The sequence below is a fragment of the Brevibacterium casei CIP 102111 genome (genome assembly GCF_900169275.1).
Taxonomy (GTDB): domain Bacteria; phylum Actinomycetota; class Actinomycetes; order Actinomycetales; family Brevibacteriaceae; genus Brevibacterium; species Brevibacterium casei.
In genome coordinates this window covers 455,498-555,783 of the sequence record NZ_FXZC01000004.1, presented here as the reverse complement: position 1 = coordinate 555,783, position 100,286 = coordinate 455,498, and the positions used below count along the sequence as shown (strand labels likewise).

Annotated in this window: 82 protein-coding genes, 1 rRNA gene and 3 pseudogenes (1 of these 86 cut by a window edge); 32 read left to right on the top strand and 54 right to left on the bottom strand. The window is 68.0% G+C overall.

What is annotated here, in order from left to right; genetic code table 11:
- A 16S ribosomal RNA gene (locus BC102111_RS12260) occupies nt 1-120 on the bottom strand; the annotation flags it as partial.
- A 559-nt stretch (nt 121-679) separates the two neighbouring features.
- Here BC102111_RS12260 and BC102111_RS12255 point away from each other — a divergent pair.
- Entirely contained in the window at nt 680-1,681 is a 1,002-nt protein-coding gene (locus BC102111_RS12255) for an epimerase (RefSeq protein ID WP_009380228.1), read from the top strand.
- Nucleotides 1,682-1,770: 89 nt separating this feature from the next.
- Here the strand turns inward: BC102111_RS12255 and BC102111_RS12250 are convergent, their stop codons facing one another.
- Nucleotides 1,771-2,283, bottom strand: a complete 513-nt coding sequence (locus BC102111_RS12250) for a MarR family winged helix-turn-helix transcriptional regulator (protein WP_009380229.1) — start codon at nt 2,281-2,283, stop codon at nt 1,771-1,773.
- Nucleotides 2,284-2,473: 190 nt separating this feature from the next.
- On the opposite strand from BC102111_RS12250, the gene BC102111_RS12245 reads away from it, so the two are divergent.
- Nucleotides 2,474-3,112 (top strand): hypothetical protein, encoded by a 639-nt coding sequence (locus BC102111_RS12245; protein WP_009380230.1) that lies wholly within the window; start codon nt 2,474-2,476, stop codon nt 3,110-3,112.
- Here BC102111_RS12245 and BC102111_RS12240 read toward each other — a convergent pair.
- The gene (locus BC102111_RS12240) at nt 3,052-3,630 is read right to left on the bottom strand and encodes a DUF2867 domain-containing protein (protein WP_009380232.1); all 579 of its coding nucleotides are present in this window, start codon (nt 3,628-3,630) and stop codon (nt 3,052-3,054) included. The two genes, BC102111_RS12245 and BC102111_RS12240, sit on opposite strands and share 61 nt — an antisense overlap.
- Nucleotides 3,631-3,717: 87 nt before the next feature.
- On the opposite strand from BC102111_RS12240, the gene BC102111_RS12235 reads away from it, so the two are divergent.
- Entirely contained in the window at nt 3,718-4,281 is a 564-nt protein-coding gene (locus BC102111_RS12235) for a TetR/AcrR family transcriptional regulator (protein ID WP_009380234.1), read from the top strand.
- 68 nt (nt 4,282-4,349) lie between these two features.
- Here BC102111_RS12235 and trhO read toward each other — a convergent pair whose 3' ends face one another.
- Nucleotides 4,350-5,261, bottom strand: a complete 912-nt coding sequence (gene trhO / locus BC102111_RS12230; RefSeq protein WP_009380236.1) for an oxygen-dependent tRNA uridine(34) hydroxylase TrhO — start codon at nt 5,259-5,261, stop codon at nt 4,350-4,352.
- Nucleotides 5,262-5,442: 181 nt separating this feature from the next.
- Here trhO and purL point away from each other — a divergent pair, with 181 nt between their 5' ends.
- A complete protein-coding gene (purL, locus tag BC102111_RS12225) occupies nt 5,443-7,809 on the top strand; it encodes a phosphoribosylformylglycinamidine synthase subunit PurL (protein WP_009380238.1) in 2,367 nt (788 codons plus the stop codon).
- A 132-nt stretch (nt 7,810-7,941) separates the two neighbouring features.
- Here the strand turns inward: purL and BC102111_RS12220 are convergent, their stop codons facing one another.
- The gene (locus BC102111_RS12220; protein WP_009380240.1) at nt 7,942-8,316 is read right to left on the bottom strand and encodes a hypothetical protein; all 375 of its coding nucleotides are present in this window, start codon (nt 8,314-8,316) and stop codon (nt 7,942-7,944) included.
- A gap of 308 nt (nt 8,317-8,624) precedes the next feature.
- Here BC102111_RS12220 and BC102111_RS12215 point away from each other — a divergent pair, with 308 nt between their 5' ends.
- Nucleotides 8,625-8,954, top strand: coding sequence for an immunity protein CdiI family protein (locus BC102111_RS12215; RefSeq protein ID WP_009380242.1), 330 nt, complete (start codon nt 8,625-8,627; stop codon nt 8,952-8,954).
- A gap of 32 nt (nt 8,955-8,986) precedes the next feature.
- Here BC102111_RS12215 and BC102111_RS12210 read toward each other — a convergent pair whose 3' ends face one another.
- Complete coding sequence (locus BC102111_RS12210; RefSeq protein ID WP_146001427.1) at nt 8,987-10,270, bottom strand: hypothetical protein; 1,284 nt, start codon at nt 10,268-10,270, stop codon at nt 8,987-8,989.
- Between the two features lie 203 nt (nt 10,271-10,473).
- Here BC102111_RS12210 and BC102111_RS12205 point away from each other — a divergent pair, with 203 nt between their 5' ends.
- Nucleotides 10,474-11,703: a cobalamin-independent methionine synthase II family protein gene (locus tag BC102111_RS12205; protein ID WP_009380246.1), complete on the top strand. Its 1,230-nt coding sequence runs from the start codon at nt 10,474-10,476 to the stop codon at nt 11,701-11,703.
- Nucleotides 11,704-11,731: 28 nt separating this feature from the next.
- Here the strand turns inward: BC102111_RS12205 and BC102111_RS12200 are convergent, their stop codons facing one another.
- Nucleotides 11,732-13,138, bottom strand: a complete 1,407-nt coding sequence (locus tag BC102111_RS12200; RefSeq protein WP_009380247.1) for a TIGR01777 family oxidoreductase — start codon at nt 13,136-13,138, stop codon at nt 11,732-11,734.
- Nucleotides 13,139-13,291: 153 nt separating this feature from the next.
- On the opposite strand from BC102111_RS12200, the gene BC102111_RS12195 reads away from it, so the two are divergent.
- Both BC102111_RS12195 and BC102111_RS18220 read left to right on the top strand, forming a co-directional pair.
- The gene (locus tag BC102111_RS12195; protein WP_101624493.1) at nt 13,292-13,699 is read left to right on the top strand and encodes a hypothetical protein; all 408 of its coding nucleotides are present in this window, start codon (nt 13,292-13,294) and stop codon (nt 13,697-13,699) included.
- Nucleotides 13,696-13,905 (top strand): annotated as a pseudogene (locus BC102111_RS18220) (hypothetical protein); the annotation flags it as partial. The gene BC102111_RS12195 and the pseudogene BC102111_RS18220, both read left to right, overlap by 4 nt.
- Here the strand turns inward: BC102111_RS18220 and betC are convergent.
- Nucleotides 13,894-15,753, bottom strand: coding sequence for a choline-sulfatase (gene betC, locus BC102111_RS12190; RefSeq protein WP_063248953.1), 1,860 nt, complete (start codon nt 15,751-15,753; stop codon nt 13,894-13,896). The pseudogene BC102111_RS18220 and the gene betC sit on opposite strands and share 12 nt — an antisense overlap.
- A gap of 156 nt (nt 15,754-15,909) precedes the next feature.
- On the opposite strand from betC, the gene BC102111_RS12185 reads away from it, so the two are divergent.
- Nucleotides 15,910-16,896 carry an SUMF1/EgtB/PvdO family nonheme iron enzyme gene (locus BC102111_RS12185; protein ID WP_009380255.1) on the top strand — a complete coding sequence of 329 codons (987 nt, stop codon included), beginning with the start codon at nt 15,910-15,912 and terminating at the stop codon, nt 16,894-16,896.
- Here the strand turns inward: BC102111_RS12185 and BC102111_RS12180 are convergent.
- From BC102111_RS12180 to BC102111_RS12160, 5 genes are all read right to left on the bottom strand, one after another.
- On the bottom strand, nt 16,855-19,047 hold the full coding sequence (locus BC102111_RS12180) for a BCCT family transporter (RefSeq protein WP_101624472.1): 2,193 nt from the start codon (nt 19,045-19,047) through the stop codon (nt 16,855-16,857). The genes BC102111_RS12185 and BC102111_RS12180 overlap by 42 nt on opposite strands.
- Nucleotides 19,048-19,443: 396 nt before the next feature.
- The gene (locus BC102111_RS12175; RefSeq protein ID WP_101624471.1) at nt 19,444-20,235 is read right to left on the bottom strand and encodes an ABC transporter ATP-binding protein; all 792 of its coding nucleotides are present in this window, start codon (nt 20,233-20,235) and stop codon (nt 19,444-19,446) included.
- A gap of 3 nt (nt 20,236-20,238) precedes the next feature.
- Nucleotides 20,239-21,237, bottom strand: a complete 999-nt coding sequence (locus BC102111_RS12170; protein WP_040342308.1) for an ABC transporter permease — start codon at nt 21,235-21,237, stop codon at nt 20,239-20,241.
- 80 nt (nt 21,238-21,317) lie between these two features.
- The gene (locus tag BC102111_RS12165) at nt 21,318-22,301 is read right to left on the bottom strand and encodes an ABC transporter substrate-binding protein (RefSeq protein ID WP_101624470.1); all 984 of its coding nucleotides are present in this window, start codon (nt 22,299-22,301) and stop codon (nt 21,318-21,320) included.
- 261 nt (nt 22,302-22,562) lie between these two features.
- Nucleotides 22,563-24,998: a S9 family peptidase gene (locus BC102111_RS12160; protein ID WP_232252556.1), complete on the bottom strand. Its 2,436-nt coding sequence runs from the start codon at nt 24,996-24,998 to the stop codon at nt 22,563-22,565.
- Between the two features lie 574 nt (nt 24,999-25,572).
- Between BC102111_RS12160 and BC102111_RS12155 the strand changes: the two genes are divergently transcribed.
- From BC102111_RS12155 to BC102111_RS12145, 3 genes are read left to right on the top strand one after another with little or no spacing between them, the layout of a single operon-like run.
- Nucleotides 25,573-26,709 carry a Bug family tripartite tricarboxylate transporter substrate binding protein gene (locus BC102111_RS12155; RefSeq protein ID WP_009380267.1) on the top strand — a complete coding sequence of 379 codons (1,137 nt, stop codon included), beginning with the start codon at nt 25,573-25,575 and terminating at the stop codon, nt 26,707-26,709.
- Nucleotides 26,706-27,383: a tripartite tricarboxylate transporter TctB family protein gene (locus BC102111_RS12150; RefSeq protein WP_009380269.1), complete on the top strand. Its 678-nt coding sequence runs from the start codon at nt 26,706-26,708 to the stop codon at nt 27,381-27,383. The genes BC102111_RS12155 and BC102111_RS12150 overlap by 4 nt, the downstream gene beginning before the upstream one ends.
- Nucleotide 27,384: 1 nt before the next feature.
- Nucleotides 27,385-28,923, top strand: coding sequence for a tripartite tricarboxylate transporter permease (locus BC102111_RS12145; RefSeq protein WP_095375045.1), 1,539 nt, complete (start codon nt 27,385-27,387; stop codon nt 28,921-28,923).
- Nucleotides 28,924-29,007: 84 nt separating this feature from the next.
- Here the strand turns inward: BC102111_RS12145 and BC102111_RS12140 are convergent, their stop codons facing one another.
- The gene (locus BC102111_RS12140) at nt 29,008-30,561 is read right to left on the bottom strand and encodes an MFS transporter (protein WP_176472390.1); all 1,554 of its coding nucleotides are present in this window, start codon (nt 30,559-30,561) and stop codon (nt 29,008-29,010) included.
- Between the two features lie 100 nt (nt 30,562-30,661).
- Here BC102111_RS12140 and BC102111_RS12135 point away from each other — a divergent pair, with 100 nt between their 5' ends.
- Nucleotides 30,662-31,183 carry a TetR/AcrR family transcriptional regulator gene (locus BC102111_RS12135; RefSeq protein ID WP_009380274.1) on the top strand — a complete coding sequence of 174 codons (522 nt, stop codon included), beginning with the start codon at nt 30,662-30,664 and terminating at the stop codon, nt 31,181-31,183.
- A gap of 477 nt (nt 31,184-31,660) precedes the next feature.
- A complete protein-coding gene (locus tag BC102111_RS18040; RefSeq protein ID WP_223289972.1) occupies nt 31,661-32,590 on the top strand; it encodes a putative endonuclease domain-containing protein in 930 nt (309 codons plus the stop codon).
- A 158-nt stretch (nt 32,591-32,748) separates the two neighbouring features.
- Here BC102111_RS18040 and BC102111_RS12125 read toward each other — a convergent pair whose 3' ends face one another.
- A complete protein-coding gene (locus BC102111_RS12125) occupies nt 32,749-34,569 on the bottom strand; it encodes a flavin-containing monooxygenase (protein WP_101624468.1) in 1,821 nt (606 codons plus the stop codon).
- 183 nt (nt 34,570-34,752) lie between these two features.
- Between BC102111_RS12125 and BC102111_RS12120 the strand changes: the two genes are divergently transcribed.
- On the top strand, nt 34,753-35,940 hold the full coding sequence (locus tag BC102111_RS12120; protein WP_101624467.1) for a helix-turn-helix domain-containing protein: 1,188 nt from the start codon (nt 34,753-34,755) through the stop codon (nt 35,938-35,940).
- Here BC102111_RS12120 and BC102111_RS12115 read toward each other — a convergent pair.
- The 14 genes from BC102111_RS12115 to BC102111_RS12050 form a co-directional block, all read right to left on the bottom strand.
- A complete protein-coding gene (locus tag BC102111_RS12115) occupies nt 35,916-36,464 on the bottom strand; it encodes a VOC family protein (protein ID WP_197907831.1) in 549 nt (182 codons plus the stop codon). The two genes, BC102111_RS12120 and BC102111_RS12115, sit on opposite strands and share 25 nt — an antisense overlap.
- A gap of 79 nt (nt 36,465-36,543) precedes the next feature.
- On the bottom strand, nt 36,544-37,419 hold the full coding sequence (locus BC102111_RS12110; RefSeq protein ID WP_101624466.1) for an AraC family transcriptional regulator: 876 nt from the start codon (nt 37,417-37,419) through the stop codon (nt 36,544-36,546).
- An 83-nt stretch (nt 37,420-37,502) separates the two neighbouring features.
- The gene (locus BC102111_RS12105; protein ID WP_101624465.1) at nt 37,503-39,089 is read right to left on the bottom strand and encodes an ATP-binding cassette domain-containing protein; all 1,587 of its coding nucleotides are present in this window, start codon (nt 39,087-39,089) and stop codon (nt 37,503-37,505) included.
- Entirely contained in the window at nt 39,086-41,035 is a 1,950-nt protein-coding gene (locus tag BC102111_RS12100; RefSeq protein WP_101624464.1) for an ATP-binding cassette domain-containing protein, read from the bottom strand. The genes BC102111_RS12105 and BC102111_RS12100 overlap by 4 nt, the downstream gene beginning before the upstream one ends.
- The gene (locus BC102111_RS17570) at nt 41,025-41,387 is read right to left on the bottom strand and encodes a hypothetical protein (protein ID WP_146001426.1); all 363 of its coding nucleotides are present in this window, start codon (nt 41,385-41,387) and stop codon (nt 41,025-41,027) included. Before BC102111_RS17570 ends, BC102111_RS12100 begins: the two co-directional genes overlap by 11 nt.
- Nucleotides 41,384-42,457 carry a cytochrome d ubiquinol oxidase subunit II gene (locus tag BC102111_RS12090; protein ID WP_101624462.1) on the bottom strand — a complete coding sequence of 358 codons (1,074 nt, stop codon included), beginning with the start codon at nt 42,455-42,457 and terminating at the stop codon, nt 41,384-41,386. Before BC102111_RS12090 ends, BC102111_RS17570 begins: the two co-directional genes overlap by 4 nt.
- Entirely contained in the window at nt 42,454-43,953 is a 1,500-nt protein-coding gene (locus BC102111_RS12085; protein WP_101624461.1) for a cytochrome ubiquinol oxidase subunit I, read from the bottom strand. The genes BC102111_RS12090 and BC102111_RS12085 overlap by 4 nt, the downstream gene beginning before the upstream one ends.
- Nucleotides 43,954-43,990: 37 nt before the next feature.
- A complete protein-coding gene (locus BC102111_RS12080; protein WP_101624460.1) occupies nt 43,991-44,734 on the bottom strand; it encodes an SDR family oxidoreductase in 744 nt (247 codons plus the stop codon).
- Entirely contained in the window at nt 44,731-46,644 is a 1,914-nt protein-coding gene (gene nhaA / locus BC102111_RS12075; protein WP_101624459.1) for a Na+/H+ antiporter NhaA, read from the bottom strand. Before nhaA ends, BC102111_RS12080 begins: the two co-directional genes overlap by 4 nt.
- A gap of 1 nt (nt 46,645) precedes the next feature.
- Entirely contained in the window at nt 46,646-47,413 is a 768-nt protein-coding gene (locus BC102111_RS12070; protein ID WP_101624458.1) for an SDR family oxidoreductase, read from the bottom strand.
- 105 nt (nt 47,414-47,518) lie between these two features.
- Nucleotides 47,519-48,163, bottom strand: coding sequence for a hydrolase (locus BC102111_RS12065; protein WP_009380295.1), 645 nt, complete (start codon nt 48,161-48,163; stop codon nt 47,519-47,521).
- A gap of 506 nt (nt 48,164-48,669) precedes the next feature.
- The gene (locus BC102111_RS12060; protein WP_101624457.1) at nt 48,670-50,079 is read right to left on the bottom strand and encodes a sugar porter family MFS transporter; all 1,410 of its coding nucleotides are present in this window, start codon (nt 50,077-50,079) and stop codon (nt 48,670-48,672) included.
- Between the two features lie 232 nt (nt 50,080-50,311).
- On the bottom strand, nt 50,312-51,319 hold the full coding sequence (locus tag BC102111_RS12055; protein ID WP_101624456.1) for a LacI family DNA-binding transcriptional regulator: 1,008 nt from the start codon (nt 51,317-51,319) through the stop codon (nt 50,312-50,314).
- A gap of 32 nt (nt 51,320-51,351) precedes the next feature.
- Nucleotides 51,352-52,254, bottom strand: coding sequence for an aldose 1-epimerase family protein (locus BC102111_RS12050; RefSeq protein ID WP_257957716.1), 903 nt, complete (start codon nt 52,252-52,254; stop codon nt 51,352-51,354).
- Between the two features lie 323 nt (nt 52,255-52,577).
- Here BC102111_RS12050 and BC102111_RS12045 point away from each other — a divergent pair, with 323 nt between their 5' ends.
- From BC102111_RS12045 to araA, 3 genes and pseudogenes are all read left to right on the top strand, one after another.
- Complete coding sequence (locus tag BC102111_RS12045; RefSeq protein ID WP_101624455.1) at nt 52,578-54,203, top strand: xylulokinase; 1,626 nt, start codon at nt 52,578-52,580, stop codon at nt 54,201-54,203.
- A 46-nt stretch (nt 54,204-54,249) separates the two neighbouring features.
- Entirely contained in the window at nt 54,250-54,966 is a 717-nt protein-coding gene (locus tag BC102111_RS12040; protein WP_101624489.1) for an L-ribulose-5-phosphate 4-epimerase, read from the top strand.
- A 51-nt stretch (nt 54,967-55,017) separates the two neighbouring features.
- Nucleotides 55,018-56,526: pseudogene (araA, locus tag BC102111_RS12035) on the top strand (L-arabinose isomerase).
- Between the two features lie 149 nt (nt 56,527-56,675).
- Here araA and BC102111_RS12030 read toward each other — a convergent pair.
- Both BC102111_RS12030 and BC102111_RS12025 read right to left on the bottom strand, forming a co-directional pair.
- Nucleotides 56,676-57,518, bottom strand: coding sequence for an urea carboxylase-associated family protein (locus BC102111_RS12030; RefSeq protein ID WP_101624454.1), 843 nt, complete (start codon nt 57,516-57,518; stop codon nt 56,676-56,678).
- 58 nt (nt 57,519-57,576) lie between these two features.
- A complete protein-coding gene (locus tag BC102111_RS12025; RefSeq protein ID WP_101624453.1) occupies nt 57,577-58,245 on the bottom strand; it encodes a GntR family transcriptional regulator in 669 nt (222 codons plus the stop codon).
- Nucleotides 58,246-58,414: 169 nt separating this feature from the next.
- On the opposite strand from BC102111_RS12025, the gene BC102111_RS12020 reads away from it, so the two are divergent.
- The gene (locus BC102111_RS12020; RefSeq protein WP_232252554.1) at nt 58,415-59,686 is read left to right on the top strand and encodes an Nramp family divalent metal transporter; all 1,272 of its coding nucleotides are present in this window, start codon (nt 58,415-58,417) and stop codon (nt 59,684-59,686) included.
- Between the two features lie 350 nt (nt 59,687-60,036).
- Here the strand turns inward: BC102111_RS12020 and BC102111_RS12015 are convergent, their stop codons facing one another.
- Nucleotides 60,037-61,323 (bottom strand): adenylosuccinate synthase, encoded by a 1,287-nt coding sequence (locus tag BC102111_RS12015; protein ID WP_009380296.1) that lies wholly within the window; start codon nt 61,321-61,323, stop codon nt 60,037-60,039.
- 192 nt (nt 61,324-61,515) lie between these two features.
- Here BC102111_RS12015 and idi point away from each other — a divergent pair, with 192 nt between their 5' ends.
- The 5 genes from idi to BC102111_RS11990 are packed head-to-tail and all read left to right on the top strand — an operon-like array spanning nt 61,516 to nt 65,660.
- On the top strand, nt 61,516-62,070 hold the full coding sequence (gene idi / locus BC102111_RS12010; RefSeq protein ID WP_101624451.1) for an isopentenyl-diphosphate Delta-isomerase: 555 nt from the start codon (nt 61,516-61,518) through the stop codon (nt 62,068-62,070).
- Nucleotides 62,067-63,272, top strand: a complete 1,206-nt coding sequence (locus BC102111_RS12005) for a cytochrome P450 (protein WP_101624450.1) — start codon at nt 62,067-62,069, stop codon at nt 63,270-63,272. Before idi ends, BC102111_RS12005 begins: the two co-directional genes overlap by 4 nt.
- Nucleotides 63,272-63,625, top strand: a complete 354-nt coding sequence (locus BC102111_RS12000; RefSeq protein WP_101624449.1) for a lycopene cyclase domain-containing protein — start codon at nt 63,272-63,274, stop codon at nt 63,623-63,625. The genes BC102111_RS12005 and BC102111_RS12000 overlap by 1 nt, the downstream gene beginning before the upstream one ends.
- Nucleotides 63,622-63,984 carry a lycopene cyclase domain-containing protein gene (locus BC102111_RS11995; protein WP_146001425.1) on the top strand — a complete coding sequence of 121 codons (363 nt, stop codon included), beginning with the start codon at nt 63,622-63,624 and terminating at the stop codon, nt 63,982-63,984. Before BC102111_RS12000 ends, BC102111_RS11995 begins: the two co-directional genes overlap by 4 nt.
- A complete protein-coding gene (locus BC102111_RS11990; RefSeq protein WP_101624448.1) occupies nt 63,981-65,660 on the top strand; it encodes an FAD-dependent oxidoreductase in 1,680 nt (559 codons plus the stop codon). Before BC102111_RS11995 ends, BC102111_RS11990 begins: the two co-directional genes overlap by 4 nt.
- Nucleotides 65,661-65,915: 255 nt before the next feature.
- On the opposite strand, the gene crtI is transcribed toward BC102111_RS11990, so the two are convergent.
- From crtI to BC102111_RS11970, 4 genes are all read right to left on the bottom strand, one after another.
- Complete coding sequence (crtI, locus tag BC102111_RS11985) at nt 65,916-67,514, bottom strand: phytoene desaturase family protein (RefSeq protein ID WP_101624447.1); 1,599 nt, start codon at nt 67,512-67,514, stop codon at nt 65,916-65,918.
- Complete coding sequence (locus tag BC102111_RS11980) at nt 67,514-68,425, bottom strand: phytoene/squalene synthase family protein (RefSeq protein ID WP_101624446.1); 912 nt, start codon at nt 68,423-68,425, stop codon at nt 67,514-67,516. Before BC102111_RS11980 ends, crtI begins: the two co-directional genes overlap by 1 nt.
- On the bottom strand, nt 68,422-69,945 hold the full coding sequence (locus BC102111_RS11975; protein ID WP_101624445.1) for an SDR family oxidoreductase: 1,524 nt from the start codon (nt 69,943-69,945) through the stop codon (nt 68,422-68,424). Before BC102111_RS11975 ends, BC102111_RS11980 begins: the two co-directional genes overlap by 4 nt.
- Nucleotides 69,946-70,038: 93 nt before the next feature.
- Complete coding sequence (locus BC102111_RS11970) at nt 70,039-70,755, bottom strand: TetR/AcrR family transcriptional regulator (protein WP_101624444.1); 717 nt, start codon at nt 70,753-70,755, stop codon at nt 70,039-70,041.
- Nucleotides 70,756-70,880: 125 nt separating this feature from the next.
- On the opposite strand from BC102111_RS11970, the gene BC102111_RS11965 reads away from it, so the two are divergent.
- The 6 genes from BC102111_RS11965 (at nt 70,881) to BC102111_RS11940 (ending at nt 77,459) form a co-directional block, all read left to right on the top strand.
- Nucleotides 70,881-71,636, top strand: a complete 756-nt coding sequence (locus tag BC102111_RS11965; protein ID WP_101624443.1) for an SDR family oxidoreductase — start codon at nt 70,881-70,883, stop codon at nt 71,634-71,636.
- Between the two features lie 69 nt (nt 71,637-71,705).
- Nucleotides 71,706-72,035, top strand: coding sequence for a nuclear transport factor 2 family protein (locus BC102111_RS11960; protein ID WP_063248929.1), 330 nt, complete (start codon nt 71,706-71,708; stop codon nt 72,033-72,035).
- Between the two features lie 192 nt (nt 72,036-72,227).
- Complete coding sequence (locus tag BC102111_RS11955) at nt 72,228-72,848, top strand: fluoride efflux transporter FluC (protein WP_101624442.1); 621 nt, start codon at nt 72,228-72,230, stop codon at nt 72,846-72,848.
- Nucleotides 72,845-73,222 carry a fluoride efflux transporter FluC gene (locus BC102111_RS11950; protein ID WP_101624441.1) on the top strand — a complete coding sequence of 126 codons (378 nt, stop codon included), beginning with the start codon at nt 72,845-72,847 and terminating at the stop codon, nt 73,220-73,222. The genes BC102111_RS11955 and BC102111_RS11950 overlap by 4 nt, the downstream gene beginning before the upstream one ends.
- 286 nt (nt 73,223-73,508) lie before the next feature.
- Nucleotides 73,509-74,990, top strand: coding sequence for a catalase (locus tag BC102111_RS11945; RefSeq protein ID WP_101624440.1), 1,482 nt, complete (start codon nt 73,509-73,511; stop codon nt 74,988-74,990).
- A gap of 216 nt (nt 74,991-75,206) precedes the next feature.
- Nucleotides 75,207-77,459: an MMPL family transporter gene (locus BC102111_RS11940; protein WP_101624439.1), complete on the top strand. Its 2,253-nt coding sequence runs from the start codon at nt 75,207-75,209 to the stop codon at nt 77,457-77,459.
- A 138-nt stretch (nt 77,460-77,597) separates the two neighbouring features.
- Here the strand turns inward: BC102111_RS11940 and BC102111_RS11935 are convergent, their stop codons facing one another.
- The 10 genes from BC102111_RS11935 to BC102111_RS11890 all read right to left on the bottom strand — a co-directional run bounded on the left by BC102111_RS11935 (nt 77,598) and on the right by BC102111_RS11890 (nt 88,439).
- Nucleotides 77,598-78,194 carry a MarR family winged helix-turn-helix transcriptional regulator gene (locus BC102111_RS11935; RefSeq protein ID WP_101624438.1) on the bottom strand — a complete coding sequence of 199 codons (597 nt, stop codon included), beginning with the start codon at nt 78,192-78,194 and terminating at the stop codon, nt 77,598-77,600.
- 269 nt (nt 78,195-78,463) lie between these two features.
- Nucleotides 78,464-79,150 (bottom strand): RES family NAD+ phosphorylase, encoded by a 687-nt coding sequence (locus tag BC102111_RS11930; protein ID WP_162909091.1) that lies wholly within the window; start codon nt 79,148-79,150, stop codon nt 78,464-78,466.
- A gap of 11 nt (nt 79,151-79,161) precedes the next feature.
- Entirely contained in the window at nt 79,162-79,764 is a 603-nt protein-coding gene (locus BC102111_RS11925) for a hypothetical protein (protein WP_144589155.1), read from the bottom strand.
- A 191-nt stretch (nt 79,765-79,955) separates the two neighbouring features.
- On the bottom strand, nt 79,956-80,711 hold the full coding sequence (locus BC102111_RS11920) for a class I SAM-dependent methyltransferase (protein WP_063250006.1): 756 nt from the start codon (nt 80,709-80,711) through the stop codon (nt 79,956-79,958).
- A complete protein-coding gene (locus tag BC102111_RS11915) occupies nt 80,708-81,166 on the bottom strand; it encodes a DUF3151 domain-containing protein (RefSeq protein ID WP_063250005.1) in 459 nt (152 codons plus the stop codon). Before BC102111_RS11915 ends, BC102111_RS11920 begins: the two co-directional genes overlap by 4 nt.
- Nucleotides 81,167-81,235: 69 nt before the next feature.
- Nucleotides 81,236-82,072, bottom strand: a complete 837-nt coding sequence (locus BC102111_RS11910; RefSeq protein WP_101624437.1) for a hypothetical protein — start codon at nt 82,070-82,072, stop codon at nt 81,236-81,238.
- Nucleotides 82,069-83,148 carry a glycosyltransferase family 2 protein gene (locus tag BC102111_RS11905; RefSeq protein ID WP_101624436.1) on the bottom strand — a complete coding sequence of 360 codons (1,080 nt, stop codon included), beginning with the start codon at nt 83,146-83,148 and terminating at the stop codon, nt 82,069-82,071. Before BC102111_RS11905 ends, BC102111_RS11910 begins: the two co-directional genes overlap by 4 nt.
- A 126-nt stretch (nt 83,149-83,274) precedes the next feature.
- Nucleotides 83,275-84,216, bottom strand: a complete 942-nt coding sequence (locus BC102111_RS11900; RefSeq protein WP_009380349.1) for a class C sortase — start codon at nt 84,214-84,216, stop codon at nt 83,275-83,277.
- A gap of 120 nt (nt 84,217-84,336) precedes the next feature.
- Nucleotides 84,337-85,728, bottom strand: coding sequence for a SpaH/EbpB family LPXTG-anchored major pilin (locus BC102111_RS11895; RefSeq protein WP_101624435.1), 1,392 nt, complete (start codon nt 85,726-85,728; stop codon nt 84,337-84,339).
- Between the two features lie 110 nt (nt 85,729-85,838).
- Nucleotides 85,839-88,439: a SpaA isopeptide-forming pilin-related protein gene (locus tag BC102111_RS11890; RefSeq protein ID WP_232252553.1), complete on the bottom strand. Its 2,601-nt coding sequence runs from the start codon at nt 88,437-88,439 to the stop codon at nt 85,839-85,841.
- A gap of 775 nt (nt 88,440-89,214) precedes the next feature.
- Here BC102111_RS11890 and BC102111_RS11885 point away from each other — a divergent pair.
- A pseudogene (locus BC102111_RS11885) lies at nt 89,215-90,418 on the top strand (IS110 family RNA-guided transposase).
- 194 nt (nt 90,419-90,612) lie between these two features.
- Here BC102111_RS11885 and BC102111_RS11880 read toward each other — a convergent pair.
- The 8 genes from BC102111_RS11880 to BC102111_RS11845 all read right to left on the bottom strand — a co-directional run bounded on the left by BC102111_RS11880 (nt 90,613) and on the right by BC102111_RS11845 (nt 99,330).
- Entirely contained in the window at nt 90,613-91,797 is a 1,185-nt protein-coding gene (locus BC102111_RS11880; RefSeq protein WP_101624433.1) for an NAD(P)-dependent malic enzyme, read from the bottom strand.
- A 369-nt stretch (nt 91,798-92,166) separates the two neighbouring features.
- On the bottom strand, nt 92,167-93,192 hold the full coding sequence (locus tag BC102111_RS11875; protein WP_101624432.1) for a CNNM domain-containing protein: 1,026 nt from the start codon (nt 93,190-93,192) through the stop codon (nt 92,167-92,169).
- The gene (locus BC102111_RS11870) at nt 93,189-94,637 is read right to left on the bottom strand and encodes a hemolysin family protein (RefSeq protein ID WP_063249998.1); all 1,449 of its coding nucleotides are present in this window, start codon (nt 94,635-94,637) and stop codon (nt 93,189-93,191) included. Before BC102111_RS11870 ends, BC102111_RS11875 begins: the two co-directional genes overlap by 4 nt.
- 202 nt (nt 94,638-94,839) lie before the next feature.
- Nucleotides 94,840-95,601 carry a glycosyltransferase family 2 protein gene (locus BC102111_RS11865; RefSeq protein WP_063249997.1) on the bottom strand — a complete coding sequence of 254 codons (762 nt, stop codon included), beginning with the start codon at nt 95,599-95,601 and terminating at the stop codon, nt 94,840-94,842.
- Nucleotides 95,601-96,989 (bottom strand): bifunctional PIG-L family deacetylase/class I SAM-dependent methyltransferase, encoded by a 1,389-nt coding sequence (locus BC102111_RS11860; protein ID WP_101624431.1) that lies wholly within the window; start codon nt 96,987-96,989, stop codon nt 95,601-95,603. The genes BC102111_RS11865 and BC102111_RS11860 overlap by 1 nt, the downstream gene beginning before the upstream one ends.
- Nucleotides 96,986-98,038 carry an acyl-CoA dehydrogenase family protein gene (locus tag BC102111_RS11855; protein ID WP_101624430.1) on the bottom strand — a complete coding sequence of 351 codons (1,053 nt, stop codon included), beginning with the start codon at nt 98,036-98,038 and terminating at the stop codon, nt 96,986-96,988. Before BC102111_RS11855 ends, BC102111_RS11860 begins: the two co-directional genes overlap by 4 nt.
- A gap of 161 nt (nt 98,039-98,199) precedes the next feature.
- Nucleotides 98,200-98,868 carry a TetR/AcrR family transcriptional regulator gene (locus BC102111_RS11850; protein WP_063249994.1) on the bottom strand — a complete coding sequence of 223 codons (669 nt, stop codon included), beginning with the start codon at nt 98,866-98,868 and terminating at the stop codon, nt 98,200-98,202.
- Between the two features lie 189 nt (nt 98,869-99,057).
- Entirely contained in the window at nt 99,058-99,330 is a 273-nt protein-coding gene (locus BC102111_RS11845; RefSeq protein WP_009380367.1) for a GlsB/YeaQ/YmgE family stress response membrane protein, read from the bottom strand.
- A gap of 369 nt (nt 99,331-99,699) precedes the next feature.
- Here BC102111_RS11845 and BC102111_RS11840 point away from each other — a divergent pair, with 369 nt between their 5' ends.
- A protein-coding gene (locus BC102111_RS11840) for an alpha,alpha-trehalose-phosphate synthase (UDP-forming) (RefSeq protein WP_101624429.1) crosses the window boundary here: on the top strand, nt 99,700-100,286 show its start. It continues 820 nt past the right edge of the window; 587 of the gene's 1,407 nt are visible here — the first part of the coding sequence; it begins with the start codon at nt 99,700-99,702; its stop codon lies beyond the right edge, outside the window.

Sequence of the window (100,286 nt, the reverse complement as noted above, 5' to 3'; positions counted from 1 at the left end):
TGTTACTCACCCGTTCGCCACTCATCCACCCGGTGCAAGCACCAGGCTTCAGCGTTCGACTTGCATGTGTTAAGCACGCAGCCAGCGTTCGTCCTGAGCCAGGATCAAACTCTCCATAAAAAATTTATTTCTAGTGATCCCGGCAAGACAGTCACCCATCCACGGGGGTGGACGGTGACCCCACCATGAACCGAAAAAGTCCATGGGTTTTTGGTTGTCTTACCAGAAAAAATTTCTGGCATCACATTGTTCAAACAAACACGCTATTGGATTCTCAAACCACAAACACACACCCACACCACACACGAATATTCGCGTGCTCGCTGGGGGCATCCACAGGATTGCGTCCGCCCGATCCACACACCCGGACTGTCCTGGCCAAACTTGTGTTTGCGCTGGTGACACCCGGTGGAAACACCGCGTTGTTGTGGTGTTCCCGGTGAGGCGAACGAGATATAACTCTAGACCACCAGAACACCCCCACGCAACCCCGAAACCACACCAGGCAGGGTGACAACCACCACATGACCCACGCCACCCGAATCGGGCCGCGCCAGCCGCCTCGAATCGAGCACTGCAACCCAGGACCAGGACCATCAGCGAGCCGCGCGCTGAGACGCAGCGTTTCGCCAGAAGCCGGCACCCGAGAGTCCGATGCTCGCCACGCTACGGTGACCTCATGAGCGAGCCTGCCGCATCTCCCGTCCACTCCCCCACCGCCGTCATCGCCGGCGCCTCAGGATTCATCGGCCGCTCACTCATCGGCCCGCTCGAGGAGTGGGGCTACCGGGTGCGCACGATCGGTCGCGGTAGCTCTGCCGATACCGGATGGGATGACCCGGACGGCATCAGAGTCACAGTCGACGGCGCCGATCTCCTCATCAACCTCGCCGGCCGAAGCGTCGGATGCCGCTACACCGACCGTAATCGGCAAGAGATCTGGGATTCCCGCATCCTCACGACCCGGGCACTCCACGACGCGGTGAGCTCCGCCTCGGCGCCGCCGCGGCTGTGGATCAACGCGAGCACGGCGACGATCTACCGTCACGCGATCGACCGCCCGCAGACCGAATCGACCGGAGACATCGGGGAGGGATTCTCCGTCGACGTCGCCACCGGCTGGGAAGCGGAGTTCTTCCGCGGCAAACTGCCGCGCACTCGCCGCGTGGCCGCCCGGATGGCGATCGTCCTCGGTGATGGTGCGGCCCTGAGCATGCTCGCGACGGCCGCTCGCTTCGGCGCAGGCGGTCGCCAGCTCGAGGGACGGTGGTTCGGTCATCGGCGTTACCGTGGAATAGGACCGCACGCCTCCGGACCGACCGTGTGGCGGGGGCACGAGCCGACTCACGGCCGTCAGCGCTTCAGCTGGATCCACATCGACGACCTCGTCGCCGCGATACGCTTCATCGACACGCATCCGGAGATCTCGGGGCCGGTCAATCTCTCCAGCCCGGGAGTCTCGGACAACGCCGCACTCATGGCCGCCCTGCGCAGCGCGGTGCGGATGCCGATCGGGATCCCCGCGCCGAGGTGGCTCCTCGAGACCGGCATGGCGGTCCTCCGGCAGGAGTCGGAGCTCGTCCTCAAGAGCCGGTGGGTCCTGCCGGAGAGGCTCGAAGCCGCCGGCTTCGACTTCCGCTGGACCGACGTCAGCGCGGCGGTGAGGAGTCTCCTGCGCTGACGAAGAGGTGAGACGGTGGCGGAGTGAGGCGACACCCGAAGCGCGACGGTTGGTGTCCGGCATCGAGCGCCTGGGTCGTCCGCCCGCAGTCAGGCCTGCTCGTCTGCGCTCTCTGTCGCATTCGGCTCCGCTGACCGAGCACCCCATTCGGATGAGTCACTGCCGAGGATCTCGCCAAGCGTCACACGCACCTGCGCAACCGCCTCGGCGCCGATGCGCTCATCAAGCCACGCGTCGAAGCGGGTGATCACCGCCTCGGCGATCTCGACTCCCTCCCAACCGGATGCGGTCAGCCGCACGAGCCGTGCCCTGCCGTCGCTCGGGTCGGGCACGACCTCGACGTAGCCGAGCCTCTCGAGGTGACGGACCTGCTCCCCCATCGCCTGCTTCGTCATCTTCGTCCGCTTCGCGAGCTCCGACGCCCTCGTCCCCTCGGGATCGATGACGAGGAACAGCGGCGCGTGCGCGGACCGGATCCCCGCCAGTCCCGCATGAGCGAGGGCATCGTCGAGGCCGCCGAGGAGGTGCTGCGCCGTCGACGAGAGCAGGGAACCGAGCGGCAGCGGTCGCTCCCGCAGAGGATTGGTAAAGTCCTTGACCATTTCTCCCCAGCCTCCTATCCTGAAATCAGTCAACCACCTTACCATTCGGGCGGCGGCCGTGAGGGCGCGGGGAGTGCGTCAGGACGGGCATCGGAGCCACAGCAGGCGTCACAGGCCGAGACGTGGGGCGGGCAGCAATCACCATGACCACCGCCGCGGACCACGGCGGTTCAGGAGCACAGGAGTGAACATGGAGTACATGGACAGGTACCGCCTGGCAGGCGGTCTCATCTGGACGGCACTCGGCGTCATCGTCGCCGGCATCGGCGTGCTGCAGGGCGTGACGGTCGGTCCAATCGTCACGGCCCTCACCGCACTCACCGTCATCGCGGGCGTGGCAGCTCTGACCCGCAGTCGGTGGGCACGGTGGCTGACCGGCCGTCTCCTCGGCGCGGTCGTCGGGATCGAACTGCTGCTCTCGGTCGCCGATCGCTTCGGACTCCTCGGAGCGCCCGGCGCTCCCGGAGTCTCATGGGGATCGTGGCCGGAGTTCCTCGCCTATGTCGGGGTGCTGCTGCCGTGGGCGCCGAGTCCGCTCGCCGCCGTCGCCGGGGTGATCGCGACGGTCGCCGAGGCGGCACTCGGCACCCTGCTCATCGTCGGTCCGCTGTGGCGCTGGGTCGGCAAACTCGCGGCCGGCCTGCTCCTCTGCTTCCTCATCGCGATGCTGCCGACCGTCGGCTTCGCCGAGGTCGTCCGCTACGGTGTCGTCCTCCAGATCGGCGCCGTCCTCATCGTCTCGGCGCGCGGGTCCTGGCCGAGGCGGGATCACCGCGCCGAGGCGGACGCCTCCCAGCGCCGCCCGATCGACCGGAGCAGGGCCGGGTAGACGAAGAGCAGCCTCAAGGGCTTGATCGCCGTCATGTAGAACGCGCCGAGTCGGCCGTTGGGGCGGACGAGCACGGTCATCCGGCAGACATAGCGGCCGGCGTCGCCGGGCAGCCAGCCCAGGTGCATCGCCGTGTGGACGGTGCGGTTCGCCAGCTCGGCCGCGAACTCGTCCTCGGTCTCAAAGACCAGCGTGAAGGGGTCCACTCGGACGTCCGCGTCGGGTCGGAGGTCGTCGGGCAGCCGCTGCCGCAGAGACGGCACGCGTTCGTCGAGTCCGCCACCGACGTCGTCCCACCCGAGCAGCGCGCCGATCTTCCACCGGGCTGCCCAGAGGACGCGGACGACGGCCGGCGCCTCATCGGGGAACGCGCTGCCGAAGATTGCGTCGACGACCCGGGGCAGCTCGTCGCGGTCTCCGCGGATCGGCAGCTCCCAGACGTCTTCGACCGTGAAGTCGGGAGCGATCTCGTGCATGCGCCAGTGCCTGGAGGTGTAGGCGCTCCGGGGCAGTCTCATGGTCACCTCGATATATACGTCAGCGTATAGAAGCACGCTACCACGGTCTATGCGCTACCGTATAGATCTGAAGTGAGAGAGGTGACCATGGCCCATCCACGAACTCCCCGGCGCGCCTGGATCGACGAGGGCCTGCGGGCACTCGCCGTCGGCGGTCCGGAGGCGGTGAGAGTCGAGGCTCTCGCGCAGTCCCTCGGCGTCACCAAGGGCGGCTTCTACGGCTATTTCGCCGATCGGTCGGCGCTGCTGACGGAGATGCTCGACGTGTGGGAGCACGAGGTGACCGACCGCATCGTCGACCGGACCGAGCAGAGCGCCGGAGACGACCCTCGCGAGCGGCTGCGGCGTCTCGTCGACGTCGTCGACGAGGCAGACGACCGACCTGCCACCGGTGTCGACGTCGAGCTCGCGATCCGCCACTGGGGTCTCCGGGATCCGGATGTGGCACGCCGATTGCGCCGAGTCGATGAGAAGCACCTCGGTTACCTCCGGGAGCTCGTCGGCGAGATCTGCGCCGATCCAGTCGAGGTCGAGGCCCGGTGCGTGATCGCGATGTCGACCCGCCTCGGCGATCACCTCATGCCCGCGATCGCGGAGAGCCGCTCTGCCTACGCGGCCCGCGAGCACATCCTCGACCGACTCCTCGCCTGACGTCCGACGCCGGCTCCTCACGTGACGGCGACGATCGGGCGTTGTCGACCCTCGGTCGACGACGGGATTCAGCCGGCGGCCGCCTCGGCGAGGGCGGGATCCTCGGCACAGTCCGTGCACTCGGGCTGGAGCCCGGCAGCCGTGCACTCCGCGCACCGGAGGTACTGCTTCCGACATTCGAGGTTCGCGCAGTTGACGAATTCGGGAGTCCGCGTCCCGCACTCGACGCAGTGGCCGATCGACTCGGCACCCTCACCGAATTCGACGTGCATGCGCTTGTCGAAGACGTAGAGCGAACCGTCCCAGTAGCCGGTGTTGCCGAAGGTCTCGCCGTAGCGGACGATGCCGCCCTCGAGCTGATAGACCTCATCGAAGCCGCGGTTCTTCATGAGCACGGACAGCACCTCGCAGCGGATGCCGCCGGTGCAGTACGTGACCACGGGCTTGTCCTTGAGGTCGTCGTATTTGCCGGATTCGATCTCGGCGATGAAGTCGCGGGTGGTCTCGGTGTCGGGGACGATCGCATCGCGGAACTTCCCGATCTGCGCCTCCATCGCGTTGCGCCCGTCGAAGAAGACGACCTCATCGCCGCGTTCGTCGAGGAGCTTGTGCAGCGCTCCCGGCCCCAGGTGGACTCCCCCGCCCTGCACGCCGTCGGTCGTCACCGTGATCTCGTCCGTGGTGCCGAAGGTGACGAGTTCGGGGCGGACCTTCACACTCAGACGCGGGAAGTCATCGCCCTGTCCGTTCGACCATTTGATGTCGGCCTTCCGGAACGGTTCGTAGGACTTCGTCGCCCGCACGTAGGCCTTGACCTCGTCGATGTCACCGCCGAGAGTCGCGTTGATCCCATCCTTCGACACGATGACCCGCCCTTTGAGCCCGAGGCTCTGCGCGAGCGTGTGCTGCCACAGCCTGACCGCTTCAGGGTCGGGCAGTGGGGTGAAGACGTAGAAGAGCACGATCTTGGGAGTTGCCATGGCTCCCAGTCTAATTTGCGGACAGTTCGTCCGGCGAGGCGGAGCCCGATCGCCCTCGCCGAGGCGGTTGCCCCGTCCTCGCCGAGGCGGGCTGTCCCAGGGGCGAGGGCGCGCGGCGTTGCCCTGCCCGGATAAGATGGACGGCGAGCTCCGTGTCGTAGGAAAGGGCCACCCAGAGGACATGTCAGAAAACCTCATCTCCGCGAATTCCGAGTCTGCTCGCGCGGACGAGTCCCAGGAGGTCCCGGCGACCTCGAAGAAGGTCAGGGAGACGGTCGAGTTCGCCACCGCGAACCCCGACGTCGACCAGCCGTTCGCCGAACTCGGCCTCAAAGCCGACGAATACGCACGGATCAAGGAGATCCTCGGACGTCGCCCCACCTCGGCGGAGTTGGCGATGTACTCGGTCATGTGGTCCGAGCACTGCTCCTACAAGTCCTCCAAGGTCCACCTGTCGAAGTTCGGCGACTACGTCACCGACGAGATGAAGGAGCACCTCCTCGTCGGCATCGGCGAGAACGCCGGCGTCGTCGACATCGGCGACGGCTGGGCCGTGACCTTCAAGGTCGAGTCCCACAACCACCCGAGCTACGTCGAACCGCACCAGGGTGCTGCGACCGGCGTCGGCGGCATCGTCCGCGACATCATCTCGATGGGCGCCCGCCCCGTGGCTGTGATGGACCAGCTGCGCTTCGGCGCCATCGACCACCCCGACACCTCCCGCGTCGTCCACGGCGTCGTCTCCGGCATCAGCCAGTACGGCAACTCCCTCGGCCTGCCCAACATCGGTGGCGAGACGGTCTTCGACTCCGTCTATCAGGGCAACCCGCTCGTCAATGCGTTGGCCGTGGGCGTCATGCGCCATGAGGACATCCGGCTGGCGAACGCCTCGGGCAAGGGCAACAAGGTCGTCCTCTTCGGTGCCCGCACCGGCGGCGACGGCATCGGCGGGGCCTCGATCCTCGCCTCGGAGTCCTTCGACGACACGAAGCCCTCGAAGCGCCCGGCCGTCCAGGTCGGCGACCCCTTCGCGGAGAAGGTCCTCATCGAATGCTGTCTCGAGCTCTTCCGCGCCGGCGTCGTCGAGGGCATCCAGGACCTCGGTGCCGCGGGCATCAGCTGCGCGACCTCGGAACTCGCCTCGAACGGCGACGGCGGCATGCACATCGCCCTCGACGATGTCCTGCTGCGCGATGACACGCTCACGCCCGAGGAGATCCTCATGTCCGAGTCGCAGGAGCGGATGATGGCCGTCGTCCGCCCCGACCGCCTCGACGAGTTCATGGCCATCGTCGACAAGTGGGACGTCGAGACCTCCGTCCTCGGCGAGGTCACCGACACCGGCCGCCTCATCATCGAATGGCACGGCGACGTCATCGTCGACGTGCCCCCGCGGTCGGTCGCCCACGACGGTCCCGTCTACCAGCGTCCGATGACCGAACCGTCTTGGACCGCCGAGGTGGCCGCGAACTCCGTCGAGTCCGCAGGCCTTCCGCGACCGGAGACCGATGAGGAGCTCAAGGCGACGATGGTCGCGCTCGCGGGCTCGCCCAACCTCGCGTCGAAAGAGTGGATCACCACCCAGTACGACCGCTACGTCCAGGGCAACACCGCCCAGGCCTTCCCCGACGATGCCGGTGTCATCCGCGTCGATGAGGAGTCCGGTCTGGGCGTGGCGATCGCCACCGACGCCAACGGCCGCTACGGCTACCTCGACCCGGCCCGCGGCGCGCAGCTCGCCCTGGCCGAGGCGTACCGCAACGTCGCCACCGCCGGTGCCATCCCGCGGGCGGTCACCGACTGCCTCAACTTCGGTTCCCCCGAGGACCCGGAGATCATGTGGCAGTTCGCCGCCGCCGTCGAAGGCCTCGCCGAGGCGTGCCAGGACCTCGGCATCCCCGTCACCGGCGGCAATGTGTCCCTGTACAACCAGACCGGGGGCGTGGCCATCCACCCGACCCCGGTCGTCGGCGTGCTCGGCATCTTCGACGACGTCGCCCGCCGCACCCCGAGCGGCTGGAAGGAGCCGGGGCAGACGATCTACCTGCTCGGCACCACCGAGGCCGAGCTCGACGGGTCGGCGTGGGCCGACGTCACGGCCGGCCACCTCGGCGGGGTTCCTCCGAAGTACCGGCCGGAGACCGAGCGCGAACTCGCGGAGATCCTCATCAACTCCTCGCGCGACGGGATGGTCGATGCCGCCCACGATCTCTCCGAGGGCGGCCTCTCGCAGGCCCTCGTCGAGTCGTGCCTGCGCTACGGCACGGGGGCGCGGATCTGGCTCGACGAGCTGTGCGAGCGCGACGGCATCGACGTCTTCACCGCCCTGTTCTCCGAGTCGACGGCGCGGGCGATCGTCGCCGTCCCGCGCTCGGAGGAGGTCCGGTTCAAGGACATGTGCACCGCCAGGAACTTCCCATTCATCCGCATCGGCATGACCGACACCGGGGACGGTTCGCCTCAGCTCGAGGTCGTCGACCACTTCTCCGTCGGTCTCGACGAACTGCGCAACGCCCACGCGGAGACCCTGCCGAAGCACTTCGGCTGAGCCGTCCGGCCGGACCGTACAGCGCAGAGCCCCGCCTCTCGACATCTCACTGTCGGGATGCGGGGCTCTTGCGTTGGCGGGGCTCTGTCGTCAGCGTTGGCGGGGATGTGCCTTCGGCGGGGATGGTTCTCGTCAGCTGAGGGGTCGGGCGTCTGTCGCCGCGTTCGGCGCCACCGGCCTGCGCCTGGCCAGGAGCAGGATGCCGAGGCTGTAGTACGCCGCACCCAGGCAACCGAAGACCACCGGCCACAGTGGGGCGATGTCGAGCAGGGAGGCGATCGCGACGACCACCGTGGCCAACAGCAGTCCGACGACGACCCAGCGGTGCCACGGCTGTCTCGGAGGGGCATCGTCGCTTCCGCGAACGATGAGGGCGATCGGCAGGGCTGCCATCGCGGCCGCGAGGATGAGCGCCGGCAGGCTCACCCAGAAGACTCCGATGCCGATGACCGCGGCGCCGAGCACGCCGCAGATCAGTCCGACGATGCGGTCTCGTTTCGGGTTCACACGATCAGCTCCTTCGGGGTGTCTCGTCGCTCGCCGTGGTGCTCACTACGCTAACGGTGCAGCACGTCGCAGACAAGGCAACGTCGCTGGTGGGAGCGCACAGCCGTCGAATACACCGATGTCGTTCGCGCCGAGGTCGGCAGTCGAGGTACCGGTGTGGTTGACGAGTCCATCCCGTCTGTGTTCACCTCGAAGGACCGGACGAGGACGGTGACTGCGGTCCGACCGATGAGACTCTGAGCACCCCGAACACCCCGAGCGCTCCGATGACCCTGAGCACCCCGATCTCGCAGAAACGAGAAGGCATCATGGCACGCGACGACAACCCGCAATCAACAAAGCCGAGCGGGCACCCCAGGCGGACGATCAGGTTCTTCCCTGACTACTGTCGAACTGTCCTCTGGGAGAACGGATCGGCCAACTACGCGCTCTACCCCGAGGACCTCGGACTGTCGGAGGCGTTGAGCGCAGACATCGTTGCTTGGAACTCGTACTGGAACAGTCATTTCGACCCGTTCGACGGCTGGAAGTCCGAGGAGAGCCGCCGACGAAGCCAAGCTGAAGGCGACGCACTCGTCGAGCGCCTGCGGGACGAGATCGGCAGATTTGCCGACGTCGTTGACGACAGGTGGGCCTAAGACCTCGCCGCCGCGGTGGGGGTCGCCCCGTGTCAGTGCCGGGGGCGGTGCGGAGACTGCTGGTCTGAGGAGTTCGGCTGCTGACCTGCCGGGCCCGGTTGCTGGTCAGACGGTCTCGGCTTCCACCGTTGCGAGTCCCCTGCCTGGTCAGGTCGACGGTCCGCCTGTTGCCTCGAGTCATCGGGCGCCCGGTACGGATCAGGCCCAGCGTTCGGCTGGGGCCGACTCGCCGGTCCACTGAAACCGCCGCCAGACGACTGCTGACCGTACGGCGTCTGACCGCCGTCTGAGACGTGGCCATAGGGCTGCTGGCCGCCAGAGGACGCCTGACCGTACGGGTGGTGACTGTTCGAGTCCTGCCCGCGTCCTTGACCCAGAGGACCCTGGCCCGGCGCCCCGCCCGGATACGGAGCCAGCGCTGTGCTCGACGCGCTGCGGCGCGGCCGTCCTTCACCGAGCGTCGGCTGCGCGACGATGGGAGCCGCTCCGCCGCGGAGTCCCCCGAGGACGTGCAGGAGTCCCAGCGCCCCCAAGAAGAGGAGCAGCGCGATGATCGGAACGAGGACGCCGCCCACCCAGTACGGCAGCCCGGGCCGGTCGATCGTGGTGCTCGTCGCCGCCTGGAGCACCGCGTTGATCACCGGAATGATCACACCGCAACCGGCCGCAACGAGGAGCACCCACCAGCGCCGATTGCGCGCGATCGACCATCCGACAAGGCGGAGGGTGAGCGTGAAGGCGGAGAACACGGCGAAGACAACCGTGCTCACCCAGAACCCCGCATTGAACTGGTAGGAGATCTCAGCGACGAACGCCCCGAGGGCGGGCGGGACGGTCAGCGTGAGGATGATCGCGAAGACGTAGAGTCCACCGCCGATGAGCCGCCGCGCCCACGAAGTGTTCCGGACGAGCGCGAACGCCGCCGCACCGAGGAGCAGAGCGAGGATTCCCGTGAATACCGTGACGAGTGAGTGGAGGCGGCGCACCTCTTCGAAGTCGCCGCTCATGAGGATCGGTGCCAGCAGGACCGCCGGCAGGAAGCCGACGACCATCCCTGTCCAGAGGAGGAACCGCGCGAGCCACCCCGGCGTGTTCGGGGCGATCACCGCAGCAGACCGAGATCCCAGAGGACCCGACTGCCCCATCGCCGACGGGTACGGCGGCTGTCCGCCTGCCTGCCCCCACCCGGCGTCAGGACCGTCCTGGCGCAGATGGGCGGGCACACCCGCGTTCCGCGGCGGCACGTTCCCGGGGCCGGTCCACTGATTCGGCCGGTTCCACTGGTCGGCCCTGCCATGCGGGTAATGGTCGCTCATGCCCTCACTCTATGCGCTCGACCGGGGCGCGGAGGCGACTCCCTCGCCCCCTGCGACCGCAGATGACGACTCACACCCCTGAGCGGACACGCATGTGATTGCCTGAAAGGGCCCGCCGATGCGCTCCGCGCCGGCCGCCGCCCGGCGACCACCGCGGCGACCACCTCGGCGAACGACATCCGAACGAGAGAAGGAGTCCCTCCATGGCCACGATCCGCACCTCGCACGCCGGTTCCCTGCCCCGCACCCCCGAACTGCTCGAGGCGAACAGGGCCAAGCAGGCCCAGAACACCGCCCGCCTCGCCGGGGAGACCGTGACCGACGACGACACCGAACGCTACGACGAGCTGCTCACCGCGAGCGTCGTCGACCTCGTGGGGCGCCAGCGCGACCTGGGGATCTCGCTCCCCAACGACGGCGAGTACGGTCATGCGATGGCTGCCGACTTCGACTACGGCGCGTGGTGGCACTACTCGTTCGCCCGCACCGACGGCCTCGAACTCGACGACGTCGACAAGTGGGAGGCCCCGGCGAAGCGCTCCGAGCCCGGAGCGATCCGGCTGACGAGCTTCGGCGACCGCCGCGACCGCAACCTCTTCGCCGGTGTCTACGGAGATGAGAGTGCGGGCACCGACACCGGCACCCAGCCCCAGTTCCCCAAGGCCACAGGACCGATCAGCTACATCGGCCAGGCCCAGGTCGCCGCCGACATCGCGAACCTCAAAGCCGGTCTGTCGGCTGCCGGATACGACACTCGCGACGGCTACATCAATGCGCTCTCACCCGGCTCGGCGTCCCGCATCGCCAACGAGCACTACGCCACCGAGGAGGAGTTCATCTGGGCGTGGGCCGATGTCCTCCGGGAGGAGTACCTCGCCATCACCGAGGCGGGGCTGACCGTCCAGATCGACGACCCCTCGCTCGCGGAGAACTTCGACCAGATCAATCCCGAGCCGAGCTTCGACGACTATCGGGCCTTCACGCAGATCCGCATCGACGCCCTCAACCACGCCCTGCGCGGCATCGACCCCGCCCAGGTCCGGGTCCACACGTGCTGGGGCTCCTGGCACGGCCCGCATGTCACCGACCTGCCGTTCGCCGAGATCGTCGACCAGGTGCTCACGATCAACGCCGCCGGCATCACCTTCGAAGCCGCGAACGTCCGCCACGAGCACGAGTGGCGGATCTGGGAGGACACGACACTGCCCGAGGGCAAGTACCTCATCCCCGGCATCGTCTCGCATGCGACGAACGTCGTCGAGCATCCCGAGCTCGTCGCCGAACGCATCAGCCGCTTCGCGAAACTCGTCGGCCCCGACAACGTCGTCGCCTCGACCGACTGCGGCCTCGGCGGGCGCGTCCACCCGGAGATCGCCGTCGCGAAGCTCCAGGCGCTCACCGAAGGCGCGGCACTCGCCTCGGCGCGACTCTGACACCGATCGCCCGCACCGAGCCGGTCGCTCAGGCGCCCTTGCCGAGCTCCTCGACGAGGCAGTCGTCGAGCGTCGGATGGGCGAACTGGTACCCGGTCTCCTCGAGCTTGGTCGGCAGGACCTTCTGATCGGCCAGGGCGAGCTCCCTGGCACCGTCCCGACCGAGGACGAGTTCGGTGACGAACCCGGGCGTCGGGATCCGGGCGGGGCGGTGGAGGTGGGAGGCGAGCGCCTCGGCGAACTCCTTCTGTGTGATGAGCTCGGGGGCGACCGCATTGACCGGGCCGCGCACATAGTCGGTGAGCACGGCGTGGACGTACGAGCGGGCAAGATCGTCGAGGGAGACCCAGGCCAGACCCTGCTCTCCGCTGCCGAGCCGCCCGCCGGCTCCGGCGAGGTAGAGCGGGGCCTGCGCTCTGAGGAACCCGCCGAGCGTCGTCAGCGCGATGCCCGAGCGGATCGAGACCCACCGGATGCCGGCGTCCTCGACCCGGGAGGCGGCGGCCTCCCAGTCACGGCAGAGCTCGGCGAGGAACCCCTCCCCGAACGCTCCCGATTCGTCGACGGGCACCTCGGCATGGGCACCGTAGGCGCCGACCGCCGAGGCGCAGACGAAGACCTCGGGGCGCTTCGCCTCGGGCAGGGAGCACATCGTCTCGGCGAGCAGCGTCGTCGAGTCGATCCGCGAGGACCGGATCTCCTCCTTCGCCTTCTTCGTGAACCGGGTTGCGATCGACTTCCCGCCGAGGTGGACGACCGCATCCGCCCACGCGAGGTTCTGCGGATTGAGGATCCCGACCTCGGGATCCCAGTGCACCTCGTAGGGGAACTTCGGCGTCCCGCGCACGAGGAGGCGCACATAGTGCCCGGCGGTGGAGAAGAGAGCCGCGACCTGCCGCCCGACGAGTCCGCTGCCGCCGGCGATGAGGATGTGCTTGCCTTTGCCCTTGCCGATCCGCAGCAGCGGTGCGCTCATCCGTTCGAGGAACGCGAAGTCCATGAGCAGGCGCCGCTGACGGGCTTCGAACGTCGCCTCGATGTAGTGGGTGATGGAGCGGTCGATCGTCTCGAAGCCCTGCGGGGTCATCGAGAACTCGATCGTGTCGGTGATCTGTGAGCCCCCAGCCTCCGAGGTGAACTCATGAGTGTGCTTCCACTGGCTGAGCGGGCCCTTCATCAGCTCGTCGACGAAGGAGAACCGCGACGGCCCTTCGGAGTGGACGGCGGTGAAGGGGCGGCGGACAAGTCCGTAGCTGCCGGGCAGGCTCGCCTTGACCTCGGCGACCGAGCCGGGCGCGAGCGGAGGATAGCTCTCCTGGACGACCTCCTGGGCCCAATGCGGTGAGACGCGGGTGAGTGCTCCGGGCTGAGCGTGCCAGTCGAAGACGGTCTCTGCGGCGAGCGGGACTTCCGAGGTCCACTCGAACTTGGTCATGACATCCCTCCTGTCCTCCGATCTTCCCACCCCAACCTCAAAGTGTGATCCACAACTCGCCCAATGCCCGGTGAATTGGCAGACAACCGACCTTGACCGATCACCGTCGGCACCCATTGCGCAGATGTATGCATGACGCATATGATTCCCGGCATGGCAACGCCCCAGCACTCCGACCTCGAGACCGCGGTGAATGCGTGGCATGAGGCAGTGAACTCAGGAGACCTCGACCGGTGCGCCGAGGCGGTCGGCGATCCCGTCGTCGTCCTCGGTCCCAAGGGGGCGGGACCGATCAGTCCCGCGGACTTCGCCGGCTGGGTCGCACGCTCGGGCATCCGTCTGCGCCCCCGCTCCTGGCACCCGATCAGCGAACGCCTCATCGTCGTCGAGCAGGACGCGACCTGGCCGCAGACTCCGACGCCGACGCGCGTGGCCACGGTCTTCCGCGCCTCCGCCGGTGTCGTCACCGCCGCCCTGCGGCTCCCGGATCTCCGGTCCGCACTCGAGCTCGCCTTCATCTGCAGGGAGATGGCGGCCACCGAGGAGCCGCCCACACCATGAGCGCCCCCGCCGCCCACCCGCTCTTCGCCTTCGTCCGCCGGTTCTCCCGCATGCCCATCACCGGCGAAGACGCCGTGGCCGAGAATGGTCGGCTCGTCCTCGTCGCCGAGGCGGTCGATGCCCTCGCACGGCAGGACATCGAGCCCACGGTCAACGCTGTCGCCGCTGAGATCGGGATCGACCAGTCCGGAGCGTCACGGCTCATCACGGCCGCCGCGGACGCCGGACTCGTCGCCACCGCCGCCTCGGCCCATGACGCGAGACGGCGGACCGTGCACCTCACGCCGACCGGGCAGCGGCTGCTCGTCGATGCCCGTCAGTGGCAGGGCGAGGTCGCCGACCGGCTCACCGCCGGCTGGTCCCGCAAGCGCCGGGAGGAGTTCTTCGCGGCGCTGAGCGAAGTCGTCGCCACGGCCGACGCCCTCGACCTCTGAATCGCGCGCAGCCGCCGGTCGCCGTGTGAACGCCGGGCCGCGCACATCCGGTCCCCGCCCAGCCGTCTGCTCGCGCAGGTCGGGGATCTTCCCGAACCGGAACGCCGCCCAGAAGTCCCCGCGGACGTACCCGTTGTCGACCGTCGGTTCGAAGTCCCAGTGGCGGACGTGCCCGACCCGGAGGGCATCGGCGACGAGATGACGGCTGCGCTGGGAGGCGAGCACATGGTCTTCGATGACCTCAAGGTCGCAGCGGGCCGCGATCGCCGTCCGCAGCTGCGCGACGGCCTCGGCGTACTCCGGTGAATCCGCGCGATTGTGGAGCTCGTCCGGATCGTCCGCGAGGTCGAAGAGCAGGTCGGGATCGCCGGGGCAGACGGTGAGCTTGAGGGTCCCGCGCACGATCGTCACCTGCGGTCGGTACGTCCCCTCGGCGAAGTACTCGATGAGGATGTCCCTGTCCCCCGGCCCCTGCTCCCCTGCCGCCTCCCGGCGAGCCGATTCGAGGAGGGAGAGCCCCGAGAGCCCCCGGTCGGCGTGGTGGGCGGCCCCGCCGGTGCCGGTGTGCGCGATCTCGACGAGGGTGGGGGCGAGGTCGAGCAGGGAGACGGGGTCGGCGTACCGGCCGGGGAGGACCACCTCGGCGGGGCCGGAGACGATGAGCGGGACCCGGGAGGACTGCTCGTACGGGGACATCTTGTACCAGAGCCCCTTCTCCCCGAGCATGTCGCCGTGATCGCTCGTGACGATGACGACGGTGTTCGCGTCGAGTCCGAGATCGCGCAGACGCGCCGTGATCGCCCCGACGTGGTCGTCGATGTAGGACACCGCGGCATAGTAGGCCCGCCGGGCACGGCGGACATCCTCGAGCAAAGGCGCCCGTTCGTCGAGCCCGGACATCGTCCGCAGCCGGTGGCTGTGGGGATCGACGGCCGGGTCGGGAACCTCCGGGTGGGCAGGGTCGGGGATGGCCGCCTCGGCGAAGCGGTCCCAGTGCTCCCTGGGCGGTTCGTACGGGTCGTGGGGGTGGATGAACGAGGTGACCATGAGGAACGGCTGGTCCTCGCCGGCCGCCTGGTTCGCCCGCTTCCGGTCGCCCAGATGGCGCAGGGTCCGGAAGATCACCTCGTCGTCGAAGTCCTGCTGGACGTTCGCCGTCGCCGCTCCCGCGGTGAAGACGGGATCGGCCTCGTGGTACCACTGGAGCCTGTCGTGGAGCGGTCGCGTCCAGTCGGGGACCATGTCGAGGTCGGCCGGGTAGACGTCGGTCGTCAGCCGCTCCTCGAAGCCGTGGTGCTGGTCGGGGCCGATGAAGTGCATCCGCCCGATGAGGGCGGTGTGGTAGCCGAGCTTGCGCAGCCGGTGGGCGAACGTCGGCACCGAAGCGGCGAAGTCATCGCCGTTGTCGAGGCAGTCGATCTCCGAGGGCATGCGCCCGGTCATCATCGACGCCCGCGAGGGGGCGCACAGCGGAGTCGTGCAGTAGGCACGGTCGAAGACGGCACCGGATTCTGCGAGCTCGTCGATGTGCGGGGTCAGTGCCGCCTCGTTGCCGTAGGCGCCGAGAGCTTCGGCCGCCATCTGGTCGGCCTGGATGACGACGATGTTCGGGGGTTGCATATGCTGGTCACGTCCTTGCGAATGAGGGCGCGACCATCGTCGGGCGCGCCGTGAGCTACGTCGGTGAGGTGGGGAATGGAGTCATGCTGCGGTCCTTCGCGGACATCGCCGACCGAGTCCGACGGGCAGGCGTCGCCCCCACCCGAGGTGGGTGTTGTGGAAGAAGAATCCCCCGCCGAGGTGGCTGTGCCGAGCAGGGAACCGTCCCGCGACGAGGACGGCGTCATCGCCGCCCTCGCCGAGTACGCGTCCGCCGAGATGCGCATGGTCGGCCTCACCGGCGGGGTCTTCCGCATGGGCAGCGAGGATTCCCTCGCCTACCCGGAGGACGGTGAGGGGCCGGTCCGTGAGGTGGATATCGCTCCATTCGCGATCGCGGCGACGACGGTCACACGCGCCGAGTTCGCCGCGTTCGTCCTCGCCACCGGTCACCGCACCGGCGCCGAGGCGTACGGTGATTCGCTCGTCTTCGCCGGTCTCCTCGACGCCGAGGCCCTCGAAACCTCCCCGGCTGTGGCGGCGACCCCGTGGTGGCGGCAGGTCGCGGGTGCGTCGTGGCTGCACCCCGAGGGCCCGGGCCGCACTCTGGTCGGGCAGGGCACCGCCGCCGGCGGCGAGCACGGCAACGGCCAGGAGCGCGGTGCCGACGCGAGGCTGAGAGCGGACCATGCGTTCATCGTCGCACGCCCCGACCATCCCGTCACCCACGTGACGCGGTATGACGCCGAGGCCTATGCCGAGTGGGTGGGCGCCCGGCTGCCGACCGAGGCCGAATGGGAGTTCGCGGCCCGCGGCGGACTCGACCAGCAACCCTACCCGTGGGGGTCGATCCGGGAACCTGACGGTGTCCCGCGGATGAAGACCTTCGTCGGCGCCTTCCCCGACCACCCCACCGAACCGGTCGGCACCGTCGCTGTCGACGCGTACCCGCCGAACGGCTTCGGGCTGCACAACATGACCGGCAACGTCTGGGAGTGGACGAGCGGAAGCTTCGGTCCCGATGATGCGCGGGCGGTCATCCGCGGCGGCTCGCACCTCTGCCACGCCTCGTACTGCCGCCGTTACCGCACCTCAGCGCGCAGCGCGGTCACCCCGGAGACGTCACTCGGTCACACGGGATTTCGCCTCGCCGTCGACCTCTGAGGCCGACCGGGGCTCGGCGTCTGCGGACTCATCCGGCGCGGACTCAGCGTCCGAGGCGGAGTCGGGGGTCGCCTCGGCGGGGGCGGTGTCCTTCGTCTCCGGAGTCCAGCCGTCCTCCCACTCCCCGGTGCCGTAGTCGTAGCCGACGGGCTCGCCGTCCTCATCGGTGCGCTGGTACCAGTCGGTGTAGGCCTCGTCCTCGGAGACGATGTCGCCGTTCGCACCGTCGCCGGGTTCGGTCGGCACGACCTGGAGGGCGAAGTTGTCGCCGTAGGTCTCGGCGCCGGCGACGACGGCGTTGTCGACGGCGTTCTGCGCGTACCGGCGGCGCAGGGCCATCGGGTCGGTGCGCAGCTCCTTGACCCACGCGACGATGATGAAGAGCATGACGAGGGCGAAGGGGACGGCGGTGACGATGACGAGCTGCTGGAGACCCTCGAGTGCGCTCGCGTCGCCGAGGAGGAGCATGACGACGGCGATGCCCGACATCACGAGACCCCAGAAGACGACGACCCACTTCCGCGGTGACTGGTCGCCGCGGCTCGTGAGCATGCCCATGACGACGGACGCGGAGTCGGCCGAGGTGATGAAGAAGATCGCGAGGACGACGATCGCGACCGCCGGCAGCCAGCCGAGGAAGGGGAGGTTGTCGATGAGGGTGAAGAACACCTCGGGGGCGGCCATGGTGTCGGTGAAGCCCGCCGCGCCCTCCCGGTAGAGCCAGATCGACGTTCCGCCCATGATTCCGTAGGCGACGAAGAGGAGCGTCGAGGGGATGAAGATCGTGCCGAGGATGAACTGGCGGATCGAACGGCCACGGGAGATGCGGGCGATGAACGTGCCGACGAACGGCGACCACGAGATCCACCACGCCCAGTAGTAGACGGTCCACACGGACTGGAACTCCTGGGTCTCGGCACCCCACGACAGCGACCGGCCCATGAGGTCGAAGAACGACCCGAGGTACTCCATGAGCGCCGAGGGCAGGAGGTTGAGGAGGAAGAGGGTGGGGCCGAGGAAGAGGACGAGGCCGACGATGCCGATCGTGAGCACGATGTTGATCGAGGACAGGTAGCGGATGCCGCGGGAGACCCCGGAGACCGCGGAGATGATGAAGCCGATCGTGAGCACGCAGATGATGCCGACGAGCATCGCGTTCGTCATCGGTCCGACACCGGTGACGATGCTCACCCCGGTGCCGATCTGCATCGCGGCGATGCCGAGGGCCGCGGCGGTGCCGAAGAGGGTGGCGACGATCGCGAAGATGTCGACGAGCTTGCCCGCGAAGCCCTCAGTCTGACGCTTGCCGAAGAGGGTGCGGAAGATCGAGGAGAGGAGCAGAGAGCGTCCGCGCCGGTACCCGGCGTAGGCGATCGCACCGCCGACGAGGGCGTACATCGCCCACGCGTGGAAGCCCCAGTGGTAGTAGGTCTGGGCCATCGCACCGTGGAGGGCCTCGGTCGTCTCGGGGTCGTTCGTCAGCGGCGGCGGGGTGATGAAGTACGTGAGCGGTTCGGAGGGGCCGAAGAAGAGGACGCCGATGCCGATGCCTGCGGCGAAGAGCATCGCCACCCACGCGAACGTGCTGAACTCGGCCTTCTCCCCGTCCTTGCCGAGCGGGATCCTCCCGTACGGGGAGAACGCGAGGATGAGGAGGGAGACGAGGACGACGATGGCGACGAGGTTGAAGAACCAGCCGACGTTGAGCGTCGACCAGTCGAAGGCGCCTTGGGCCACCGAGGCAACGCTGCCGGGATCTGAGATGCCCCAGATGACGAAGGCGACCGTGAGTGAGCCCGCGACCGCGAAGATCACCTTGTCGATCGAGTACCGTCGCCGCTGCTCGTCGATGGCGATGCCGGGGACGAGGATCGGGTGGATGTCGTGCGGGTACTGGGCGTTCGGATCGAGCGTCGGATCGGCCGCCGTCGCGGTGTCCCGTTTGGGGCGGGCGTAGTCGAGGGCGCCGAGGCGCTTGCCGGTGTCCCTGCCCACGCGTTTGGCATCACGGCCGACCCGTTTCGCATCCCTGCCCACTCGTCGCGCGTCGGCCTTGAAGCGGTCGCGGGTGACTCTGCGGGCGGTGGTGTGCTCGGGCGGAGTGTGATGATGCGCGGAGCGCTGGGTGTCGCTGACCGAATCATCGGACATGACGAAGGGCCTTTCTCAGTTGTCGATCTCGCACCGGCCTCCGGGCCGCGGCATCTCGGCCGGGGCTGCTCAGCAGTCCGGCGGCACGACGTCCGCGGCACTCACGACCACGCGAACCATCTCAGCCGCGCGGGAGGCGCAGGGGGCCGGTCACGGCAACGGGACTTGGCTCACCCGTTGCGGCCCACGGTCGTTGAGGCTAACAGCATCGCGCGGGCTTCTCAACGCCGCGGCGACGCATTCGGACGCATCGGCACTCGGCAGTCGACCCTGCCGCACCGACGCTTGCACACCGGCAGACGGGGCACGCGGACCCACGCCGACGGCCGGCCCGCGGAGTCGCGGACCGGCCGTGGTCGGGGCGGGGCTGCCGAGCATCCCGGCAGCGCACAGCGCTCAATTGAGCAGTGCGCGGTCTCCGAGAGAGGCGCCCTTGAGCTTCGAGAACTCGCCGAGGAGGGTCTCGACGGTGAGCGTTTTCTTCGCCTCGGCGTCGGCCTCGTAGATGATGCGCCCTTCGTGCATCATGATGAGCCGGTTGCCGAGCGCGATCGCCTGCTCCATATTGTGCGTGACCATGAGCGTGGTCAGACCGTCGGCGGCGACGATCTTCTCCGTCAGCTCGGTCACGAGCGCTGCCCGCTGCGGATCGAGCGCGGCCGTGTGCTCGTCGAGGAGGAGGATCCGCGGCTGCGTGAACCCGGCCATGAGCAGGCTCAGCGCCTGCCGCTGGCCGCCCGAGAGCAGCCCGACCTTCGTCTTCAGCCGGTTCTCGAGTCCGAGTTCGAGGGTCTCGAGTTCGGCACGGAACCGCCTCCGCCTCGCCGAGGTGGTCCCCCGACCCAGCCCCCGCCGCTGTCCGCGGCGCAGCGCCAGGGAGAGGTTCTGCTCGATCGTCAGGTCGGGTGCGGTGCCCGCCATCGGGTCCTGGAACACCCGCCCGAGGTAGGCGGCCCGATGGTATTCGCGCTTCTTCGCCACCTCGGCGCCGTCGATCGTGATCGACCCGGAGTCGATGGGCAGACGTCCGGAGATCGTGTTGAGCAGCGTCGACTTGCCCGCACCGTTCGAGCCGATGACGGTGACGAAGTCGGACTCCTCGAGGGTGAGCGAGAGCCCCTGGAGAGCCTTGCGCTCGTTGACGGTGCCGGGGAAGAAGGTCTTCGAGATCGTGTCGATGGTCAGCATGGCTCAGCCCTCCCTGCCCGCCGAGGCGGTCGTCGTCCCCGGCGTCCCCGTACCCGCCCCGGCAGGCGCGGCGTGGACGGCGGCGGGGTCGTCGGTGGTGCCCGGAGGCAGCTTCGTCGGCGCCCGGTTGCCGCGGCTTCCGAACGACGGGATCCGTTTGAGGAAGCCCCACCTCGGCAGGAGGAGGGCGACGATGACGAGGAGCGCGGTGGTGAGCTTCATGTCATCGGTGTTGAGGCCCGCGCGCAGGGCGAGGAAGATGATGATCCGGTAGATGACCGACCCGAGGATCGCGCCGAGGCTGGCCATGACGATGTTCCGGTTGCCGAAGATCGCCTGGCCGAGGATGACCGAGGCGAGACCGACGAGGATGAGTCCGATGCCCATGCTGATGTCGGCGAAGCCCTGGTACTGCGCGATGAGCGCCCCGCAGAGCGCGACGAGACCGTTCGAGAGCGCGAGCGTGAGCATCGTCGTGTTGTCGGTGTTGACGCCGAGGCTGCGGATCATCTCGCGGTTGTTGCCCGTGGCCTGGATGGCGAGCCCGAGGTCGGTGGTGAGGAACCAGTCGACGAGGAACTTGAGCACGAGGGTGAAGGCGACGAGGATCGCGATCGACACCCACGAGCCCAGCCACATGTTCTCCCGCAGCGGCGTGAAGACGGTGTCCTCGCGCAGCAGTGAGAGGTTCGCCGCGCCCATGATCCGCAAGTTGATCGACCACAGGCCGATCATCGTGAGGATGCCGGCGAGCAGACCGTCGATGCCTCCCTTGGTGTGGAGGAGACCGGTGATGAAGCCGGCGACGAGGCCGGCTCCGATCGCGGCCAGGGTCGCGAGGAAGGGGTTGACGCCGGCGATGATGAGGGAGGCCGCGGTGGCGCCGCCCGTGGTGAAGCTTCCGTCGACGGTGAGGTCGGGGAAGTTGAGGACCTTGAAGGTGAGGTAGACGCCCAAGGCCATGGCTGCGTAGATGAGCCCGAGCTCCAGTGCTCCGTACATTGCTGTCCGATCGGATTGTCAGGATGGGTGAGGTCGCACGCGGGCCCGCGGGAGGGAGCTCCCGCGGGCCCGCCTCGGCGTCATTCGATGACGGTGTCGGCCTCGTCGATGAGGTTCTGCGGGATCTCCGCGCCCTGCCGCTTCGCGGCCTCCGGGTTGACGACGAGTTCGAGCGTGTCGCTCGTCTCGACCGGCAGGTCGGCCGGCTTCGCGCCGTCCTTGAGGACCTTCAGCGCCATCGCACCGGTCTGCTCTCCGAGCTTCGTGTAGTCGATGCCGCGAGTGATCGCCGCACCCTGTTCGACCTGTCCGGCCTCGGAGCCGACGAGCAGCGCCTTGTTCTTCTCCGCGGCCTGGACCATCGTCGTCACCGCGGAGACGACGTTGTTGTCGGTGGGCACGTAGTAGGCGTCGACCTTGCCGAGCGAGTCGACGGCCTGGCCGAGCTCACCCGAGTTCGCGATCGTCGCCTCCTTGATCTCGAGGCCCATGCCCTTCGCGGCCTCCTTCGCGAGGTCGACCTGGACCTGCGAGTTGACCTCACCGGAGCTGTAGACGATGCCGACGGTCTTCGCGTCCGGCTTGACGTCCTTGACCAGCTGCAGCTGATCGGCGACGGGGTTGAGGTCCGAGGTGCCGGTGACGTTGCCGCCCGGTGCCTCATTGGACTGGACGAGACCGGCTTCGACCGGATCGGTCACCGCGGTGAAGAGGACCGGCTTGTCCGTGATCGCCTGCGCCGCTGCCTGCGCGGCGGGGGTGGCGACGGCGAGCACGAGGTCGAGGTCGGAGCTCGCGAAGTTCTGTGCGATCGATGTCGCGTTGGCCTGCTCGCCGTTGGCGTTCTGCTCATCCCAGTCGACCTCGACTCCTGCGTCCTCGAACGACTTCTTGAAGCCGGAGGTCGCGGCGTCGAGCGCCGGGTGCTGGACGAGCTGGGAGATGCCGATGCTGTAGGAGTCCCCTCCGCCCTCACCTCCGCCGCTGTCACCGCCGGAACACGCGGACACCGCAGCCATCGAGCCGACTGCGACGATCGCGACAGCCAGTTGCTTGAGACGCATACTTCTCCCCTTTGAAAAATTCGGTCCGGCATCTGCGGACCGCAACGAACCCATGCGCGTCCTCGATCGTCTCCGTCGTCGGCGACGATCAAGGCATCAGCCGTCCCCACCCGGACTTCGCCCTCTCCGATGAGGGCGAAGTCCGGGTGGAGACGACTGCCATAGTGACCACTCTATTCGGCACCTGAGGTGCCCGTGGCCCGAATCACGCTTTGGGGACGTTTCGTCAGCAGATCGTTATCTGCCGAGCCGAACGTCCGCTCAGGGCTCGATGACGACGTCGGAACGTCCCAGAACCCCGAGCATCCACGCGAAGTCGAAGGCCGTCTCCTTCCACGCGTCGTAGCGCCCCGACGCGCCGCCGTGCCCGGCGGCCATCTCGGTCCGCAGGATCACGTCGGCGCCGACCTCGCGCAGACGGGCCACCCATTTGGCCGGCTCGACGTAGAGGACCCGGGTGTCGTTGAGTGAGGTCACGGCGAGGATCTTCGGGTGGGCCGCCTCGGCGACGTTCTCATAGGGGGTGTAGGAGCGCATGTACTCATACACCTCGGGGTCGTGGAGCGGGTCGCCCCATTCCTCCCATTCGATGACGGTGAGCGGAAGCTCGGGCATGAGGATCGAGGTGAGCGCATCGACGAAGGGCACGTGCGCGCTCACACCGGCGAAGAGCTCGGGGGCCATGTTGACGATCGCGCCCATAAGAAGGCCGCCGGCGGACCCACCGGTGGCGACGAGCTGCTCCGGGGTCGTCCATCCCGCCTCGACGAGGTGGCGTGCGACCGCGATGAAGTCGGTGAAGGTGGTCACCTTCGCCGTCGTCTTGCCCTCGTCATACCAGTGCCGGCCCATCTCCCCGCCGCCGCGGACGTGGGCGATCGCGTAGACGACCCCGCGGTCGAGCAGCGAGAGCCGGGCGACGGAGAAGTACGGGTCGACGCTGATCTCGTACGATCCGTAGCCGTAGAGGATGAGCGGCGCCGAGGCGGCCGGCCGTCCCTGCTCGTCGACGTCGACGAGGTCGGTGCGGTAGACGAGCGAGACGGGGATGCGGGTGCCGTCGGAGGCACTCGCCCACACGAGGCTCTCCCCGTAGGCGCCGAGGTCGACGGAGCCGAGCACGGGCTGGCGCTTGAGGACCGTGTCGGTGCCGGTGGCGACATCGTGCTGGTAGACGACGGCCGGGGTCGACATCGAGGTGAAGGTCAGGCGCACGGTCGGCTGGTCGAACTCGGGGTTGGGCCCGAATCCGAGGGTGCCCGTCTCCCTGTCGAATGGCAGCTCGACAAGCGGCGCGTACGGGACCGTCGGGTCGCCGGTGAGACGGACGATGCCGACTCGGGCGAAGCCGCCTCGGCGATAGGAGATGACGACGAAGTCGGCGAACGCGTCGACCTCCTCGATGCGCAGCCCGGAGACGTCGGCGAGCACCCGCCGTCCGGTCGTCGTCGGATCCGCACCGGTGCCCGCGGGTTCGTCGACGGCATCGGCGGTCTCGGTCGCGTCCCCGGTCGGATCGGCGGCCGGGACGTCGACGATGTCGAAGTCGGCGCGGTCGCGGTTGTGGGTGATGAGGAAGCGGTCCTCGCCGGAGACGACGGCGTGTTCGACGGAGTACTCGACCCCGTCGACCCGGGGCCAGATCTCCTGCGGGGCCGCCTCGAGGTCGTCGCCGCGCAGCCGCCAGTACCCGGTCGTCGTCTTCGAGCCGGTGACGATGAAGAGGTAGCGCTCGGACCGGGAGAAGCCGACGCCGACGAAGAACCGTTCGTCGGGTTCGTGGAAGATGCAGACGTCTTCGGCGCCGCTCGCCTCGGAGGCGGCGGTCGGGTCGGTCGCTGAGGCGTCGCCGACGCCGTCGCCTGTGACCGTGTGGCGCCAGACCTTCTCCGGACGCCATGCCTCGTCGACCGTCGTGTAGAAGACGAACCGGCCGCTCGGGTCGATCGTCGCGCCGGCGAACGTGTTCTCGATCCGGTCTGGCAGGTCTTCGCCCGTGGAGAGGTCGCGGATGCGCAGGACGTAGCGTTCGTCGCCGGCGGTGTCGACGCCGTAGAGGAGGTAGCGGCCGTCCTCGGTGAGGGAGAACGTACCGAGTGAGAAGAAGTCCGTGCCGCGCGCCGCCTGGTTCGAGTCGAAGACGACCTCTTCGCCGGACAGCGGATCCTCGCCGATCTCCGGCGGAGTCCAGTCGCCGTCGTCGGCTGCAGGGACGCGGACGTGGATGCCGTAGTCGAGGCCCGCCTTCGTCCGTGTGAAGTACCAGTAGCCGCCGCGCCGCGTCGGCACGGACATGTCGGTCTCCTTGATGCGGTTTTTGATCTCGGTGAAGATCGCCTCGCGCAGCGGTTCGAGCTCGGCGGTCTGCGCCTCGGTCCACGCGTTCTCCGCCTCGAGGTGGGCGATGACCTCGGGCGAGTCCTTCTCCCGCATCCACTCGTAGTCGTCGACGAAGGTGTGGCCGTGGTGGGTGCGCTCGTGCGGGATCTTCTTCGCCACCGGCGCCGAGGTGGGGGTGGGTGCCGAGTTCCCGGAGCCGGCAGTGGCGGGAGTTGTGGCCGATTCTGACGGGGACGCAGCAGCAGCTGAGGCGGATGCCGCGGTGGCGGACGCAGGGGTGGCGGTCGCAGGAGCGGGTGTCGAAGAATCGGATGTCGACGAGTCGGCAGCGGACTTCGAGGGGTCGGAAGACGTCATGCCCCCACCATAACCACCGCGCCAACTCAACCACACCCACCGCTCTCACCCGCCCACACCCACCAGCCCCACCCGTTTGCGGTCGAAGAACCGAGGGAAATCGCCTCTCAGGGCCAAATCTCCTCGGTTTATCGACCACAAGCGGGGCCCGAGAGGACGGTCCCAGCCGCACACTCCCGCCCGCACACGCACTGCACCGCCGCTCCAAACCGACCCCGGCCGCCGCTCCACCCCGCCCACACCCACTACTCCCACCCGTTTGTGGTCGCAAAACCGAGGGAAAACGCGCCTCTGGGCTGAATCTCCTCGGTTTATCGACCACAAACGGGGCTCGAGGGGACGACCCCAGCCACTGACGGGGCTCGGGAGGGGTACGCCCAGCCACTCACTCCCAATCCCACGCGCTCAAAGATGAGCAGAATGCGCAGAAGGCGCAGAACGCGCGAAACGAGATCAATGCGCTCAAACAGGCACCGTGACCTGGGCCACAATAGAATCGGTCGCACATATGTCGGTGAGGCCGAGCGCCGCCGCCGGCACACATACACGTCTTCGATGATGAAGAAGGGACCCGATGATGCAGTCCTCCGGCGACGCGAGTCCGCCCGGCAGCCCCGATCCCGGCGGCACCGGCGCTGGCGACACCGACCCCTCCCCCAACACCGCAAACCCCAACACCGCAAACCCCAACGCCGCAAACTCCGGCAACAGGAACTCCGGCGTCTCCCGGCGCATGTTCGGACGGGTCGCCTACGGCGTCCTCGCGGTGGCCGCGATCGGCACGGCGACGGGATACTCGATCCGGTCCGCCTCGGCGAAGGGAGATCTCTCCTCCAACCTCACGCTCATCGCCCCGGCCGGCGCCGGCGGCGGCTGGGACGGATTCGCCCGCGAGACGCAGCAGGCGATGCGGGCGACCCGCACGGCGAACAACGCGCAGGTCGTCAACATCCCCGGCGCGGGCGGGACCATCGGTCTCGGCAAGTTCTCGACGATGCACGGACGCGCGGACACGATCCTCGCCACAGGCACCGCGATGGTCGGCGGAATCGCCCTCAACGACTCCCCCGTCGGCTTCGACGACACGACGCTGCTCGCCCGCGTCGCCGAGGACTACGACGTCCTCATCGCCGCCGCCGACTCCCCGTATGACACCCTCGAGGACGTCATGACCGCATGGCAGGAGGACCCCGAAGGCTTCGTGTGGACAGGCGGGTCGGCCGGTTCGGTCGACCATCTCACGATCGCCCAGCTCGCGCAGCTCGGCGGGATCCCCGGTTCGTCGATCACCTACATCCCCAAGTCCGGCGGCGGCGAGTCGATCCAGACCCTGCTCTCGGGCACCACCGACTTCGCCTCGACCGGGTTCAACGAGGTCTCCGACCAGATCGAGGCCGGGCGCGTCAAGGCGATCGGCATCGCCGCCCCCGAACGCCTGGCCGGCTTCGAGGACATCCCGACGATGAGCGAGCAGGGCTTCGAGGTCACCCTGACGAACTGGCGCGGCTGGCTCGGCGCCCCCGGCATCACCGCCGACGAGACCGCGGAGCTCGTCGGCATGCTCGAGGCGACCCGCAACAGCGCCGAATGGAAGGACGCCCTGACACGCAACCAGTGGACGGACGTGTGGCTGACTGGTCAGGCGTTCGCCGACTTCATCGTCGAAGACACCAAGCGCATCGAAGCGCTCCTTGAGGAGTTGGGACTGTGAGCACGACAACGGACACACCCGCACGGACCCGGACGGGCCACCTCGGCGAGGGGACCTGGTGGCACGGCCGCTCGGGTCTGCTCGTCCCGCTCATCCTCGGTGCGTTCTCGACGTACCTGCTCATCGGGATCCTCACGATGGAGGTCGCCGAGGACTCCGATCCGCCCGGCCCGCAGTTCTTCCCGATGATCATCATGGTCCTCGGGTACGTGATCACGGTCCTCCTCGTCCTCGCGATCATCCGCAATCCCGAACCCGTCGACGCCGACACGGCCGCCCCCGCCGAGGCGAGGGAGGAGAAGGCGTTCTCCACCCCGGTGACCTCGGCGGTCGCCGCCTCCCGGCTGTCCCCGCACGAGGAGGACGAGCCGAGTGCGGATCGTCGAGCCCTCGCCGAGGCGCGCGCTGAGGATGCCAGGCACCGGACCCATTCCGATTTCACCTCCCTGGCCTGGGCGATCGGCGGCTTCGCCGCGTTCGCCGGGATCCTCGAGTTCGCCGGGTGGATCATCGCCGCCGCCCTCCTCTTCTGGTGCGTGGCCCGCGCGATGGGATCGAGGCGCCCGCTCTTCGACCTCACGCTCGCGCTGACGTTCTCCTCTCTCGTCTACCTCGCCTTCGCGGTCCTCCTCGGACTCAATCTGCCCTCGGGTCTGCTCGGAGGGGGGTTCTGACATGGATGCTCTCTCCTCCCTCATGGAAGGGTTCACCCACGCGCTCACCCCGATGAACCTGCTCTGGGTGCTCGTCGGCTGCTTCCTCGGCACCGCTGTCGGTGTGCTCCCAGGTCTCGGCTCGTCGATGGCTGTGGCGCTGCTCCTGCCGATGACCTTCGCCCTCGACCCGACGGGCGCGTTCATCATGTTCGCCGGCGTCTACTTCGGCGGGCTCTTCGGCGATTCGACGATGGCGATCCTCATGAACACCCCGGGGCAGGCCTCGGCGATCGCCTCGACGTTCGAGGGCCACAAGATGGCCAGGGCCGGCAGAGCCCCGCAGGCGCTCGCGACAGCGGCGATCGGGGCGTTCATCGGCGGGTTCGTCTCGTGCTTCCTCGTCGTCTTCATCGGGCCCCTGCTCGCGGACCTCTCGGCGAACTTCGGTCCCGCCGAGTTCTTCGCGCTCGCACTCTTCGCCTTCGTCGCCACCTCCTCGGTGGTCGCCGACTCCGTGCTCAAGGGGCTCATGGCGCTCCTCCTCGGCATCGGGATCTCGGTCATCGGCATCGACTCGGTCTCGGGCACGGAGCGGTTCACGTTCGGGGTGCCCGAGCTCTTCGACGGCGTCTCGCTCGTCACGGTCACCGTCGGCATGCTCGCCCTCGGCGAGGTCTTCTACATCGCCTCCCGGATCAGGCGGAAGGCCGCCGACAACACGATCAACGCCTCGGGCCGGCCGTTCCTCTCGGGACGCGAATTCAAGGAGGCGCTGCCGGCGTGGCTGCGCGGCACGGCGATCGGCCTGCCCTTCGGCGTCGTCCCCGTCGGCGGTGCCGACGTGCCGACGTTCATGGCCTACGGGCTCGAGCGCAAGCTCGACTCCCGCCGGAAGGACCCGCAGTTCGGCAAGGGCGCGATCCGCGGCCTCGCCGCGCCTGAGGCTGCCGGCAGTGCGACGACGGGCATCGCGATGGGCGCGCTCTTCGCGCTCGGGCTGCCGATCTCGGCGACCGCGGCGATCATGCTCGCCGCCTTCCGCCAGTACGGCCTCCAGCCGGGACCGCTGCTCTTCGACCGGGCCCCGGAGCTCGTGTGGGCGCTCATCGCGAGCTTCTTCATCGCGATGATCGTCCTCCTCATCATCAACCTGCCGTTCGCCCCGCTGTGGGCGAAGCTGCTCAAGATCCCCGAGCCCTACCTCTACGGCGGCATCGCGGTCTTCTGCGGGCTCGGCATCTATGCGACCTCGGCGTCGACGTTCGAGCTCTTCGTCCTCCTCGGGATCGCGATCATCAGCTTCGTCCTCAAGCGCTACGGGGTTCCCCTGGCGCCGCTGATGATCGGCATGGTGCTCGGCCCGCTCGCCGAGACGAACCTCCGCGACGCGCTGCTCGCCTCGGGCAACGACCTCTCGGTGCTCATCTCCTCGCCGATCGCCGTCGTCCTCTACCTCATCCTCATCGCCGCCCTCATCTACACGGGCACCGGCCGGGTCCTCGCCCGCCGGAGGCAGAGGGCGAGGGCCGACGACTCCGAGGCCCTCGCCGCTCGCTGACCGCGGGGATGTGAGGCACCGAAGCGCCGAGGTGGGGAGGACGATCAAGTCCTCCCCACCTCGGCGCTTCTCATCGTGGGAGCGTCAGTGCGCGGACACGGGCTCCCGCACCTCAGCGGCCTCGGTCTGCGGTCCGCGGCCGGCGCCCTTGAGGCCGAAGGCCGTGAGGACGGCGGCGGTGAGGACGACGACGGTCGCGCCCCCGGCCGCCCACTGCACGCCGAGGTCGAAGGCGCGCACAACGGTGTCGGCGAGCTCATCGCCGAGGCGGCCGCCGATCTCACCGGCGCGCTCGAGCGCGGATCCGAGCGTCTCGAACGCCGGATCCTCGGCCCTCTCGCCGAGGTGGGAGGCGAGCTGGCGGCCGAAGACCATCGTCGTCAGGCCGCCGAGGACGGCCGTGCCCATGACCGAGCCGAACTCGTAGGCGGTCTCGGAGATCGCCGAGGCGGCTCCGGCCTTGTCCGCCGGCACCGCGGAGAGGATGAGGTCGTTGGTGATCACCTCGGCGGTGCCGATGCCGGCGCCGAGGACGATGAAGGAGATGATCATGCCGGGCACGCTCGGCTCCGGGGTGAAGGCGACGAAGCCGAGGCCGGTCGCGTTGAGGGCGAGCGCGGCGGGGACGACGATGCGCGGCTGGATCCGGGCGACGAGCGGGACGGCGAGGTAGCCGGCCGCGATCGACATGATCAGTCCGGGGACCAGGGCGAGCGCGGCCTCGACCGGGGAGAGGCCGAGGACGAGCTGGAGGACCTGCGTGCCGAAGTAGAGGAACCCGGCCAGCCCCATGAGGCTGAGCAGGTTCGCCGTCACCGCCGAGGTGAACACGGCGTTGGCGAAGAGCCGGACGTCGAGCATCGGGTTGGCGGACGCCAGCTGCCGGCGGACGAAGAGGAACCCGGCGATGAGCGAGACGATGACTGCTGCGACGAGGAGCCAGTCGAGGCCCTCGGACATTCCGTGTTTGATCGCGAAGACGAGCGGGGTGAGCGTGAGCATCGAGAGCACGATCGAGAGAGGATCGATGGGGCCGGGGTTCGGGTCGCGGGACTCCGGCAGGAGGAGGAGCGCGGCCGGGATGAAGAGCGCGATGAGGGGGAGGTTGATGAAGAAGATCGAGCTCCAGTGGAAGTGCTCGAGGAGGACGCCGCCGACGACGGGACCGAGCGCGGCACCGCCGCCGAAGAGCGCGGCCCACGTCGCGATCGCGATCCGCCGGTCCCTGGCGTCGAGGAAGATGTTGCGGATGAGCGAGAGCGTCGAGGGCATGAGCGTGGCGCCGAAGACGCCGAGGAGGGCGCGGGCGACGATGAGCATCTCCGGGGTCGTCGAGAACGCCGCGAGCAGGGACGCGGCCCCGAAGCCGATGGCACCGATGACGAGGAGTAGCCGGCGCCCGAAGCGGTCGCCGATGCTGCCCATCGCGACGAGGAGTCCGGCGAGCATGAGCGCATAGATGTCGACGATCCACAGCAGCTGGGTGCCTGTGGGGTGGAGGCCGGTGCTGATCGCCGGCAGGGCGAAGCCGAGCACCGTGTTGTCGATCGAGATGAGGAGGACAGGGATCATCAGCACAGCCAGGCCGAGCCATTCACGCCGGCCGGCGCGCACAGGTGGAGTCTGCGTTGTGAACATGCTTCAACTGTACCGTCTAGACGGTATAGTTCCAAGGGTTGGGTCGGCGGTGAGGCCGGACTCACAGTCGGTGCGCAGTATCTCGGTTAGGCTCGTGTCCATGGCACGGAATTCCGCCGATACGAGGGAGAAGCTCCTCGACGCCTTCGACAGGCTGCTCGAACAGCACGGCACTGCCGGGGCGACGCTCGACGCCGTCGCCGCCGAGGCGGGAGTGTCCAAGGGCGGCCTGCTCTACCACTTCGGGTCGAAGGCGAAGCTCATGCAGGGCAGCCTCGACCGCTTGCGCCGCCTTGTCGACGCCGACATCGCGGCGATGCGATCCTCCGAACTCGGCCCCCACATCTACTACCTCGAGACCTCGGCGGAGATGGGGACGCCACTCGACCTCAGCCTCATCGCCGCGACCCGCCTGGCGCAGGAGCACGACGAGGCGCGGGTGGCGCTGCGGGAGACGCGCGAGCAGTGGTTCGCCGTCCTCAACGACCACCTCGGCGACCCGCACCTGGCGATGACGATCCAGCTCATCGGCGACGGAATGTACCTCAACCAGAACTTCGGGCTCTCGGAGTCCGAGGCGCTCGTCCACGTCAAGGACGTCCTGGCGCGCCTGGGACTGTAGGGCGGCGGGCGCGCCTGGGCCCGGCGGGTGTCTGGACGTTTTAGGCAGGTTTCCGCGCCGTTTCTCTGCCTAGAACGTCCAGGACTCGGCCGTTCTGCCCGAGGACCATCGAGTGAGGACGTCGCTGTCCGGCGGTCAGGCTCCCATCGCACCGCACTCGTGCACGAACGCCTGTGGACCCCACCCCTACGCGGTGCGCCCCCACTTCTCATAGCCCACGACTTCAACAGGCGATTCTTGGTCACTTCGGACAGGTTCCAGAGCCAGAAACCAGCCTGAAACGTCCAGGTCTCGGGCCGCCACAACTGTTGCGCGCCGATTGCTGCCGGCATTGCGTATCTCGCCGACCACATGTGTGCAGACGACGATGATCGGCGAGCCGACTCGTGTGCAGATCGCCTGTGGGTGGCGACACCGTTTCCACAAGCACGCAAATGTCGCTTTCCACAACTATCTTCTTCGCGGAGCATCGACGATATGTTCACTCCAGGCCCGTGGGAGTTGCGCGACTACTCCCCGCTCTTCCGCGCGAACGCTGCCGAACAGCGCGGGATCTCACGGCACAAGCTCTTTCACTCGGGCCGCTATCCTGTCGTCGTCCCCGGTGTCCGCATGGATCGCGAATCGACAGTCGCCTACCCCACGCCGCAGTGGGCCGATCAGAGTTGGATCGACGACGCCCAGCGGCTGCGAGCCGTGGGCCTCAAGTACCCGAATGTCGCCGCCGGCTTCGCAACAGCGGCCCGGCTCTTCGGTTGGCCGTTGCCGAGAGTTCTACAGACATCCGAACTCGATGTGTGCTCTGACGACATGAACATGCGCATCCGTCTCCCGGGCGTTCGCCTTCACCGGACGAAGGTCTTCGTCGCCTGCGAGTACTTCGACCTGCCGGTGGTCATACCCCTGTACGTCTTCGTCGCTCTCGGACCAGCGTTGTCTCTCCACGACCTCGTGAGACTCGGCGACGCCGCGGTTGGCAACTGGCATGGGCCACCCCAGATCGACCTCGACAGACTGCGCGCCTACGTCTCCGAGACGCGAGGAATCCGCTCCCGTCGCCACCTGCTCGATGCTCTCGCGCTCGTCCGCCCCACGGTCGACTCGCCGCGGGAGACCGACCTGCGACTGTGGGCGCGCTCGGTCGGTCTGCCCGAACCCACGGTCCATCCGCGCATCTTCTGCCCGAGCATCGACCGCGTCGTCGAACCCGATCTCGGCTACGAGAACGAGAAGCTCGCGCTCGAATACGACGGCGACCACCACCGGACGTCGAAGGACCAGTGGAACAGGGACATCACCCGCGACGAGGCGATGCGCCTCGAGGGATGGACGGTATTCAGGGTCACCGGCCGCACGAACTACCGCCAGCTCGAGGAAAAGATCCGTCATCACCTCGGCCTGAGCTGAACAGTGCAGGCACGAGCCGAGGACGCTGAGTGTCGATCTGCGACCCGCGAATCGACACCCAGCGTCCTCAGCTCCACCCCAGAGCGACCACTCCACCCCAAGGGCGAACGCCACCCCAGGGCGACCACCCCACCCCGGAGTGGCCGCCCCACGACCCCTCACCCGAGGTGGTGGACCTCCTGCAGCCGGTAGACGGGGGTGTCCATCCCCTCGAACCGGGCCTTGAGCTGGAGAGCCAGGTAGAGCGAGTAGTGCCGCGACTGGTGGAGGTTGCCGCCCTGGAACCAGAGGTTCTCCTGCTGAGTGGGCTTCCACATGTTGCGCTGTTCGCCTTCCCACGGACCGGGGTCCTTCGTCGTGTCCGAGCCCAGTCCCCAGCACTTGCCGACCCGATCGGCGGTCTCCTGATCGACGAGGTCGGCGACCCAGCCGTTCATCGACCCGTACCCGGTGGCGTAGACGACGAGGTCGGCGGGCAGTTCCGTGCCGTCATCGAGCACCACGGCATCCTCGCTCAGATGATCGACCTGCCCCTTCGCGAGGCGCACCTTGCCGTCGGCGACGAGCTCGGCGGCACCGACGTCGATGTAGTAGCCCGAGCCTCGGCGCAGGTACTTGAGGAACAGCCCGGACCCGTCGTCACCGAAGTCGAGGTCGAACCCGGCCTCCTCCATCCGCCGATAGAAGTCGGCGTCACGCTCCTTCATCTGCTCGTATAGGGGGATCTGGAACTCGTGCATGATCCGGTACGGCAGGGACGCGAAGATGAGGTCGGCCTTCTCCGTCGTCACCCCGGCTGCGACCGCCTCCTCCGAGTAGAGCGCGCCGAGGCCGATCTCCATGAGCGAATCGCTCTTGACGATGTGCGTGCTCGAGCGCTGGACCATCGTGACGTCGGCGCCGTTCTCGTAGAGGGCCCCGCAGATGTCGAACGCGGAGTTGTTGCTGCCGATGACGACGACCCGCTTCCCCGCGTACGCGTCCGGGCCAGGGTGCTGCGAGGAGTGCTGCTGCTCGCCGCGGAAGACCTCGCTGCCGGGGAAGCTCGGGATGTTCGGCTTGCCCGACATGCCCGTGGCCATGACGAGGTGCGTGGGAGTGAGCGTGATCGTCTCCCCGCCGCGTTCGACCTCCACCGTCCACTGCCCTGCCGCCTCGTCATAGCTCGCCGAGGTGGCCGTCGTCGACGACCAGTACGGGATCTCCATCACCCGGGTGTAGAACTCCAGCCAGTCCGCGATCTTGTCCTTGGGTGCGAACACCGGCCAGTTGTCGGGGAACTTGAGATAGGGCAGGTGGTCGTACCAGACCGGGTCGTGCAGGCACAGCGACTTGTACCGCGACCGCCACTGGTCTCCCGGCCGCTCCCAGCGGTCGATGACGAGCGCCGGCACCCCGAGCTGCCGCAGTCGGGCCCCGAGCGCGATTCCGCCTTGTCCCCCGCCGACGACGAGCACGTACGGGTGGGCCGTCTCGCCCCACGCGGCATCCTCCTCGGCGCGCTTCTCCGACCAGCTCTTCCGCTGCGGATCGACCCCGTGCTCGGCGCCCTTGACCCGGCGGATGCCGCGCGGCTCCTCGTGACCGGTGAGCTCCTGGAGCGAGGTGAGCAAGGTCCACGCTTTCGTCCCGTCCTCGTCGATGAGGCGGACGAGTCCCTTGCCCCGCCCCACCGAGGTGGTGAAGGTGAACCAGGCCGTCGTCACTCCGTCGGCGGTCTCCGCGGGTTCGGCGAGCGCGAAGTCGCTCGGATCGACGCGGTCGAGGGTCTCCTGGAGGAGGTCACGGATCCCGTCATGGTTCTCCGTGGTCGTGAGATTCCACGAGAAGGACACGAGGTCCCTCCAGAAGCTGGTGGCGGCGAAGAGCCCCACCGCTGCCTCGATGTCCCGGCTGCCGAGGGTCGAGGCGAAGTCGTTCAGCCATCCGGTGGCGATGTCGTCGGCCGTGAGCTGGGGACGGTCCACTGTCATTGTCATGATGCACTCCTCGTCGTTGAGCGGTGTGCGATCACGCTATGCTCCGGGGTTCGCCGTCGAAAGGGTTGCACTCGGTTGCATCACCGCCGCCCGAGCCCCGGCTCCATGCACGCGCCGAGGCGGTGCGCCGACCGCCACCCCGACTCCACGGCCACTCCGATCCCGAGGCCCTATACTCGTGGCATGCCTCAGCCGGACCTGGCGCATCTCGCCAGGGATCTGACCAGGATCCACGATGCCGTGGTCACCGGCGGTCCGCCGCCGTCGCCGCCGCGGGACATCGTTGCGCGCTCGTGGCAGCGGATGCTCCGCCTCGGCCTCGACCCCGGCGGGGGCAATCGTCGGGTCCACTCCGCCGAGGCGGACGTCGAGTCCCGCCGGCACCGTTCGCGGCTGCGCCTCATCGTCGACGAACTCAGGTCGGTCCTCCTCCGCACCCCCGCCTCGGCGGGCTTCATCCTCGTCGTCACCGACGCCGACGGCGTCATCCTCTGGCGCGACGGCGCCTCCCGGGCCAAGCGGCAGGCGGACGGACTCGGCTTCGTCGAGGGCGCCCACTGGTCGGAATCGGTGGTCGGGACGAACGCGATCGGCACCGCGTTGGCCGAGGAGGCCCCGGTCCAGCTCTTCTCCGCCGAGCACTTCGAGACCTCCCAGCACCCCTGGTACTGCAGCGCCGTGCCCATCCACGACCCGAGCGACGGCGAGCTGCTCGGAGTCGTCGACATCAGCGGCCCCGCCCTCACCCTCCATCCGACGGTGCAGTCCCTGGTCACCACGGCCGTCCGGCTCGCCGAGGCGCGGCTCCTCCTCGGCCATCAGGAGCGCCTGGGCGGTCTGCGCGACCGTTATTCGCCGATGCTCAGCGCCAGCAGGGAGCCGGCGCTCATCGTCGACGACGACGGCTGGGTCGCCTACCGGCAGGGCGTGACGACGCGGGAGCGGATCGAGGCGCCGACCCCGGAGCGCACGGTGCTCATCCCCGGTGCCGGACTCTGCCTGCCCGAGCGGGTGACCGGTGGCTGGGTGCTGCGTCCTGCGGGAGACCGGCAGACCTCGGTGACCCTGCGACTCGAGACCGATCCCGCGGTCCTCGACGTCGCCTCCTCAGCGGATCCGCTCGTCGTCCCCCTCACCCCGCGCCGCGCGCAGATCCTCGCCGCGATCACCTCGGCGGGGCAGGCGGGCGTGAGCGCCTCGGCGCTGAGCACCCTCCTCTACGGGGATGGCGACCACGTCGTCACCGTCCGTGCCGAGGTCTCGCGTCTGCGCCGCTCGATCGGCGCCCTCATCGCCACCCGCCCCTACCGGTGGGCCGAGGGTGTGAACGCCCGGATCGAGGGTGCTCAGCCGCGGCCGGCGCCCCGGTAGGTGCCGAAGTTCCACAGCACGCCCTCGGGGTCGGTGACGCTGAAGTCCCGGGACCCGTAGTCCTTCTCGCTCGGACCGCTGACCACAGTGGCCCCGGTGGCGACGGCCCGATCGAAGAGCGCATCGACGTCGTCGACGGCGATGTAGACCGAGCCGCTGGCGATGCCGACGTCGGACATCACGCTCCCGTCGTCGCGGGCGGACCCGAGCATGATCCCTCCCCCGCCCGGCCACGTGAGTTCGGCGTGGTCGACCAGGGTGTCGTCGTCGGGGTTCGTGTATTCGGCGGTGACCTCGAAGCCGAATGCCGAGCGGAGGAAGGCGATCGCCGCCTTCGCGTCCCGGTAGCGGAAGGCCGGCCAGATGTTCGCCTCTCCCCTCGCTGAGGCGGCCGTGGGGTTCCCGTCGGCCGTGGACTGGGTGCTCCTTTTGTTCCCGTCGCCCGCCGAGGCGGCCATGGGGTTCGCATCGGTCGTGCGGTTCTCATCGGTCGTCGTCGGGTTGCTCGTGGGGTTCGTCGTCATGGTTCGTCCTCTCATCGCGGGTGGATGGCTCCAGCCTCGCGCACCGTGCCCGCCGACGTCTTGGACGAATGGGAACCGGTCAGCGTGCGGCGAGTTCGGCGCTGGACCCGCGCGCGGCCACGGGGTCAGAGCGCAGCCACGCGGTCGGGGAGGTCCCCGCGAAGGCGGCGAAGTCCCGGTCGAGATGGGACTGGTCGGCATAGCCGCAGGCGGCGGCCACCTCGGCGAGGGTCGGGGACGCACCATTGCCCGCACCCTCCGCACGGCCGGCACTCTCGTCCCGGCCGGTGCTCCCAGCGTTGCCGGCGATCATCCGCCTGGCCCGGTCGAACCGGATGACACGGGCGGCCTCCTTCGGGCCGATGCCGAGCTCGGCGCGGAAGCGGGCGCTGAGGTGACGCCGGCTCCAGCCGACCTCCTCGGCGAGGGTGCCGATCGGGAGACGACCCCGGCTGCGGACGATCTGGGTCCAGGCCCGGCCGACCTCGGCGCGCGGGAAGGCATCGTCGCTGAGCACGCGCAGGAGCACGGCGTCGATCGCCGCAAATCGCTCCGACCACGACGCCGCGGCGTTGACGCGGTCGTGAAGTTCGGCGGCGAGCGGGCGGGAGACGGCGTCGAGGCCGACGGTCCGGTGGGTGAGCTCGGCGGCAGTGAGGGCGAAGAGGGCGCGCGGGGCGAACGGGGAGACGTTGATCTGGATCCCCGCCATCGTCCCGTTGTGGCGGATGCGGGTCGGGCGCAGGTGGAGGCCCGCGAGGAGGACGTCGAAGCGTCCCGCATCGACCTGGCGCAGCGGCTCGCCGATCGTGACGACGAACGTCAGCGCCCCCGACGGCAGACCGAGGTGCGTCCCCGCGGGGACGCCGCTGATGTCGTAGCCGACATAGTCGCCGAGGTAGGGGCGCAGCCGCGGATGCGGAGCGCGGATCCGGTCGTCGTCCGGTGCGGACATGGGGGCAGTCTAACCCGCTCGCGGCGCGGGGTCACTGGGCGCCGGCGGGCGTGGACGTGACCGGTCGCCGGCCGGGATGCAGGTCAGCGTGGGCTGCCGGCATCGGTCGGCCCGTCGGTGCCGGTTGGCACGTCGGCGTCGGCGGGCACGCGGGTTCCGGCAGCTTCGCTGCGGCTGAGGTCGAGGACGAACTCGACTCCCGGTGGGCTGCGGTGGGCGGCGACGATGATCGTCGCGGCCGGGAGTCGGGTGCGGATGAACTCGAGCATCCGCACGAACGAGCCGGTGTCGAGACCGAGATCGGGCTCGTCGACGAGGAGGACATCCGGTGCCGTGACGACGGCGCGGGCGATGACGAGGCGCCGCGTCTCTCCGCGGGAGAGCGCACGCCCGCCGATTCCCGTGCGCGTGTCCGGGGTGATGTCGTCGTCCAGCCCGAGGGCGGTGAGGACCCCGGCGAGGTCAGCCGGGGTGAGCTCGGTCGGCGCGCCGAGGCGGAGGTTCGCTGCGATCGTGCCGGTGAAGAGGAACTCGTCGTCGGCGACGTGCGCGACGGAGGGGACCGCGGCGGTGCGCTCGGCGGCGGTCGCGGTCCCGGCACCGCGCACCGCCTCGGCGATGGAGGTGAGCAGGGTCGATTTGCCCGCGCCGGACGGACCGATGATCGCCGCGCTCCCACCGGGCGGGATCGTGAGCAGCGTGCCCGAACCGGTACCAGCCCCGAGGGTGATCGTGCCGTCGGCGGCGACGTCGACCGGGCGCGGGGGCACGGGGACACGGCTGGGATCGCTGATTCGGCGGGCCCGGTGTCCGCGGAGTCGTTCGAGGTGGGGGACGATGCCGCTGATCGCGACGGTGCGCTCGAGGACGCCGAACGCGAGGCAGACGATCATGACGAAGAGCGGGACCACGTCGAGATCGCCGACCCCGAGCGAGGCGGCGCTGACGACGATGACGGCGCCGAACGCGAGACCACCGGCGAGTGCGGCGACCACCTGTCGGCGCAGCTGTCGGGAATCGCGGCGCTGTTCGGCGGCGGTGAGGTCGTCGAGGTAGTCGAGGATCCGCGCGCGCAGCAGGGGCGCAGCTCCCAGCGACTCGAGTTCGGGGGCGGCGTCCATGCTCGCGAGCACCTCGGCGCGCAGGCGACCGCGGCCGGGGTCGGACTCGGCGGGGAGGAGCGCGAGCGCGAGGAGGGTCACCGCCCCGATGACGAGCGGGATGACGGCGAGCGGAGCGGTGAGGAGGATGACGACGACCGCCGTGAGGATCGCGCTCACGGTGACGACGAGCGGGGCGGTGACGCGGAGCACCCGCTCCCCTTCGTCCTGGGCCTCAGTGAGCAGGCGGTCGACCGTCCGGTCGTCGATGGGTAGGGCACCGGCGGCCGCGAGGTCGTCGAAGACGCGGAGGCGGTCGCGGGTCGTGTCGGCGAGGGCTGCTCGGTGGAGGAGGACGTTCTGTCCGTAACCGGCGCCGATGCGGCCGAGGGCGAGGAGGCGGACGATGCCGCTCGGCGTCGGATAGGAGAAGGTCGCGAACAGGCCGAGACCGGCGAGTGCGCAGGCGGCGAGATACCACCCGGAGACAGCGAGCAGACCGAGCGCGCAGAGCTCGGCGGCGACGGCGACGGTGAGTGCGAGGACGTGCCTGCGAGGTCGGTTCCTCATGCCGTGCCCCCGCCCTCTCGGGTCTGCTCGTCGAGGAGGCCGGCGCGCAATTCCCACGCGTGCTCGGCGGCAGCCGTCACCGCCGGCGAGTGGGTGGCGATGACGACGGTGCGCCCCGCCCCGACCCGGCGCAGGGTGCGGAGGATCTCCGCTTCCGTCTCGTGGTCGAGGTGGGCGGTCGGTTCATCGAGGACCCAGAGGTCGCGGTCGGCGGCGAGGAGGCGGGCGAGCGCGACGCGCCGCCTCTCCCCGGCCGAGAGCACGCGGCCGCGGCGGCCGAGGACGGTGTCGATGCCCTCGGGCAGATCGGCGAGCACCTGTTCGAGGCCGGCGTCGTGGGCAGCCGTGCGGATCGCGTCGGGGCTGATCGTCGGATCGCCGAGGCCGATGTTCTCGGCGAGGGTGGCCTCGAGGATGACGGTGTCCGCGCCGAGCCAGCCGTGGGAGGTGCCCGATCCGTGACCGCCGTCGGACGTGTCCCCACTGTGCATGGCGTCGGCCCCACGCCTCATCACCTCGACCGAACCGGCTGTCGGCGCTCGGGTCCCGGCGACGAGCTGGAGCAGCGTCGTCTTGCCCGACCCGGACGGTCCGCTGATCGCCGTCCACTCCCCGGCCGGGATCGTGAGGTCGCGGTCGTCGAGGATGACGGCATCCCCTTCGACGACGCTCACGCCCCGCAGGTCGACGCGCGGGGCGAGCGCGGCGCGGTCTGAGATCACAGCCGAGTCGGCGCTCGGGCTGGGGCGCAGGGTCGGGGCCATATCATGGTCCGACTCGGTATTGCGGTCCAGAGTCCGACCCGTCCAGCGGTACGGCGCCGGGGTCGTGCCCGTCGCGGCATCGGGGCCAGGCTCGGCGGCATCGGGCCGTGGCTCCGCGGCGGCAGAGCCTGGCCGTGCGGACTCGTCCGCGACCCCCGCCGCCTCATCCTCGACCCCCGCCGCCTCGCAGATCGCGCGCGCGGCGACGAGCGCGTCGTCACGATCGTGGAAGCCCCTGGCCGCCCGCTGCGCGGGAGCGAAGTACGCGGGACAGAGGAGGAGGACGAAGAGCGCCTCGCCGAGGTCGAGGCCGGGCGCCCCCGGAAGGGTGACGAAGCCGAGGAGGACGAGACCCGTGTACGTCGCCGACACCGCGATCGCGAACGTCACCGCGACGTCCATGACCGCCCCGGAGAGGAACGCGTAGGAGAGGACTCTCAAGGTCGAAGCCTCGAGCCGCGTGGACGACCGGTCGAGGACCGCGCGCCTCCGAGCCACTGCGCGGAGGCTGACGAGGGTCGGCAGGCCGCGCACGCTCTCGGTGATGACGGCCGAGAGTCGGCGGGTTGCGGCGAGCTGCCTCTCCCCCGCGGTCACCGTCGCCTGGCCGGCGAGTCGGAGATTGAGCGGCAGCAGCAGTGTGCAGACGGTGAGGAGGACCGCGACCGGCCAGTGGACGAGGGCGACGGCACCGAGGATGAGCAGCGTCGACGGCACAGCCGCGACGCGCAGCGGCCGCGTTCCCGAGAGATAGCCGGCGACGACCGGGGCGTGGTCGATGAGGACGTCGGCGGCCTCCGTCGCGGGTGTCCGTCCCGCCGCGGCGAGGAGGGCGGGGACGAGGTCGGTGCGGATTCGCGTGCTCACCCACTCGCGTCCGGCTGCCGCCAGGCGCGCGGCGAGCGCCCGGAAGAGCAGGCGCATCGGCGCGGCCGTCGCGGCGACCATGAGCAGGCCGACGACGTTGCCCGCTCCCGTCATCCACGCCGTGACCCCGGCGCCGAGTAATGCCCATTGGCCGATGAGCGCCACCGTCGCGGCGACCTCGGTGAGTCCCGAGAGCCGGAACTGCGTCCGACCCGGTCCCGCCTGCGAGGCGATCCACTCCATCGCCGACGCGTCCCGCATCGGGGCAGGAGGCTGGGAGGTCGCCGAGGTGGCTGCTCCCCGATCAGGCGCCATCGTCGTCGTGGTCGTCCTCGTGGGCGCGGCGCCTCTCGTCGCGGATGAAGACGACGGCGGCGAAGACGACGATGGCGAGGATCGCTGCCCGGTTGAACCACTGAGAACCGACCTCCGGGTAGCCGGAGTACATGTTCATGCTGATCGTGTAGAGGATGATGCCGAGAAGCACGAGGCCGATGCGACGGAGGATCCGCTTCCCACGCCCGGCCGTCGCACCGGGCGTGCCCGACCGATGCGTCGACGACCCCGACCGGTGCGTCGACGACCCCGACTGCTCCGGGCCGTGCCCGCCAGGCTTTCGCGGCTCCGGCTCCCGCTGCTCCGGCTCGTGTGGGCTAGGGTCGCTCATGATCGCGGCACCTCCCTCTCGCCTGTGCGTCCCGCCGCCCGCACGCTTCCCGCCTCCGTGCTCCCCGCCTCGGTGCTGCCCGGGATCGCGTCCTGGTAGAGGGGACCGGAGAACGTGCGGTGGGCGAAGATCGTGTAGAAGACGATGAGGAGGATGTTGATGCCCACCCCGATGAGCAGGGCGTAGAGGGCGAGGCTCGGCGCCGCTGCGTCCTCGACGGTGACGCCGGGACTGAGGATGACGGGATAGCGGCCGACGACGATCGCGGCGAGGACTGCGACGACCATGATCAGGGCCGACCGGTATCCCCCGGTGCGCCGCGGCCCGGGGCCGAGCTGCCGCCATGCGAGGATCGCCGCCGCCAGAGCGAGGGCGAGCAGGGCGGTGACGAGGACGCCCTGGATTCCCGACCAGGTCAGCGGGGCATCCGTCGTCCCGAGCAGGACGACGATGACGGCGAGGACGACGGCTGCCGCGGCGACGAGCGAGCGGCTCGTGCGCACCGCGAGCGGGGAGTCGACCTTGGTGCGCATGAACGCCGCCCCGAGTGCCGTGTAGACGGCGACGACGCCGATGACGACGACGATCGTGAAGAGCACCGAAGCGGCGTCCCACGGGGTGGTCGGACCGACGAAGTCTCCCTCGGCGTCGAGGGTGAGCTCCCGCGCGAGGCCCGCGAGCGCCACACCCTGGGCGATCGCCGCACCGAGCGAGGCGACCGCGAAGGCCCGCACCCACACCTCGGCGGTGTCGTGCCGGTGCGAGATGAGCTCGGTGGAGAAGCCGCGGACGATGAGGCAGAAGAGCATGACGATGAGCGGGAGGTAGAGGTGGGGCAGGGCCGCGCCGTAGACGGAGGGGAATCCCGCCCACAGGGAGACGCCGAGGAGGATGAGCCACGATTCGTTGATGTCCCACGTCTGCGCGACGACTTCGACGCCCTCGCGGCGGCGCCGACGATCGCGTTCGACGAGCATGAGGATGCCGATGCCGAGGTCGTAGCCGTCGAGGACGATGTACATCGTCAGGCAGAGGACGGGAACGATGAGCCACACGTCGGCGATGGTCATGACCCTTCCCTCCCCTCGGTCGGCTCGGTCTTCTCGCCGGTCACCGGGGTGCTCCCGCCGCCCACCGGGGTGCCCCCGCTCCCCACCGACGCGGAAGCGGCGGCCCCTGTGGACCCGGCGGCCGCCTCGGCGTCGAGATCATCGAGATCATCGTCGTCGGCGATGATCGCTCCGGGACGGTCATGCTCGGGTCCGCGGCGCACGGCCCAGACGATGTAGCCGATGTAGGCGGCGAGCATAACGGCGTAGAGGACGACGAACCCGATGACGGAGAAGACGAGGTGGGCGGGGGCGAGGTCGGAGACGGCATCCTCGGTGCGCAGACGGCCGTAGACGACCCACGGCTGGCGCCCGGTCTCCGCGGTCACCCAGCCGCCGATGATCGCGAGGATCCCCACGGGTGCCGACCACAGGCAGACCTTGTGGAAGCGGTGGGAGGTGAAGAGGCGCCCGCGCAGGCGGAGGACGACGCCGGCCATGGCGATGCCGAAGAGGACCATCGACCCGTAGAACATCAGCCGGAAGCCCCAGAACGTCATCCACATCGGCGGCTGCAGGTCCGGATCGGGTTCGACGTCGCTCAGGCCGGGAAGGAAGTTCTGCCCGGTGAGATCCTGTCCGATGAGGGCACCGAGGAAGGGCACCTCGACATCCGCACGGTTCTCCTGGTCGGCCTGATCGGTGACGATGAAGAGGTTGTAGCCGTTGCTGTCCGTCTGCCAGTGCCCCTCGATCGCCGCGAACTTGGGCATCTGGTGTTCGACGACGACCTCGAGGGCGACGTCATCGCCGACGGAGATCTGGATGGGCAGAAGAACCGCGAGGACGCCTATCGCCATCGAGAACGAGCGCTTCGCGAAGGGCAGCGAACGGCCGCGGATGAGGTACCACGCGGCGATGCCGATGATGAACGTCGATGCGGAGATGAGGACCGCGAGGAACATGTGGAGGAAGCGCAGCGGGAAGGACGGGTTGAAGATGATCTCGAGCCAGTTCGTCGGCACGAAGGTGCCGTCGTCGGCGATGGCGAACCCGGCCGGGGTCTGCATCCACGAGTTCGCGATGAGGATCCACGTCGTCGACAGCAGGGTGCCGATCGAGACGAGGAGGGTGGAGACGAACATCGTCCGCTCCTTCACCCGCCCGTCGCCGTAGAGGAGGATGCCGATGAATCCGGCTTCGACGAAGAACGCGGTGACGACCTCCATCGCGATGATCGGTCCGATGATCGGACCGGTGACCCGGGAGAACACACCCCAGTTGAGTCCGAACTCGAAGGTGAGCACGGCACCGGCGACGACGCCGAGGGCGAAGCCGACCCCGAAGATCCGCCGCCAGAACCGGAACATCTGCAGGTAGACCGGACGCCTGGTCTTCCAGTACAGCCCGTAGACGACGGTGAGGAACACCGAGAGCCCCACCGTCATCGCCGGGAACATGATGTGGAAGATCGCGGTGAGCGCGAACTGCAGCCGGGAGAGGTCCTCGAGGGTCATCGCCCTCGCCCTCCCCGCCGGGTTGGCCGTCGCATGGTCATGCCCAGCCCTGTGCGGTCGCGACGATGTCGAGGTCGCCGAGGTGGACCCCGGCAGGTTGGTCGAGCGTGAACTCGATGACGTGGGCGACGTCGTCGGGAAGGAGCAGACCTTCGCCGAGCTGCGTGTACTCCTGCTCGAGCCCGCCGAGGAATTCGGCGAACGCTCCCCGGATGTACCCGGGCGCGATGTTCGACACGCGCACGTTCCGCTCTCGCAGTTCGATGCGCAGGTGGTCGGCGAAGGCCTTGAGCGCCGCCGAGCACGCGCCGTAGATCGTCGCATCGTCGAAGTAGGCCTGGTCGGCGATCGATCCGATCGTGATGACGTCGGCCCGCTCTCCCGCCTCGGCGGTGGCCTCCAGGGACGGGAGGACGGCGTGGACGATGTGGACGGCACCGGTGATGTTCGTCGTCAGCACTTCGTTCCACTTCGCGAACTCGGTGTCGGGGAAGGAGCCGACATAGGTGACTCCGGCGCACGCGATCACCGATGCGCATCGCGGCCACCGCTGCCGGATCGTGGCGCCGAGCTCGGCCAGGCCCGCCAGATCGGCGACGTCCTGCTCGAAGTACGTCAGCTTCGGATGGTCGGCGAACTCGTCCGGGACCGGATTCCGGTCGATAACGACGACCGAGTCTCCCCGGTCGAGCAGCCGCCTGGCCGTGGCCAGACCGACGCCCCGGGCTCCTCCGGTGATGACGTGGGGGACCTCCGCCGAGGCGGTCGTCGACTCCGTCATGCCGACCTCCCCGCGCTCGCCTGGACGGGTGCGCCGCCCTGCACGGCACAGTCCGAGGTGAGGATGTGGTCGGGCCGGGTCTGCGGATCCGGGGCCTCGGCGCGGGTCGCGTCGAGGTCGGCGATGATCGCGTTCGGCTCCATGTCCCCCTTGTAGAGCAGACCGTTGACGAAGAGGACGGGACCGCGCGTGAGCCCCATGTTCTCGGCGTCGAGGTAGTCCTCGTCGACGCGGCCGAGGTGGTTGCCGCGGCGCAGGTCGTCTTCGACGCGGCTGAGGTTGGCCCCGATGTTGACGCTGGCGCGCAGGAGTTCGCGATTGTCCAAGCTGCGTTCCTCACTGATCTCGTTGAGTTCGTGGCGCATCGGCCAGAAGAGCTTGCGCTGCTGGGCGGCGACGGCCTCGAGGGCTTCGGCGGTCTGCTCGGGCGCGCCCTCGGCGGTGGGGCGGATGTGGCGGAAGACGAAGTTGATGTCGCCCTCGTAGTGGTCGATGACCTGGTCGAGGATCTCCTCCGTGTTCGCGTCGTCGAGGCCGCCGAAGGAGCCGTAGACCGTCAGGGAGTTCTTCGCCTCGGGCGGTCCGTAGATGTGGTCGCGCTCGGGGTCGATCGGCCGGTTGAGCTGGACCCGGGCGGGCGCGTGCCTGCGGTCGTAGCGGGCGGTCAGCTGCAGGCTGATGACGCCGATGAGCGCGGCGAGCGCGGACGCGGTGAGGATGCCGATGCGGGCGTCGGACTGGGCGACCGGGTCGGTGATCGCGAGGTCGACGATGAAGAGGGAGATCGTGAACCCGATGCCGGTGAGCATCGCACCCGAGGCGATGTGCCGGGGGCGCAGCGCCTCGGAGAGCTCGCCGATGTGCAGGCGACGCCCGAGCATCGTCGCTCCGAAGATGCCGACGAACTTGCCGAGGACAAGACCGGCGATGACGCCCCAGGTCAGAGCCGACCCGAACGCGTGGGACAGCGACTCCGGGGTGATGAGGACGCCGGCGTTGACGAGCGCGAAGACCGGGACGATGACGAGGCTGACGACGCGGCGCAGGGAGAGCTGGAACCGGTCGTTGATCGACACGGAGCGGAGGATGCCCTCGGCGGCGGACATCCCGCGTTCGGCGTTGGGGCTGCGGCGGAAGCTCTGCGTGAGGTCCTCCGCCTCGTCGACGAGCTGGTGCTTCGGCGGGAAGACGGGCAGGATCAGGCCGAGGATGACACCGGCGATCGTCGCGTGGACCCCGGACTGGAGGACGGCGAACCAGAGGAAGACCCCGAGGATCGCGTAGACGAGGCCGCGCCACGCCTGCATCCTCTGGACGAACCAGGTCACCGCTGCCAGGGCTGCGGCGATGCCGAGCCAGAGCAGGTCGATGTCCTCGGTGTAGAAGAACGCGATGACGGCCAGCGCCCCGATGTCGTCGACGACCGCGAGGGCGAGGATGAACACCCGCAGCTGAGCGGGGATGCGGGAACCGAAGGCGGCGAGGATGCCGACGATGAACGCGGTGTCGGTGGAGATGACGACACCCCAGGCCCCCACCTCGGGGGTGCCGCGGGTGATGGCGACGAAGATGAGGGCGGGGACGATCAGGCCGGCCACCGCGCCGACGATCGGCAGGGCCGCGCGCTTCCACGACCGCAGTTCGCCGAGGACGACGTCCTTCTTCACCTCGAGGGTGACGAGGAAGAAGAAAGCCATCATCACGGCATCGTTGATCCAGTGCTGAAGCGACATCTCGAGTTCGGATCCACCGGCGACGAAGCCGAACTCCGTCTTGATGACCGTGTTGTAGCTGTCCGGGGAGAGGTTGGCCCACAGCAGCGCGATCACCGTGGCTGCGAGGAGGACGACGGCACCGGCGCTCTCCGTGCGGAAGAACCCTGCGAGTCCTCTGCTCAAGCGTGTGACCATGTCAGCTCCTCACCGGTCGGATGGTGGCGGCGGCGAGGTTCGACCGTGCGGGAAGGCCGATCATGAACTTCACGAGGTGGGCGACGCTTCCCGGGTCGATCGAGGAGAACTCGTCGGCGCGTTCGAGGAACCGCTGGTAGTGCTCGGTGTCGCTCATGTCGGCGCCGAGTTCGGAGGTGACGTAGAACGGGGCGATGTGGTGCACCCGCACACCGCGTTCGCCGTACTCAGCGCGCAGGTGTTTGGCGAGCTGCTCGACGGAGGTCGCCATCGCAGAGAACACCGCGTAGCTCTTCGCCCGCTGCGGTGCCGGGGCCGAGCCGACGAAGATGAGGTCGGCCCGGTGCCCGGTCTCGCCGATCCGGAGCAGCCCGTCGGCGAAGGTCTGCGCGGTGTAGAGGGCACCCTCGACGTTCGTCATGATCATCGCCTTCCACTCCGAGGGCACCGCCTGCTCGAAGTCGCCGGCGCGCATGACGCCGGCTGAGACCATGACGAGGTCCGGGTCGGCGCCGAAGCCGTCACGGATGGCGTCGCGGGCCTCGACGAGGTCGAAGGGCTGGGTGACATCGGCGCGGACCGGCAGGGTGAGGTCGGGCGCGTCGAGCTGTTCGGCGAGCCGCTCGAGTCGACGGAGGTTGCGGGCGAGCATCGCGGTCCGGATCCCCTGGCCGACGAGAGTTCTGCTCACAGCAGCGCCGATCGCACCGGTCGCTCCGGTGACCAGGGCGATGCGCTCTTCGGGAGGGGCCTGAGCGGTGTCGGTCATGCGGTCATCTCTCCTGGTCAGCGGTAATGCGATTCAGTTGTCAGCAGCGGCGGGGTTCGCTGCGGCGGCCTCCCGGTTGGCTGGGGAGGTCCGGGCGCTGCCGCCTCAGTTCCCGAAGGTGTCGCCGATCGCGCGTCGACGCTGGAAGTAGTCGTTGATGATCGTGCGGTAGCGGTCGGAGTCGGACCGGGCCCAGTTGCGCATGAGTTCTGCGCCGAAGGCGAGCGAGGTGATCGGGTGCGCTCCGGCGGTGACCATCCTCGTCACCGCCGAGTTGTGGGCGTCGTCCGAGACTCCCCCGACGGCGTCGATGACGGGGTAGACCTCGTAGCCCTCTTTGAGGAGGTCGAGGGTGGGGAAGGTGAGGCAGACTTCGGTCCACAGGCCGGCGAGGACGATCTTCTTCCGACCGGTCGCCTCGATGGCTGCGCGGAAGTCCGCGTCCTCCCACGAGTTCACGCCTGTGCGGTCGATCTCCTCGAGGTCGGGGAGCTCGTCCTTGATCTCGGAGATCGTGCCGGTGTTGACGCCGAGGTCGACGCCGACGGTCGAGAGCACCGTGGGGATCTCGTAGGCGCGGGAGAGCTTGGCCAAGGTGACGACGCCGAGGAGGATCTCATCGCGGGTCGTCGACCCGACTGTCGAGAACTGCTCGGGCTGATAGTCGATGAGCGCGATGGCGCAGTTGCTCGGGGTGAGCAGGTGGTCACTGGCAGGATCGCGGACGGGTTCGGGCTGGTTCTTCGGCATGGCGTCCTCCTGAGGGGATGAGGTCGATCGCTGCGATCACCGGGGAGGCAAATCTATCATCTTTCAACGACTTTGGCGTCAAGTATGCCTCAGGTTCGCGACCATGGCACCTGTTGCGAGAAAGAGGGGTCCTCGAGGTGACCTGACCTGCCCAGGAGTCACTGCAGTCACCTCGGCGCTTCGCTGTCGGAATCGCCGGGAAGAGGTCGGCGCACCTCGGCGATCCTCGCAAGGTGACCTGTCTGCCTGATCCTCACCGGGCGGGGTGTCCGCTCGTTCCAGACGGGGTGGGGGTGTCGGCTCGATCCACGGCTGGCAGGGATTCCGCGCCTCCCACGAATCGCCACGCTCTCAATCAACGCGAGGCCCGAATTCCGAGTCGCGGGCGACGCGGAAATCCGGCTGCGCGTGGACTGACGCCTGGGTGTCTGCCGACCCAGCCTAGAGATTGGCGCGTCTGCGAACACACTCACCGCGCAACGCAACTCGACTCCCCTGAACTGCCTTCACTCGGAGACACTCGCGCTCTCTGGGGCGCTGTTCGTCTGCCGCGTGACGGCATTCGCTTCAATGTCCTCGAGGGTGCGCCCGCGTGTTTCGGGCACACGGAACGTAACGAAAAGAACTCCAAGGATGCACACTGCTCCGAAAATCGCGAACACAGCCGCCTGATTCATGCCGGCCGTCATGATCGGGAACATGAGGCCGACCAAGAATGAACCGATCCAGTTGAACGAACTCGCCAGTCCCGAAGCGCGTCCACGAATCGCCAGCGGGAAGATCTCACCGACGATGACCCAGGTGAGTGGTGCCCAAGTGAAGGAGTAGAAAGCGACGTAGATGCTGAGGAACACGACGATCATCATCGGATCAGCGTTCGGAACCAAGGTGTTGACGATTGCGGGCAACAGAAATGAAGCACCCATGACGAGTCCGCCGACCATCAGGAGAAGACGTCGGTTGAATCTCTCGGCTATGGCCATGAAGAACAGCGAGCCCAGCACAAGGATCACGCCCTGGATGATCGGCCACATCAGCGCAGACTCAGCCGCGCTGCCGGTGGCGTTCTCTACGATCAGCGGAATGTAGTAGAAGATCGCATTGGCTCCCTGAAACTGCTGGAACGCCGCGACACCAACTCCGGCGATCACGAGATAGCGATACCGACTTGCCAGGAGGGTGGACCACGAAGTGCTTGATGAGGCCTTCTTCTCCTGCGCAGCCGTCCTCCTGATCAGACCGAGTTCATCATCCAACTCCTCCGGCTTGCGAATGTAACTCAGCACCCGGCGCGCATCTTCATCGAATCCGTTCTTCACAAGGAAGCGTGGCGATTCAGGCAGGCGAAGCACTCCCAGGAACAGAATTACCGCCGGAACCGCAGCCGCGCCGAGCATCGTCCTCCATGCCCACGCCTCCGGTAGATCACGGAGGAGGTAGTCGACGACATAGGAGAGCAGCATGCCGGAGACGATCATGGTCTGGTTGAGGCCGGACAATCGACCTCGGAGTCGGGCCGGGGCAAGCTCAGCCATATACGCAGGGACCAGTGCGCTGGCCGCACCGACCGCGAGGCCGAGGAAGATGCGGACGAGAACCAGGAACAGCGTCCCCCCATTCGGGGCTGCCGCACAGAGTATCGATCCGAGAACGAATACAAGCGCAGCCGCGAGGATCATCCGTCGGCGGCCGAAGCGATCCGAGAGCTGGCCGGCGATGGCTCCGCCGAAAATTGCACCGAACATCACCCCTGAGGTGATCCACCCGATCACGCCTGCTTCATCGCGCAGGCCCCAATCATTCTGCAAGAACGGCAAAGCTCCAGTCATCACGCCGATGTCGTATCCGAAGAGTATTCCTCCGAAGGCGCCGAAGAAGTAGATGAACGCACCGGAGATCTTCTTGTCATTGTCCACGTTGACAACGCCCTTTCCTGGGTGGAGAGCCAGCGCGGTTCGCTTTGGCGAGTTCAACGACATAGCCTTCGATCGCGAAAAGTTAGCGCTAACATTTTGTCCTACTTCACGCTATTGGAAGCTCGATCGAGTGTCAATGCCTGGAGCTGCCCTCCCGCACGGTCGCGCGATGTCTGACGGGCAGTCGACGCCGGGGCGCAACGGTGGAACGACAGTCCCGACGCCGCCGGCCTTAGCTCCTCTTCGCAGGTTCAGCTGTCGAATCACGCAGGGCGAGCACGGGCGCAACCGGGGTCATATCCGGCTCCTCTCCGCGGATCGCCGCCACTGCAGCTTCGAGGACTCGATGCCCGAGAGTGGTGAAGTCCTGATGCACGGTAGTCAGCGCAGGACTGAAGTAGGCCGCCTCCGGTATGTCGTCGAAGCCGATGATCGAGACCTCGTCAGGGACTTTCACCTGCGCGTGGTTGAACGCCGCGAGGACACCGAGAGCCATAGCGTCATTTGCTGAGAAGATTGCTGTTGGCATCTCACCTGGCCTGGCGACCAACGCTTGACCCGCCTGATAACCGCTCGCAGGGCTCCAGTCTCCGGCAATGACTTCGGCGGCCAGCCCCCGCGCGGCGCACTCGTCAAGAGCTCCCGTTCGACGCTCCTGTGCGTCGATCCATTTTCCGGGCCCGGTCAGCACCAAGATCCGGGAATGACCCAGCTCGCCGAGATGAGAAACGGCCTCTCTGGCTCCCCGTCGCTGGTCGACACTGAAAGTCAGCAATCCAGGCAGGTGGGAGCGAGGGGGCCCGACCACAATCAGCGGGACGTCGACGTTGAAGATCTGAACTTGCCTGACGACGTCCTCTTGAGCTGCGATGACAATGATCGCTTCGACCGAGCGATCGAGACAGGTGTCGATGGCTCGCTCGAACTGCTCGGAGAGTTCGGCGTCGCCGTTCGAGCGAATTGTTGCCAGCAAGATGGTGAAGTCCCGACTGCGCGCCGCCTCTTCGATACCCACAAGCGTCCTGGTGGGGCCATACAGGAAAGATCCGACCGCGATCACCCCGATCAGGCCAGACCGACTAGTCACCAGGGTCCGAGCTGCATTGTTGCGACGGTATCCCAGTTCGCGGATCGCAGCCTCCACGCGCTCGCGAGTTGCGGGCTTCACCCCAACCCCACCATTTACTACCCTCGAGACGGTCTGGTGCGAGACCTTCGCATGGGCAGCAACTTCCGCCATGCTCGGTCTTCCGTCAGTACGCCCCACTGAACTCAATCTTCTTCCCCGGTAGCCGAAATATGCCAGGTCGCGCGGTGCTCTTGACCCGATTCGAGAACGATCAGGTCCGTTCCGGAGTTGAATGCATCCGGCGGGCAGGTCATCGCTTCGACAGCAACCGCACGCCGATCACGGCCGGGGTCATTCGGCAGGTCACCGGTGAAGATCTGCACCCAGGGCAGCACCTGTGGATCCCAGCGCAGCGACACCCCTGCCGCGCCCTCCGCACCGAGGCGCACGGCTGCAATCCCGTTCTCCGCTTTGATGTCGGTCATCGCGTGATCGATCACCGCAGAGCCGATCTGCCGCGGAGAGGTGAAATCGAAGGCCCCGTCCCGGAAGTCGGCCACAGAGTGTAGGCCCCGAGGCAGCTTCCTCTCCTCATCGACGTCGAGCACCGATGACGCCGGCACATGCAGTTCCCAGTCATCGGGCCTTCCCGTCGGCAGCACGAGGTAGGGATGGGTGGCGATTCCATATGGGGCTGCCGTCGAGCCGACGTTGGCCGCAGCGACAGTCCATTGCAGGCCGGTGTGATCGACTGCGAACTCGGCCGTTGCCTCAAGCGTGTGCGGATACCCCGGCTGCGCAGCGATGCGCACGGCCAGCTTCACTCGATCGATGTCGACCTCGAGGACCTCCCAATCGAGCCAACCTGCCAGGCCGTGAATGGCGTTTCCGCGCGACAGCTCCGTGATCGGCAGCTGCTCTGCGCACCCTCCGAATTCGTACTTTCCGTCGGCAATGCGGTTGGGCCAGGGCAGAAGGCAGGTGCCCAACGACGCCGGACGCACCTCATCGGCCTCGAAGCTGCTCGTCAGGTGCCTGCCGTGATAGCTAAGAGAGCGCAGGGTCGCACCCACTGACGCGATCTCAGCGCTGTAGCCGCCTCCCACGATGCGGACCTGCCGCCCGCTTCGCGCACACTCACCGTTCACTCAACACTCGTTTCATCCGCATCCGTCGGAGCACCCTGACCGCGCTAGACTCCGCATGGCTTCACTCCGCGGTCGCCGACCGGGCGGACTGCCGCCCTCCCTGCCGTCACCTGCAAGGCTACCGACTCGCCCGAGGGAAGGCATGTCCGCCGGAGCCATTCCCGCCTCTTGCAATCAGACTTCCGGTGCGGCATTATGGTCGGACGACATGAATGTTAGCGTTAACATTCAGGAGCAGGAACCCCCCGGTTCCTGACGCAAGGGCGCGGAAGGCCACCAGCATGGAATCAGAGCGGACCTCGATCAGAGGCACTGATCAGGAGACGAAGCGGCTCATCGAGAGCGGCACTGCGGTGCTCGGCATCGAACTGGGTTCAACGCGGATCAAGGCCTGCCTGATCGCTCCCGAAGGCGTCAGCCTGGCCACCGGGAGCTCGGAATGGGAGAGCCGCCTGGTCGACGGGCACTGGACTTACGGGATCGGCGACGTCTGGAGCGGAGTGGCAGGTGCTGTCGCCGACCTTCGCCGACAGGTGCAGGACGCCTACGACGCCGAACTCACCTCACTGGCCTCCCTGGGTGTCTCCGGCATGATGCACGGATACCTGGCCTTCGACTCCGACGATCAGCTGCTGGTGCCGTTCCGCACGTGGCGCGATACGACGACGGCCCGATCGGCCGCGGAACTCACTCAGCTCCTCGACATCAACATTCCCATGCGCTGGACGGTGGCACACCTCTATCAGGCGATCCTGGACCGCGAAGAGCATGTGGCCGGCGTCGACTACCTCACGACTCTCGCTGGATACGTGCACTGGCAGCTCACCGGCGAGAAGGTCCTGGGCATCGGCGACGCCTCCGGCATGTTCCCTGTCGACCCGCAGACAGGCGATTTCGACGCCGAGAGGTTGGCGAAGTTCGACTCGCGGCTCGGTGGGACTCCACTTCGCCGCAGCCTGCGCTCTCTCCTTCCCCGCGTCATGTCCGCGGGAACCAGGGCGGGGACGCTGACCGCGCGCGGCGCAGAGCTCCTCGATCCCAGCGGTGCTCTTCGGCCGGGAACGACGTTGTGCCCGCCGGAAGGCGATGCGGGAACCGGAATGGTCGCGACGAATTCTGTGCGTCCCCGCACGGGAAATGTGAGCGTCGGCACCTCGATCTTCGCTATGGTGGTGCTCGAACGCCCTGTGGAGGCTCTCCATACCGAGATCGACCTGGTCGCCACTCCGGACGGAGCGACGGTGGCGATGGTCCACTGCAACAACGGAGCCGACGAGCTCAGGCGGTGGGTCAGCTTGTTCAAGCAGGCGGCCGTGGCACTGGGCGGGCAACACTCGATCGCCGATGACGACGCCTTCCGCGTCCTCCTGTCTGCCGCCGAGGACAGTGCCGCCGATGCCGACGGCATCGTGATCTTCAACAACATCGCGGGTGAGCCGGTCACAGGACTCGTGGATGGCCTTCCGCTGATGGTGAGAAGTCCCGGATCGCAGCTCAACCTCGGCAACCTGATGCGCGCCCAGGTCTACAGCGTCTTCGCGTCCTTGGCTATTGGCATGGAGGTGCTCGGGGGTGAAGGTGTCGAGATCGATTCCCTCAACGCGCACGGCGGAATCTTCAGAACGGCGGGAATCGCCCAGCGGTTCCTCGCAGCCGCTGCCGGAACGCCAACCGTCGTGTCAGAGAGCGCCGGAGACGGAGGCGCTTGGGGCATCGCCCTGCTCGCCGCCTATCTCGACCACGCCGACAAGCCGCTGGCACAGTTCCTCGACTGCGCCGTCTTCTCCGGCACCTGGACCCACACCGTCACTCCCACACCTTCTGATATGGCGGGGTTCCGCTCGTTCCTCGACCGATACCGACGCGGGCTGCCCGTGGAGGCAGCGGCCGCAGAACTCCTCTCATAACTCCTACCGCCTTGCAATCGCCCGTTCCAGCACAGATCTTCGGAGGATCACCGTGACGATTTCCGCACACATTCGAGCACAGGTCTCGAATGCACGACAGCGCGTGAGTGAGCTTCACGCCGAGCTGCCGCGCTGGGGCCTGGTCGTCTGGACTGCAGGCAATGTGTCCGAGCGTGTCGTGGTCGACCCCACCGGCACTCGGGGGGCAGATGATCTCCTCGTCATCAAACCCTCGGGAGTGCGCTATGACGAGCTCTCAGCCGACACGATGGTCGTGTGTGACCTGCACGGCCGTCTCGTCGAGGAGCTGTCCTCCGGAGGGCTCACACCTTCGTCCGATACTGCGGCACACGCGTATGTCTATCGTCAGATGCCGCAGGTCGGAGGGGTCGTGCACACGCATTCGACCTACGCCACGGCGTGGGCAGCTCGCGCCGAGGAGATCCCCTGTGTCCTGACCATGATGGCCGATGAGTTCGGCGGACCGATCCCGGTGGGTCCGTTCGCCGTCATCGGCGATGACTCGATCGGGCGCGGCATCGTCGAAACGCTCTCCGAGTCGCGCAGTCCCGCCGTCCTCATGCGCAACCACGGCCCGTTCACCATCGGCGCGACAGCCTCCGACGCCGTCAAGGCAGCTGTCATGGTCGAGGAAGTCGCCAAGACCGTCCACGTCTCGCAGCAACTCGGTCTGCCGCATCCGATCCCCGATGAAACCGTCACGCGTCTCTATGACCGATACCAGCACGTCTATGGGCAATGAATCGCACTCCGACGACCCGATACACGCGACCATCACAGAGGAGCATCTGACATGCGCAACCCATTCGAGGGAAAAGAGATCTGGTTTCTCACCGGCAGCCAGGATCTCTACGGTCCGGAGACCCTGGCCCAAGTGGCCGAGCAGTCGCAGCAGATGGTTCGCACGCTCGACGCCGCCGCGGACATTCCGGTCCGCATCACCTGGAAGCCCACGCTCACGGATTCGGCATCCATCGAACGAGCCATCGTGGAGGCAGGAGCCGACGACGACGTCGTCGGAGTCATCACGTGGATGCACACCTTCTCTCCGGCCAAGATGTGGATCCGCGGACTGGAGGCACTGCGCAAGCCGCTGCTCCACTTGCACACGCAGGTGCATGAGCGCATGCCCTGGGCGGAGATCGACATGGACTTCATGAATCTCAATCAAGCTGCCCATGGAGATCGCGAATTCGGCTACATCCTCACTCGCCTCAACGTTCCTCGAGTAACCGTTGTCGGACATGTCACTCACTCTGATGTGACTGGACGAATTGGCGTATGGTCCCGGGCCGCAGCCGCTTGGAATGATGCTCAGCACATGACGATGGTCCGGTTCGGCGACAACATGCGCAACGTCGCCGTGACGGAGGGCGACAAAACAGAGGCAGAAATTCGCTTCGGAGTCTCCGTGAACACCTGGAGCGTCAACGAACTGGCGTCAGCGATCGATTCCGTTGCTGAATCATCAGTCGACAGATTGGTGGAAGAGTACGCGCAGACCTACGAGGTCGCTTCCGAGCTTCTGCCGGACGGAGACCGACACGAATCAGTTCGGTACGCTGCCAAGCAGGAGATCGCGATCCGCGATTTCCTGGAGAGCCATGATGCGTCAGCATTCACCGACTCCTTCGAAGACCTCGGCAACCTGAGACAGCTGCCCGGTCTGGCTGTGCAGCGATTGATGGCCGATGGTTACGGCTTCGGGGCAGAAGGTGACTGGAAGACCGGAATGCTCATACGAATCGCCAAGGTGATGGGTTACGGCCTCGAGGGAGGTGCGAGCCTGATGGAGGACTACAGCTACAACCTCGAGCCCGGCGCTGAGAAGATCCTGGGCGCTCACATGCTCGAGGTCTGTCCTACGTTGACCTCGCGCCGGCCCCGACTCGAAATCCACCCGCTTGGCATCGGCGACCGCGAGGATCCGGTGAGACTCGTTTTTGAGGCTGACCCAGGAGAGGCCGTAGTGCTGGCACTCTCAGACATACGCGACCGATTCCGGCTCACTGCCAACGTCGTCAACGTGGTCGAGCCAGACGAGCCACTGCCAAAGCTGCCGGTGGCCAGGGCGGTTTGGGAGCCATTGCCGAATTTCTCGACCTCAACAGCATGCTGACTCACCGCCGGCGCGGCACACCACACCGTGATGACGACCGCAGTCGGCATCGAGGCCTGGCGCGACTTCGCAACCATCGCTGGGGTCGAACTCGCGGTCATCGCGGAAGACACGACAGTCCACGGCTTCCAGGACGCGCTGCGGTGGAACGACGTCTACTACCGGATCTCACAGGGGTTCTGAATCCGAACGAAAGCCCATTGGGCGAGGTATTCAGGTCCCCTGCCCGCGAACCGCGCGCGCTCGTTCCACGCGCAGCCGGAAATCCGCGTCCGGGGCGACGCGGATTTCCGGCTGCGTGTGGATCGACGGCTGCCCGAACCGCCGGCGGCTCAGCTCCAGGACTGAGCGCTCAGGCCGTGCGCACCGCGGTATCGCGGCGACTGCGGTTCGGTCCAGCCCTCGAGGAGGTCGTCCGAGACCGCATAGACCGTGACCTTGAGCGGGTGGCAGTTCTCCGCGGCATCGTCGCCGTCCTCACCGAACATCGGCTGCGACAGGTCGCCGCCCGGGCATGCGGAGAGTGCCGCGAGCAGGTCCTGCTCGGCGAAGAACTCGAAGTAGTCCCCGGGCTGCGCCGGGCAGGTCTTCATGAAGTACTCATCGTCGTCGTTCAGGCCTGTGCACTGGAACACGTTGAGCACATCGTGGACGTCGAATTCGGTCAGCCCGAACGGGAGGATCGCACGCACGAGGTTCGAGTGGCAGTGGTAGTCGAAGTCGACGCCATTGAGCATCTGGGATACGTACGGGTCGCACCGGGTGCCCAAGGTATCGTGCAGGCGCCCGCCTTCGCTGTCCTCGCCATAGTCTGCGAGGGTATCGCCGACGATGGTGGCCATCGGACGGAGGAACGGCAGGGTCGACCACAGCCGGTCGAACGTCGAGACGTGGGCGGCCTGGAGCTGACGAGTCCGCGACGCCCAGAAACGTTCCCGCGGGTCGTTCCTGTTCCACAGATTGAGGTCCCCGACCTGGGGCCCCTCGACCGAGGAGATCCGGCAGATGTGCCCCGCGGGAATCTCCCACGCCTCACCCGAGCGGATCTCGACGGTGAGCTCGGAGACGACGGTGCGGGAATCGGTGAGCTCGCCGAGGCGGCCGTAGAAATCCCGGTCGACCTCGAGGGCGTCGCCTTGGTAGGCGGCTTCGGTCAGTCGTGGGTTGTTCGTCATCATGTTTCCTCTCGAAATCTCGGGCATCTTGGTCGGCAGTCGTCGAAGGGCAGAGCCATCAGGGCCGCGCGATCGCCGCGCCGCGAACGGCATCGACGATCGCCGCCTCCGAATCGGCGAGGTAGGCCATCAGTTCGGCTTCGGCCGCGTCTCGTCGCCCTGCCAGGAGAAGATCGGCGATCACCCTGTCACGGTCCACCCACAAGGCCTGGAACTCGGCCTCGTCGGGCATGATCGCGAATGCCAGACGAAGCTGAGCAGCGAGGGCCGCGAAGAAGTGGTTGACCCGCTCGGAACCTGCCAACGCAACGACTGCGGCATGGAACTCCAGGCTGGCAGTTCCCGTCTGCTGCCACCGCTTCTGCGCTCGCTGTCGAATCCCCGTGTCGGCTGCCACGTCGATCTCGGCCAGCTCTGCGTCGCTAGCGCGACTGCTGGCACGGATTCCGCCGAACTCGAGAAGTCGACGAGCGGCGTAGATGTCGGCGACGTCCTCCGTGGTGAGCACGCGCACGGCAGCTCCGGAATTCACGGTGAGAGTGACGAGCCCATCGCTGACGAGCAAACGCAGGGCCTCTCGAACGCTGTTCCTCGACACTTCGTGCTCCGCAGACAGCACCCGATCCCTCAACCGCGTACCGGGTGGCAGCTCTCCCCGCAGGATCTGGTCGCGAAGGCGCGTGCGCACCATCCCCGAGGCACTTTCATTGTCTGCACTCGTTGCCATACGACGAAGATAGCAGAGTTCAACCAAACTTCAGAAAATCCAGTTCTGCACTCGACTCTGAACAGGAAGAATCTCCTTTCTCAGCGGAAGGATCAACTTCTCCTATTGTCAGATGGTTGAACCATCTATAGGCTTTCGGGTAATTGGACGCCTTTCGAAGGAGAACGCGTTGAACGAGACCGATGCCGGCCGCCCACTCCCGAGGGCCGAGAGAGATACCAGCCGATCGCGGCGACTGCGCTTCGGCCCTGGCCTCATCATCGCCGCGTCGTTCATCGGCCCCGGAACGATCACCACCTCGGTCGTCACCGGCGCATCGTACGGATTCGCCCTCGCCTGGACGGTGCTCTTCTCGATCATCGCGACGATCATCCTCCAGGAGATGAGCGGCCGACTGGGAATCGCCACCCGCCTCAGCCTCGGCGAGGCGCTCCGCACCGTCTTCGCGTCCCGGATTGCGCGCATGGCGATGGTCGTCCTCGTCGTCGCCGCCATCGGCATCGGCGGGGCGAGCTATGCCGGCGGAGACACGACCGGAACGGCTCTGGCGCTGTCCACCGTCACCGGCATCGACCAGAGGCTCATCGTCATCGTCGTCATCGCGTTCATCGGGGCGCTGCTCTGGACCGGCAGCTACAAGGCCATCGAAGTCGTCCTCACCATCTTCGTCGTCATCCTCGGAGTAATCTTCGTGATGACCGCATTCGTGGTCCGCCCGCCGATCAGCGAGATGCTCGAGGGACTGTTCGTACCGACGATCCCCTCGGGTAGCCTCCTCGTCGCCATCGCGCTCATCGGCACGACGGTCGTCCCCTACAACATGTTCCTTCAGTCCAGCCTCGTGCAGGAGAAATGGGGTAAGGGCGCCGTCGAAGAATCTCTCAAGGAGTCCCGTCGAGACACCGTTCTCTCGATCTCCGTCGGTGGAGTCATCACGCTCGCCGTGATGGCCACGGCATTCGGCGGCATGTACGTCAAGGGGATGACCGCCGAGACCGCAGAGGACATGACCCAGGCGCTCGAACCTCTTCTGGGCTCCGCCGCCCCGTGGGTCTTCGCCACCGGCCTGTTCGCAGCCGGTTTCACGTCGGCGGTCGCCGGTCCGCTCGGCGCCGCCTATGCGATCAGCGGCACCCTCGGGCTGAGCACCGACCTCAAGGCGAAGCCTGCCCGCATCATCTGGATCAGCGTGCTCGTCATCGGCGGGATCTTCGCCGTGACCGGCATCAACCCGGTGCAGATCATCATCCTCGCTCAGGCGGCGAATGGGCTGCTCCTGCCGATCATCGCCGCCTTTCTCATGATCGTGATGAACAATCGCCGGCTGATGGGTCGCTACCGCAACGGCGTGGTCGCGAACATCCTCGGGTGGCTCATCTGCCTCGTCGTCACCGGCTTGGCCGTGTTCCAGCTGGCAGACCTCTTTGGCGCGTGGGGTTAGCACCATGGGGCTTCATCGTCGATGAGCAGGTGCTGCGCCTCCACCCGACCAGGCCAGCGCATCAGGTTGCCGGAACGGCTGTATGGTCTCGATCCACGCGAGGCTCGAAATCCGCGCCTCCCACGAATCGCCGCGCACTCGATCAACGCGAGGCACGAATTCCGAGTCGCCCGCGACGCGGAAATCCGGCTGCGCGTGGATCGACACTCAGCCGTCGGGCTGCGCGTGGAACGACGGCGAAGTGCAGCGACCCGAGCCGCAGCTCAGCGGCCCAGCGACTCGAGCCGTCGCGCCCGGGCCAAGCCGAGCCCGTGCCCAGCCGCGCCCGCGACCGGGCCCGGCCGGTACCTTCAGTCGAGCAGGTCGTGGCGGACGATCGACTGCTCGCGGTCGGGGCCGACGCCGATGACGGAGATCCGGCAGCCGGAGAGCTCCTCGAGGGCGAGGACGTACTTCTGTGCGTTCTCGGGCAGATCCTCGAAGGTCCGGGCGCCGGAGATGTCCTCGGTCCAGCCGTCGAAGTACTCGAAGATCGGCGTCGCGTGGTGGAAGTCGGTCTGCGTCATCGGCATCTCGTCGAAGCGCTCACCGTCGACGTCGTAGGCCACGGCGACGGGGATCTGCTCGATGCCGGTGAGGACGTCGAGCTTCGTGAGGACGTAGTCGGTGAAGCCGTTGACCCGTGCGGAGTACCGGGCGATGACCGAGTCGTACCAGCCGCAGCGGCGCGGACGCCCGGTGTTGACACCGAACTCGCCGCCGGCCTTCTGCAGGTACTCGCCCATCTCGTCGAAGAGCTCGGTCGGGAAGGGCCCGGCGCCCACGCGGGTCGTGTAGGCCTTGACGATGCCGACGACGCGGTTGATCCGCGTCGGGCCGATCCCGGAGCCCACGCACGAACCGCCGGCGGTCGGGTTGGAGGACGTGACGAACGGGTACGTGCCGTGGTCGACGTCGAGCATCGTCGCCTGGCCGCCCTCCATGACGACGACGTCTCCCCGGTCGAGGGCGTCGTTGAGCATGAGCTCGGTCTCCGCGACGTAGGGGCGCAGCCGCTCGACATAGGGCAGGAAGTAGTCGACGACCTCCTCGACGCTCACCGCGCGACGGTTGTAGACCTTGACGAGGAGTTCGTTCTTCTGGTGGAGCGAGCCCTCGATCTTCTGGCGCAGGATCGACTCGTCGAAGATGTCCTGGACGCGGATGCCCAGGCGCCCGATCTTGTCCATGTACGCCGGCCCGATGCCGCGGCCGGTCGTCCCGATCGCGCGCTTGCCGAGGAAGCGCTCGGTCACCTTGTCCAGAGTCTGGTGGTAGGGCGCGACGAGGTGCGCGTTCGCCGAGATCCGCAGCTTCGAGGTGTCGGCACCGCGCGATTCGAGGGCGTCGATCTCCTCGAAGAGCGCCTCGAGGTTGACGACGACGCCGTTGCCGATGACGGGGGTGACGTTGGGCGAGAGGATCCCCGCGGGAAGGAGCTTGAGCTCGTACTTCTCACCGCCGACGACAACCGTGTGACCAGCGTTGTTCCCGCCGTTGGGCTTGACGACGTAGTCGACGCTGGTACCGAGGATGTCGGTGGTCTTCCCTTTACCTTCGTCGCCCCACTGAGCGCCGACGACAACGATTGCTGGCATGAGTGTTTCACCTCAAGTGAAAGAAGGGGATCATTACCTCCACAGTCTACTTGCTGGTCATGACATCGCCCCCGTTCCGTCCGCGGCTCCGCCCCGATACGGCCCCCGTTCCGTCCCTGGCCCCGCCCCGATACGCGCCTCGCACCGGTAGCATGGGGCAGACCGTCCGGTGTTCGAAGGAGCTGATGATCGATGACCACTCCCGACACCGCTGACACTGCCGTCGAACGCGTCGTCCTCCTCGACGAGGCGGCTCGCCCCATCGGGTCGATGCCCAAGTCCGAGGTCCACACCGCCGACACCCCGCTGCACTCAGCATTCTCCTGCTATCTCATCGACGACGAGGACCGCATCCTCCTCACCCGCCGCGCCCTGACGAAGGCGGCGTGGCCGGGTGTGTGGACGAACAGCTTCTGCGGTCATCCGACGCCCGGGGAGGACATCGAGGACGCCCTCGTCCGGCGGGCTGACCAGGAGCTCGGCACGACCGTGAGCGCCGTGACCGTCATCGCCCCCCACTTCCGCTACCGTGCCGTCGATGCCGGCGGCATCGTCGAGAACGAGGTGTGCCCGGTCTACGTCGCCCGGATCGCCTCGCCACTCGACCCCTCCCCCGCCGAGGTGGCCGAATGGTCCTGGACTCCGATCGCTGAGGTCCGTGCGGCGCTGAGTGCGACCCCGTTCGTCTTCAGCCCGTGGATGGTCGATCAGTTCGCCGCGGGCGTCTTCGAGAGCCTGCGGCCGTGAGAGGACACGACTCCGCTCGCGCCGACCCCGCCCCGGGTTACCACCGGATCCGCTCGTTTGCGGCGGCCCGAGAGGTCCTCCGGGCCCGCCGCTCTACGGCCCAGGCCGGCTTCACCGCGGAGCGGATCCCCCGCGGATGGTTCCGCCGACACCCGATCCTCATCTCCGACGGCCCCTCGCATGATGAGCAGCGGCGTGCCCTCGCCCGCTTCTTCGCCCCGTCCGTCGTCGACGAACGGTACGCGGCAGACATCGCGGCGCAGGCCCAGGCGATCGTCGATGAGGCCGTCGTCACCGGACGCTGCCGCCTCGACGACGCCGCTCTGCTCTACACCGTCGGCGTCACCGCCGGGATCGTCGGCCTCACCGCGTCCCCGGTCCCGGCACTCGCCTCGCGGCTCACGGCGTTCTTCCGACAGCCCCCGGTCGACCTCGCCGCCCCGAACTGGGGGCGGACCAACCGCCAATGGCTGCAGGCCGCCGTCAACGGGCTCCTCCCACTCACCGCCTTCCACGTCTGCGACGTGCTGCCCGCCATCCGCGACCACCGGCGCAGCCCTCGCGACGACATCATCTCCCACCTCCTCGACACCGGTGCCGGCACCGCGGACATCCTCGTCGAATGCGTCACCTACGGCACCGCGGGAATGGTCACCACCCGTGAGTTCATCTCCTTCGCCGCGTGGCGGCTGCTCAGGGACGATGAGCTCCGCCACGACTACCTCGGCGCCGCCCGGGACGCCCGGCTGGCGATGCTCGAGGAGGTCATCCGCCTCGACCCCATCGTCGGCCACCTCTACCGGCGCGTCACCGACGATCTCACTGTCGACATCGACGGACTGGCGACGACGATCCCCGCCGGCGACCTCGTCGACATCGACGTCGCAGCCGCCAACGTCGATCCGTCCGCGTTCGGGACGGCCGCCGAGGCGGTCTGTCCGGCCCGGACCGAGCACGGTCGCGTCCCCGGCCGCCCGCGGACAGCGCTTCCCGCGGGACTGAGCTTCAGCGACGGGGCCCACCGCTGCCCGGGACAGCCCGTGGCGCTCGTCGTCGCCGACGCGCTCCTCCACCGCCTCCTGGCGTGCGAACCCACCCTCCTCACAACCCCGGTTGTCGGTCACGACTCCGTCATCGCCGGGGCCCGCCTGCGCGGTCTCGACCTCGGCTTCACCGTCCCGTCCCGTCCGCGGCGGCGCTGATGTTCGGCCAGTGGGAGTACCTCGCGCTCATGGCGGCCTGTGTGCTCATCACCCTGCCCCTCGAGTTCGTGTTCGCCGCGCGGGTCTATCGCCGGTGGAGGCTCCTGCTCGCCGCCCTCATCCCCGTCGTCATCGTCTTCGCGGTCTGGGACCTCATCGCGATCGCCCGCGAGCACTGGTCCTACAACCCGGAGTTCGTCACGGGAATCGAATTCGGTGCCCTGCCGCTCGAAGAGCTCGTGTTCTTCGTCGTCATCCCCATCTGCGCCCTGCTCAGCTACGGGGCCGTCGGCACGGTCCTCGCCCGTGCCCGGCGCCTACGGGCGCGCATGGCGGGAAGGAGGAACCGGTGATCCCCGAGTACACCGTCATGACGGTCGCCGGAATGGTCCTCGTCGTCGCCCTCGAACTGTTCGTCTTCCGCAGCGGCATCTTCCGGCGCGCCCAGTACTGGACTGCGCTGGCGATCTGCCTCTTCTTCCAATGCCTCGTCGACGGCTGGCTGACGAAGCTGCGCGACCCCATCGTCGTCTACAACCCGGACATGTTCTCTGGCATCCGCGTCCCCTTCGACATCCCCATCGAGGACTTCGGGTTCGGCTTCGCGATGATCACCGCGGTCCTCATGCTCTGGCAGTGGAACCTCAACCGGCGCAGCGCCGAGGCGGATTCCCCCGCCGAGGCGGACTCCCCCACCGAGGCGGACGGATGACCGCCCGGACCCGCACCGGTTCCGGTGCCGGCACCGATGGCCGCGTCCGCCCCGCCGACCGTCATGCCGTCCGGCTCCCGGCCGCCCCCGGCAGGTCGCGGCCGCTGCGGCCGAAGAGCGTGACCGTCATCGGGGGCGGGATCGCGGGACTCAACGCCGCCGCCGTCCTCGCCGAACGCGGAGTCGACGTCGTGCTCCTCGAATCGGGCCGCCGCCTCGGCGGGCGGGTGAGTGCATGGCCGCTGCCCGGCGGGCGGACGATGAGTCGCGGGTTCCACGCGTTCTTCCGGCAGTACTACAACCTCCGCGACCTGCTCCGCCGTGCCGATCCCGACCTCTCCCGTCTGCGTCCGCTCGCGGACTATCCCCTCACCCGCCGAGGCGGGGCCACCGATTCGTTCGCCGCGATCCCGACGACGCCGCCGTTCAACCTCGCCGGGTTCGTCCTCTCGAGCCCGACGTTCCCGCTGTCGGGACTGACCGAGATCGACACCGCGGCGGCGTTCGAACTCATCGACGTCGACTTCCCCGACTCCTTCGCCCGGTACGACGGCGAATCGGCGGCGGCCTTCCTCGACCGCCTGCGCTTCCCAGCGGAGGCCCGGCATCTCGCACTCGAGGTGTTCGCCCGGTCGTTCTTCGCCGACCCCGATGACTTCTCCGCCGGCGAACTCGTCGCCATGTTCCACACGTACTTCGCCGGCTCCTCAGAAGGCCTCCTCTTCGACGTCCCCACAGACGACTACGACACCGCGCTGTGGGCACCCCTCGGGGACCATCTCGCCGACCTCGGCGTGCGCATCGAGACCGGCCGCACCGCTACCGCACTCAGACGTGGCCCGAGCAGGTGGACGGTGACGACGGACAGCGGGGAGGTCGACTCCGATGCCGTCGTCCTCGCCGCCGATCCGGCCGCGGCCCGCAGTCTCGTCGCCACGCTGCGCGCTGACGAGCCCGCGGAGGCCGAGTGGGCGAGCCGGGTCGCCGCCACCCGCAACGCGCCCCCGTTCGCGGTGCTCAGGCTGTGGTTCGACGGACCCGTCGACCCCGACCGTCCCGCCTTCCTCGGGACGAGCGGCTTCGACCTCCTTGACAACGTCTCCGTCGTCGACCGCTTCGAGGCCGGCGCTGCGGACTGGGTGCGCGAGCACGGAGGGTCCGTCGTCGAACTCCACGCCTACGCACTACCGAAGACTGCACTGCAGGAGACCGCGGTGCCGGAGGCCGGAGTGTCGGAGACCGCGGTGCCGGAGACCGCGATGCCCCAGGGTGGGGCGTCCCAGGGCGCGGTGGCTCCACGGGCGGTGTTCGAGAAGGCGATCGCCGACCGGCTGCTCGCCGACCTCCACACCGTCTGGCCGGAGACGTCGCGACTGACCGTTCGCGAGTCGCAGCTGCTCATCCGTGACGACTGCGGACTCACCGATCCGCGCCCGTGGCACGAGCGCCCTGGTGTCGAGACACCGCTGCCCGGACTCGTCCTCGCCGGGGACTGGGTGCGCTGCGATGCGCCCGTCGCCCTCATGGAGCGTGCGGCGACGACCGGCGCCCTGGCCGCGAACGCTTTGCTCGCCCGGTGGCGGGTCGCAGGAATCGACCTCTGGTCGCCGCCGCCACGCGGACTGCTCCGACGCGGTCTGCTCGGGCGAATGCGGCGGACGACGACGCGCGGCTGAGACGGCGGGACGCCACAGGACGACGCGACACAACGGCATAGAGGGAGGCGGCACGGCGGATGCGGCGCGGCGCAGAGACGGCCGGGCGGGACGCCCTGGCGCGGCGTTCAGACGGCACCGCGCTCAGGCGGCACGACGGGACACCACGGCACGGCGGGAGATGGCACGCCGCAGAGGCGGCACGGTGCTCAGCCGGCACGTACGGCGGCACTGGAAGCCCACACGGCCCGGGCAGGGCCGCGCGGGCGGGCGCCCCTAGACGCCGTCCCCGACCGGAAGCGGACCGGGACTCGAGTCGCCGCGGATGTGCTTGAGGACCACCTCGGCGCTGATGAGGCACATCGGCACGCCCACCCCCGGCGCCGTGGTCGCACCGGCGAAGTAGAGGCCGTCGACGGTGCGGGAGACGTTCTGCGTCCGGAACATCGCGGACTGGCGCAGAGTGTGCGCGGGCCCGAGCATGCCGCCGAGCCACGAGTTGTAGTCGCGCGCGAAGTCGGTCGGACCGATCGTGTGGCGGACGACGATGCGCTCGGCGAGGTCGGGGATGTCCGCCCACTCCGCGATCTGCGCGATCGCCCGATCGGCGGCGCGTTCGATGAGGGGATTGCCGCTGCCCTCGGGACCACCGCCCCCGAGCCCGGCATCGGCGGGGACGGGGACAAGGACGAAGAGGTTCTCGCATCCCGGCGGTGCCACGGTCGGGTCCGTGGCGCTGGGGCGGCAGACGTAGAGCGACGCCGGGTGGGGCACCCGCGGGCGCGGGCCGAAGATCGCGTCGAAGTTCTCCGTCCAGTCCGGGGTGAAGAAGAGGGAATGGTGGGGCAGCTGCGGAAGGTCGCCGGTGACGCCGAGGAGGACGAGCACCGCCCCGGGGCCGCTGACCATCCGTGACCACCGGCCCTCCGAGCCACCGCGGAGAGCGGGCGGGAGCAGCCGGGTCTGCGTGTGGTGGAGATCGGCGGCGGAGACGACGATATCGGCCCCCGTGCGCCGGGCACCTGATCGGGCATCTGTCCAGCTCACCCCTGTCACCCGCGGTCGCCTGCGACCGGTGGCCTCGGTCTCGATCGCCACGACCTCCGCCGAGGTGTGGATGCGGGCCCCGGCGCGTTCGGCGAGACGGGTGAGAGCATTGACGACCGTGCGGAAACCGCCCATCGGGTAGTCCACCCCCTCGTCGAGGTCGAGGGCGCTCATGAGGTGGTAGATCGCCGGTGCCCGGCGCGGGTCGGTGCCGAGGAAGACGGCAGGGTATTGGAGGATCTGCCGCAGACGCGGATCGGCCACAGTCCGCTCGGCTCGTCTGCTCAGGCTCTCCGTGAGCAGGCGGGTCAGGGACGGAAGCGAGGGCAGGAGCGCACGGTCGAGGACGGAGAGCGGAGAGGTGAACGGGTTGTAGAGGAAGAGCCTCTCGGCCATCGCCTTCGCATGGGCGGCCGAGCGCAGATGGGCCTGCAGGCGCCTGCCGGCACCGGACTCGCGGCCCTCGAAGGCCGCGACAACCCGGTCGCGTCCCCGCGGAACACTCACCGGTGCCGCCTCGGCGGTGACGCTCGGCGCGGTCGACGCCTCCGGGTCGGTGAACACCGTGTAGGCGGGATCGAGGGGCACGAGGTCGAGCTCAACCGCCGCGCTCGTGCCCATGAGCGCGAAGAAGTGGTCGTAGACCTCGGGCATGAGATACCAGGACGGGCCCGTATCGAAGCGGAACCCGTCACGGACGATCCGACCGATGCGCCCGCCCACCTCGGTGTTCTTCTCGAAGACGTCGACGCTGTGGCCGTCCCGGGCGAGCAGGGCGGCGGTGGCGAGTCCTGCGGCACCCGCCCCGATGACGCTCACCTGCGCCATCACGAACTCCGGCCGCGCAGGGTGCCCAGGGTCGAGCGGGCGAGGAGACGCGCCTTGACGTGGCCGGGGATGCGGATCCGCTCCCGGTAGAGCCGCTCGACGGGGGCAGCGGCGATGGTGTCGATGAGCGCGGCGAAGAGCGCGGTGGCGGCGCCGACGGCGAGCCTCGCGTCGTAGGGCAGGAGCGGGATCGCAGCCTCGGCGTCGGCGAGCTGGTCACGGATGGTGAGGATCCAGGCGTCCCGCGCACTCGTGCTCAGGCGCGCGTCCTCGGTGAGGTAGCTGCGACCGAGGCGGTCACGGTCGTCGGCGAGGTCGCGGAGGAAGTTGATGTTCTGGAAGGCCGCGCCGAGACGGCGGGCCCCGCACTCGAGGGTGGGCAGCTGGGTGTCGTCGCGGGGGTTGTCGTGGAGGAAGATGCGCAGGCACATGAGGCCGACGACCTCGGCGGATCCGTAGACGTAGTCCGCATGCTCCCCGGCGCTCAGGCACCGCACCTCGGGTGCCGCCGGGTGTCCCGCAGGCGATTCGGCGTCGAGATCGGAGCGCATGGCGGCGAAGAACGGTTCGATGAGGTCGCTGCCGATCCCCGTGTGCCGCGCCGTCCGGGCGAACGCGTGGATGATGAGATTGGTGCTCACCCCGCGCGAGAGCGCCCGATAAGTCTCGGCGACGAAGTCCTCGAACATCTCCCCCACCTCGTCGGGCCCCACCCCGGCACTGCTCGGCAACCCGTCGACGATCTCATCGGCGACGCGGACGAGGGCGTAGACGTTGCGGACGTGGGACCGGTGGGAGGGACCCAGCAGCGCCGTCGCCGTGCCGAACGACGTCGAGTATCCGTCGATGACGGACTTCGCGGCCCGCTCGGCGGTGCGCGAATAGGTCTCGAGGGAGGAGCGTTCACTCATCGCCGACGCCTCTCGTTGCGCCGAGCAGCCCGTTCGATGTTGTGGGCCATGGCCGGGAAGATGAACCGGTGGAAGGGTGAGACGAACGCCCAGTAGAGGCGGCCGCGGATGCCGCGGGGGAAGAAGATCGCCCGCTGCCGGTATTCGCAGTCGGGGCCGACCTGGTCGACGGTGAACTCGAGCCATGCGTCTCCGGAGACCTTCATCTCCGCGCGCAGGAGGAGCTTGTGGTCGGGGACGATCTCCTCGACCCGCCACCAGTCGACGGGATCGCCGACCCGCAGGGCATCGGGCAGTCGGCGTCCGCGGTTGAGACCGGCCCCGCCGACGATCTTGTCCCAGAGGCCGCGGATCTTCCACGCCAGCGGCCACGAGTACCAGCCGTTGCGGCCGCCGATGCTGACGATGACCGGCCAGATGTCGGCGACGGCGAGGTCGCGCAGCAGCCGCCGGCGGTCGTCGACGAACGCCTTCTTGCCTGCCCACTGCGGGTCGTTGGGCAACGGCTTCGCCGCCTGCTCGAGCTCCCCCGAATCGGCATCCCAGTTCGTCGCCACCGCCCCTTCCTTCTCCCGGCGCAGGGCGAGCCGGACCGCTTGGTCGAAGCTGAGCAGTCCCGACGCCGGTGGTGGGATGACGGCGTCGATGTCGTCGTTGCGGGTCACCGCGTCCTCCTGCAGCGACTGGACGAGTGGGAGCGTGAGCTTGAACGGCAGCGGGGTGACCAGCCCGACCCAGATGCCCGAGAGGGTCGGGGCCGGCAGCGGGAGGGCGATGACGTGGCGCGGGGGCAGACCGCGGATGCGCGCGAAGTCCTTCATCACCTCGGCGTAGGTGAGGACGTCTCCGGAGCCGATGTCGAAGGCGCGGTTGACCGGCTTCGGGAGGTCGCAGGCGGCGACGAGGTAGTAGAGGACGTCGCGGACGGACAGCGGTTCGACCCGGTTGGCCACCCAGTTGGGGGCGGGCATCCAGCGCAGGGCGTCGGCGAGGTGCCTGATCATCTCGAACGACGCCGACCCGGAGCCGATGATGATCCCGGCCTGGAAGACGATCGCCGGGGTGCTCGAGGCGAGGAAGACCTCCCCGACCTTCGCCCGGGAGCGCATGTGCATCGACAGCTTCGCCGACTCGGGGTGGAGGCCGCCGAGGTAGATGATCTGGCCGACCCCGGCCGCAGCGGTGGCCTCGACGAGTCTCGTCGCCGCCTGCGCTTCGCGTCGTTCGAAGTCGCTGCCGGAGTTCATCGAGTGGACGAGGTAGCAGACGTCGTCGATGCCCTCCATCGCCGCCTTCAGGCCGGTGCCGTCGTCGAGGTCGACGGTGTGGACGGTGACCTCGTCGGCCCAGGGCACCGCGCTGAGTTTGTCCGGCGAGCGCACGCCCACGCTCACCGAGTGACCGGCTTGGAGGAGGCGGGGCACGAGGCGACCGCCGATGTAGCCGGTGGCCCCGAGCACGAGCACAGAGCGGGGATGGTGGGCGGACGGGATGGTCTCGGTGAGGTCGGTCTCTGCCATCGGGTCCTCGCTGATGGGTAGGCGAGGCGCGTCGCTGCGTCTCGGTGCGAGCCCCTGCGTCCGGATCGGCAGCTGGGACACTGTGGGAACAGACTACCCTGTCGTCTCGCCGAGGCGACCGATCCATTGAATGAGCAGCTGAGTCTCCGTCTCGCCGAGGATCTCCGGGTTCGCGGCGGCGCGTTCGATGACCGCGTGCCCGAGGCGGACATCCGCCTCGCCGCCCGCCCCGGCGGGCCCGGTCCCGGTGATCGCTGCGAGCACGCCTTCGCGCACGTGCGCTGAGAGGTCGGGATCGGCTTCGCCGAGGATGATCTGGCGCAGCGTCACCCCGATGTTCGTCGCGATGATGTGGGCGGCCGCCTCCTTGTAGCCGACGACGAGTCGCCCCTCCTCCTCGGCGCGCTTCGTCACTGCCCGAAGCATCTCGCCGGGCCTCGACTGCGCGTCGGGCGAATGGCCGGGCCGGACCTTGCCGTACATGAGCGTGTAGAAGCCGGGATTCTCGAGCCCGAACGCGACGTGGGCGTCCCAGCCCTGGCGCAGCGCCTGGATGGGGTCGTGGCTCGGCTCTGCCGCGGACTTCTCAGCGAGGTACATGTCGAATCCGCGTTCGATGACGGCGTCGATGAGTCCCTGCTTGCTGCCGAAGAAGTGATAGAGCGTCGGCATCTTCACCCCGACCGCGTCGCACACGGCACGCAGCGAGAAGTCCTCTCCCGGCGCGGCGGCGATGAGGTCGGCCGCGGCGTTGAGGAGGCGGGTGCGTGTATCGACCGCCTGTGTATCGAGCGAAGATCCCTCTGTCATATCGCTATATTATCGTGTACTGTCGATATAACGAGATGTACCGACGCTATATCTCGTCTCTGCGGGAAGCCTCCGCGAGGCATTGGCCGCAGAGTCCCTATCGTCACGACCGATCAGGAGCAGACATGACCACCCACACCCTCGAAGGCAAGAACGTCCTCATCGCCGGCGGCGGCAAGAACCTCGGCGGCCTCGTCGCCCGGCAGGTCGCCGAGGCGGGGGCCAACGTCGCGATCCACTACAACTCCGAATCCTCCCGTCCGGATGCCGAGGAAACCCTGGCGGCGGTCGAAGCCGCAGGTGTCAAGGGCGTTCTCCTCACCGGGGATCTCACCCAGCCGGCGAACGTCGAGAAGCTCTTCGCCGATGCCGCCTCGGCGCTGGGCCCGATCGACATCGCGTTCAACACCGTCGGCAAGGTGCTCCGCAAGCCCATCGTCGAGACGACGGAGGAGGAGTTCGACGAGATGTTCGCCGTCAACGCCAAGGCCGCGTACTTCTTCATCAAGGAGGCGGGCAAGAACCTCGCCGACAACGGGAAGATCGTCACGATGGCCACCTCGCTGCTCGCGGCGTTCACCGACGGGTACTCGACGTACGCCGGCGGCAAGGCCCCGGTCGAGCACTTCACGAGGGCCGCTGCGAAGGAGTACGCTGATCGCGGCATCTCCGTCGTCACCCTGGCCCCCGGTCCGATGGACACTCCGTTCCTCTACGGTCAGGAGACCGATGAGCGCGTCGAGTTCCTCAAGTCGCAGGCAATGGGCAACCAGCTGACGAAGATCGAGGACATCGCCCCGATTGTCCGCTTCCTCACCACCGACGGCTGGTGGATCACCGGCCAGACGATCTTCCCCAACGGCGGCTTCAGCACCCGCTGAGCCGACGCCCACCCCTTCACCGCTGGGACTCCAGCCTCTTGGCTGAGACCAGCCGACTCAGGAGGAATCATGACCGACCAGTCCATCCCCCAGCCCGTCGCCGACTTCATCGCCACCGTCAACGCCCATGACGACGCAGGCTTCCTCGACTCATTCACCGATGACGCGTTCGTCGATGACTGGGGTCGCACCTTCACCGGCCGTGACGAGATCAAAGGTTGGAGTGACAAGGAGTTCATCGGCTCACAGGGCGTCCTCACCCCTGAGGAAGTCAGCGCTGACGACGACTCCGTCACCGTGGTCGGCGATTGGAAGTCGAACTACGCCAATGGGCGGTCCTCGTTCAGGTTCACCACCAAGGGAGACAAGCTCACCTCGATGACGATCCGCGAGGGCTGACCACATCGGCGGCCGACACCCCGCCCCGCGATGATCACCGCGAGCCCCACCGCCTCGACGCATGTGCCACAATGACAGAGACGCGCATCCGTCACGGCGGTGGGGCTCGCCGTACCCAACCGCGGAGCAGTCCGCTCCGACAACAGTCCCTACCTCGACCGGCGCCAGCATGCCCGAAAGGTAGGAGAGACCATGAGCACCGCCCCCACCCACCTGCGAGCGTCCTCCCTCATCCTCGTCGCTGCGGGCGGCACGCTCGGGACGGCAGCCAGGGAGGCGATCAGTCTCACCGTTCCCTCCCTCGCGGGGATCCCGGTGGCGATCTTCGGCATCAACTTCCTCGGCGCGTTCCTCCTCGGACTCCTCCTCTCCGCCCTCGCCCGGCGCGGGCCGGATGAGGGCGCCCGACGCCGAGTGCGCCTCCTCGTCGGCACCGGGTTCATGGGCGGGTTCACGACGTACAGCGCGCTGGCCACGGATGCGGCGCTCCTCCTCGGCGGGGTGCCGGGAACGGAGTCGGCGGGTGGGGTCCCCGCGGTCACGGCCTCCACCGGGATCGGCATCGGCTATGGGCTCGCGACCCTCATCATCGGCGGGCTCGCGACATGGGCGGGGATCGCCCTCGGCACGATCACGCGAGCCCAGCGCCCGCACGCTACGACTCAGACCCCTGCGACCCGCACGGCGGCGACCCGCGCGAAGGCGACCCTTGCGGAGGCGACGGACTCCCCCGCCGGGACGTTCGCGCCCGACCCGACGGGCGCGAGCGACCCCGCCGCCCGGGCGCCTCGTCGGAACGGGGGTCGCCGATGACGCCGCTGCTCTTCGCAGGCATCGCCGTGGCCGGCGGGATCGGCGCGGCGGCGCGGATGGTCCTCGACGGACTCGTCAGGTCACGCACCCGTGGGGCGACACCGTGGGGGACGATCGCGATCAACGTCTCGGGTTCTCTGGTGTTCGGATTCCTCACCGGGCTGGCGGCAGGGAGCCTCCTGCCCAATGAATGGTTCCACATCATCGGCACGGGCTTCCTCGGCGGGTACACGACGTTCTCGACGGCGAGCTACGAGACCGTCCGCCTCCTCGAACAGCGCGCATGGTGGGCGAGCGCGACGAGCGGGCTCGGCACCCTCGTGCTCGCCACCGGTGCCGCCGGCCTCGGACTCCTGCTCGGCGGGCTGGTCTGATCCGCCTCGGCGGGCCGGTCTGATCCACCTCGGCGGCAGGATTGCCTCACCGCCCCACCGGCGGATCCACAGGCTTCTTTCCGGCAATGCACGTTCTGCTCAAATCTCCGCAGATGCCCCCACCCCTGCCGCATCACGGCAGTCATCTTGCCTGGTGAGAACGGCAGGTTCACCGGCCTTTACTGTCACGGCCCGACATGCCTAAAGTGGGAACAGAGGTTGCCGTGTGACCTGCAGTCATACGCGTGTCACTCCTCTTCAGCATCGAAGCGAATGGAGAACGAATATGCCTACGCCCGAAGAACAGGTCGACCAGTGGTTCGATCCGAAGAAGCCCTCGACGACCGAGGTGGGAACGAAGCGGGAGTCGGACGCACACTCGCTGAGCGTGGGTCCTGACGGCCCTCTGCTCCTTCACGATGTCGCCCTCGTCGAGAAGATCGCCCGCTTCGACCGTGAGCGCGTGCCCGAGCGCAGCCCGCACGCGAAGGGCTCCGGCGCATTCGGCGAATTCGTCGTCACCGGTGACGTCTCGAAGTACACGAAGGCGAAGTTCCTCCAGCCCGGGACGACGACACCGATGCTCGCGCGCTTCTCCACCGTTGCCGGCGAGCTCGGTTCCCCGGACTCGTGGCGCGATGTCCGCGGCTTCGCCCTGAAGTTCTACACCGAAGACGGCAACTTCGACATGGTCGGCAACAACACCCCTGTCTTCTTCGTCCGTGACCCGATGAAGTTCCCGGACTTCATCCACTCGCAGAAGCGCCTGCCCGACTCCGCGCTGCGCAGCCCGAACATGCAGTGGGACTTCTGGTCGCTCTCGCCCGAGTCAGCGCATCAGGTCGCCTACCTCATGGGTCCGCGCGGCCTGCCGAAGACCTGGCGGAACATGAACGGCTACTCCTCGCACACGTACATGTGGGTCAACGAGGACGGCGAGAGGTTCTGGGTCAAGTACCACTTCCTCACCGATCAGGGTGTGGAGAACATGTCGAACGAGGAAGCCGCCAAGCTCGCCGGAGAGGATGCCGACGTCCACCGCCGCGACCTCTTCGATGCGATCAAGAACGGCAACTTCCCGTCGTGGACGCTGCACGTGCAGATCATGCCGTACGAGGACGCGAAGACCTACCGGTTCAACCCCTTCGACCTCACCAAGATCTGGTCGAAGAACGACTACCCGCGCATCGAGGTCGGTCGGTTCACGCTCAACCAGAACCCGATCAACCACTACGCGCAGATCGAGCAGGCCGCGTTCAGCCCGTCGAACACGGTGCCCGGCACGGGAGTTTCGCCGGACAAGATGCTGCTCGGCCGCGTGTTCTCCTACCCTGACGCGCACCGCAACCGCATCGGCACGAACTTCAACCAGCTGCCGGTCAACGCCCCCGTCGTCAAGACGAACAACTACGACAAGGAAGGACACATGCAGTACCACCACACCGGTGCTGCACCCGTGTACGCGCCGAACTCGTACGGTCGCGCCTACCAGGACACGCAGGGCGTCGTCGACAACGGGTGGGAGGCCGACGGCGAGCTCGTCCGCATGGCCTACACCCTGCACAGGGATGACGACGACTTCGGTCAGGCGCACACGCTTGTGCGCGAGGTCTACTCCGAAGAGGAGCGCCAGGAGCTCGTCAACACGGTCGTCGATATGCTGAAGGCCGATGTTGAGGAACCTGTCCTCTCGAACGTGTTCGCCTACTGGAAGAACATCGACGCCGAGGTCGGTCAGGCCATCGAGGACGGCTACCGCCAGGGCTGACCTGACCGCGCTCACCCGGCCCACGGTCGGGTGAGCAGTCGGTGAGCGGTCGAGGAATCGCCGACTGACGGTCGGCTGACCACCGAGCCCACCGTCAGGTGTGCCTCCGACCGGCTCAAGCGCCCGAGCGCCGAACCGCCATCCCACGGGGAGCGGTTCGGCGCTCGGGCGCTTCGTCGTCTGGCAGTTTAGTTAACTTGGTGAAATACTAACCGCATGAAGGACTCCTCTCGGTCACCCGGTGCCCTCCGCATCCTCATCCCCACCGTGCTCATCCTCGCCTGGCTCGCGGTCTTCGGCCTCGGCGGTGCGAGTTTTGGCGACATCAGCGAGGTCTCCTCCGACGAACGGTCGAGCTTCCTCCCCGACAGCGCGGAGTCGACCCGCGTGCAGAACGCGATCACGGAGTTCACCGGCTCCGATGCCGTGCCCGCGATCATCGTCGCCGAACGCCGTGACGGCCTCACCGAGGCGGACCGCACAGGTCTCGAGGAGTTTGCCGATGCCGCCGAGGCAACGGTCCCCGGGGCGTCGGCGTCCCCGGTCATCCCCTCCGAGGACGGGCAGGCAGCGGAGATCGTCGTCGCCGTTCCCTCCGACGCCGAGGTCGGCGACGCCGTCACCGCGCTGGAAGCCGAGGCGCAGACGGTCCTGCCGGACGACCTCGGCGTGTGGGTGAGCGGACCCGCCGGTTTCACCGCCGACCTGCAGGAGGCGTTCAGCGGCATCGACGGCATCCTCCTCCTCGTCGCCCTCGCCGTCGTCTTCGTCATCCTCGTCATCGTCTACCGCTCCCCCCTGCTGCCGATCCTCGTCCTCCTCGCGTCGATGACCGCGCTCTGCGCCGCCGTCCTCCTCAACGTCGCCCTCGCCCGAGCCGACGTCGTCACGCTCAACGGCCAGGTGCAGGGGATCCTCTTCATCCTCGTCATCGGCGCGGCCACGGACTACTCCCTCCTCTTCATCGCCCGGTACCGGGAGGAGCTGCGCGACACCCAGTCGCCGCGCACGGCCGCGTGGCGGGCAGTACGGGGTGTGCTCGAGCCGATCGCCGCCTCCGGCGGCACTGTCATCGCGGGTCTCCTCTGCCTGCTTCTGTCCGATCTCGGGTCGAACTCCGCTCTCGGCCCGGTCGCCGCAATCGGCATCGTCTGCGCGATGCTCACGTCGCTGACGTTCCTCCCGGCCCTCCTCGCCGTCACCGGCCGTGTCGCGTTCTGGCCCCGGGCCCCGCGGTTCGGCACCGCCCATCCTGTCCTCACCGGCCCCGAGGCGACTGGGCCCTGGTCCCGCATCGGCCGTGTCGTCGCCGCAGGTCCCAAGCGGATGGCCGCCGGGGTCACGGTCGTCCTCGTCCTCGGGTGCGGCGGTCTCCTCGTCCTCGACGCCGAGGGGGTCCCGCAGAGCGAGTTCGTCCTCGGCGAGTCCGAGGCCCGTGACGGGCAGGTCGTCATCGACCGTCACTTCCCCGGCGGATCGGGCACCCCCGCCTACGTCCTCGCTGATGATTCGGAACGGGGCAAGGTCGCCGAGGCGATCGCCCGGACCTCCGGAATCGACGGGGTCGCGCTCATCGCCCAGGATTCGCCGTCCGGAACCGTTCCCGTCGACGCCTCCAGCGAGGTCGAGAGCGCAGGCCCGGCCGGAGGCGGTCCCGGCGGTGCGCAGGCCCCGGCCGCCGAGCCGACCGTCATCGACGGTGAGGTGATGTTCTCCGTCACCCTCTCAGATCCTGCGGACTCCCTCGAGGCCGAACAGACCGTCCGCGACCTCCGGGCTGAGCTGGGCCCCTACGATGCGGCAGTGGGTGGGAGCACGGCCGTCGACCTCGATACGAACGAGACCTCCTCAGCCGACCGGTCGGTGATCATCCCGATCGTGCTCGTCGTCATCACGATCATGCTCGCCCTGCTTCTGCGCTCCCTCGTCGCGCCGCTCGTCCTGCTTGCGACGACGGTGCTCAGCTTCGGCACGGCGCTGGGGCTGAGCGCGCTCATCTTCCAGCTCATCGGACAGCCCCAGTCGGATCCGTCCGTGCCGCTCTATGCGTTCGTCTTCCTCGTCGCCCTCGGCATCGACTACAACATCTTCCTCATGACCCGGGTCCGCGAGGAGACCTTCGGCCACGGCACGAAGGAGGGGACGTTGCGGGGTCTGTCGGCGACCGGAGGGGTGATCACGAGCGCGGGCATCGTGCTCGCCGCGACCTTCGCCGCCCTCGTTGTCATTCCGATCCAGTTCCTCCTCCAGCTCGCGATCATCGTCGCCCTCGGCGTCCTCCTCGACGCCCTCGTCGTCCGCACCCTGCTGGTGCCGGCGCTGGCGATCTGGATCGGCGACCGACTGTGGTGGCCCTCGCGGCTTGCACGTCCGCGCCGCCCCGATGCGCGCCCGCGCCGCCCCGATGCGCGTTCAGCGACGAAGGACGAGCGCGAGTCGTCGGCGACGAGGCTGCTTGCCCGACGCTGAATGCCGTGGCTGAGTGTTGAACGCAAGGGTGGCGGCGTGACGACCGCCAGGGCAGGGACCTGTGCTGGGCTTCGAGTGCAGCTGTGTGCACTCGAAGCACTTCGGACTCAAGCGTCGACCCAGTCCGCTGGGGTTGCGTCAGGTGCCCGGTTGGTCGGAGGCGGAGTCTGACTCGGCGTCGGCCTCTGCCCAGCCCTGCCCGCTCAGTGCGATCTCCTCGCGGGTGTCGCGGAGGAAGCGGATGACGACCTCACGTTCGTCCCGAGTGAGTCGGGCTGCGGCGTGGAAGCGCCTCGCCTGCTGCCGACCGACGGTCTCCATCGCCGAGGCGTAGGTTCCCTGCGTGATCGACACGGTCTGCGCGCGGCGGTCGTGCGGGTGCGGGGCGCGGGTGATGTGGCCGCCGCGTTCGAGCCGGTCGAGGAGCTTCGTCGTCGCCGCCGGTGAGATGGTCAGGTGGGCGGCGATCCCGCCGGGTGTGCCGAGGATGTCGCGATGACGGCAGACGATGAGGTAATGAAGCGCCTTCATGTCCGTGGCGCCGAGGCGCATATAGCGGCGGGAGGCCTCGGAGATCTCCTGCTCGGTGTCGCGGAGCTCGCCGAAGGCGGTCATGAGCTCCGTGATCTGCTCGACGTCGGCGGGGTCCATGCCGGAGCGGTCGACGAGGCTCTGCTGCGGGTCGCTGGCGTCGACGTCATAGACGGCCGATCTCTCGACGGCTTCGCTCGCCACGCCCTGCTCCCACTCTGCCTCGTCATTCCGGGGCCCATCGCACCCCGTGAGTCTCCCACCCATGCTACAGCGCGGGCCCGAGGCTCGACCTCCGCCGCCAGGAGCGCCCAAGTCTGCCCTCGCCCAACCGTCGGTTGCCTCCGCGAGGAGGATCCGGTTCGAAACCGGGCTGGTTTTCGCACCCGGTCCTCCTCGGTGGCGAGTCCTCACACTCGCCGCGTCGACCCACCGCAGCCTCTGGCTCCCCCACTCCTCGCTCCGTCGGCAGGTCAGAGTTCAGCGACGATGCCCCAACGGGCGAGTCGGGCCGCAAGCCAGTCGAAGCCGCCATCGTCACTGAGGTCGTCGAACGACTGCAGCATGTCCCCTGGCCGGGCTCGCTCGAACGATGGGGCCGACTGCCCCGAGTCGAAGAAGACGAAGGCCAGCCCTGAGGGATCTCGCCGAGACACATAGCGGATTCCGTCGAAGCCCGCTCGCCAAGCGGTGCGCGCCCAGTGAATCGTCTCCGCATATCGGTTCGACCCGGGAGATGTCAGTTCGTCCCGCGGCATGTTCAGCGTGTGCATGTCAGCGCCTGCCAGAGAGGCGACCCTGAGGTCCCGGCTCGCCCGGACCTGTGCCAACACCCGACCGCGGAACAGTACGCGTGGGAGGGCATCGGTGTCGTCAGGGGCGCGGTCGCGAAGCAGCGTCTCCCAGAGCGCGACGTTCTCTGAGGGCGACGCGTAAAGCGTCGGGACCGGCCTCGCGGGCTCTGCATCGTCGAGGAAGAACGAGAACCGCGAAACCGGGAAGACATCGTCCCTCTGCGTCGCCCGGACTGCCAAGGACGTTCCCGGATTGAAGTCGTTCGGCGCACGGTTCGTAGGCCCCGGCGAGTACACACGCAGGAGAACGGCCCCTGCAGGAACCAGGTCCTCGGCGGGCCTAAAGGGGTCTGGCGGCGTCGCCACCGGCCGCGCCATCAGACGTCCGCGAGGGCGGCCGCTGCCATAGAGAGGAACTCGGGGTCTCCCGCGCTCCGCACCGGCAGGTCGCCTGCGAACCTCGGAGAGGGCGCGGCCGCCCAGATCGCGAAGTCTCGACCGTCTAACCCGAGCTCGTCGAGCATGGCAGCCATCGGAGCGGCCCAATCACGGACGGTTCGGGTTTCGGGATCGATCTGGAAGGCGGGGTAGAGCGTCCTGCCTGCATGCTCGACGCGGATGAGGCTGCCGGATTTGGAACGCTGAGCTGCCCAGTTGCGTCCGCGGCCGACATACTCAGCCATCTCACCCGCACTGAGCAGACGCGTCTCGTCACTGCCCTCGAGCGCGGCCAGCCGTCGCTGGGATGCCGCCAGGCCGGCCGCAATGGCTGGGCTCGGTTGCGCACTCGCGATGCTGCTCTGCAGTTCGCCCTCGAGCACCTCGAATCGCAGGAGACGCAGATTGTCTTCGAGTTCGTCCAAACGGGTGATCGCAGCGTGGGGAGACAGTCCTCCGAGCGAAGCGCGCAGAGATTCGACAGCGTCGTGGACCGGCTGTCCGCCATCGGCGTCCGCACTCGACCCGGAAACAGCACCCATCACCCACTCCAATCGTGCGTACCGTGCATTTCATTCTATTGCCTTAACTGCACGAAGGGAACCGATCGAGCCACTGGGCGTCGCCGAAGTGGCGGGAAGACAACCCGGCAGGGCGTCAAAGCGCGTCCCCGAGGAGGATCCGGTTCGAATCCCAGCCCGATTTCGAACTGGATCCTCCTCGGGGAGACGCCTCAGACCCGCCGCGCGTCGATGAGATGGCGGGTCGAGTGGGCGACGAACGGACCGTCGGAGGCGATGCGTTCATGGAGTTCGCGCAGGCGGTCCCGGTATCCCTCGACGGTGAAGCCGGGCACCCACCAGACGACCTTGCGCAGGAGGTAGACGACAGCGGCGACGTCGTGGATCTCGATGCGCAGGTCCGCGGTCCGGAGGTCGACAACCTTGAGGCCCGCCGCCTCGGCGGCAGCGGCCTCGTCGTCGGGGTGCCGCGCCCGCCTGGCCTGAGGCTGGGGGCCGAGGAAGAACTCGATGAGTTCGAAGACACTCGCCTGACCGACGTGCTGGGCGAAGTACGTCCCACCCGGTCGGAGCACGCGAGCGATCTCCTCCCACCAGATCGTCGCCGGATGTCGACTCGTCACGAGGTCGAAGGCGGCATCGGCGAAGGGCAGCGGGGGTTCGTCGGGATCGGCGACGACGACCACGCCACGAGGATGGAGGAGGCTGGTGGCCCGTGCGATGTTCGGCGGCCACGATTCGGTGGCCACGGCCGTCGGTGGGAACCGGGTCGCCTCGGCGAGGACCTCTCCCCCACCGGTCTGGATGTCGAGCGACGCCGAGGCGGCAGCCAATCTCTCGGCCAGCTGCCGGGCGTAGCCCCATGGGGGCCGCTCCTCGGTGGCGCGGCCCTCGAGCCACGCGAAGTCCCACCCGGAGACGTCGGCGTCGGCACCGAGGGCGATGAGATCGTCGAAGGAAGTGCTCACCCCGCGACGATGGCGTCGATCGCTGCCGGGTCGGAGGAGCGGAGGAACTCCTCGATGCGCGCGGTTTCTTCGCTCTCCCCGATCCCCGCCGAGGCGCGGCCGAGGGCATAGAGCGCACGGAGGAACCCGCGGTTGACCTCGTGCGACCACGGGATCGGACCGGCGCCGCGCCAACCCGCGGCGCGCAGGGCGTCGAGTCCGCGGTGGTAGCCGACACGGGCATAGGCATAGGAGTCGACGAGTCGACCTTCGGCGTGGGCCTCATCGGCGAGCACCGCCCACGCGAGCGACGAGGCGGGGAGGTCGGCGACGATGTCGAGGGCCTCCTCACCGGCATCGAGGCGGCGCTTCGCCTCGACGTCGGGGTGGTCGTCGGGCAGGAACGTCGGCTGCGGGCCGAGCTGCCCGGCATCGAGGTTGCCGATGTGGGAGGGATTGCCGATGGGCTGCGTCATGGTCGTCTCCTGTTCGTTGGGCGAGCGGTGCGGATCCGCCGAGGCGGGTCCCCGGTCATCGTGTCACACTCAGTTCGTCTTCACGGTCGAGGGCAGGACCGCGTACGGATTCGTCGCCAGCGCGCCGATGACGCCCTGTGAGGCGAGGTCGTCGAGCTGCTTCTTGTCTGCGACTCCGGTCGCCCAGACCCCCAGACCCGAGTCCGTCCAGTCACCGGCATCGGCGGCGTCGACGGCGACCATCGTGTACCCCTGATCGGCGAGCTCCTTCTCCGCCGTGGCGGTCGGATCCCCGACGAACATCGCAGCGATCCCGGCATCGGCGGCGGCGCGGGCCACCTCGGCGTCGGCGGTGCGCACGATCGTCGAGGCCGCCATGTCCGCCTTCGCGATCGCGGCCAGGGCCGGTTCCGCGGTGGCCGTGTCGGGGATGAGCGGCACGACCACGGTGCTGCCGGCGACGGCGTCGAGCACCTGCTGCCACGTCATCGGCGTGCCCGGTTCGGTGCCTTCGCGCGGGGGTGCGATCGTCCTGTCCTCGAACTCATCGACGGTGAGCCCGCCGAGGCCGTCGGGCAGTCCCAGCGTCTCGGCGGCGGTCTCGGGGTCGGCGGCGACGACGGTGCCGTCGTCGAGGGTGGTCAGCGTCGGGGCCGGAAGGTAGCCGAACTTGACGTTCTCGGTGAAGGCGAGCTCCGAGTTCGGCGGGTAGACCTCCGAGCCGCCGTCGAGGGCGGCCACGGCCGGTGGGTTGAGGTCGTCGACGGTGAGCGTGTCCTTGTCGCCGAAGACGTTGACGAGGAGGACGATGATGAGGCCGACGACGACCACGGCTCCGGCCCACAGGGGCGCGTTGAACTTCTTCGGCTCCGGCTGTTCGGGCATCGGGATGCGGTCCTCACTCATCGGCTGCCGTCCTTCGTCGATCCGGCGCCGGTGACGAGGCCGCGGAGGAAGCCCGCTCCCCAGCACAGGTGCATCGTCGGGAGGATGAGGCCGAACCAGAACCGTTCGCGGCGTCCGCAGTCCTTCGCGGTTCCCGCGGCGGCGACGATGCCGGCGATATACGTGAGACTGGGGACGTGGACGAGCGAGGTGAAGCGTCGGACGGGCTTCGGCCACCGCTTCGTGCGCCCGGTCAGTTGGAGGAGGGCCTCGATGACGCTCGCGGCCATGCCGAGGACGAGCAGCGGCGGCGCGAAGTACCGCAGGGAGTTCTTCGACCCGTACCGCCGGATGAGCTCGGCACGCCAGATGCCCGTCGCCCAGAACTGTCGGGCGATCTTCGACCACGTTCCCCGCGGCCAGTACGTGACCTCCATGTCCGGGTTGAACCAGATCCGTCCCCCGGCCGAGCGGATGCGCAGGTTGAGCTCCCAGTCCTGTCCGCGTCGGATGTCCTCATCGAACCCGCCGAGGTGGTCGAACACCTCCCGGCGGTAGACGCCGAGGTACGCCGACTCCGACTCCCCCGCCTCGTCGCCGGAGTGGTAGGCGGGTCCGCCGAGTCCGATCGGGGACATGTATGCGCGGGCGACGGCCTTCTGGAAGGCCGACTTCCCGCGGGCGCGCATGAGACCGCCGCAGTTGGCCGACTGCGTCTCCCGCAGAGTCTCGATGGCCTGGCGGGTGTAGTCGGGTTCGAGGCCCGAGTGGGCGTCGACGCGGATGACGATCGGGTGGCGGGTGTGCCGGATCGCGCGGTTGAGTCCGATCGGGGTGGCGCCCTCGGGATTGTCGACGGTCTGGACGCGCGGATCGGCCTGCGCCATGCGGGCGATGATCGCGTCCGTGTCGTCGGTCGAGGGGCCGAGGGCGAGGACGACCTCCTTCTCGCCGTCGTAGTCCTGGGAGAGGACGGTCGTGATCGCCTGCCTGATGTGCTCGGCTTCGTTGAGCACGGGCATGATGTAGGAGACTCCGGGCTTCTCCGCCAGCGCGGGAAGCCCTTCGGGGGTGAGGGGGGTGAGAACGTTCGGCACGCTCTCAATCCTCCCACACCCCCACCTCGGCGGGCGTGCAGGAGGCCCTCAGCCTCGGGAAGGGTCTCACCGATTCGCCGAGGCGGTTCGCCGAGGTGGTTCTCGCCGAGGCGGATGCCCGGCCGGTCAGTGCGCGGGCTTCCGGGCGGGGCGGGGCTTGGGCTTGACGGGACGGCCGGCGAACCACACGTAGCCGGCACCGGCCACGGCACCGCCTGCCATGATGACGATCCACCAGGGGAAGCCCGGGATGTCCGGCGGTTCGGTCGCGTCCTTGAGGGCGTCCGGCGGAGTGGGGATGACGCGTTCGCCGATGACGAGGATGCGCTGGGTGTTGATGCCCAGCGGGGTGCAGGTGACCAGGGTCGCAAGGTCCTTGCCGGCGACGGGGTCGAGCGTCTCGGTCTGGTCGGGGTCGACGATCTTCGTCTCGATGACCCGGTAGGTGACGACGCGACCGAAGGTGTTGAACGTGAAGTAGTCGCCCTTGCCGATCTTGTCGAGGTTGGTGAACATCTCCGCTTCGGCGAGGCCGCGGTGACCGGTGACGACGGTGTTCATGCCGACACCGCCGACGGGCAGCGCCGTGCCTTCGAGGTGGCCGATGCCGCGCAGCAGGGTCTCGTCCGAGGTGCCGTGGTAGATGGGCAGATCGACGTTGATCTTGGGGATCTGGATCCGCGACATGACGTCGCTGGACGGGGAGGTGAGGATGTCGTTGTAGCCGAGCGTGCCGCTCGGGTCCTTGCCGGCGCTCTGGCCGGGCTGGGGCAGACGCTGTCCGGCGTTGATCCGCGCGCCTCCGGCCTGCAGCTTCTTGTTGTACTCGTCGGCGAGTCTGAGCTGCTCCGCGTTCTGTGGGGCGTTGGGGTCCTCGGTCGTCGTCTCGTTCTTGAGCACCTCCGACTGGTCGAGCTGGGAGAACCAGGCGGCCATCGACGGGTAGGTCCACACGCATGTGCCGACGAGGAAGAGCACCGCGATGATCACCGCGGGCACCGACAGCTTCCACCGGGGCTTCGGCGGTGTCGGATCCGCTGGTGCGGGATCAGTGAGGGTCGCGGTCATATCTCCAGCATCTCATGGTTCGTGCGGGACGGGGCCGAGAGACGTGATCATCTCTCGGCCCCGGCTCTGCCTCTCACCGAGGCGGCGGCATCACCGCAGCCTCGGCAGGAGACGTTGTCCTCAGGCCTTGCGGGCCCGGGTGTAGCGCATCACGGCGGCGCCGATCGCGAGCAGCAGCAGGGCGATGCCGAGGATGGTCAGCATGAGCTGGCCGTTGGCACCGGTGAACGGAAGCTCACCGCGCTCCTTCTGCTGGTTGGAGATCTGCACGACCGTCGGGTTCGATTCGCCGTTGGCCTGGACGGTCACGGTCGTCCACGGATCCGCAGGCAGCGTGTAGCCGGCCGGTGCCGCGACCTCTTTGAGGTAGTAGTCCCGCGAGGTGACGTCGTTGCTGCCGACCCACAGGCTGATCGACGCGGTGCCGTCTTCGCCGGTGGTGAGTTCGCCGATGGGCTCCGCGCCGTCGCGCGATTCGTAGATCTCGAACCGTGCCCCGCCGAGGGTGGCGGACGTGTCGTCGTCGGCGTACTTGAGGATCTCGAGCGGCCCCCAGTTGGTCTTCGCCGGGTTGGTCGTGACCTCCGACCCGTTTGTCGAGACGATCGCCTTGTTCTCGATCTGGCCGTTGTCACCGAGCGAGGTGACGGTGGTGACGACGTTCATGACGACGTTGTGACCGCCTTCGAGCTTGCCTAGTCCAGTCGCCGTGAACTCGATGTTCGCAGTCTGACCCGAGCAGGTGGCCGTGTAGTCGGTTCCGGCGGTGAAGCCCTCAACCGTGATGCTCTTACACGTCAGTCGCGGGTCGAGGGTATCGGTGATGGTGAACGACCGGTACGTGTCGTCGCCGGCCTTGCCCGGGATCGGCGCGGTGATCGTCCAGGTGACGTCGTTGCCGAGCACCGGAGCGGTCGGACCCGAGACCTCCTTGGTCGGGGTCGTCTGGTTCGTCTTGTTCTTCGGGTAGACGTTGACGTCATAGAGCCACTGACCGCCGGTCTGCGGAAGCGGCAGGGTGACGAGGAACGGCTGCGCCGGGGAGACGATGTTGTTCGGACCCGGATCGGTCTCCTCGACGATGTAGAGGCCGTGAGGCAGGGACTGCGTGACCTGTCCGTTGGCGTCGGTGGTCACGGTGATCGGATCGCCGAAGGTGAATCCGTCGCCGGCGAGCACGTCTGCGACGACGACTCCGTCGATGGCGTCCCAGCCTGCCGCGGTGTCGAGGTTGACCTCTTCGCCGTTGGCCGTGAGCACCTGCCGGATCGTGAACTCGACGCCGGCGAGCGGGGTGCCGAGGGACGAGGTGTCCTCGATCTCGGTGCCGTCGCCGCGCGGTCCCTGGTCACCGTCGTACTTGTTGATCGTCAGTGACGACGGGGTGTCGGGGTTGATGTTGCCCGCAGCTTCGGCGGTCGGCGCGTCGAGGCTGACCCCGACGAGGCTGAGCGCAGCCGCTGCAGCGAGGACAGGGATCCACCTCATCCGCGTGAACAGAGTCGCTTTCATGGTTGGTTGTTCCTTCCGGTGCTCGTATAAATTTGTGAGTCGGTTGTCGTTTGCACGTGACGTGTGTGGAGCATGTCAGTCGCACCCCGCAAGGGGAATCGGATAGTGGGTCAGCTCCTCCCGTGCGCTCGACGTCGGTACTGCCAGATCGCGCCGGCCGCACCACCGAGGAGAAGAACCACCCCGCCGATGATGTAACCGGTCGTTCCGATGCCGCCGGTGAACGGCAGCTCAGGCGAACTGGCCTGCTCGTTGGCGATCGGCTCCTCGAAGGCGAAATCGAGCCGATCGCGGGAAATGGTGAACGGACGCGGGGTCTCGTCGAGGACGTACCCGGCCGGAGCCTTGGTCTCGACGAGGGTGTAGTCGCCCCAGTCGAGGTACTCGACGCGGAACTGGCCGGCCTCCGGGTCGACGTCACGGCCGCTGCATCCCTCAGCGGAGGTCGCCACGCAGTCGTCGAGGGGGATCTCGTTGCCGGCCGCGTCGCTGATCGTCCACTCCGAGCCCTCAAGAGGAGCTCCGGACTCGTTGACCTTCTCCCAGGAGACCGTGCCCGAGGAATCCGCGTTCGCGACGATGCACTGGGCGTTCTGCCCGGCAGCGATGGTCACCGTCTTCGTCGACTCGTCGTAGGTGGCCCCGGTGCACCTGATCGAGACCTGCTCGTAGCCGGGCAGGCTGTTCTCGGAGATGACGTAGGAGCCTGTGGTCACGTACTTCTTCTCACCCGAGTCGTAGGGCACTGCAGGGTTGGTGCCCTGCTTCGCGAAGAGGCGCTGGTTCCAGTCCGCGGCAGTCAGTGTTCCGCCGTTATCGTTCTCGACGTTTTTGGTGATCGTCAGCGTCTGGCACTCGACGGTGTTCGTCACTGTGTAGGTGTTCGCGGCACCTGGCAGCTTCGTGCTGAAGTCGTCAGTCAACGGCACTGTCCCATCGATGCCTGGCCCCGAGATCGTCTTCGACTTCAAGGTGCAACCTGGGAACTTCTGCGCATCGATCGTCGTCGTCTCTCCGATCCTGACAGTGTCGTTGACGGCGAAGCCGGTGCGGGTCTGGCCGAACTCCGGGTCACCGGCGGGCTGGCCGGCCGGGTCGAGCATGAGTGTGGCACTGATTCCGGCGGGCTGGCTGCCGTTGGCGAACCGCTCACTGTCGATATCCCAGGCCTTGTTCACCGTCACCGAAGCGGTCGACTGCCGATTGACGTATCCGCAGTCCACTTGGTCACCCGGCTGAATGGCGGAGGACAGCGTCTGACTGTCGGCACCGTTGAGGGTGATCGTCTGAGTCGTCCCGTCGAGGCGGGTGATTCGGCAGGAACCGCCTTGGAAGGCGAAGCCAGACCGCTGGACCTCTCGCACTGCCAGGTTGGCACGCGAGGACGCCGAGCCGAAGTTGAGCGTCCACTTCGCGTTGCCCTGCGCGTCAGTCTGCTGAGTCGTTGCGGCCGGTGCCTGAGTAGCGGTTCCGGCGGTCGCCGTCGTCGCGGCACCGACTGTCCACCCCGAGGCGTTCTGTTCGTTGCCGCCTTGGGCATTCTGTGTCTTCTTGTTGATCGTCACATTCGCCGTCAGCGGAGAGTTGCTGAACTGACACACGATCTCATTGCCTGTGGCTGGAATCGTGATGGCGGCAGAAGTCCCAGTACCAGAAATGCCAATCGGGTTTCCATCGGCAGTGCAACTGTAACTCGACGCATACCTGCTGAGGTCCGTCGTCCCTGCCGCCGTCTCACTCAGTCTGATCGTCGCATTGCGGGCGACGGGCAACGGGCCGACTCGCTCGGACTGGACGCCGTTGGCAGTTCCTGTGGTCGTCGCCGTGCCGAGACTGACCGTTCCCTGATTGAGCTCGAGATTGAACTGGTCGCCTGGGTTGACGCGTGTCTTCACGTCCTTCTCCAGAGTGATCGTCGCGGGAGAGGAACATGAGGCGAGGTCAGATGTTCCAGTCAGCTGATTCGTGAAGGTCGACGGATTGTTCCAGCCCGGAGTGTCGTAGGACGTGATGACGTTGCCGGCTCCGAGGTAGCCCTTGCCGGTGGAGTCGAACGCCACGCCCGTGACTCTCGCAACCGTTCGCATTGAGGAACCCGCGGCTGCCGGAATCGCACCCCCATTGGCAGCCGCGAGCGCCACGTCGGTCACACTGAAGATCTTCGTCTCCACCTCGGTGGCGGTACGATTCTCATTGCGGACGATGAAGAGGTTTCCTGCGCTGTCGAAAGCGATGTCGCCGTTCGCGCTGGTTCCCGCTCCCGGAGTGTTGACCGTACCCATGAAGGTGACGGTGCGAGCGGACGGGTTGTAACGCCAAAGCTTGAACTGCTGAGCTCCCGACACGAATCCGCCGAAGAAATAAGCGCCGGTCTTGAGGTCGACGGCCCCGGCAACGAGTGAGCCGTTGAACCCGCCATTCGCCGTCAGTGCGGTGTTGTAGGTCAGGCCGAGGCTGCTCCACGTGTCGGTGGCGGTATTGAACTGGTAGAAGGTCGCAGTTGTCGAATTGGTGCGGTCATACGCGTAGACCGGTCCACCACCCGTGCCGATGCCGAGGCCGTTGAACTGAGTGATTGCTCCGCTCGGTACTGTACCGACGTTGGTGGCCGTGCCGTCGGGTGTGACGTGTCGAAGCTGGCCAGCGGAGGTGATCGAGTAGACGTTGCCCGGGGCACACGCGATCATCGCCTGTGCGGGGACGCTGGGCATGGACGAGGGTGCAGACTGCTCGGCTGTCGGAGATCTCGTCGACTCTGGTTCAGTACGTGGGGTATTGTCACCGTTCTGCAGTTCCGAGCCCGAGGTTTCCTCGTTCTGCCTCGGCGATTCGCTCGGCGACGAGGGGGCGGATCCGAGCCCTGATTCAGTTGCTTGGGCGGGAGCCGGTGACGTGAGAACGCCGCTGATTGAGAAGAGCAGGGCCAGCACGACGACAGCCGAGAGGAGCATTCGAACTCGCGCCGCGCGATTCGCGTTCCGCTGGGGATTCGCGGCGAAAAGGTTCGTGACGGACGCCATACTGTTCCTCGATCGTAAATCTGCGCGGGTTGCTGGGGGATCTCTGAGAACCGGATCGGGGGATGAAGGGTTGCCGAGCTTGAGACACGGCGGGCTCTCGTTGCAAGTTCAACAATCAACCTACTATGCATCGCTCCGATTTCGGTCACAGATTCATAACATTCACAAGATTCCCTGTGATTCGCCTGGCCGGCCCATGCTCGAATGGGACGTCGCGATCGCCCGGGGGGGGTGCCCCTATATTTATTCGTAGGCTCCGAACGGGGTCTGGGCGCTCGTCCTGGTATGGCCGATTTGCCCTGTCATCAATTATCCGGGGGTGTTACCGCTAGGAATCCAGGACGCGCGTTGACTGCTGATAGGGGCTCGGCCCGGCTTTGTCTGAGGTCTCGTCGTAACGTGGGTGCCAGCATCGGGTGTCATGAAAAACCTGCGACCAAGGAACTGATGGTCGAGGAGGACTCTCATGAACACCGAATACGACGTCTGGTTAGGTCTCGACGTCGGCAAGACCAGCCATTACGGGTGCGGGCTCGACCCGGGAGGCGAGCGAGTCTATGACCACGAACTCCCGCAGGATGAAGCCGCGCTACGGGACGTGATCACGACTCTGACGGACGAGCATGGCCGTGTGCTCGTCATCGTTGATCAGCCCAACACGATCGGTGCGTTACCCGTCGCGGTCGCCCGTGATAGTGGTGCCGATATCGCCTACTTGTCCGGGTTGGCGATGCGCAAGGCTGCCGATCTGTATCCGGGGCAGGCTAAGACGGATGCCAGGGACGCGTTCATCATCGCTGACACTGCACGCACGATGCCACACACCTTGGGGTCGGTGGATCAGGAGTCCGATGGGCTGGCAAATCTCAAGATCTTAGCCGGCACGGAAGAAGACCTCGCTCACGACATCACCAGAGCGATCAACCGGCTGCGCTCGTTGCTGCTCCAGATCCACCCCGCGTTGGAGCGTGTCTTCAATGACACCGTGTTGACCAGGAGCATCGTGTTGGACCTGCTGATTCGGTACCGCGGTCCGGCGGGGTTGCGGGCGGCGGGGAAGTCGGGAGTGAAGCGGTGGGCGCGCAACCATGCCCGCAAGGACCCGTCGGCCCTGATCGATGCGATCTTTGACGCTCTGGCTGAGCAGACGGTGACCGTGCCCGGCAGTCAGGCCTCGGAGTCGGTGGTGCCGCGGCATGCCGCCAGGATCAAGGCGTTGAAGGTTGAACGGGGGAGAGATCGAGGCAGAAGCTGCGGAGTTGGCTGATTCGCTCCCTCTTCTTCAGGTCTTGACGTCGATGCTGGGAGTCGGCGTTAAGACCGCGTCTCAGATCCTCCTGGCGGCCGGTGATTTCTTCGCGTTCAGGACTGCTGGGCATCTGGCTGCGTATGCGGGTATTGCTCCGGAGACGCGGCGGTCGGGAACATCGATTCGGGGTGAGTTTCCGTCGCGGGCGGGGAACAAACGGTTGAAGAACGCGTTGTTCCACTCGGCCTGGGTGGCGTCGTGTCATGACCCGTTGTCGAGGGCGTATTACGACCGGAAACGGGCTAAGGGGAAGCGGCATAATGCTGCGGTGATGTGCCTGGCTCGTCGCCGGCTGAACGTGTTGTTCGCGACGGTCAAGGCCGGGGCCTTCTACGAGGCGAAGACCCCGGCTGCTGCTTGACAATGAATGTAATGGAGCTCTCCGTTCGACGGCGCGGTCACCCGCCCCGCCCATCCACAGTCATTGTCACAGACCACGCATCACCCGTGAGGTTGGAAGGACCCTCTGGATTCGCGGAGGTCTCTGAGGGTGACGTGAAGCCTTCACGTCGGCGCCTCAGACAGCACAACCGGCAAAGCGCTGTCCGGCGCAGCTCATCCCCGCGCAACCGCCTCGACTGCGGCGGCCACCACGGGAGCCACGCGTTCATCGAGCGCACTGGGCACGATGTAGTCGGGTGAGAGGTCGTCGCCGACGAGCGCTGCGATCGCACTGGCAGCGGCGAGCTTCATCTCCTCGGTGATGTACGTGGCGTCGGCGTCGAGCGCGCCGCGGAAGACTCCGGGGAACGCGAGGACGTTGTTGATCTGGTTGGGGAAGTCGCTGCGTCCGGTGGCGACGACCGTCGCGTACTGCGCGGCGACGTCGGGGGCGACCTCGGGATTGGGGTTCGACAGCGCGAAGATGATCGCGTCGTCGGCCATGTGGGCCAGCAGCTCGGGATCGACCGTGCCCGAGGACAGTCCGATGAACACGTCGGCTCCGTCGAGCGCAGTGCCCACTCCCCCGCTGATGCCGCGCGGGTTCGAGTTGTCGGAGATCGCCTGCTTCGTCGGGGTGAGGTCGTCACGCCCGGATTCGACGATGCCTTTCGAGTCGAGGACGACGATGTCGGAGACTCCCGCCTCGTGGAGGATCTTCGTCACTGCGACGCCGGCCGCACCGGAGCCCGAGATGACAACCTTGAGGTCGGAGATGTCCTTGCCGACGACCTTCGCTGCGTTCATCAGCGCCGCGAGGACGACGATGGCGGTGCCGTGCTGGTCATCGTGCATGACCGGAATGTCGAGGGCGGCCTTGACCCGGTCCTCGATCTCGAAGCAGCGGGGTGCGGAGATGTCCTCGAGGTTGATCGCCCCAAAGGTCGGGGAGATCCGCACAATCGTGTCGACGATCTCGTCGGCGTCGTTGGTGTCGATGACGATGGGGATCGCGTTGAGACCGGCGAAGCGCTTGAACAGCGTACACTTGCCCTCCATCACCGGCAGCGAGGCGGTCGCGCCGATGTCCCCGAGACCGAGCACCGCCGAGCCGTCGGAGATGACAGCGACGAGGCGGCCGGTCCACGTCAGGTCCTTCGCCCGCTCCGGTTCCTCGGCGATCGCAGTGCAGACCTTGGCGACGCCCGGGGTGTAGGCGATCGAGAGATCGCGCTGGGTCTCGAGCGGACGGGTGAGTTCGACGGCGAGCTTGCCGTGGTGGTGTCCTGCGAAGATCTCGTCTTCGGTGATGGCAGCTGCCGGAGTCTGTCCCTTGTCGCCAGCGGTCGGTGTCGTCATCGATGATCCTCATCGTCAGTGGGGACGGCCCGCCTCGGCGGCCGTCGTCGTGGTCTCAAATCGCAGGTCGGACCGGTGAGCCGGTCGGACGCTGGCACAGTCGCAGTCGCCGCAGGGTGGCCGGTGACGCCGCGCGCACCCTGCCGACCGGGGTGCGGGTCGGACGATCGCGCGCTCCACGACCGGCCCGCCTGAGGCGGGCCCGGACCTCCTGGGTCGGTCGTCGTGCCAGCATAACCCATGGATCGGACACGGAGGTGTCCCAGCTCACCCCGCCGAGGCGGCCGGTCCGCTCCGCCCGCACCCGTGCTCTCCGCCCGGCTGACGCCAACTCTCCGCGCGGCTCGCTCCAGGAAGTCCGGCCCGGACTCAGAGCGTGATACTCGACCCGTCGGGCAGGATCCGCCGGAGCATGTCGGCCATCGTCACCGCCCCGACGATGCGCTCGTCACGGGTGACGACGGCGAGCTGCTCGGCCTCGTCGCGCATGAGGGTGAGCGCCTCGTGGACCGGCAGTTCCGCGTCGAGGACGAGGCAGTCGCGGGTGAACTCCTCGATCCCGTGGTCGGCGGGCAGGAGGAGCACGTCGCGGACGTGGACGACCCCCGGTGCCTTCCCCGCGCGCTCGACGAGGATGCGCATGTGCCCGGACTCCGCCGCGAGGTCGCGCACCTGCCCGGCCGTCGCCGTCTCCGGCACCGAGGTCAGGGCACGCGTCCCGCCGGGCAGCAGGCTGCCCACGCTCATCCTCTGGAGTTCGAAGACGTGGGTGAGCTGGTCGCGGTAGGCGTCGTCGAGTTCGCCGGCGGCCGCCGAATGCTCGACGAGCTGCCGGATCGTATCGATGTCCTGCCCGCCGAGCGCCCGCGATTCCGCGGGTGTGTATCCGCTTGCGGCCACGAGCCTGTTGGCGACGCTGTTGACCCAGACGAGCAGAGGCCGCAGCAGCCACGCGAGGGCTCGGGCCGGCAGGGCGATGATCGTCGCCGCGAGCTCGGGGTGGGCGATGGCCCACGACTTCGGCGCCATCTCACCGATGACGAGGTGGAGGAACGTGACGAAGAGGAGGGAGAGGACGAAGGCGGCCGAGTCGGCGAGCCAGAACGGCGCGCCCACCGCGGTGAAGAGCGGAGCCAACCACGCGTCGACGGCAGGCTTCGTGATCGCACCGAGGGCGAAGGTGCAGATCGTGATGCCGAACTGGGCGACGGCGAGCATGATCGTCAGCTCATTCATTCCCCGCAGCGCCGCCCGCGCAGGCGCCGACGTCGACGCCTGCTCCTCGAGTCGGTGCCGGCGGGCGGCGAGCAGGGAGAACTCGATGATGACGAAGAACGCGCTGAGCACGATGAGTGCGATCGTGCCGACGATGACGAAGAGCGGTGCGTCGGTCATCGGTCCCTCCCTTCCTCAGCGGCGGACTCACCCGTGTCGCGGCCATCCGCAACAGGGTCGTCGGCGGCCGAATCGTCGGCGGCCGAGTCATCGGCGGTGGTCTCGATGAGCGTCACCCGCATCTGCCCGGGCACGTGCCGGTCGACGGTGAGCACTTCGACGTCGAGCTCGCGTTCGACGGGGTCGTCGGCGAGGAGGTCGGACGCCTCGGCGAGGACGGGCACGGTGACCCGGTCGCCGGCCTCGGGGAACCCGCCGCTCGTGGCGATGACGAGCCCCGCGAGGGTCTCGAAGTCGCCCTCGGGCAGGTCGTAGCCGACGATGCGGCGCACCTCGTCGAGCGGCATGCCTCCGTCGGCCATCCAGGTCCGTGGGGCCTCTTCGACCATTGCGGTGGGGCTCTCCTCGTCGTGTTCGTCGGTGATCTCGCCGACGAGCTCCTCGGCGACGTCCTCGGTCGTGAGGATGCCGGCGAGGTCGCCGTACTCGTCGATGACGCAGGCGAGCTGCGAATCGCCGCGGTTCATCTCCGCGAGCGCATCGGGCAGTGCCATGAGGGTGGGGACGACGACGGGCGGACGCATGATCGTCGTCACCGGAGCGTCCATCGGCTCACGCGTGCGCAGGAGGTCGACGAGCTCGACGACTCCGACCGGCGCCTCGGTCTCGTCGAGGACCGGGTAGCGGCTGTGCGCGTGGGCCATGAGCTCGCGCAGCTCCCCGAGGGTGACCTCGTGGTCGACCGTGGCCACACGGGAGCCGGGGATCATCGCGTGCTCGACGTCGGCGTCGGGGAACTCGAGCACTCGGTCGATGAGGAGCGAGAGGTCGGCGGGCAGGTCGCCGGTCTGCCGTGACTCCTCGATGACGCGGCGGAGTTCGTCGGCGGACACGCTCGGGTCGACGTCGTGGACGGGTTCGACGCGCAACAGCCTGAGGAAGAGGTTCGCGGCGACGTCGAAGATCGCGATGAGCCAGCCGAAGACGGCGAGGTAGATCTGCGTCGACCGGGCGAGGGCGAGCGCGAGGGTCTCGGGGGCGGCGATCGCGAGGTTCTTCGGATAGAGCTCGCCGAAGACCATCTGCACGATCGTCGCGACGAGGAGCACGCCGACGGTCGTCACGGCGACGGTGACCGCCGGCGGGATGTCGAGTCCCCCGAGGAGCGCGCCGAGCGACTGGCCGATCATCGGTTCGGCGACGTAGCCGACGAGCAGACCGGTGACGGTGATGCCCAGCTGCGCGCCGGAGAGCATGAACGATGTGCGTTTGGTGACGGCGAGCGCCCGCTTGGCGGCGGGGTCCCCGGTCTCCGCGCGGGCTGCGAGCCGCGAGCGGTCGACGGACATGTACGCGAATTCCTGGGCGACGAAGTACCCGTTCGCGGCGATGATGATGAGGACGAGGACGCAGCCGATCGCCAGCATCAGGAGTTCGGAGCCCATGGGGCGCTCACCCCCGCCCCGGCCGGCCGATCAGAGGCGCGACGATGCGCGCTCAGTTCACAAATCCAACAGTCGCCGGGGTCGTCGGACGACGACCCCATATCCGCGGTGGTTCCCACGTGCGGCTTCACTCCATTTCGGTTCTTGAAAAGTCAACTCTCCCCAGCGTACCAAGTTCCCCTGACGCGACAGGATTCTCACATCATCCTGCGTGGGACTTCTCAGCATCGATGTCGCCGAGGCGGCCGTCCGTCTCGTCGGCGAGCTCCCGCAGGTAGGTGCTGAATCCTCCGTGGCAGCGACCGAGCATCCGCGCCGAGGTGACGACCCGGCAGTCGTCGGTCCGCCGGATGGTGCCCCCGACCGCGGTCACGGCGTGGACCATCGCGACGTCCTCGCCGAGGCGCAGCGGCGGACATCCGCCGATCCGTACGAAGTGGGAGCCCCGGATCCCGAGGTTCGCTCCGAACACGTGGTCGTGTCCCTCGCCGAGGTGGTGCGCGGCGAACCATGCCTCGATGAGGTCGTCGTTGCCGACGTCGGCCCGGGGTTCGACGGTGCCGACGACACAGTCCGCGCCCTGTCCGGCATGGTCGAGGTGCGCGGTGATCCAGTTCTCGGGCACCCGGGTGTCCGCGTCGGTGAAGACGAGCCACGTGCGCTCGAGCACAGCCTCGTCGGCATTGACCGCGGCGATCGCATCGAGTGCCGCCTGTGCCCCGGCGTCGCGGGCGCGGCCGACGTTGCCGAAGGGCACGGTCATAGGAGTGACGACGGGGTGCCTGGCGGCGAAGCGCTCGATGAGGTCGGCGGTGCCGTCGGCGCATCTGTCGGCGACGGCGATGATCTGCACAGAGGACAGGGGGCTCGCGGCCTCGACGGCGGCGACGAGCGCGGTGAGGCAGCCGAGGATCTCCGCTTCCTCGTTGTGGGCGGGAACGACGACGGCGACGTGGTCGATCATCACGCCTCCTCCCCTCCGACGCGCACCGTGCGGGAGACGTGGAGGACGTCGAGCCGGTACTCGCCGACATCGTGGTGGAGGCGAAGGGCATCCGGCCAGCGGTCGAGGCAGATCGCGTGGACCTGTGCGGCGTCGAGCGGCCAGTCCTCGATCTCCCCGGTCCAGTGGCAGAGGACGAGGATGAAGTCGTCGCGGGTCGACTCCGCGATCCGGTCGAGGGTCTGCTCGAGCTGCCCGGGTGTGAGGTAGTAGCCGGTCTCGGCGAGGACGACGGCGTCGAAGCGGCCGGCCGGCCAGTCCTCGGGCAGGGTGCCGTGGACGAAGTCGATGCCGTGCCCGGAATGCCGGCGACGCGCCTCGGCGAGCGCTGCGGAACTCGCGTCGACCGCGGTGACGTGGTCGGCGACCTCGGCGAGGGCACGGCTGAGCTCGCCGATCGAGCAGCCGATCTCGATGATGTGGTCGAACTGGCCCTCCGGCAGGGCGGCGATGAGGGCGCGGCGTTTGGCGATCTCGTAGGCCGAGGTGCGCACCTCCCACGGGTCGGGTCGTTCGGTGTGCACGCGATCGAAGACCGCCTCGGCGGTGCGGGCATCGTTCGTCTCCCGCACCTGACCGGTTCCGGTGTGGTCGTCGGCAGATCCGAAGCGGGTGACGGCGAACGTGTCCCCGCCGCGGGCGAAGTGCGCGAGGAACTCTGCCGGGAGGATCGCCTCGTCTCCGGGCCGGTCCGACAGCGGTCGGATCTGCGAGGGATAGTGCGCCCACAGTCCCTGCCGGTCGAGGCCCGCCGGATCGGGGAGGAACGCCCACTCCCGCCACGCACGGTCGGTGGGGTCGGCCCAATGCCAGTACCAGATGGGGAACTCGAGCACCGTCGCCGACCGCCGCCGACCGACCTCGAGGGCCGCCCGCCCGAGGGTCTCGTGGTCGCCGTGGCCGTCACGGCTGTACGGAGCGACGATCGTCACCGGGGCGGGCAGGGCGGAGACGGCGGCGTCCACCTCGGCGAGGATCTCCTCATACCGGGCCGGAAGCCCACCGTCGCCGAGGTCGAGGAACCGCGCCGTGATCGACCCTCCCAGCCCGGTGAGGGCGGAGTCGAACTCGGCAAGGCGGATCTCCCGCAGCTGCTCGGGGGTGTGCGTCGGGGACTGCGGGTGGGAGTTCTCCCCAGCCGTGCACAGAAGGACATCGACGTCGCGCCCCTCCGCACCGAGGCGGGTGAGCAGTCCCGGACAGCCGAGGGCCTCGTCGTCGGGGTGGGCGAGGAGGACGACGACGGACCCGCCCGGCAGGGTGTCCGGCGCGAACCGGGGCAGCTCGGCGACCCCGGCCTCCGCCCACGCGTCCTCCGGGGTCGTCTCGTCGAGGTGGGTGAAGGTCATCGTGGTGTCGCGTCGGCGACGATCGCCTCGCCGAGGGAGGCTTCGTCGCGGGGGCCGTGGTGCTGGCTGAGGTAGACGGTGAGGTCGGCGTCGGCCTTCGCGAACTCTCGGTCGCCGGTGAGCGCTGCGGGACCGGCGAGTTCGCGGCTGAGCTCCTGGATGCGCTGGCACGCGCGGTAGACGAGGTTGCGCACGCGCAGGGCCTGGGTCCACGAGTCGTCGTGGGAGTCGATGTCGCCGCTGCCGGCGAGCTGCGCGGCGTGGGCGAGGACCGTGCGGGCGGCCGTGATCTCCGTGTCGATCTGTCCCAGCGTCATCGCCCCCAGGGGTGAGGGCTGGGGCCTTCCGAAGTGGCGCTGGGCTGCGTTGCGGGCGAGCCCGAGCGCCCCGCCGAACCAGCACGCCGCGACGCGGATGCCGCCCCACGCGAACCCGGGCCGCTGCAGGTACCACTCAGGCGGTCCGACCGCGGTGGCACGCGCGCCGTCGAAGACGATGGGGCCGCTGGGGATCTCGGCGAGCCCGAGGGCCGGCCAGTCCGCCTCGGCGGGGTGGACCCCGGGCCCGGTGAGGTCGACGGCCACGGTCTGTCGGGCCTCGCCGAGGCGGACGGAGACGATGGCGTGGGTGAGCTCGGTCGCGAGCGAGCACCAGGCCTTCTCCCCGTGGAGGACGAGCGTGCCGTCGGCCGCCGGGGTCGCGGTGACGACTCTGCCGGGGATCTCGGCGGCGAAGACGCCCCATGAGGACTCCGGCCCCGGGGTGGGGTGTCCCGCCTCGGCGAGGATGCCGAGGGCGTCGATGTGGGGTTCGAGCATGCGGGCGACGGCGACATCAGCGGAGGCGATCGCGGTGAGCGCATCCCACTGCTTGAGCGCCGAGGAGGTGCCGGTGAGGTTCCAGAACCCCTGGAGTGCTGCGAGTCGCGTGGCCAGTGGCGCGGTGCTCGTGACGAGTTTGAGGAATTCGTCCTCATGGGGCGAATCGGTGCCCGGCCGGTACCAAGGCTTGGTGAGTTCGGTGAGGGCTCTGACGAGCGGTGTGTGCATGGGCGGGACTCATCCCTTCGATCGGTGGGGCGGTTCCGAAGTCGACAGTCGAGGACCCGTCAGGACCTGACCGTCATGATGTGAGGCCGGCGCCACCTGGCTGCCGTCGGCGGCCCGCGCCGACGTCGGCGCGGTGGTCCGTTCGGTGGGGGCGGCTCGGGTCACGAGTCCTTGGTCGTGCGGATGCGTTCGATGAGGTCGTCGAGGCCGTCATCGAACTCGCGGTCGGAGTGGTCTTCGGCGAGCATGTCCTGGAGGCGGTTGAGCGTCGGGTAGTTCCCGAGGCTCTCACTGCTCTCCCCGCCGTCGGCGTCGTCGTCGATCTCGGAGGCGATGTCGATGCCGAGCGCGGAGACCTCGAGGACGAGGTGACCGAGGAGGAAGCTCGTGAAGGCCTTGTAGGCGTCGACGACACGGTCGTCGGAGAAGCCGTAGTCCTGGAGCGTGGAGAGGAAATAATCGACCCAGCGCACGCTGCGCAGCGGCGGGCGCAGCCACGGCGCCTCCGGCGGTTGGGTGATCATGAGCGGGAACATCCGCGGATGGCTGAGCGCGAGGTCGCGCATTGCGTTCGCGACGAACCGCAGAAACGCCTCCCATGATGCGGGCTGCTCCTGCATCAGCTCGTCGTCGAAGAGATCGTCGATGAGCTCATCGACGGCCAGCGAGACGAGCTCTTCGCGTCCCGAGACATAGTTGTACAGGGCCATTGCCTCCACCTCGAGCGACATCCCCAGTCGGCGCATGGACAGCGATTGCACACCGAACTCATCGATGAAGGCAATCGCCGCCCGGACGATGTCCTCTTGGCGCAAGCGCTGACGGGCCATTACTACTCCTGGAATCACTGATCCCGGTCGGGGAGGCCGATGCCACCCCGACCGCGATCTGTCGCGAGGTCCTCGTTCGTGCCCGAACCGTCGGACCGGCGTCGGCGGCGGGCGCGTTCACTGCCCAGTTTAGTGCACTGAACGCGCCCGCCGAGATGACCTGCGACCAAGTGTTCACAGGTCAGCGACTCACGCGTTGGTCGCGCGCGAACGACCGGTGATCAGTCCCCAGATGAGGAGGACGATGATCGAACCGCCGATGGCGCACAGCCACGTCGAGAGCGAGAAGAACGCATTCATCTCAGCGCCGAAGATCAGGCCGCCGAGCCAGCCGCCGACCAGGGCGCCGATGACGCCGAGGATGAGGGTGGCGATCCAGCCGCCGCCCTGCCGACCGGGCAGAATGGCCTTGGCGATGGCACCGGCGATGAGGCCGAGAATGAGATAAGCGATGAAACCCATTGGTAACTTCCTTCAACTGCATAATGGGATCCGGTGGGCCTGTGAGCCCGCCGCGACCATGTCGGTCGCAGGAGCTCACAGATGTCGCGGATCAGCGGCCTGGCCTTGGTTCCCAGGGCCAGGAGATGAGCATGGAGACAAGCCGCCTCGCTGCTTTCTTACACTGTAATCCCACCGGGAACCCAATGCCAACAAAACCCATGCGGCGGGCACGAGAAGCCGATTCACCGACAAGTCGACCAGGGTTCATTTTTTCAGATTTACGACGTAAAGTAGATGGCGGTATTCTCGTCGCGAACAGGCAGCGCCTCCCGGTGCGCCCGGCCCCGAGAATCGCGGCAGCCGTCCGGATGCCGCTGAGAGATCATCGTGTCCACAGAAGCACAGCGCCACAGGTTCCTTGTCGTCGCCAACCGGCTGCCCTGCCAGCGGGCCGCCGACGCCTGGCGGTCCTCTCCCGGCGGTCTCGTCGCCGCCCTCTCCCCCGTCGCCCAGCGCCACGGCGGCGCGTGGGTCGGCTGGTCCGGCATCGCCGACGACGAGACCGAACCCGAGCAGCAGTCCGACATGGCGCTCATCCCCGTGCGGCTGAGTGCAGACGAGGTGGAATCCCACTACGAGGGGTTCGCCAACAGCACGATCTGGCCGCTCTATCACGACCATGTCGTCGCCCCGCAGTTCAAACGGTCATGGTGGGAGGCCCACCAGCGGGTCAACCGTCGCTTCGCCGAGGAGGTCGCCGCCTCGGCGGCACCCGATGCGCTCGTGTGGGTCCATGACTATCAGCTCCAGCTCGTTCCCGGACTCGTCCGGTCGATGCGGCCCGATGTGCGGCTCGGGTACTTCACGCACATCCCGTTCCCGCCCGTCGAGCTCTTCGCGCAGCTGCCGTGGCGGACCGAGGTGCTCTCGGGCATCCTCGGCGCCGACGTCATCGGCTTCCAACGACAGGCTGA

Excerpts from the sequence above, each read along its gene's own strand:
- crtI (WP_101624447.1), bottom strand. The coding sequence starts at position 67,514 with ATGGCGCAGGTGAGCGTCATCGGGGCGGGTGCCGCAGGACTCGCCACC.
- idi (WP_101624451.1), top strand. The coding sequence starts at position 61,516 with ATGACCACTCCCGACACCGCTGACACTGCCGTCGAACGCGTCGTCCTC.
- BC102111_RS12140 (WP_176472390.1), bottom strand. The coding sequence starts at position 30,561 with ATGTTCACAACGCAGACTCCACCTGTGCGCGCCGGCCGGCGTGAATGG.
- BC102111_RS11850 (WP_063249994.1), bottom strand. The coding sequence starts at position 98,868 with ATGGCCCGTCAGCGCTTGCGCCAAGAGGACATCGTCCGGGCGGCGATT.
- BC102111_RS11915 (WP_063250005.1), bottom strand. The coding sequence starts at position 81,166 with ATGACGCAGCCCATCGGCAATCCCTCCCACATCGGCAACCTCGATGCC.
- BC102111_RS12215 (WP_009380242.1), top strand. The coding sequence starts at position 8,625 with ATGGCACGCGACGACAACCCGCAATCAACAAAGCCGAGCGGGCACCCC.
- BC102111_RS12170 (WP_040342308.1), bottom strand. The coding sequence starts at position 21,237 with ATGTACGGAGCACTGGAGCTCGGGCTCATCTACGCAGCCATGGCCTTG.
- BC102111_RS11845 (WP_009380367.1), bottom strand. The coding sequence starts at position 99,330 with ATGGGTTTCATCGCTTATCTCATTCTCGGCCTCATCGCCGGTGCCATC.
- BC102111_RS12125 (WP_101624468.1), bottom strand. The coding sequence starts at position 34,569 with ATGACAATGACAGTGGACCGTCCCCAGCTCACGGCCGACGACATCGCC.
- purL (WP_009380238.1), top strand. The coding sequence starts at position 5,443 with ATGTCAGAAAACCTCATCTCCGCGAATTCCGAGTCTGCTCGCGCGGAC.
- BC102111_RS12105 (WP_101624465.1), bottom strand. The coding sequence starts at position 39,089 with ATGAGGAACCGACCTCGCAGGCACGTCCTCGCACTCACCGTCGCCGTC.
- BC102111_RS12245 (WP_009380230.1), top strand. The coding sequence starts at position 2,474 with ATGGAGTACATGGACAGGTACCGCCTGGCAGGCGGTCTCATCTGGACG.
- betC (WP_063248953.1), bottom strand. The coding sequence starts at position 15,753 with ATGCAACCCCCGAACATCGTCGTCATCCAGGCCGACCAGATGGCGGCC.
- BC102111_RS11855 (WP_101624430.1), bottom strand. The coding sequence starts at position 98,038 with ATGCACACACCGCTCGTCAGAGCCCTCACCGAACTCACCAAGCCTTGG.
- BC102111_RS11925 (WP_144589155.1), bottom strand. The coding sequence starts at position 79,764 with ATGGGTGCTGTTTCCGGGTCGAGTGCGGACGCCGATGGCGGACAGCCG.
- BC102111_RS11940 (WP_101624439.1), top strand. The coding sequence starts at position 75,207 with ATGAAGGACTCCTCTCGGTCACCCGGTGCCCTCCGCATCCTCATCCCC.
- BC102111_RS12160 (WP_232252556.1), bottom strand. The coding sequence starts at position 24,998 with ATGACGTCTTCCGACCCCTCGAAGTCCGCTGCCGACTCGTCGACATCC.
- BC102111_RS12180 (WP_101624472.1), bottom strand. The coding sequence starts at position 19,047 with ATGTCCGATGATTCGGTCAGCGACACCCAGCGCTCCGCGCATCATCAC.
- BC102111_RS12235 (WP_009380234.1), top strand. The coding sequence starts at position 3,718 with ATGGCCCATCCACGAACTCCCCGGCGCGCCTGGATCGACGAGGGCCTG.
- BC102111_RS12080 (WP_101624460.1), bottom strand. The coding sequence starts at position 44,734 with ATGACGGAGTCGACGACCGCCTCGGCGGAGGTCCCCCACGTCATCACC.
- BC102111_RS12115 (WP_197907831.1), bottom strand. The coding sequence starts at position 36,464 with ATGACGACGAACCCCACGAGCAACCCGACGACGACCGATGAGAACCGC.
- BC102111_RS12055 (WP_101624456.1), bottom strand. The coding sequence starts at position 51,319 with ATGGCGGAAGTTGCTGCCCATGCGAAGGTCTCGCACCAGACCGTCTCG.
- BC102111_RS11895 (WP_101624435.1), bottom strand. The coding sequence starts at position 85,728 with ATGAAAGCGACTCTGTTCACGCGGATGAGGTGGATCCCTGTCCTCGCT.
- BC102111_RS12155 (WP_009380267.1), top strand. The coding sequence starts at position 25,573 with ATGATGCAGTCCTCCGGCGACGCGAGTCCGCCCGGCAGCCCCGATCCC.
- BC102111_RS11965 (WP_101624443.1), top strand. The coding sequence starts at position 70,881 with ATGACCACCCACACCCTCGAAGGCAAGAACGTCCTCATCGCCGGCGGC.
- BC102111_RS12030 (WP_101624454.1), bottom strand. The coding sequence starts at position 57,518 with ATGACGAACAACCCACGACTGACCGAAGCCGCCTACCAAGGCGACGCC.
- BC102111_RS11990 (WP_101624448.1), top strand. The coding sequence starts at position 63,981 with ATGACCGCCCGGACCCGCACCGGTTCCGGTGCCGGCACCGATGGCCGC.
- BC102111_RS12135 (WP_009380274.1), top strand. The coding sequence starts at position 30,662 with ATGGCACGGAATTCCGCCGATACGAGGGAGAAGCTCCTCGACGCCTTC.
- BC102111_RS17570 (WP_146001426.1), bottom strand. The coding sequence starts at position 41,387 with ATGAGCGACCCTAGCCCACACGAGCCGGAGCAGCGGGAGCCGGAGCCG.
- BC102111_RS12200 (WP_009380247.1), bottom strand. The coding sequence starts at position 13,138 with ATGACCAAGTTCGAGTGGACCTCGGAAGTCCCGCTCGCCGCAGAGACC.
- BC102111_RS11970 (WP_101624444.1), bottom strand. The coding sequence starts at position 70,755 with ATGACAGAGGGATCTTCGCTCGATACACAGGCGGTCGATACACGCACC.
- BC102111_RS18040 (WP_223289972.1), top strand. The coding sequence starts at position 31,661 with ATGTTCACTCCAGGCCCGTGGGAGTTGCGCGACTACTCCCCGCTCTTC.
- BC102111_RS12255 (WP_009380228.1), top strand. The coding sequence starts at position 680 with ATGAGCGAGCCTGCCGCATCTCCCGTCCACTCCCCCACCGCCGTCATC.
- BC102111_RS11980 (WP_101624446.1), bottom strand. The coding sequence starts at position 68,425 with ATGAGTGAACGCTCCTCCCTCGAGACCTATTCGCGCACCGCCGAGCGG.
- BC102111_RS11870 (WP_063249998.1), bottom strand. The coding sequence starts at position 94,637 with ATGGGCTCCGAACTCCTGATGCTGGCGATCGGCTGCGTCCTCGTCCTC.
- BC102111_RS11860 (WP_101624431.1), bottom strand. The coding sequence starts at position 96,989 with ATGACCTTCACCCACCTCGACGAGACGACCCCGGAGGACGCGTGGGCG.
- BC102111_RS11950 (WP_101624441.1), top strand. The coding sequence starts at position 72,845 with ATGACGCCGCTGCTCTTCGCAGGCATCGCCGTGGCCGGCGGGATCGGC.
- BC102111_RS12120 (WP_101624467.1), top strand. The coding sequence starts at position 34,753 with ATGCCTCAGCCGGACCTGGCGCATCTCGCCAGGGATCTGACCAGGATC.
- BC102111_RS11875 (WP_101624432.1), bottom strand. The coding sequence starts at position 93,192 with ATGACCGACGCACCGCTCTTCGTCATCGTCGGCACGATCGCACTCATC.
- BC102111_RS12045 (WP_101624455.1), top strand. The coding sequence starts at position 52,578 with ATGGAATCAGAGCGGACCTCGATCAGAGGCACTGATCAGGAGACGAAG.
- BC102111_RS12205 (WP_009380246.1), top strand. The coding sequence starts at position 10,474 with ATGGCCACGATCCGCACCTCGCACGCCGGTTCCCTGCCCCGCACCCCC.
- BC102111_RS12175 (WP_101624471.1), bottom strand. The coding sequence starts at position 20,235 with ATGCTGACCATCGACACGATCTCGAAGACCTTCTTCCCCGGCACCGTC.
- BC102111_RS12110 (WP_101624466.1), bottom strand. The coding sequence starts at position 37,419 with ATGTCCGCACCGGACGACGACCGGATCCGCGCTCCGCATCCGCGGCTG.
- BC102111_RS11880 (WP_101624433.1), bottom strand. The coding sequence starts at position 91,797 with ATGACGACACCGACCGCTGGCGACAAGGGACAGACTCCGGCAGCTGCC.
- nhaA (WP_101624459.1), bottom strand. The coding sequence starts at position 46,644 with ATGGTCACACGCTTGAGCAGAGGACTCGCAGGGTTCTTCCGCACGGAG.
- BC102111_RS12070 (WP_101624458.1), bottom strand. The coding sequence starts at position 47,413 with ATGACCGACACCGCTCAGGCCCCTCCCGAAGAGCGCATCGCCCTGGTC.
- BC102111_RS12065 (WP_009380295.1), bottom strand. The coding sequence starts at position 48,163 with ATGCCGAAGAACCAGCCCGAACCCGTCCGCGATCCTGCCAGTGACCAC.
- BC102111_RS11890 (WP_232252553.1), bottom strand. The coding sequence starts at position 88,439 with ATGCCCAGCGTCCCCGCACAGGCGATGATCGCGTGTGCCCCGGGCAAC.
- BC102111_RS12165 (WP_101624470.1), bottom strand. The coding sequence starts at position 22,301 with ATGCGTCTCAAGCAACTGGCTGTCGCGATCGTCGCAGTCGGCTCGATG.
- BC102111_RS12210 (WP_146001427.1), bottom strand. The coding sequence starts at position 10,270 with ATGAGCGACCATTACCCGCATGGCAGGGCCGACCAGTGGAACCGGCCG.
- BC102111_RS11900 (WP_009380349.1), bottom strand. The coding sequence starts at position 84,216 with ATGACCGCGACCCTCACTGATCCCGCACCAGCGGATCCGACACCGCCG.
- BC102111_RS12000 (WP_101624449.1), top strand. The coding sequence starts at position 63,272 with ATGTTCGGCCAGTGGGAGTACCTCGCGCTCATGGCGGCCTGTGTGCTC.
- BC102111_RS11945 (WP_101624440.1), top strand. The coding sequence starts at position 73,509 with ATGCCTACGCCCGAAGAACAGGTCGACCAGTGGTTCGATCCGAAGAAG.
- BC102111_RS12090 (WP_101624462.1), bottom strand. The coding sequence starts at position 42,457 with ATGACCATCGCCGACGTGTGGCTCATCGTTCCCGTCCTCTGCCTGACG.
- BC102111_RS11865 (WP_063249997.1), bottom strand. The coding sequence starts at position 95,601 with ATGATCGACCACGTCGCCGTCGTCGTTCCCGCCCACAACGAGGAAGCG.
- BC102111_RS12240 (WP_009380232.1), bottom strand. The coding sequence starts at position 3,630 with ATGAGACTGCCCCGGAGCGCCTACACCTCCAGGCACTGGCGCATGCAC.
- trhO (WP_009380236.1), bottom strand. The coding sequence starts at position 5,261 with ATGGCAACTCCCAAGATCGTGCTCTTCTACGTCTTCACCCCACTGCCC.
- BC102111_RS11910 (WP_101624437.1), bottom strand. The coding sequence starts at position 82,072 with ATGAGTGAGGACCGCATCCCGATGCCCGAACAGCCGGAGCCGAAGAAG.
- BC102111_RS12250 (WP_009380229.1), bottom strand. The coding sequence starts at position 2,283 with ATGGTCAAGGACTTTACCAATCCTCTGCGGGAGCGACCGCTGCCGCTC.
- BC102111_RS11975 (WP_101624445.1), bottom strand. The coding sequence starts at position 69,945 with ATGGCAGAGACCGACCTCACCGAGACCATCCCGTCCGCCCACCATCCC.
- BC102111_RS12085 (WP_101624461.1), bottom strand. The coding sequence starts at position 43,953 with ATGACCCTCGAGGACCTCTCCCGGCTGCAGTTCGCGCTCACCGCGATC.
- BC102111_RS12100 (WP_101624464.1), bottom strand. The coding sequence starts at position 41,035 with ATGGCGCCTGATCGGGGAGCAGCCACCTCGGCGACCTCCCAGCCTCCT.
- BC102111_RS12145 (WP_095375045.1), top strand. The coding sequence starts at position 27,385 with ATGGATGCTCTCTCCTCCCTCATGGAAGGGTTCACCCACGCGCTCACC.
- BC102111_RS11960 (WP_063248929.1), top strand. The coding sequence starts at position 71,706 with ATGACCGACCAGTCCATCCCCCAGCCCGTCGCCGACTTCATCGCCACC.
- BC102111_RS12195 (WP_101624493.1), top strand. The coding sequence starts at position 13,292 with ATGGCAACGCCCCAGCACTCCGACCTCGAGACCGCGGTGAATGCGTGG.
- BC102111_RS11955 (WP_101624442.1), top strand. The coding sequence starts at position 72,228 with ATGAGCACCGCCCCCACCCACCTGCGAGCGTCCTCCCTCATCCTCGTC.
- BC102111_RS12025 (WP_101624453.1), bottom strand. The coding sequence starts at position 58,245 with ATGGCAACGAGTGCAGACAATGAAAGTGCCTCGGGGATGGTGCGCACG.
- BC102111_RS12015 (WP_009380296.1), bottom strand. The coding sequence starts at position 61,323 with ATGCCAGCAATCGTTGTCGTCGGCGCTCAGTGGGGCGACGAAGGTAAA.